Raw genomic sequence first — 112,864 nt, 5'->3', positions numbered from 1 at the left:
TCCGGCGGATCTTTCCGGCGCTGACGCTGGTGCTGCTGGCCACGCTCGCCTTCGGCTGGTATGCGCTGCTGCCCAGGGAGTTCACCGAACTCGGCAAGCAGGCGGCCGGCGGCGCGGCCTTCGTCGCCAACTTCATCTTCTGGGGCGAGGCCGGCTATTTCGACACGGCCGCCGAGACCAAGCCGCTGCTGCACCTGTGGTCGCTGGGCATCGAGGAGCAGTTCTACATCTTCTGGCCCATGCTGCTGGCGCTGGCCTGGCGCCGGCGCTGGCCGGTCCTTCGGCTGCTGTGGGTGCTCGCGGTGGCGTCGTTCCTCGTCAACGTGCTGACGATCCATCCCTACCGCACGGCGGCCTTCTACTCGCCCGCTTCGCGCTTCTGGGAGCTGATGGTGGGCGGCATCCTGGCCTGCATGCGCCTGCAGTCCGCGAACAAGGCACCGGAACCGGCGTGGCGCAGCCACCTGCAATCGTGCCTGGGCGTGGGGCTGATCGTGCTGGGTCTCGTGATGACCCGCAGCGACAAGGCGTTTCCGGGTTGGTGGGCGCTGCTGCCCACGCTGGGTGCGGCGAGCTGCATCGCGGCCGGGCCTGCGGGCCTGCTCAACAGGCATGTGCTCGCGAGCCGCCCGATGGTGTGGATCGGTCTCATCAGCTATCCGCTCTACCTGTGGCATTGGCCTTTGCTGGTGTACGCGCGCATCGTGGGAGAGGGCGAGCCGGCGGCGTGGATTCGTGCGTGCCTGGTGCTGGCGAGCGTGGTTCTGGCCTGGGTCACCTATCGCTTCGTCGAGCGCTTCACCCGGGCGCGAACCCAGGTCGGCATGCTGCGTTCGCTGGTGGCCGGCAGCGTGGCGATTGCGGTCGCCGGCCTGTTCGCGCTGGGCGGCATGCCGCCGCGCAACGGCAGCGACCTGCTGCGCAAGGTGACCGACGCCACCGCGGATGACAACTACTACGCCGGATTCGAGCAGCAGAAGATCGGCACCTATCCGGTCAAGCGCGTGGGCAGCGGGCCGGGCACGGTCTTGCTGATCGGCGACAGCCACATCCTGCAATACGCGCCTCGTGCCATGGAGCTTGCAGGCAGCGCGCCCGGGCGCATGGCGACGACGTATTTCTCGACCTACGGCGCCTGCCCGCCGGTGCCCGGCATGGTTGCCGAAGGCAATCCCGGCTGCGAGCAGGCGCGCGGCGAGATGCTGGCGCTGGCGCTCGACCCACGGATCGACACCGTGGTGGTCGGGGCCTGCTGGAACTGCTATTTCACGGGTAACTTCCCGCTGCCGTTCTACTTTCGCGAAGGTGATGCGGCCTACCTCGTGAACAATGGCGGCGACGGCCTCGGCCGCTCGCTGGCCTCGCTCGAGAAGCTGCTGGCCGAGCTGGTGCGGCAAAGGAAGAAGGTCTATCTGCTGCTGGACAACGCCAGCGGCCCCGAGTTCGAGCCCCGGCGGCTCATCGAAGGCAGCCGCATGGGCCGGATGGTGGCTCTGAACAGCACGCCCACGGCGCCCCTGCCGCCGGAACAGGCGCGGCTCAACGAGCAGCTGAAAGCCCTGGCGCGGGCGAGCGGCGCGGAGCCCATCGATGTGATGGCGAGGCTTTGCACCGACGGGCAGTGCCTGAGGGCAACGCCCGACGACGCACCGGTCTACAAGGACCGGGAGCATCTGCGCCCGTCCTATGTCCGCAAGTACGCGGACTATCTCGACCGCGTCCTGCTCGCGCGGTAGCAGTAGCGCCGGGCGCTACTGGACATTCTTCGGATCGCCGAAAGGCTCGTCGTCGGCCGGCGTTTCCGCCGGCATGCGGAACTCCTCGCTGGCCCAGGCGCCGAAGTCGACGCCCCTGCACCGTGCGCTGCAGAACGGGCGATAGGGGTTGCGTTCGGCGTAGACACTGTCGCCGCCACACGAGGGGCAGCGGACGATCCGCTCGCCGATCTTGTTCACGTCGCTCATGGGATGGATAACCTTCGTGCTTGGCCCTGCGGTGTGCGCCCTGGAGACGGCCCGGCGGCTCACGCGCAGAGGGTGAGTTCGAATGCCGCGTCGTCGCTGCTCGGGTGCAGGCGGTCGTCGGCTTCGTGCCGCATCATCCGCACCGACACCATGAGCCGGTTGCCGCTGATTTCGGGAATCAGTCCCAGCTGCGGATCGATGCGCAGGCGCAGCAACTGGAAGCTGCGCCCCTGCGGCAGGTTCTGCTGGAACTGCCCGCCGGTGGCAATGACCTTGTACGGCACATCGGCATCGCGCAGCAACTTGAGCAGCAGGTAGATGGATTCGGCCAGCGGCGAGAGCGTGGCCGACCAGCGTTCGAGGTCGGCGCGGCGGCTTGCCGCGCTGCGGTGCTGCCATGCGTAGTAGGCGGGAAGATCGAATTCGCAGGTGCCGCCCGGAATGCCCGCGCGGCTGCGAATGCTCATGAGCCATTCGTTCTCGGTCAGCGACTGGCCGGCCTTGCCGGCGACCGCATTGAGGGTGGCGAAATTGCGTTCGAGCTGGCCGACCACCTGGTCGAGCACGGTCTCGGCAATGGCCGGATTGCCCCGGTAGCTGTTGAAGACATTCTTGTGCTTGTCGAGATCGCGCATCACGTCGGCCTTGAGGTCGGCGCGCGCGGCAACGTCCATGACCTCGAAGATCGTGACCAGCGCGTAGTGGTGCGAGAGTGCGGACTCCGAAGGCACCAGTTCCCCGAGGCGGCGAAACAGATGCTCCAGCCGCAGGTAAGTGCGAATGCGCTCGTTGAAGGGGTACTCGTAGAGGATCACGCGGTTCTATAGCTTTCCTGTCGCGGAATCATAGCTTCAGGGCGATTTCGAGGGGGGCGTCGGCACCACCTCGCGCACGGCCGCGAGCATGCGTTCTCCCAGCTCGAGTTGGCCATGCATGGACATGTGGGTGTCGTTCGAAAAATAGAAGTCGCGAATCTGCGTGTGTTTCTCGCGCGTGAACGCGTAGAGATCCGGTCCTGTCAGCCCGGACGTACGGAACCCGGCTTCGAAATCCTTCGAGTAGTCGGGCTTCAGGTACACGGTGGTCTTGTTGGGAATCACCATCCACATGATAGGAAGCTTGCTGTGCGCCTTTGTGAAATTCTTCATCCATTCCAGGTGCGCAGGGGTCAGCGGCCCATTGTCGTCATCTTCCGCGAAAAAGGGCATCTTGTCGCACGAGCGATGGGAGAAGAGCTTGCAACCGTCGGGCACCGGGCGGACCCAGGTGTTCCAGTCGAAGTGGATGTCTGTTGCAGACTTTTTCGCTTTCCAGGTGTTGTAGTAGGTCGTGATGCCCGTCATGAACTGCACGTTCCAGTTGGGCGCGGGGCTCGGCACGGTCTCGTCGGGCGTGATCAGCGGATGGTCCATGGCGTCGAAGGGCCGGATCATCTTCTGGCACTTCATGCTGTCCTTGGTGCGGTCGCCGAGCAGGCGTTCCACGCTCTCGATGATGATCAGCTTGCCCTTGAAGCCCGTGCGCTCGATCCATTGGTCGAAGTCGCTGCAGAGCGCGTTCTCGTACTGGCCCCAGTAGGTGGTCGAGACGCGGTAGCCGGCCTTGGCAAGGACGGACTGCCAGCGGAAGGTCATGGAGAAGCTGTCGCCGATGACCAGCACGTCGGCCTGGTCGACGGGCGTGCCCTTCAGGTAGGCGGGGTCCACCTTGGGCGGCGGGGCGGTCCAGCCGAATTCGCGCTCGGACAGGCGGCCGATCCGCGTGAGGTCGCCGTAAGGCACGGGGCTGGTGAGCGAAACGATCCACAGCGCCATCAGGATGATGTAGCCGATCAGGAAGAACCGCAGCCAGACTTTCGCGGGCGTCGTCATGTCGAATCAGAATTGGAAGTAGAGGAACGGGCTGTAGTTGCCCAGCTTCGAGACGCACCAGGCGAAGAGCGCGAAGGTGCCGATCGCCAGCACGGCCGCGGAGCACCAGGCCATGACCGGCTGACCGGCCACCGCCTTCGGGTGGGGAATCCAGCGCTCGAGCGTGATCGTCGGAGGCAATGCCAGGCAGATGATGATGCCGACGAGCATGGTCTGGAAGAACTCGGGCTTGCGGAACGGAACCGGCCCCAGTTCGCTGAATGCGGAAGGCGGGGCGCCATGCAGGCCGAGCATGCCCTTGTAGATGGCCATGGCCGTGTGGACGCCGTCGGCGCGGAAGACGATCCAGGCCAGCACCACGCACAGGAAGGTCAGGAACCAGCCCAGCACGTGCGCAACCGGACCTGCGGGAATGTTGCGCCGCACCTTGGAATTCCAGAGGTGGTTGATCATCAGGAACACGCCGTGCAGCGCGCCCCAGATCACGAAGGTCCAGGCGGCGCCGTGCCAGAGGCCGCCGAGCAGCATCGTGAGGAACAGGTTCAGGTAGCGCCGGGCCGGGCCCTTGCGGTTGCCGCCCAGCGGCACGTAGAGATAGTCGCGCAGGAAGTTCGACAGCGAGATGTGCCAGCGCCGCCAGAACTCGATGATGTTGGTCGACTTGTAGGGCGAGCGGAAATTGAGCGGAAGCTGCACGCCCAGGCACAGCGACAGGCCGACCGCCATGTCCGAATAGCCCGAGAAGTCGAAATAGATCTGCAGCGTGTAGGCGAGCGCGCCGAACCACGAGGTGTAGAGCGTAGGCTCGATGCCCTTGTGCACGCCGTTGAACATCATGTCGGCGTACTGGCCCATCGGGTCGGCGATCAGCAGCTTCTTTGCCAGGCCGAAGGTGAAGATCGCAACGCCGAGCGCCACCTTGCTGGGGTCGAGCCGGTAGGTGGCCGCATTGGCGAACTGCGGCATCATCTGCGCGTGGTGCAGCACCGGGCCCGCGATCAGGTGCGGAAAGTAGGTGACGAACAGCACGTAGTGGATGAAGCTGCGCTCATGCACCTTGCCCTGCCAGCAGTCGACCAGGAAGGCGATCTGGGTGAAGGTATAGAACGAGATGCCGATCGGCAGCACGATGTGCAGCAGCGGGATCTGCGACAGGCCCGCCGCGGCCAGCCCGTCGTTCACGTTCGAGACGAAGAAGTTGGCGTACTTGAAGACCGCGAGCACGCCGAGGTTGACCACCAGCGCCACCACCAGCAGGGACTTGCGCTTGCGGTCGTCCCGGCCCGGTGCCGGCGAGAGGCGCAGCCCGAACCAGTAGTTGATGCAGATCGACGCCACCAGCAGCGGAAGCGCCTTGACGCTCCACCAGCCGTAGAAGAACAGCGAGGCCAGGGCAAGAAAGCCTGCGGCGGACCGGGCGTTGCGCTTGCCGATCAGGAAGAACCCGATCAGTACCAGCGGGAAGAAGACAAAAATGAAGGGATACGAATTGAAAAGCATCGCGGGAGGGGAGGGCACTCCGGCGAGCGCCTTTTTTGTCTTGGTCGTTATGCGGCCGCTCTGGCGGCCAGTCTCGGATTATCGCGTGCCGGGCGGAGCCCACCGCTTCCAGAGACTCCGGACCTGCGCACCGAGTTCCTCCAGCGAGAGCGACTCGTTGAAAATGACGGCATCGGCGGCAGCCCTGCGCAGCCTGCGCGGGGCCTGCTGGGCGATCACTGCCCGCACGGCCTCCGGCGTCCAGCCCGAGCGCGCCACGACGCGCTGCAGTTGCGTTTCCTCCGTGGCGTCGACCACCAGCACCCGGTCGACCATGGCCCGCCAGCGGCCGGATTCGACCAGGAGCGGTACGTCGAAGACCACCACCGCATCCGGGCCGGCGTCCGAAGCCATGCGTTCCGTCTCGGCACCGATCAGCGGGTGCAGGATCGATTCGAGGCGCTTTCTCGCGCCGCTGTCGGTGAACACGAGCTGCCGCATCGCCGCGCGGTCCAGTCCGCCGTCCGCCGCGATGACGCCGCTGCCGAAGGCCGCCTCGACGGCAGGCATGGCGATGCCTCCGGGCTGCGCAATGCGGCGTGCGATGGCGTCGGTGTCGACCAGCACGGCGTCTTCGGCCACCAGCATGGCGGCGACGGTGCTCTTGCCGCTCCCGATGCCACCCGTCAGGCCGATGCGCCGCATCATGCGCTCCTCAGCGGGCGAATGCGCCGAGCGGGAAGGCGAAGGGAATCCATTGCCTCACGAGCTCCGGGCCCGCCACCAGGCAGACCAGGCCGGCACCGGCAAGAAAGGGGCCGAAGGCCATGGGAATGTCCTTGTGCGCCAGCTTCCCGACCAAACGCAGCGTGAGGCCGATCACGGCGCCCACCAGCGACGAAACGAGGATGATGGCGATGAGGTAGTCGGCCCCCAGCCATGCGCCCAGCGCCGCCAGCAGTTTGAAGTCGCCATATCCCATGCCTTCCTTGCCCGTGACCAGGCGATAGCCATGGTACACAAGCCAGAGGCTCAGGTAGCCGAACACGGCGCCCCAGACCGCCGAACTCAGCGCAGTGCCGGTCCAGCCCATGGCCGCGCCGACGAGCCCCAGCCAGAGCAGCGGATAGTTGAGCGCGTCGGGCAGGAATTGGGTGTCGAAGTCGATCAGGAACTGGCAGATCAGGAACGCCGCGAACGCCGCCCAGAGCGCGCCGGTGGGCGTGAGGCCGAAGCGGTAGGCGCACAGGGCGAAGAGCGCGCCGCTCACCAGCTCGACCAGCGGATAACGCGGGCTGATGGGCGTCTTGCAGGCGGCGCAGCGGCCCCGCAGCACCAGGTAGCTCAGCACCGGAATGTTCTGGTACCAGCGGATCTTGTGGCCACAGGCGCCGCAGCGCGAGGCCGGCCGGGTCAGGTCGAACGGCGGCAGCGCCTCGATGGCCACGGCCGCCTTATCCGCCGCGGCTTCGAGCCCGGCCGGGGGCTGCGCCTTCGGCCCGAACACGAGCGTCCAGAGCGACGGAACGTCCTTGGACGACATCAGGTTGGCCACCGCATCGGCCAGCCAGCCCCGGTACATCATGACCGGGGTGCGGTAGATCACCACGTTGAGAAAACTGCCGACCAGCAACCCCAGGACGCCGGCGAAAGCGGCGTCGAACTCCTGCGACACCAGCATCAAACGACCTGGCCCAACTTGAAGATGGGCAGGTACATCGACACCACGATGCCGCCGATGATCACGCCCAGGAACACGATGATGATGGGCTCCATCAGGCTCGAGAGGCCGGCCACCATGTCGTCCACCTCGGACTCGTAGAAGTCGGCGGCCTTGCCGAGCATGTGGTCGATGGAGCCGGACTCTTCGCCGATGGCCGTCATCTGGATCACCATCGAGGGGAACAGGTTGACGTTGGTCATGGCCGTCGTGAGGCTCGTGCCGGTCGAGACCTCCTGCTGGATCTTGGCCGTGGCGTCGCCGTAGACGGTGTTGCCCGAAGCGCCGCCCACCGAGTCGAGTGCCTCGACCAGCGGAACGCCGGCGGCAAACATGGTGGCAAGGGTGCGGGTCCAGCGGGCCACGCACGATTTCTCGATCAGCGTGCCGAAGATCGGCACGCGCAGCAGCGCGCGGTCCATGACCCGCTGCACGCGTTCGTTGCGCTTCCAGGCCTGCAGGAAAAAGTAGGTGCCGCCGCCGATCACGCCGAAGATCAGCCACCAGTAGGAGACGAAGAATTCGCTCATGGCCATCACGAACAGCGTGGGTGCGGGCAGGTCGGCGCCGAAGGAGGTGAACACCTGCTTGAAGGCCGGAATCACGAAGATCATGATGATGGCCACCACCACGAACGCGACCACCACCACGGAGGTGGGATACATCAGCGCCGACTTGATCTTCGACTTGATGGCCTCGGTCTTCTCCATGTAGGTGGCCAGGCGGTCCAGCAGGTCTTCCAGGATACCGGCCGCTTCGCCGGCCTCCACCAGGTTGCAGTAGAGGTTGTCGAAATACTTCGGAAACTTGCGGAAGGCCGCCGACAGCGAGGTGCCGGTCTCCACGTCGCTGCGGATGTCGTTGAGCAGCTTGGCCACGCTCGGGTTGGCATTGCCGCGGCCCACGATGTCGAACGACTGCAGCAGCGGCACGCCGGCCTTCATCATTGTTGCCAGCTGGCGCGTGAAGATCGCAATGTCCTTGGGCTTGATGGACTTGCCCGAGCGCATGCGGCGCTTCTTGATCTTGGACGCCAGAACGCCCTGGCGCCGCAGGGCGGCCTGCACCTGGTTCTCGCCGGCGGCCCGAAGCTCGCCGCGCACCAGCTTCCCGTTGCGGTCCTTGCCTTCCCACTCGTAGACAAATTCCTTGAGCGTGTTCGAGGTGCGGGTGGATGCCACTGTTGCCATTCGATCTCCGATTTCTTGCAGTGTGTTCGTTATTCGTTGGTGACCGCCACCACTTCTTCGAGTGAGGTGAGCCCTTGCATGACTTTTCGCAGCCCGGACTGCCGCAGCGAGCGCACGCCCTCGGCCTCGGACTGTCGCGCGATGTCCTGTGCGCTGCCGTCGCGCAGGATGATGGTCTGGATGGCGTCCGAGATCGGCATCACCTGGTAGATGCCGACCCGGCCCTTGTAGCCGTTGCTGCACGCCGCGCAGCCGACCGGCCGATAGGGCTTCCAGGTACCGTCGAGCTGTTCTTCCCTGAAGCCCGCATCGAGCAGCGCCTGGCGCGGCACGTCGGCCGGCGCGCGGCACATGTGGCACAGGCGCCGCGCGAGCCGCTGCGCGGTGATGAGGATCACGCTGGAGGCAATGTTGAACGGCGCAATGCCCATGTTCCGCATGCGCGTGAGCGTGGTCGGCGCGTCGTTGGTGTGCAGCGTCGAGAGGACCAGGTGGCCCGTTTGCGCGGCCTTGATCGAGATGTCGGCGGTTTCGAGGTCCCGGATTTCGCCGACCATGATGATGTCGGGATCCTGCCGCAGGAAGGCGCGCAGCGCCGTGGCGAAGGTGAGTCCGGCACGCTCGTTGACGTTCACCTGGTTCACGCCCGGCAGGTTGATTTCGGAAGGATCTTCCGCCGTTGCGATGTTGACGCCCGGCTGGTTCAGCAGGTTCAGGCAGGTGTAGAGCGAAACCGTCTTGCCCGAACCGGTGGGGCCCGTCACCAGCACCATGCCGTAGGGCCGCCCGATCGCATGCAGCAGGCGCTCCTTTTCGTCGGCGTCGTAGCCCAGGGCGTCGATGCCCAGGCGCGCGCTGCTCGGGTCGAGAATACGGATCACGATCTTCTCGCCGAACAGCGTGGGCAGCGTGCTGACGCGGAAGTCGATGACCCGGTCGGGACCGATCTTGAGCTTCATGCGGCCGTCCTGCGGCACGCGCTTCTCGGAAATGTCGAGCCGTGAAATGACCTTGATCCGCGAGGCCAGCTTGTCCTTGATGAGCGTGGGCGGGCTCGCGATCTCGCGCAGCTCGCCGTCGATGCGAAAGCGCACGCGGTAGTTGTGCTCGTAGGGCTCGAAGTGGATGTCCGAGGCCCGCATGCTGACGCCGTCGAGCAGCATCTTGTGCAGGAAGCGCACGACCGGCGCGTCCTCGACTTCGGCAATCGCCTGTTCGTTGGCGTCGCCCGAGGTGTCCGCCGTGACGTCGTCGAACTCGAACTCGGCGCCGACGATGCTGTTGATGGTTTCCGCCGCGCTGACCGCGGCGGCTTCGATCATGCGCGACAGCTTGTCGTATTCGGCAATGACCCAGTCCACGCCCATCTGGGACGCGAACTTGATCTTTTCCACCGCCTGCTGGTCCGAGGGGTCGGCCGTTGCAACAATGAGACGGTTGTTGCGCTTGCTGAGAACCACGATCCGGTAGGCGTGGCACAGCTTCGGGTCAAGCAGGTCCTTGGGCAGGCGCTGGTGGTCGATGGCGTCCAGGTCCAGCAGCGGCGCGCCGAAGGCGCTGGAAAGCGTATGGGCGAGGTCGGCGGCCGAGACGGCGCCGCTGCCGGTCAGCTCGGCAATGAAGCTGGTGCGGCCGTTGAGCGACTTCTGGTAGATGTCTTCCGCAGTCTTCGCGGGAAGCTTGCCGGCCGAAACCAAGGCGCGCGCAAGGCCCGGGAGGGCGATTTGCGTGTTTTCTTTAACAGGAAGTTCGGCAGCAGCCATTCAGCGAATTGCAAGAGATGTGAAAAAGTGCTTCACGATCATCGCTGAACGACCCGTCCCTGTAAATCGCTACGCAGCAACAGGCACGGGCATTATTTGTGCCAGCCAAAGGCTGGTCGGGGTGAGAGGATTCGAACCTCCGGCCTCTACGTCCCGAACGTAGCGCTCTACCAGGCTAAGCTACACCCCGATTGGTTGCAAAAAAAGAGAAGTCGTCCTTGCCAACTCTTGTGAGGTGTTCAGGCACGTCGCTCAAGCAACTGAGCTGCCAATTGTAGCAAACCGTCGGCATGCAAATTGGACGGAAAGTCGCGCAATGCGTGAATTGCGCGCTTTGCCTCGTCGGCCGCGGCGGCGCGCGAGGCTTCCAGGGCGCCGGTGGCGTGGACGATTTCGACGATCTTGCCCAGCTGGGCGGTGTCGCCGGCCTCGATGGCTGCACGCACCAGCGTCGCCTGGGCAGGGCTGCCGCGCCGCATGGCGAAGATCAGCGGCAGCGTGGTCTTGCCTTCGCGCAGGTCGTCGCCCACGTTCTTTCCCGTTTCGTGTGCGTCGCCGGCGTAGTCGAGCACGTCGTCGATCACCTGGAAGGCCGTGCCCAGGGCCTGGCCGTAGGTGGCGCAGGCTTCCTCGACTTCGGGCGTGGCGCCCGCCAGCACGGCGGCGAGCCGTGTGCTGGCCTCGAAAAGCTTGGCGGTCTTGGAGCGGATCACGCGCAGGTAGGCCGATTCGTCCAGCGTCGCGTCGTGCATGTTCATCAGCTGGAGCACTTCGCCTTCCGCGATCACGTTGGTCGCCTCGGCCAGAATCTGCATGATGCGCATGTTGTTTGCATCCAACATCATCTGGAAGGCGCGCGAATAAAGGAAGTCGCCCACCAGCACGCTGGCCGGGTTGCCGAACGATTCGTTGGCCGTCGGGCGCCCGCGCCGCAGGGTCGATTCGTCGACGACGTCGTCGTGCAGCAGGGTGGCCGTGTGGATGAATTCCACCACCGCCGCCAGGTTGAAGCGCTGCTCGCCCGTGTAGCCGAGCGCGCCCGACATGAGGAGCAGCAGCGCCGGGCGCAGGCGTTTGCCGCCGGCGGAGATGATGTACTTCGAAACCTGGCTGACCAGGGGCACGCCGGTGTCGAGGCGCTGCGCAATCACACGGTCGACTTCGACCATGTCGCCGGCGATCAAATCCAGCACGGTGGCGGTGGGGGAGGTATCGGCGGCGTGAACTGGCAAGGCGTTTGCGCGCGGCGCGTCTGAATGCGAAAGTGACAGCGGCACAAGGCCGGAAGGCGCAGATTATAGGGAGGAGCGCGCGGCCTCCCGGCGGCCCTCCCGCTCGAACCATGTTAGCGCATGCAAACCGTGCTAGAATCTAGGGCTCTGCGGAATTCGCCGTAGAGCTCATTCCTTAAGAGGTTCACATGTACGCGGTCATAAAAACCGGCGGCAAGCAGTATCGCGTTGCTTCCGGCGAAAAAATTAAAGTAGAACAGATTGCTGCGGATGTAGGCCAGGAAATCGTGATCGATCAGGTTCTTGCAGTCGGCAACGGCAGCGAAATCAAGATCGGTACGCCCCTGGTGTCCGGCGCAACGGTGACAGTCACGGTACTGTCGCACGGCAAGCACGACAAGGTCGGCATCTTCAAGATGCGCCGTCGCAAGCACTATCAGAAACGTCAAGGCCATCGCCAGCAGTTCACCGAACTGCAAATCGGCGCGATCGCCGGCTAAGGAGCAGATTCCATGGCACAGAAAAAAGGCGGCGGCTCAACGCGAAACGGGCGCGATTCCAAGCCCAAGATGCTCGGTGTGAAGGCCTTCGGCGGCGAACTGATCAGCGCAGGCTCGATCATCGTGCGCCAGCGGGGCACCCAGTTCCACCCCGGCGTGAACGTCGGCGTGGGCAAGGACCACACGCTGTTTGCACTGGTGGACGGCCACGTGTCGTTCGGCGTCAAGGGCGCACTGAACAAGCACATGGTCAACGTGACCCCGGCATAAGCCCGAGTCACTTCGATCAGCTCGAAGCCCCGCTTTGCCGGGGCTTCTTCATTTGTACACTGGATACCCCATGAAGTTCGTCGACGAAGCCTTCATCGACATCGCCGCAGGCGATGGCGGCAACGGCTGCGTGTCGTTCCGTCATGAAAAATACAAGGAATTCGGCGGCCCCAATGGCGGCGACGGCGGCCGCGGCGGCCACGTCTACGCGGTAGCCGATTCCAATCTCAACACCCTGGTCGATTTCCGCTACTCGCGCCGCCACGAGGCCAGGCGCGGCGAGCACGGCATGGGCTCCGACATGTTCGGCGCCGCGGGCGACGACATCCTCCTCAAGATGCCCGTCGGCACCATCATCAGCGACGCCGAAACCGGTGAAGTGCTGTACGAGATGCTGAAGGAAGGCGAGGTCGTCACCATCGCCAAGGGCGGCGACGGCGGCTTCGGCAACATGCGCTTCAAGAGCGCCATCAACCGCGCCCCGCGCCAGAAGACACCGGGCTGGCCCGGCGAGAAGAAGAGCCTCAAGCTCGAGCTGAAGGTGCTCGCCGATGTCGGCCTGCTCGGCATGCCGAATGCGGGCAAGTCGACCTTGATCAGCGCCATCTCGAACGCGCGCCCGCGCATCGCCGACTACCCCTTCACCACGCTGCACCCGAACCTGGGCGTGGTGCGCGTCGGCCCGGAGCAGAGCTTCGTGGTGGCCGACCTGCCCGGCCTGATCGAAGGCGCGTCCGAAGGCGCTGGCCTCGGTCACCTCTTCCTGCGCCACCTGCAGCGCACGCGGCTGCTGCTGCATGTGATCGACATGGCACCGTTCGACGACGCCGTCGATCCGGTCGCCCAGGCCAAGGCCATCGTGGGCGAGCTGAAGAAGTACGACGCCGCGCTCTACGAAAAGCCGCGCTGGCTGGTGCTGAACAAGCTCGACATGGTGCCCGTGGACGAGCGCGCCGCGCGCGTGAAGGACTTCGTCAAGCGCCTGCGCTTCAAGGGCCCGGTGTTCGAGATCTCCGCGCTCACGCGCGAAGGCTGCGAGCATCTGGTGCAGGCCGTGTACCAGCAGGTCAAGGCGCAGCATGCGGCGGAACACGTGCCGGTCGAGGTCGATCCGCGCTTTGTCGAGCTGCCGCCCGAGCCTTCCTCTTCCTCCTCCTGACCGCCCACCAACACGCTGCATTCACGACCGCTACGCCCTCCAATGACCTCGAACTCCGGATCCACTGCCTTGCGGGATGCCCGCCGTATCGTCGTCAAGGTGGGCTCCAGCCTCGTGACCAACGAGGGGCGCGGTCTCGACGAGGCTGCCATCGGCGAATGGTGCCGGCAGTTGGCGGTGCTGGTGCAGGGCGGCCGCGAGGTCGTGATGGTGTCGAGCGGCGCCATTGCCGAAGGCATGAAGCGCCTCGGCTGGCGTACGCGGCCGCACGAGGTGCATGAACTCCAGGCCGCAGCGGCCGTCGGGCAGATGGGCCTGGCTCAGATGTACGAGACCAAGCTGCGCGAGAACCAGATCGGCAGCGCCCAGGTGCTGCTCACCCATGCCGACCTGGCCGACCGCGAGCGTTATCTCAATGCGCGCTCGACCCTCGTCACGCTGCTCGGGCTGGGCGTGGTGCCGGTCATCAACGAGAACGACACCGTCGTCAACGACGAGATCAAGTTCGGCGACAACGACACGCTGGGCGCGCTCGTGGCCAACCTGGTCGAAGCCGACGCGCTGGTCATCCTGACGGACCAGAAGGGCCTCTACACGGCCGACCCGCGCAAGGATCCGGACGCGAAGTTCGTGCACGAGGCGGCGGCCGGCGACCCGGCCCTCGAAGCGATGGCGGGCGGGGCGGGCTCCAGCCTCGGGCGCGGCGGCATGATCACCAAGATCCTTGCGGCCAAGCGCGCCGCCGGCTCGGGCGCCTCCACCGTGATCGCCTGGGGCCGCGAGCCCGACGCCCTGCTGCGCCTGACGCGCGGCGAATCCATCGGCACGCTGCTGGTGGCGCAGACGGCCAAGCACCAGGCGCGCAAGCGCTGGATGGCCGATCACCTGCAGTTGCGCGGCGCGGTCACCGTCGATGCCGGCGCGGCGGCCAAGGTGCGCGCCGAGGGCAAGAGCCTGCTGCCGATCGGCATGACCGGCGTCTCGGGAGAGTTTTCGCGCGGCGACGTGATCGCCGTGCGCGACATCGATGGCGTGGAACTCGCTCGCGGCCTTGCCAATTACTCGAGCGTCGAGGCCCGTCTGCTGTGCCGCAAGCCCTCGTCGGAATTCGAGCGCCTGCTGGGTTACGTGGCGGAGCCGGAAATGGTCCACCGCGACAACATGGTGCTGATGCGCGGCTGATGAAGGCGGGGCGCCGGGCCCCGTCGGTTCATTACTGCACTTCCCGAACCGGGTTGCGCAGGTTCTGGACCATCTCTCCGACCGAATTGCGCGGCGCATTGCCGCGGCACAGCGCCTGGCTCGACAGCGCCATGGCGTAGCGCGAGTTCAGGTCGCTGATGCGCTTCCACTCCAGCGTCTTCGTTTCCTGCCAGGCGCCGTTGTTGTAGCGGGCGTAGCTCTTCATTTCCCCGGTCGAGCAACGCACCCCTTCGTAGAACGCGTTGACGCCGCCGCCGTTGCGGTTCTGTGCCACCACCACGTAGCGCACGATGCCGTCGCGGGTGATGGCAATGGTTTTCGGATCGACGCCGAACTTCAGGCTCATGTAGGGCGGCATCGAGATCGGCTCGAGACGCTTTTCGTCGAAGGCGGGCGGGGGCGGGGCCTCGGTTTCCTTCCATTCGGCGTCGGTCTCGTAGCGCTTGGGCGCCGGCTGCATGCCGGCCTGCGCCCAGTCGGGGTTGTCCGTGTCGTGCGTGCCGGATGCGCATCCGGCAAGCAGGGCCAGGCACACGACGAGCAGGGCGCCCTCAGCGTTGCGACGGAAAGAAGGGCGCTTTGTTGTGGGGAGGAGGGGAAGGGTCATCGCTCGCAGAAGTAATGTCGGGATGCGGGTCGAAACTGCCACCAGGCGGCAGGTCCAGCCCCGCGGGCGCGCCGCCATCCGGCGTGTGGCGCTCGAATTCGCGGGCGCGCACGTTGCTGCGCAGGAAGCGGTTGCGGAAATCCTGCCGTGGCAGGTAGCGAGCAAGCTCGGTCAGTGCCATCTCGTAGACGCCGCGTTTGAATTCGACGACCACATCGAGCGGCACCCAGTAGTCGTGCCATCGCCAGGCGTCGAATTCGGGGTGGTCGGTCGCGCGCAGGTTCAGATCCCAGTCGTGACCGATCAATTGCAGCAAATACCAGATTTGCTTCTGGCCCTTGTAGTGGCCCCGTGCGTCACGGCGAATGAACCGATCCGGCACCTCGTAGCGCAACCAGTCACGGGTACGGGCCACGATGCGCACGTGCTCCGGATGGAGCCCGACTTCCTCGTGCAGTTCCCGGAACATGGCTTGCTCGGGACTTTCGCCGCGGTCTATGCCGCCTTGCGGAAACTGCCAGGAATGCGTGCGTATGCGTTTGCCCCAGAAAACCTGGTTTCTCTGGTTGAGCAGGATGATGCCGACGTTGGGCCTGAAGCCGTCCCGGTCGAGCATAATCAAACCCCAATTTTTGAACTGAGTCGATTATGCATGCCGGGTTGCACACGGCAAGCGGCCAGTTCGAGGCCCGCGGGTTCCCGGAGGTCTCTCCGCCGGCATCCGTCTTCCCCACGATTTTTGAATCCACCAGCGCGATCCCGATGAAAGCTTCCCGATTTTTTGTCTCCACCCTCAAGGAAGCGCCCGCTGACGCCGAGGTCGCGAGCCATCGGCTCATGATGCGCGCGGGCATGATCAAGAAGCTCGGCACGGGCATCTACACCTACATGCCGATGGGGCTGCGCGTGATCCGCAAGGTCGAGGCGATCGTGCGCGAGGAAATGAACCGCGCCGGCGCGGTCGAGCTCACGATGCCCGTGGTGCAGCCGGCCGAGTTCTGGCAGGAGACCGGCCGCTTCGACAAGATGGGCCCCGAGCTGCTGCGCATCAAGGACCGGCACGACCGCGACTTCGTGGTCCAGCCCACCAGCGAAGAGGTGGTGACCGACATCGCGCGCCAGGAAATTCGCAGCTACAAGCAGCTGCCGAAGAATTTCTACCAGATCCAGACCAAGTTCCGCGACGAGCGCCGTCCGCGCTTCGGCCTGATGCGCGGGCGCGAATTCATCATGAAGGACGCCTACAGCTTCGACCGCGACCTGGGCGCGGCCAAGGCCAGCTACCAAGTCATGGCCGATGCCTACCGCCGCATCTTCGACCGCTTCGGCCTGCGCTACCGTGCCGTGGCGGCCGACAGCGGCGCCATCGGCGGCGACCTGAGCGAAGAGTTCCAGGTGATTGCGGCCACCGGCGAAGACGCCATCGTCTACTGTCCCGGCAGCGACTACGCGGCCAACATGGAGAAGGCCGAGGCGCTCGCTCCGGCCGGCCCGCGCCCCGCGGCGGCCAAGCCGCTCGAAAAGACGCCCACCCCCGGCAAGAGCACTTGCGCCGACGTGGCGGAACTGCTCGGCGTGCCGCTCTCGACCACCGTCAAGTCGCTGGTGCTGGCAACGGACATCGTCGACGAGGCCGGCAACCTGAAGGGTTCGCAGGTCTGGCTGCTGCTCTTGCGCGGCGACCACGACATGAACGAGATCAAGGTCGGCAAGGTGCCGGGCCTGGACCAGGGCTTCCGCTTCGCAACGTTGGCCGAGATCGACGACCACTTCGGCTGCAAGCCCGGCTACCTCGGCCCGCTGAACCTGAAGAAGCCCGTCAGGCTCGTGGCCGACCGCGAGGTGGTGGTCATGGCCGACTGGATCACCGGCGCCAACGAGATCGACTTCCACATGACCGGCGTCAACTGGGGCCGCGACCTGCCCGAGCCCGAGCTGGTGGCCGACCTGCGCAACGTGGTGGCGGGCGATGCCTCGCCCGACGGCAAGGGCGTGCTCGCGATCGAGCGCGGCATCGAGGTGGGCCACGTGTTCGTGCTCGGCACCAAGTACAGCAAGGACATGAACGCAACCTACCTCGACGAAGCCGGCAAGCCGCAGTTCCTCGAGATGGGCTGCTACGGCATCGGCATCACGCGCCTGCCGGCCGCCGCCATCGAGCAGAACCACGACGAGCGCGGCATCATCTGGCCGGACGCCCTGGCGCCGTTCACGGTGGTGGTCTGCCCGATCGGCATGGACCGCAGCGCCGAGGTCAAGGTGGCGGCCGAGGCGCTCTACGAGCAACTGCTCGTGGCCGGCGTCGACGTGCTGCTCGACGATCGCGGCGAGCGCCCGGGCGCGATGTTCGCCGACTGGGAGCTGATCGGCGTGCCGCACCGCGTGGTCATTTCGGACCGTGGCTTGAAGGAAGGCCAGCTCGAGTACCAGCATCGCCGCGACACGGCGGCCACCAAGGTGCCTACGGCCGGCATCGCCGAATTCATCACCGGCAAGCTCGCGAAATGAGCCTGGAGGGCGGCCTCTCGCGACGCCGGTGCCTAGTGGGCGGCGCCGCGGCGGCGGGCGCCCTGACGGTGCTGTCGCTGCCGCGGGTCGCCCTCGCCGGCGCGCAGATCGAGGAACCGCTGATCGACTCGGTGCGCACCGCGCTGAGTTCGGCCGTGCACAACAAGGCGCCGCCGGTGCCCGAGTTCTCGAACACAGAGGCCCGCCTGATCTACCTGCGCTGGCTGGGCGAAATGAGCGAACGCCTCAAGAAGAAGATCGCCGACTGGCCCACGCGCAAGGAATTCCTGCAGACCGTCTGGTACGAGAGCAAGCGCTCGGGCCTGGACGTGAGCCTGGTGCTGGGGCTGGTCCAGGTCGAGAGCAACTTCCGCAAGTTCGCGGTGTCCAGCGCAGGTGCGCGTGGCTACATGCAGGTCATGCCGTTCTGGACCCGCGTGATCGGCGACAGCGACCCGGCCAAGCTGTTCCACATGCAAACCAACCTGCGCTTCGGCTGCGTCATCCTGCGCCACTACCTCGACCGCGAGAACGGCGACCTGTACATGACCCTCGGGCGCTACAACGGCAGCCGCGGCAAGGCACCGTACCCCAACGCCGTGTTCGCGAACCAGCGCCTCTGGACCTTCGTGGACAGGGACCGCTCGGCCGCCTGAGGGCGAGCTAGGTTTTCGTGACCATCACCTGGTCGATGCGGTAGCTGTCGACGTCCATCACCTCGAAGGTGTAGCCGCCCCAGCTCACGCTGTCGGTGCGCTTGGGCACGCGCCGCAGCATCACCATCAGGAAGCCGGCCAGCGTTTCGTAGTCGTCCGGATGCGGCATTTCATCGATGTGCAGCGCGCGCTGCACATCCTGGATCGGCGTGACGCCGTCGATCAGCCACGAATTCTCGTCGCGCTTCACGATCTGTTCCTCGTCGGGCATGGAGACGAGGTCGCCCATCACCGTGCTCATCACGTCGTTGAGCGTGATCACGCCCACCACCAGGCTGTATTCGTTGACGATGATCGCGAAGTCTTCATGCGCCTGCTGGAACTGCTCGAGCACCTCGGTGAGCGAGAGCCGGTCGGGGATGACCAGCGCCTTGTGCAGCGTCAGGCCCTGGTCGAAGGCCAGCGGCTGGCCGCTCAGCACGCGCTGGAACATGTCCTTGGCGTCGACGTAGCCGAGCACATGGTCGATGTCGCCGTCGCACACCGGGTAGGCCGAAAAAGGCTCGGCCACGATGCGCGCCCGCAGCACCGACTCGGGGTCGTCATGCAGGAACCAGGCGATGTTGTCGCGCACCGTCATCACGCTGCTGACCAGCCGCGTGTCAAGTTCGAACACGTTGGCGATCACCTGCTGCTCGCGCACTGCGAGCACGCCCGCGCGCGCGCCGGCTTCGGTCATGGCCAGGATGTCGGCCGAGGTGATCTTGTCGTCGCGCACCAGCGGCATGCCCAGCAGCTTGAAGAGCATGTCGGTGGAGCGCGTGAAAAACCACACCAGCGGCTTGAAGGTGGTGATCAGCACCAGCATCGGGCCGACCATGCGAACCGCGATGCGCTCCGGGTCGCTCATGCCGAGGCGCTTGGGGAACAGGTCGGCGAACACCAGGAACACCGCGATGACGATGATGAACGAGCACAGGAAAGCCACGTTCTCCGAGGCCTCCACGCTCATCCAGCCCTCGAAGAAACGCGCGAAGTAGGGGCTGAGCGAGCCCTCGCCCACCACGCCGCCGAGGATCGCCACCGCGTTGAGGCCGATCTGCACCACGGTGAAGTAGTGGCCCGGCTGCTCCTGCACGCGCAGCACGCGCTCGGCCCGGGCATCGCCCTCGTCGGCCATCTGACGCAGGCGCAGGCGGCGCGAGGCGGCCAGCGTGATTTCGGCAAGGGAGAAGAACGCGCTCATCGCGATCAACAGGACGATGATGAGCAGGCTTTGGGTGAGAGTCATGGTGGCACGGCGAAGAATGCCATGGTGCCATGACTCGGCCCGGGAAAAGCGATCAGACGCCGCCGTGCGGATGGGTCGGGTCGACCCACAGCACCGATTCGGGTTTCTCCACCGGTTCGATGTCGAGGTTCACGGCCACCGCCTCGCCGTCGCTGCGGCACAGCACGCATTCGAGCGACTCGGTGGCGCTGGCGTTGATTTCCTGGTGCGGCACGTACGGCGGCACATAGATGAAGTCGCCCGGGCCAGCCTCGGCCGTGAACTCGAGCTTCTCGCCCCAGCGCATGCGGGCCCGGCCGCGCACCACGTAGATCACCGATTCGAGGTGCCCGTGGTGGTGGGCGCCGGTTTTGGCATCGGCATGGATGGTGACGGTGCCGGCCCAGAGCTTCTGCGCGCCGACGCGCGCAAAGTCGATGGCCGCGGCCCGGTTCATGCCGGGCGTCTGGGCCGTGTTGACGTCGAGCTGGTGGGCCGCGATCACGCGCACGCCATCGTGCTTCCAGGCCGGCGTAGCCTTGCCGTCATGCGCATGGCCGTCGGAATGACCGTCGTGGTCGTGGCTCATGGCGGGCACCGGGAATCAGGCCGGATTGCTGCCGCCCAGCACTTGCTGCAGCTCGCCCGACTCGTACATCTCCATCATGATGTCCGAGCCGCCGACGAATTCGCCCTTCACGTAGAGCTGGGGGATCGTGGGCCAGTTGCTGTATTCCTTGATGCCCTGGCGGATGCCGTCGTCTTCGAGAACGTTGACGGTCTTGAGCGTCCTGGTGTCGACGCCGACCGCCTTGAGGATCTGGATGGCGCGGCCGGAGAAGCCGCACATCGGAAAGCTCGCATTCCCTTTCATGAAGAGCACGAGGTCGTTGGTTTTGACGAGATCGTCGATGCGTTGCTGGGCGTCGGACATGGGGACTCCTGAAAAGTGGTCTGGGGGGATTATTTCACCGTGCGCCAGATCCCGCCGGAGCAGCGCTGGATGCCGGCAAGGTCATCGCGGCTTTGGACTTCGGCAAAACCGCGCGCTTCGAGCAGCTGGCGCACGGGCAGGGCCTGGTCGTGGCCGTGTTCGAGCAGCAGCCAGCCGCCATCTGCAAGATGGGCGGGGGCCTGCTGCACGATCTGGCGGATGTCGGCCAGCCCGTCGGGCCCGGCCACCAGCGCGGCCAAGGGCTCGTGCTGCAGCGCGGGCAGGTGCGGGTCGCCGGCTGCGATGTAGGGCGGATTGCTGGCAATGGCCGCGTAGCCACTGGCGGCCCCGTCCAGCCAATGGGCCTGGCGCAAACGCACCGGCAGGCCCAGGCGCTGCGCATTGGCCTGTGCGACGGCCAGCGCATCGGCACTGGCATCGACCGCGTCGACCTGCGCGTCGGGGCGTGCATGCTGCAGCGCCAGCGCGATGGCGCCGCTGCCGGTGCCCAGGTCGAGCACGCGCGGCGCCTTGCGGCCTTCGAGGCATTGCAGGGCCCAGTCGACCAGCGTTTCGGTGTCCGGGCGCGGCACCAGCACCCGCGCATCCACCTGCAGGCCGAGGCCGTGGAATTCCTTTTCGCCGAGCAGGTAGGCCACCGGCTCGCCCGCCAGCCGGCGCGACAGCTGCGCTGCGAGGGCGGACCACGCCGCATCGGAAATGGCGTCGGTGTCGTGCGCCAGCAGCCAGGCGCGGTCGTGCGGCGCGCGGCCCAGCGCATGCAGCAGCAGCAACTGGGCGTCGAGCCGGTCGACGCCCAGTGCCACGGCCGCGGCCAGCGCCTGGGCCACGGTGGATGGCGTGGTGGTCGCTGCTGTGGCCGTCATGCCGGCAGGCTCGATTCCAGCTCGGCCAGCTGCTCGGCCTCGCGCGCGGCGCGCAGCGCATCGAGCACGTCGCCAAGGTCGCCTTCCATGATGGCCTGCAGCTTGTAGAGCGTGAGGTTGATGCGGTGGTCGGTGAGCCGGCCCTGCGGGAAGTTGTAGGTGCGGATGCGGTCGGAGCGGTCGCCGCTGCCGATCAGCCCCTTGCGCATCGCCGCGTCCTTGGCCGCGCGCTCGCTGCGGTCCTTTTCCTGGATGCGCGCCGACAGCACCTGCAGCGCCTTGGCCTTGTTGCGGTGCTGGCTGCGGTCGTCCTGGCACTCGGCCACGATGCCGGTCGGAATGTGCGTGATGCGCACGGCCGAATCGGTCTTGTTGATGTGCTGGCCGCCCGCGCCGCTGGCGCGGTAGGTGTCGATGCGCAGGTCGGCCGGGTTGATCTGCACCGCCACGGTTTCGTCGGGCTCGGCCAGCACGGCCACCGTGCAGGCGCTGGTGTGGATGCGGCCCTGGGTCTCGGTGGCCGGCACACGCTGCACGCGGTGGCCACCGGATTCGAAGCGCAGGTGGCCGAACACCCCGGACCCGGAAGGGCCATTGCCGGCTTGGCCGACGATGCGCACGACCACTTCCTTGTAGCCGCCGAGCTCGCTCTCGCTCTCGCTCACCACTTCGCAGCGCCAGCCGGCGCGTTCGCAGTAGCGCATGTACATGCGCAGCAGGTCGCCCGCAAACAGCGCCGATTCGTCGCCGCCGGTGCCGGCGCGGATTTCGAGGAAGGCGTTGCGCGCGTCGTCCGGGTCCTTGGGCAGCAGCAGGCGCTGGAGCTCTTCCTCGAGCTGCGCGAGCTCGGCCTGCGCGGCGGCGATTTCTTCCCGGGCCATCTCGGCCATGTCGGGGTCGTCGAGCATCTCGGCCGCGCCGGCGATGTCGGCTTCGCGCTGCTTGTAGCGCTCGTAGCGGCCCGCGATCTGCGTGATCTCTGCATGCTCGCGCGAGATGGTGCGGTACTGCGCCATGTCGCTCATGATGTCTTCGCGCGAAAGCAGGAAGTCGAGTTCGCCGAGGCGCTGGGCGTAGCGTTCGAGTTGGTGGCGCAGAAAGGTCTTCACGGCGGAAAGGAGCTCGGAAAAATGGGGGAAGGGCGCCGCGGTGCTGCGGCAGGGCGCATGGGGCCGCGGCCGGCGGGGCCGGGCCGCTGGCGAGCGTCGCTAACGCTCTTTGCGCAGGAACAGGCGCGAGATGGTCTGCGCGGTGTGCTCGCGCGATTCGGCGTCGCCCGCGTGCAGTTCGGCCATGGCGCCGTGCAGCAACTTTTGCGTGAGTCCGCGCGACATGGCCTCGAGCACCGCATCGACCGGCTCGCCCCTGGCCAGCAGCTTGCGCGCGCGTGCCATTTCGGCGGCGCGCCATTCGTCGGCCTGGGCATTGAGCTGCTGGATCAGCGGCACGGTGCCGCGCTGGCCCAGCCAGTGCATGAAGCTCTGCACGCCGGCGTCGATGATGACCTCGGCCTGCGCCACGGCCGCCTGGCGGTTGGCCTGGCCCTGCTGCACCACCTGGGCGAGGTCGTCGACGGTGTAGAGGTAGATGTCCTCGAGCGCCTTCACTTCGGGCTCGATGTCGCGCGGCACGGCCAGGTCGACCATGAACATCGGACGGTGCTTGCGCGCCTTGAGTGCGCGCTCGACGGCGCCCAGGCCGATGATCGGCAGCGTGCTGGCGGTGCAGCTCACCACGATGTCGAACTCGGCCAGCCGGTTCGGCAGGTCGGCCAGCCGCATCGCCTCGCCGCCGAAGCGCGAGGCCAGCTTTTCGCCGCGCTCGAGCGTGCGGTTGGCAATGGCGATGGCCTTCGGGTCCTTGGCCGCGAAATGCGTGGCGGCCAGGTCGATCATCTCGCCCGCGCCGACGAACAGCACGCGCGTCTGGTACAGGTCTTCGAACAGCTGGCCGGCCAGCCGGACGGCCGCCGCGGCCATGCTGATGGAGTGCGCGCCGATCTCGGTGGCGGTGCGCACTTCCTTCGCCACCGCGAAGGAGCGCTGGAACAACTGGTTGAGCGTGCTGCCGAGCGCGCCAACGGTTTCGGCCGCGCGCACGGCGTCTTTCATCTGGCCGAGGATCTGGGCCTCGCCGAGCACCATGGAATCGAGTCCGCTGGCCACGCGGAAGACATGGCGCGCCGCCTCGTCGTCCTGCAGCGCATACGCATGCGAGCGCAGCAGCGCCGGTGCGACGCCGCCGCTCTCGGCCAGCCAGCCGACCGTGTGGTCGAGCGCGGCATGCTCGGCGGCGCAGTAGATCTCGGTGCGGTTGCAAGTGGAGATGATCGCGGCTTCGACCTGCGGATGGCGTCCGGTGGCGAACGAGCTGCGCAGGCTCTGCAGCGTGGGTGCCAGCTGATCGAGCGCGAACGCGAAACGACCGCGCAGATCGAGTGGCGCGGTCGTGTGGTTCAAGCCCAGTGTCCAGACTGACATATGCACTGATTATAAAATCAGCAGGAGCCGTGCGGCTGCCGAGGGGCTTGGCCGCATGCAACTCGAGAACACAAGGGCGCCGCGAGCGCCCTTGCTTTTGTCCGGCGGCCTTCGATACCCCATTCCTACCCCATGTCCCTGCTGGATCTCCTCAATCACCTGCTGAACTTCGTGGCGCCGGCGCTGGCCGTCGGCTTCCTGTGCGCGCTCATGGGCCGGGTCTTCCGGCGAAAGGCCGGCGCGCCCGCATGGTGGGCCCAGGGCGCCATCAATTCAGGCGTGGGGGCGCTGGTGCTACTGGGCGGCGTGGTCTTTCTGGGCCGCGACGGCGCGATGGCCACCTACGCGGCGCTTGTGCTCGCATGCGGTACAAGTCAATGGCTGGTCTCGGACGGCTGGCGAAAGTAGATTCTCCCGGCAAAGACATGCGATGATGTTGCGTGTCCAGATGTTACTGGCTGTTAATATATGAATCTCATCTGGTAAATATTCACATTTAGAAAGAGGAAAGAGTTGCAGGCAGCCGCTTTGAGCCAGTATGCGGCAAGGCAGCCCATGGACGGTACAGATGTATTTGCATCCTCTTATAGCCAGCGTTCCCCAGGATGAGCGCGCAGCCTTCGTCCAGCGCATCGAACTTCGGTCCTACCGGCGCAACGAAGTCGTGCTGGCGGCGGACGAGTGGTCCGACCGCATCTACTGCGTGGCCACCGGCCTGCTGCGGGTGGTGGTGCAGGGGAGCGGGGACAGCGGCGACGTCACGACCGATTTCATCCGGCAGGACGACTTCTTCCTGAACTCCGCCCTGATCGAGGAGCGCTACCAGGCCGGCGCGACACTGGTTGCAGCATTGCCCACCTCCCTGTATCTGGTGCCCACGATGGAATTCCGGTCGCTGTGCGACCGCTATCCGGCGGTGACGATGGGCCTGCTCGACGTGGTGATGAAGCGCACCACGGTGCTGCGCAGGCAGATCCGGCAGATTTCATCGGCCTCGTCCGAGCGGCTCATCAGCCGCATCCTGCACGAACTCACCGTTCTGGCCCCGGGCACCGACGGCGGCTACGACAAGCGCATCACCCAGTCGGTCATCGCCTCCTATTCGGGGCTTTCCAGGATGCAGGTCAACAAGACCATGCGGGACCTGGAACGCCGCGGCCTGGTCAGGAGGGACGAGCACGGGGTCTATGTTCCGCCGCACTTCGCGTCGTCGGATTTCCAGGAGCTTCCGCCTGGCGAGCCGAGCCCTGCCGCCAAGGACTCCGGGGAGGTGAATCCGTCGTTCTTCTCGGAGCTGTTCGAGGCGCCGCCCAAGTCGGGCAAGTCCCGCAAGTAAGGCCTAGTAACCCACCGCCAGCCGCGTTCCCGCAGCGCTGGCGGCCTTGCGGATGCCGTCCGGCCCGTAGAAGGGCTGCGCGCCGGCCTGCAGGTAGTGCAATGCGTTCTGCGTGAAGTCGAGCTGGCTGTACACCATCGACCCATTGCGCCGGTTGCAGGCCTTGGCCTGCTGCGCAAGCTCGACCAGCGCCGTCCAGGCGGCGAGCGAGGCCTCGCCGTCCGCCGCGGCGGCGGCATCGGCACCCGCGCGACCGGGCTCGAAACCCCGTGCCACCTGGGCCGATTCGCGCGCCTGGTCGAGTGCCGCCATGCGGTCCAGCAGGCCGGCCTTGCGCTCGGTGAGCGAGGGCAGGTCGGCGAAGAGGCCGTTCTTCATGGCCTGCGCTTCCTGCTCCAGCACCGACAGGAATTCCTCGACACAGGTTTTTTCGGCCAACAGGTGAACCAGCATGGTGTTCAGAGCTTTCCGTTTTCGTGGAGCAGTTCGCGCACGCTGGCGAGCAGGCCGCGGGCGATCCGGTCGGGGTGGATTTCGTAGCGCCCGGCCCGGATGTCCTCGCGGATCGAGGCAACGCGCGCTGCATCGAAATCGGAGTTGGGCGCCTCGGGCAGCGAATGCACCTGCCCCGACGAGAGCTGCACCGGGTTCCTGCCGCCCTGGACGGCATCGGCGCCGCTGGCGGGCGAGGACGATGCGCCCTTGTTCGTTCGGGGGAGCGGTGTGGCCGAAGGGGCGAATGGATCGATTTTCAAGATGGTTCCTCAAAGGGCTGCCTGATGTATCGGCAGTTCGGGCCAGAACTTTAGGGCAGTGTGCATCGCGCCATGAATGCGGCCATTGTGGCTACTGCGGCAGGCGGATCTGCCCTTCCTCGTCGGCAACGCCGCTGACCATGCGGCCGTCCACGGTCTTCGCCCGCACGGTCGCGCCCGCGCTGGCGCTGGCCATCGCGCGGGCTTCGGTGCTGACGACGTAGCCCGGACCTTCGGCAACGACCTTGATGGTCTGGCCTTGCTGGATCACGGCCACGCCGCGCATCAGTTCGCGCCTGAGCGGCGCGCCGGACGCAATGCGGTTGGCGGCCACGACGCCCTGCAGCTCGGCGGCGTCGGTCACGACCGAGCGCGGCAGGGCCGTGAGATCGCCGTCGCGGGCGATGAAATCGCCCGTGCCCAAGGCCTGGCCGGTATCGATGTTGCGCGCGGCCACGAAGTAGCGCCCCTCGACCGCCACGTGGGCCAGCACGAAGCGGGTCCAGGGCTTCAGTTCCGAATGGCAGCGCAGGCCGACCGACACCCGGCCCCACGCCGCGGCGCCGCGAGGCAGGAAAGGCTCGAGTGCATCGCAAGCGGGCAGCGGGCCCGATGCCGGAGCCTCGACGCGAATGCTGACCTTGCCGGGCAGTCCGGCGGTCTGGGCCTGCAGCAGCCTGTCGACGGCGGCGCGCGCATCGCCCGCGAGCGGCGCTGCGGACACGGACATTGCCGCGCCCAACCCTGCTGCCAGGGCAGGCAGCACGAGCTTCAGGCGGCGCGGGCGATAAGGTTTTTTTTCCATCATGGGTGCCCGGCAATTCTAGGAAGGCGCACCCGATCCGAAGATTCGAAGTGCACGCCAAATGCCCCTTTGTTCGGGCCATTGCGAACGCAGTGCATGCATAGACTCGCTTTCCATCTGTCGCCATGCCCCGCAAGGGACGCGACGCCTCGAAAGATGGAAACACATGATCGACAAGCTGGATGCGGCGCTTCGCTTCAACCGCGAAGCACTGAACCTTCGGGCGCAGCGCCAGGAAGTGCTGGCGGCCAACATCGCCCACGCCGACACGCCCAACTACAAGGCGCGTGACTTCGATTTCGCGAGCCGCCTGACGCAGGCGGTCGAGCACGGCCGCGCATCGCAGCCGGTGCAGATGGCCGCCACGTCGTCGCGCCACATCCAGGCCGACGCGCCGCCGTCGATGCCCGAGCGCGACCTGCTGTACCGCGTGCCGAGCCAGTCGAGCATCGACGGCAACACCGTCGAGATGGATGCCGAGCGCATCAACTTCGCCGACAACGCGCTGCGCTACGAAGCCAACCTCACGGTGGTCAGCGCCAAGATCAAGTCGCTGCTCTCCGCCGCGCAATAAGCACAGAGGAGCCACGCATGCCCCATCCCAGCGCTTCCATGAACATCTTCAGCGTGGCGGGCTCCGCCATGGCCGCGCAGTCGCAGCGCATGAACGTGACGGCGAGCAACCTCGCCAACGCCGAGAGCGTTGCCGGCCCCGACGGCAAGCCCTACCGTGCCAAGCAGGTGGTCTTCGAAGTGGCCGCCTCTGGCCAGCAGGACATCGGCGGCGTGAAGGTTGCCGGGGTCATCGAGGACCCCTCGCCGCTGAAGATGGTCTTCGACCCGAGGAGCCCGCATGCCGACGCCAAGGGCTACGTGGCAATGCCCAACGTCAACGTGGTCGAAGAGATGACCAACATGATTTCCGCCTCGCGCAGCTACCAGGCCAACGTCGAGGTGCTGAACACTGCCAAGACCCTGATGGTCAAGACGCTGAGCATCGGCCAGTAACCCCCACACCCGCAACAAGAACCATGGCCATCTCCGACACCTCCTCCATCTCCGGGCTCAACGCAGCCACGGCCGCATCGAGCGGCAGCAACGTCTCGCAGGCGGACAGCGAGCAGCGCTTTCTCAAGCTGCTGGTGACGCAGCTCAACAACCAGGATCCGCTCAACCCGATGGAGAACGCCGAGCTCACGTCCCAGCTCGCGCAGATGAGCACCGTGAGCGGCATCGAGCGGCTCAACACCGCACTCAGCGGACTGGTGAACCAGACCGGCGCCAACCAGGTGCTGCAGGCGGCATCGCTCATCGGCTACAACGTGCTGTCGCCGGGCAACGCCTTGAGCACCACGGAGCCCAAGGCCGGCGAGGAGCCGGCGGCCGTGTCCTTCGCCGTGCAGTTGCCGGCTACCGCCGGCACCGTCGAAGTGGAGATCGTCAACGCCGCGGGCAACACGGTGCGCACGCTCTCGCTCGGTTCGATGACCGAAGGCGTCAACGCCGTCACCTGGGACGGCAAGGCCGACGACGGCACCGCAGCCGCACCGGGCACCTACAGCTTCACCGTCTCCGCCACCAACAACGGCACCTCCGTGGAGGCGACCTCGCTCGTCTTCTCGCAGGTGGCCGCCGTCAAGCAGGGCGCCAGCGGCGTCACGCTCGAACTGATGTCGGGCCAGAGCATCGGCCTGGCCGACGTGCGCATGTTCCTCTGAGCAGCTATCGCGTGTCTTCCTCATCGGCAGTGGCCCGCGCGCCGCAGGCCATTTCTTCTTCATTGCACTGAAACAAGGATTCGATCATGGGCTTTTCCCAAGGCATCAGCGGCCTGTCCGCGGCCGCCGCCAACCTGGACGTCATCGGCAACAACATCGCGAACTCCGGCACGGTCGGCTTCAAGTCGGGCGCGGCGACCTTCCAGGACGTGTACGCCGGCTCGCGCGTCGGCCTGGGCGTTGCGGTGTCGGGCATCGTGCAGAACTTCACGCAGGGCTCGGTGCAGACCAGCAGCCGGCCGCTGGACGTGGCGATCCTCAACGGCGACGGCTTCTTTCGCCTCAGCAGCCCGAGCGGCGAGGTGATGTATTCGCGCAATGGCCAGTTCACGCGCGACAAGGACGGCTTCATCGTCAACGCCGCCGGCCTGCGCCTGACGGGCTACGGCGTCTCCGCGACGGGCGGCCTCGATGGCGGCACGCCGGGCCCGCTGCAGGTCCAGACCACGGCCATGAGCCCGAAGGCGACCACCGCCATCAACGCCACCTTCAATCTGGACGCGCGCGGCACGGTGCCGACCAAGACGCCGTTCTCTCCGACCGATTCGGACACCTTCAACTATTCGAACGCGCTCGGCCCGATCTTCGATTCGCTCGGCAATCCGCACGAGCTCGGCGTCTTCTTCGTGAAGACCGGCGCCAACGCCTGGGACGTGTACGGCGCCGCCGACGGCACCGCACTCAATGGCGGTGCAGCGATCTCGACGATGAGCTTCGACGGCAACGGCAACCTGCTCACGCCGACCGGCGGCAAGCTGACGCTGCCGGCCATGAACTTCACCAACGGCTCGGTGGCGCTCAACGCCACGGTCGACCTCTCCGGCACCACGCAGTTCGGCAACGTCAACGAAATCAAGACGCTCAAGCAGGACGGCTACACCTCCGGCACGCTCACCTCGTTCTCGATCAACCCCGACGGCACCATCACCGGCAAGTTCTCCAACGAACAGACGACGCTGATGGGCCAGGTGGTGCTGACTTCCTTCGCCAACCCCAACGGCCTGGAGCCGATGGGCGAGAACGTCTGGGGCGAAACGCTGGCCTCGGGCCAGCCGCTCACCGGCACGCCGGGCGCGGGCACCAAGCAGGGCTCGCTTGCCTCGGGCGCGCTGGAAGCGTCGAACGTCGACCTGACCTCCGAGCTCGTCAACCTGATCGTCGCGCAGCGCAGCTACCAGGCCAATGCGCAGACGGTGAAGACGCAGGATCAGGTCGTCCAGACCCTGATCAACATCCGCTGAGCCGCCCATGGACCGCATGCTGTATGTCGCGATGAGCGGCGCCAAGCAGGCCATGGAGCAGCAGGCCTCCGTCGCCAACAACATGGCGAACGCCTCCACGCCCGGGTTCCGCGCGCAGATCAACAGCTTTCGCGCGGTGCCGGTGGCCGGCGGCGCCGAGGCGCCGACGCGCGCCTACGTGGTCGCCACCACGCCCGGCGCCGACTTCAGCCACGGTCCGCTCACGGAAACCGGCCGCGCGCTCGATGTCGCCATTCACGGCGACGGCTGGCTTGCGGTGCAGACGCCCGACGGCGGCGAGGCCTACACCCGCGTCGGCAACCTGCAGGTAAACGCCGAGGGGCAGCTCACGACCATGGGCTCGCTGCCCGTGGCCGGCGATGCCGGCGCACTGGTGGTGCCGCCCGGCTCCACCGTCGCCATCGCTGCCAACGGCCTCGTCACCGCGCGCGGGGCCGGCGACCCGGCCATCGGCATTGCCGAGGTGGGCCGCCTGAAGCTGGTCAATCCACCCGTGGCCGACCTGGTGCGCGGCGCCGACGGCCTCTTTCGCATGCGCGAGGGCCTCGCGCCCGCCGAGCCCGATGCGGCCGTGACCGTGACCACCGGCGCGGTCGAGGGCAGCAACGTCAACGGCGTCGAGGCCATGGTGGCCATGATCGCCAACGCCCGCAGCTTCGAGATGCAGATGAAGTCGATGCGCAGCGCGGACGAGAACGCGCAGTCGGCCAACAAGCTGCTGGCGTACGGCTGAGCCAGCGCCCCACCACCCCACTTCCCAAGGATTTTTCGCCATGATGCGCTCGCTCTACATCGCCAAGACCGGCCTCGATGCACAACAGACCCAACTCGACGTGGTGTCGAACAACCTCGCCAACGTCGGCACCACGGGCTTCAAGCGAAGCCGCGCCGTGTTCGAGGACCTGATGTATCAGAACCTGCGCCAGGTCGGCGGCCAGACCTCGGACCAGACCCGGCTGCCTTCGGGCCTGCAGGTGGGCACCGGCGTGCACGTGGTCGCCACCGAGCGCATCCACTCGCAGGGCAACCTCACCAAGACCGACAAGCCGACGGACGTGGCCATCAACGGCGGCGGCTTCTTCCAGGTGCTGATGCCCGACGGCACCACCTCGTACACGCGCGACGGCTCGTTCCAGACCGACCGCGACGGCCAGCTCGTCACGGCCAGCGGCTTCCCGGTGCAGCCGGCCATCACGCTGCCCGCGAACGCCACCAGCCTGACCGTCGGCCGCGACGGCATCGTGTCGATCACGCAGGCAGGGCAGACCAACACGGTGCAGGTCGGGCAGCTGCAGCTGGCCACCTTCCTGAACCCGGCCGGCCTGCAGAGCAAGGGCGAGAACCTCTATGCGGAGACCGATGCCTCCGGCGCGCCGAACCAGGTGAACCCGGGCGTCGACGGCGCCGGCATCCTGAGCCAGGGCTACGTGGAGGCATCGAACGTCAACGTGGTCGAAGAGCTGGTCAACATGATCGCCACGCAGCGCGCCTACGAGATCAACAGCAAGGCGGTCCAAACCTCGGACCAGATGCTGCAGCGCTTAGCTCAGCTATGAACACCTCCAGGCTGCGCTTGGTGCTGTCGGTCGCTGCCGTGCTGGCCTCGGGTTGCGCGCAGGTTCCGCGGGAGCCGCTGGTGCATCAGCCGATGACGGCGCGGGCGGAGAACATGGCTTCGATGCCGCGGCGCGCGAACGGCGCGATCTTCCAGGACGGTCCCGGCGGCAGCGCGCTGTTCGAAGACCGCCGGCCGCGCAACGTGGGCGACATCCTGACCATCGTCATCAGCGAGCGGGTCAATGCGAGCAAGAACTCGGGTGCATCGGCGAGCCGCACGGGAAGCCTGGCCGCGGACTTTGCCGGCATTCCGAAGCTGCTGGGCTCGCTGCTCGACGGGCAGGACGCGAAGCTGTCGGGCGGCAACAAGCTCGACGCCAAGGGCGGCGCAAACGCCAACAACACCTTCAACGGCGTGATCACGGTCACGGTGGTGGACGTGATGCGCAACGGCAACCTGCTGGTCAGCGGCGAGAAGCAGATGGGCATCAACCAGGGCACCGAATACATCCGGTTCTCGGGCGTGGTGAACCCGCGCACGGTCTCGGGCAGCAACACCGTGCCGTCGACGCTGGTGGCCGATGCGCGCATCGAATACACGGCCAAGGGCTACATCGACGAGGCGCAGCACATGGGATGGATGCAGCGCTTCTTCCTCAACGTCATGCCGTTCTAGCCATGGCACACCCCCAGTCTTCGCGCACTTCGTGTCGCTACGCCAACCCCCTCGCCGGGGGCGACGCCAGCGGCCCGGCAAAGCCGGTTCCGCGGCGTCCTGCGAAAGGGAATACCACCATGAATTTCTTCCGCAATGTGCGTTCATTGATCGGCCTTGGCGCACTCTGCGCGGCCGCGTGGGCCACGCCTGCACAAGCCGAGCGGCTGAAGGAGCTCGCGAGCATCCAGGGCGTGCGCGACAACCCGCTGATCGGCTACGGCCTCATGGTCGGGCTCGACGGCACGGGCGACCAGACGATGCAGACGCCGTTCACCACGCAGAGCCTGAACAACATGCTGCAGCAGTTGGGCATCACGATTCCGCAGGGCGTGAACATGCAGCTGAAGAACGTGGCGGCGGTGATGGTCACGGCCACGTTGCCTTCGTTCGCGCGGCCGGGCCAGAACATCGACGTGACGGTGTCCTCGATGGGCAATGCCAAGAGCCTGCGCGGCGGCACGCTGCTGATGACGCCGCTCAAGGGCGTCGACGGGCAGGTCTATGCGATCGCGCAGGGCAACATGGTGGTCGGCGGCGCGGGTGCGTCGGCCAACGGCAGCAAGGCGCAGGTCAACCAGCTCAGCTCGGGCCGCATTCCGGCCGGCGCGCTGGTGGAGCGCGGCGTCGAGGCGCCGGTGGGCGGCGAGAGCACCTTCACGCTCGAACTCAACCGCTCCGATTTCGGCACGGTGCAGCAGGCGGCCGACGCCATCAACCGGCAGTTCGGCCCGGGCACCGCGCAGGCGCTCGACGCCCGCGTGATCCAGGTGCGGGCGCCCGCGCCGCAGGAACGCGTGGGCTTTCTCGCGCGGCTGGAAAGCCTCGAAGTCACGCCGACGCAGGCGGTCGCCCGCGTGGTCGTCAATGCGCGCACCGGCTCCGTGGTCATGAACCAGGCCGTGCGCGTGAACGACTGCGCGGTGGCGCACGGCAACCTGTCCGTGGTCATCAACACCGAGCCCGTGGTGAGCCAGCCCAACGCATTTTCCGGCGGCTCCACCGTGGTCGGGCAGACCTCGCAGATCTCGATCAACCAGGGCGGCGGCGCCCTGCAGATGGTGCGCGGCGGCGCTTCGCTGGCCGACGTGATCAAGGGCCTGAACAGCCTGGGTGCCAATCCGCAGGACCTGGTGTCGATCCTGCAGGCCATGAAATCCGCCGGCGCGCTGCGCGCCGAGCTCGAAATCATCTGAGCAGCGGCATGGCCATCACCGAAAGCAGAAGCGGCGCGCTGGACCAGCGCCTTGCACTCGACGTGCAGAGCGTCGATGCCTTGCGGCACACCGTGCGCACCTCGCCCCAAGAGGGCCTGAAGCAGGTGTCGCGCCAGTTCGAGGCGCTGTTCATGAACATGGTGCTCAAGAGCATGCGCGAGGCCACGCCGTCGAGCGGGCTGCTCGAGAACCGCGACGAGAAGGTCTACATGTCGATGCTCGACCAGCAGCTCGCGCAAAACCTTTCGGGGCGCGGCGTGGGCCTGGCCGAGGCGATGCTCGCGCAGCTCAGCCGCGCTGCGCCCTCGGGCGAAACGGACGGCAGCGGCAGCGAAGGCATGTCGCTCGCGCCCCGCGTGGGCATTCCGCTCACGCCGCAGTCGGGCATTCCGCTCGGCTCGGCGCCATTGCAGTCCGCGCCGCCCCGGCCGGCGGCCGCATCGGTGGATCTGGGCATCTACCAGCGCAACAGCGACCGCCCGGCCTCGGGCGCCGTGGCATCGCTGCAGGGCAACGTCGACAGTTTCGTGCAGCGCATGGGCGGCTCCGCGCAGGTGGCGAGTGCGGCCAGCGGCGTGCCCGCGCCGCTGATCCTTGCGCAGGCCGCGCTCGAATCGGGCTGGGGCAAGCGCGAGATCCGCGCCGACGACGGCACCCAGAGCTTCAACCTGTTCGGCATCAAGGCCGACCGCAGCTGGAAGGGGCCGGTGGTGGAGACCACCACGACCGAATACGTCGACGGAGAACCGCAGCGTGTGCGCGCGAAGTTCCGGGCCTACGGCTCCTACGACGAGGCCTTCACCGACTACGCCCGGTTCATCACGCGCAACCCCCGCTACGCCAACGTGCTGGCCGCCGACACACCGGCCGAGGCCGCGCACGGCCTGCAGAAGGCCGGGTACGCAACCGATCCGCAGTACGGGCAGAAGCTCGTTCGCATCATGCAGAAGTTCAGCTGAAGGAATTTATATGGCAGAGATCATGACCCCCCCACAACATCGCGGCGCCGCGGCGCCTGCCACCTCGAGCCGGCTGGAGGTGGTGACCTTCACGCTGGGCCAGGAGGAATACGGCATCGACATCCAGAAGGTGCAGGAGCTGCGCGGCTACGACGCGGTGACGCGCATTGCGAATGCGCCGGAATACATCAAGGGCGTGGTGAACCTGCGCGGGATCATCGTTCCGATCATCGACATGCGCATCAAGTTCAAGCTGGGCACGCCGAGCTACGACCAGTTCACGGTGGTGATCGTGCTGAACATCGGTGGGCGCGTGGTGGGCATGGTGGTGGACAGCGTGTCGGACGTGATCACCTTGAGCGCGGAGCAGATCAAGCCGGCGCCGGAGATGGGCTCGGTGCTGGACACCGACTACCTGATCGGGCTGGGCACGCTGGACGAGCGGATGCTGATCCTGGTGGACATCGACAAGCTGATGTCCAGCGACGAGATGGGCCTGGTCGAAAAGATCGCTGCCTGATGCCGTCGCGGCCAGGGAGAAATCGGCCGGCGCACACAACCTTTCTTACGGCAAGTGCGCGCATTGCGTGCTTGCCCTTTCCTGATTTTCTGGAGTCATGAGCATGTTTCTGAGCAATATTTCCATAGGCAAGCGGCTGGCCGTCGTGATCGGCGTCATCCTCGCCCTGTCTCTCACGAGCAGCGTGCTTGCCGTGCTGAAGCTGCGGCAGCTCGGCGAGGAAATCAATGCGATGGTCGAGAAGAACATCAAGACCGAGCGTGCCGGCTCCGACTGGCTGCGCCACACCACCGCGGGTGTCCAGCGCGCCGCGGCCATCGCCAAGAGCAGCGATGCGAGCCTGATTTCCTACTTCGCACCAGCCACCGCTGCTGCCATCAAGGAGACGAACGAACTGCAGAAGTTCATCGAGGACCAGATGGACACGCCGGAAAAGAAGCAGGTGTTCGACAAGGTCGGCGAGCTTCGCAAGGCCTACCTCGCGGCCCGCGAGGAAGTCAGCAAGGCCAAGCTGGCGGGCGACATGGAAGGCGCCAACCGGGTCTTCAACGAACGTTTCGAACCCACCTCGCGCACCTACCTCGCGGGCGTGCAGCAGATGGTGGATGCGGAGCGGGTACAGCTCGATGCCGCGGCCGAGCGCAGCAAGGAGACGCGCGCCAGCACCAGCCTGATGCTGGTCGTCTTCGGTGCGCTGTCGCTGGGCCTGGGCCTGGTGCTCGCCTGGTTGCTGGTGCGCAGCATCACGCATCCGCTGCGCCGTGCCGTCGAGGTGGCCGAAGCGGTTGCGGCCGGTGACCTGACCAGCCGTATCGACGTGACGACGAAGGACGAGACCGGCCAGTTGATGCATGCGCTCAAGGGCATGAACGGCAGCCTGGCCAAGGTGGTGGGCGAGGTTCGCCACGGCACCGATGCGATCGCGACGGCCTCGGGCCAGATTGCCGCGGGCAACCAGGACCTGTCCTCGCGCACCGAGGAACAGGCGAGCTCGCTCGAACAGACGGCCGCCTCGATGGAGCAGCTCACCGGCACCGTGAAGCAGAACGCGGACAACGCGCGCCAGGCCAACCAGCTGGCGGTCTCCGCCTCCGAAGTGGCCATGCGCGGCGGCGGCGTGGTGAATCAGGTGGTGGACACCATGGGCTCGATCAATGCCTCGTCCAAGAAGATCGTCGACATCATCGGCGTGATCGACGGCATCGCGTTCCAGACCAACATCCTGGCGCTCAATGCCGCAGTGGAAGCGGCACGCGCAGGCGAGCAGGGCCGGGGCTTCGCGGTGGTGGCCTCCGAGGTGAGAAACCTCGCACAGCGCTCGGGCGCAGCAGCCAAGGAAATCAAGGGCTTGATCGACGACTCGGTGGACAAGGTCGAAGCCGGCAGTCGGCAGGTGGCCGAGGCGGGGCGCACGATGGACGAGATCGTCGACAGCGTGAAGCGCGTGACCGACATCATGGGCGAGATCACGGCAGCCAGCCAGGAGCAGAGCACGGGCATCGAGCAGGTGAACCAGGCGATTGCGCAGATGGACCAGGTGACGCAGCAGAACGCGGCGCTGGTGGAAGAGGCGGCCGCCGCGGCGCAGTCGATGCAGGAGCAGGCCGCGGGCCTGGTCGCGTCGGTCAGCGTGTTCAGGCTCGAAGCCGGCGCAAGAGGCGCGCGAGAACCGGCATTTGCTTCAAGCGTGCCGAGCGACATCCATCCGGGCCTTGCACTGCGGTCCGCACAGCAAGCCTTCGCCTAGAGAGAAACCAACCAACCGATTCGGAACGCATGAGAGTCAATTTACCCGTCACCGCCAACGAATACCTGCTCGACGACGACGCAGCACTGGTGTCGCGCACCGACCTGAAAGGGCGCATCACCTACGTCAACCCGGCCTTCGTGACCGCCAGCGGCTACGCCGTGGCGCAACTCATCGGCAAGCCGCACAACATGATCCGGCACCCCGACATGCCGCCCGAGGCCTTTGCCGACATGTGGGACACGCTGAAGCAGGGGCTGCCCTGGACCGGCGTGATCAAGAACCGGCGCGAGAACGGGGATTTCTACTGGGTGCTCGCGAACGTGACGCCAATCCGCCGCAGGGGCGAGGTCGAGGGCTACATGTCGGTGCGCAGCAAGCCCGATCGCGCGGACGTCGCGCAGGCCGAGCAGCTCTATCGCAGGTTCAGGGAAGGCGAGGCCAGGGGCCTGGCGATCCGGCAGGGCGAAGTCGTCAAGCGCGGCTGGACGAGCCTTCTGGCCAGCCTGCGCCGCCTTCCCATACGCATGCGTGTGCTGGGCTCGACCACGGCCGCGGCCCTGTCGATGCTGATGCTCGGCGCAGCCGGCTGGCTCGGCTGGGCCGGCCCCGAGGCCTGGGCCGCCGGCACTGCGGTTTGCGCCCTGGCCTGGGCCGGCTTCGGCTACTTCCTCGACCGCACGGTGTTTCGGCCCATGGACCAGGCGGTGCAGGTGGCGCAGGCCATTGCCTCCGGAGGCATTGCGAGGTTCGAGGTCCGCCCCGAGGACGAGATGCGCCATCTGCTGCGCGCGCTGAACCAGATGAGCGCGAACTTCTCGGCCATCGTGGTGGACGTGGACACCAACGTGTCGAACGTGGTGTCGGCCTCGACCCAGATCGCGGCGGGCAATCAGAACCTGTCCTCGCGCACCGAGGAACAGGCGAGCTCGCTCGAACAGACGGCCGCCTCGATGGAGCAGCTCACCGGCACCGTGAAGCAGAACGCGGACAACGCGCGCCAGGCCAACCAGCTGGCGGTCTCCGCCTCCGAAGTGGCCATGCGCGGCGGCGGCGTGGTGAATCAGGTGGTGGACACCATGGGCTCGATCAATGCCTCGTCCAAGAAGATCGTCGACATCATCGGCGTGATCGACGGCATCGCGTTCCAGACCAACATCCTGGCGCTCAATGCCGCAGTGGAAGCGGCACGCGCAGGCGAGCAGGGCCGGGGCTTCGCGGTGGTGGCCTCCGAGGTGAGAAACCTCGCACAGCGCTCGGGCGCAGCAGCCAAGGAAATCAAGGGCTTGATCGACGACTCGGTGGACAAGGTCGAAGCCGGCAGTCGGCAGGTGGCCGAGGCGGGGCGCACGATGGACGAGATCGTCGACAGCGTGAAGCGCGTGACCGACATCATGGGCGAGATCACGGCAGCCAGCCAGGAGCAGAGCACGGGCATCGAGCAGGTGAACCAGGCGATTGCGCAGATGGACCAGGTGACGCAGCAGAACGCGGCGCTGGTGGAAGAGGCGGCCGCCGCGGCGCAGTCGATGCAGGAGCAGGCCGCGGGCCTGGTCGCGTCGGTCAGCGTGTTCAAGCTCGACACCGACAACGCGCCCCGCGCGCTCGTTCAGATGCAGGCCCGTGTCCAGCCGGCGCTGCCGCCGCGCAGGGCGGTGCCCGCGCTGAAGGCGCCCGCCCGGCCGGCAGCGGCACGCCGCGCAGCCGAAACCCGTTCCGCCCCAAGGCTCGCTGCGGCCCATGCCGCCGCACCGGGCGACTGGACCGAGTTCTAACGTACCTCAGGAAAAAAAATGAAATGGTTCCAGGAGCTTCGTGTCGCCGTCAGGCTGGTTCTCAGCTTTCTCGTGGTTGCGGCGGTGGGTGCCGCAGTTGGCGGGCTCGGCATCTTTCACATGGGGCGCATCAACGCCTCGACTGAAAACCTCTACGGCCACGACCTGCGCACGATGAAGGCCGTGCAGGCGGCCAACATCCACCTGCTGGACGCCAGCCGCGCCCAGATGGGCCTGCTGTCGGCCGGCACCAAGGGCGAGCGCAACGTCGGCTTCACGGAATTGAAGAATGCCGTGAAGGCGCTCGAATCGAACGTGGCCGAGGTCAAGCCCCTGCTCGAGGAGACGCCCGAGGGCCGGGAACTCAGCGAGCAGTACCAGCGCCTGATGCCGCCGCTGCGAAAGCACCTGGCCGATTTCGCCGACCTGATCGCCAGGCAGTCGCTGGACAGCTCGCAGTTCGAAGGCAGCGTGCCCCAGGAAAGCGAGCAGCTGCTCAAGGAGTCCCGCGCGCTGGAGAAAGTGCTTCAGCGCATGGTGGCCTACAGCGACCAGCAGGCCAGGGACAGCATGGAAGGAGCCGCACGCACGTTCAAGACCTCGCGGCTCCTGATGGTGTTGATGGCGCTGACCGGCATCGCCATCAGCGTGGGGCTCGGCGTGGTGGTGGCACGGCTGCTGGCGCGGCAACTGGGCGGCGAGCCCGGCTATGCCGCCGACGTGGTCGGCCGCATCGCGAGCGGCGACCTGACCGAAAGCGTGCAGGCCCGCTCGGCCCGTACCGGCAGCCTGCTGTTCTCGATCAAGCGCATGCAGGACCAGCTGACCGAGGTCGTGGTGCGGATCAAGACGTCGAGCGACGCGATCGCCACCGCCTCGGGCGAGATCGCCGCTGGCAACCAGGACCTGTCTTCCAGAACGGAGGAGCAGGCGAGTTCGCTGGAGCAGACGGCCGCGTCGATGGAAGAACTCACGAGCACCGTGAAGCAGAACGCCGACAACGCACGGCAGGCCAACCAGCTGGCCTTGTCGGCCTCCGAAGTGGCAGTGAAGGGCGGCAACGTCGTGGGCCAGGTGGTGGACACCATGGCCTCCATCAATGCGTCCTCGAAAAAGATCGTCGACATCATCGGCGTGATCGACGGCATCGCGTTCCAGACCAACATCCTGGCGCTGAACGCGGCCGTGGAAGCCGCGCGTGCCGGCGAACAGGGCAGAGGTTTTGCGGTCGTGGCCTCCGAAGTGAGAAACCTCGCGCAGCGCTCGGGCGCAGCGGCCAAGGAAATCAAGGGCCTGATCGACGACTCGGTCGGCAAGGTCGACGTGGGCAGCGCGCTCGTCGGCGAAGCCGGCAAGACGATGGCCGAGATCGTGGGCAGCGTCAAACGTGTGACCGACATCATCGGCGAGATCACCGCGGCCAGCCAGGAGCAGAGCACGGGCATCGAGCAGGTGAACCAGGCGATTGCGCAGATGGACCAGGTGACGCAGCAGAACGCGGCGCTGGTGGAAGAGGCGGCCGCCGCGGCGCAGTCGATGCAGGAGCAGGCCGCGAGCCTGGTGGAGGCCGTGAGCGTGTTCAGGCTGGAGCCTGGAACACAGGCCCTTCGTCCCGAGCCCGCATTTGCCGCTCCGACGGCGCTGCGTTCTCTCCAGGCCGTTCCAAAGGTCCTTCGGCCGGCGGCGGGCAGGAAGAACGAGGCCACCGCAGCCCCGCAGCTGGCCGCGGCCGGCACGGCGGGTGGCGATTGGACGGAATTTTGAGCTGAGGGCCTCAAGTCTTGCGCGCGGATGCCGATAAACCTGTCGATAGAGCACCGCACAAAAGACATCCACCCAAGGAAGAGACCATGTTCAACCGTTTGAATCCTCGCGCCCTGAGCATCGGCCAGAAGCTCGGGCTGCTCACGGCCAGCGCCATCGTGGGCGTGGCGGCCCTGACGGCCCTTTTCCTGATTTCGGAGCGCAAGCTCATCCTGGAGGAGCGGCAGGGCAGCGTGCGCCAGGTGGTGGAAAGCGCGCATGGCCTGCTGGCCCACTACCATGCGCTCGCGGCCAAGGGCACGTTGACCGAACCGCAGGCGAAGGAGCAGGCGATGCAGGCGATCCGTGGCCTGCGCTACAGCGGCAGCGAGTATTTCTGGATCAACGACATGCAGCCGCGCATGCTGATGCACCCGATCAGCCCGGCGCTCGAGAACAGGGACCTCTCGTCCAGCAAGGATGCCACCGGCAAGCCGCTGTTCGTCGCGTTCGTCGACACCGTCAAGGCCAATGGTGCAGGCTTCGTTCCCTACCTCTGGGCCAAGCCGGGCAGCGACAAGCCGGTTCCCAAGGTCTCCTACGTGAAGGGCTTCGAGCCCTGGGGCTGGATCATCGGCTCGGGCGTCTACGTGGACACGGTGCAGGCCACCATCATGGGCCGGGCCATCGGCCTGTCGATCAGTGCGCTGGTGCTGGCTGCGGCACTCTTCGCGATCGGCTGGGCGATCTCGCGCGGCCTGCTGAAGCAGCTCGGCGGCGAACCCACGGTCACGGCCGGCATTGCGCGCCGCATCGCCGAGGGTGACCTGGCGGTCCGGATCGACCTGAAGCGCGGCGACCACGCGAGCCTGCTGCATGCGGTCCAGGCCATGCGCGACAGCCTGGCCAAGGTGGTGGGCGAGGTTCGCCACGGCACCGATGCGATCGCGACGGCCTCGGGCCAGATTGCCGCGGGCAACCAGGACCTGTCCTCGCGCACCGAGGAGCAGGCGAGCTCGCTCGAACAGACGGCCGCCTCGATGGAGCAGCTCACCGGCACCGTGAAGCAGAACGCGGACAACGCGCGCCAGGCCAACCAGCTGGCGGTCTCCGCCTCCGAAGTGGCCATGCGCGGCGGCGGCGTGGTGAATCAGGTGGTGGACACCATGGGCTCGATCAATGCCTCGTCCAAGAAGATCGTCGACATCATCGGCGTGATCGACGGCATCGCGTTCCAGACCAACATCCTGGCGCTCAATGCCGCAGTGGAAGCGGCACGCGCAGGCGAGCAGGGCCGGGGCTTCGCGGTGGTGGCCTCCGAGGTGAGAAACCTCGCACAGCGCTCGGGCGCAGCAGCCAAGGAAATCAAGGGCTTGATCGACGACTCGGTGGACAAGGTCGAAGCCGGCAGTCGGCAGGTGGCCGAGGCGGGGCGCACGATGGACGAGATCGTCGACAGCGTGAAGCGCGTGACCGACATCATGGGCGAGATCACGGCAGCCAGCCAGGAGCAGAGCACGGGCATCGAGCAGGTGAACCAGGCGATTGCGCAGATGGACCAGGTGACGCAGCAGAACGCGGCGCTGGTGGAAGAGGCGGCCGCCGCGGCGCAGTCGATGCAGGAGCAGGCCGCGGGCCTGGTCGCGTCGGTCAGCGTGTTCAGGCTCGACAGCGACAACGCCGCTGCTGCGGCAGCGAATGCACGCCTCGCTTCCGCCGCACCGAAGGCGGTCCGGCCGTCCGAAGCCTCCCCGAAGTCCCGGCGCCTGGCGCCGGGCAAGAAGACCCAAGAAGCACCCGCGTCCCCGCAGCTGGCCATGGCCGGCGCAGCCGGTGGCGGGTGGCCCGAGTTCTAGCCAACAGCGACAGATTTCCCGATGAACACAACATCCCAACAAACCACCGACAGCCGCCACACCGCCCCGTCACGGCCCGGCCGGCCGCTGGAATTTCTTTCCTTCACGCTGGGCCAGGAGGAATACGGCATCGACATCCAGAAGGTGCAGGAGCTGCGCGGCTACGACGCGGTGACGCGCATTGCGAATGCGCCGGAATACATCAAGGGCGTGGTGAACCTGCGCGGGATCATCGTTCCGATCATCGACATGCGCATCAAGTTCAAGCTGGGCACGCCGAGCTACGACCAGTTCACGGTGGTGATCGTGCTGAACATCGGTGGGCGCGTGGTGGGCATGGTGGTGGACAGCGTGTCGGACGTGATCACCTTGAGCGCGGAGCAGATCAAGCCGGCGCCGGAGATGGGCTCGGTGCTGGACACCGACTACCTGATCGGGCTGGGCACGCTGGACGAGCGGATGCTGATCCTGGTGGACATCGACAAGCTGATGTCCAGCGACGAGATGGGCCTGGTCGAGAAGGTCGTCTGACGTGACGCGCACGGAGCAATCGGCATGAAGAACCTGAAGATCGGCACGCGGCTTGGCATCGGTTTTGCGCTGGTACTCGCGCTCATGGCGTGCATCGCGGGCATCGGCGTGTTCCGTCTGCAGGGCGTGGGCGACGCGGTACAGGAGATGGTGCAGCGCTCGCTCGTGAAAGAGCGCCTGGCCGCCAACTGGCTGCTGAACACCAGCAGCAACAGCGTGCGCACCTTCGCATTGGTCAAGAGCAACGACGCGGAAGTGCAGGAGTACCTGCAGAAGCACATGAGCAAGACCAGTGCGGGCATTTCAGAGACGCAGACCAAACTCGAGGCGATGCTGGATTCGCCCGAGGAGCAGGCGATCAGTGCCGGCATCAAGGAGAAGCGCAGCCAGTACGTGGGCCTGCGCAATTCCATCCTCAAGCTCAAGGCCGAAGGCAAGCAGGACGAGGCGGCCCGGCTCACGAACGACAAGCTGGTGCCGATGCTCGAGGTCTACGACGCGAGCATCCGCGGCATGCTGACGCACCAGGCAGAGCGGATCGACAAGGCCGCCGACGCCGTGGAAAGCCTGAACCGCGCGGGCCGCATGAACGTGATCGTGCTGGCCGTGGCCGCGCTGCTGCTCGGCGCCGTGCTGGCATGGCTCCTGACCCGGAGCATCACGCGTCCGCTGACCGAGGCCGTGCGCGTGGCGCAGACCGTGGCGGACGGCGATCTCACCAGCCGCATCGAATCGTCGTCCCGCGACGAGACGGGCCAGCTGATGCTGGCATTGAAGAACATGAATGCGAGCCTTGCCAAGGTGGTCAGCGGCGTGCGCCAGGGCACCGACGCGATCGCCACCGCCTCGGGCGAGATCGCCGCTGGCAACCAGGACCTGTCTTCCAGAACGGAGGAGCAGGCGAGTTCGCTGGAGCAGACGGCCGCGTCGATGGAAGAACTCACGAGCACCGTGAAGCAGAACGCCGACAACGCACGGCAGGCCAACCAGCTGGCCTTGTCGGCCTCCGAAGTGGCAGTGAAGGGCGGCAACGTCGTGGGCCAGGTGGTGGACACCATGGCCTCCATCAATGCGTCCTCGAAAAAGATCGTCGACATCATCGGCGTGATCGACGGCATCGCGTTCCAGACCAACATCCTGGCGCTGAACGCGGCCGTGGAAGCCGCGCGTGCCGGCGAACAGGGCAGAGGTTTTGCGGTCGTGGCCTCCGAAGTGAGAAACCTCGCGCAGCGCTCGGGCGCAGCGGCCAAGGAAATCAAGGGCCTGATCGACGACTCGGTCGGCAAGGTCGACGTGGGCAGCGCGCTCGTCGGCGAAGCCGGCAAGACGATGGCCGAGATCGTGGGCAGCGTCAAACGTGTGACCGACATCATCGGCGAGATCACCGCGGCCAGCCAGGAGCAGAGCACGGGCATCGAGCAGGTGAACCAGGCGATTGCGCAGATGGACCAGGTGACGCAGCAGAACGCGGCGCTGGTGGAAGAGGCGGCCGCCGCGGCGCAGTCGATGCAGGAGCAGGCCGCGAGCCTGGTGGAGGCCGTGAGCGTGTTCAGGCTGGACGGCCAGCCGCGCCAAGCCACACCCGCCTTGCGGCAAACCAGCCCCGTTCATTACCACGCGCCGGAGGTGGCGCCAATCTGAGACCGTGCCTTTCCTCGCTTCGCACGCCTTCGCCGTTCCTTCACTCCAATTCGGTACCCCACGATGAACTTCCTTTCCAACACGCGCATCGGGACGCGCCTGGCCATCGGCTTCGGCCTGGTTCTCGCCCTGACCCTGATCTCGGCCGCGTTCGCCCTGAAGACAGCCAGAAGCAACGCCGAGGCCACCCGCCAGATGATGCAGAGCCCGCTCGCGAAGGAGCGGCTCATCTCCGACTGGTACGTGCTGACCTACTCGGCCATCGCGCGCACCGCGATGATTGCCAGGACCACCGACGAAACGCTTCCCGTCACCTTTGCCGACGTCATCTCCGACAGCGTCAAGAAGGGTGGAGAAACCATGGCCAAGGTCGAGGCCCTGCTGGTGACCAATCTCGAGAAATCGACCTTCAAGTCCATCGTCGAGCTGCGTGCCAAGTACCAGGCCGCCAAGGATGCCGTGCAGAAGGCGAAGGCAAGCGGCACCCCGGGTGAAGCGGAAGCCGTTTTCAGGAACACCTTCCAGCCGGCGGCCAAGGCCTATGAAAGCCGGGTGCTCGAACTGCTGGCCCTCGAGCGCAAGGCGATCGACGACATGAGCCGTGCGATCGACGAAGCCAACGAGCGAGGCTTCAACCTGCGCATCGTGCTCACGGCGCTCACGCTGCTGATCGGCGCGGCCTGCGCCTTCCTGATCGCCCGCAGCGTCACGCGGCCGCTGGGCCGCGCGGTGAAGGTGGCCGAAACCGTGGCCAGCGGCGACCTCAGCTCGGCCATCGAGGCCGACTCGCGCGACGAGACCGGCCAGCTGATGCATGCGCTGAAGCACATGAACGACAGCCTTGCCAAGGTGGTGGGCGAGGTTCGCCACGGCACCGATGCGATCGCCACCGCCTCGGGCCAGATTGCTGCGGGCAACCAGGACCTGTCTTCCAGGACGGAAGAGCAGGCCAGTTCGCTGGAGCAGACGGCAGCCTCGATGGAAGAACTCACGAGCACCGTCAAGCAGAACGCCGACAACGCACGCCAGGCCAACCAGCTCGCGCTCTCGGCTTCCGAGGTGGCCGTCAAGGGCGGGGGCGTGGTGAATCAGGTGGTGGACACCATGGGCTCGATCAATGCCTCGTCCAAGAAGATCGTCGACATCATCGGCGTGATCGACGGCATCGCGTTCCAGACCAACATCCTGGCGCTCAATGCCGCAGTGGAAGCGGCACGCGCAGGCGAGCAGGGCCGGGGCTTCGCGGTGGTGGCCTCCGAGGTGAGAAACCTCGCACAGCGCTCGGGCGCAGCAGCCAAGGAAATCAAGGGCTTGATCGACGACTCGGTGGACAAGGTCGAAGCCGGCAGTCGGCAGGTGGCCGAGGCGGGGCGCACGATGGACGAGATCGTCGACAGCGTGAAGCGCGTGACCGACATCATGGGCGAGATCACGGCAGCCAGCCAGGAGCAGAGCACGGGCATCGAGCAGGTGAACCAGGCGATTGCGCAGATGGACCAGGTGACGCAGCAGAACGCGGCGCTGGTGGAAGAGGCGGCCGCCGCGGCGCAGTCGATGCAGGAGCAGGCCGCGGGCCTGGTCGCGTCGGTCAGCGTGTTCAGGCGTGTCGCCTGAAACCGGAACGAGCCCGAAATGTTCCCGCTGGCACTTCATTTTCCGCGCCGCCTGCCGATAGACAGGGAGCAGGCATCGCAAGCGATGCCCGGCGCCAGACACACAACGTTTTACAGGTAAAGCCTCATGTCGATGTTCCAAACGGGCCTGTCCGGCCTGAGCGTGGCGCGAAGCGCGCTCATGACGACGGCCCACAACACGGCCAATGTGTACACGGCCGGCTACAGCCGGCAGACCGCGCTGGTCTCGTCCAACGGCGGCACGACGACCGGCGCAGGGTTCATCGGGAACGGCGCGCGCGTCACCACGGTGCAGCGCAGCTACGACAGCTATCTCACGGCCCAGCTCAACGGCGCCGAAGCCGCGGGTGCGGCGCTCGCGAGCTACGGATCGCAGATCAACCGCATCGACTCGCTGCTGGCCGACAAGACCGCGGGCCTCACGCCGTTGATGCAGAGCTTCTTCGCCAGCGTGCAGGGCGTGGCCAACACGCCGGCCGATCCGGCGGCGCGCCAGCAGCTTATCAGCGCGGCGCAGACGCTGGCCAACAAGTTCCGCTCCATCGACCAATACCTCACGGACCTGAACAGCTCGGTCAACGACCAGATCGAAGGCAGCACCGGGCAGATCAACACCTACGCCACGCAGATCGCGAGCCTGAACCAGCAGATCAGCCAGCTCAGTGCCATGGCCGGCGGCCAGCCGCCCAACGACCTGATGGACCAGCGCGACCAGCTGGTGAGCGAGCTCGGCAAGATCGTCGAAGTGAAGGTGCTGGAGCAGGACAGCGGCCAATACAACGTCTTCATCGGCAACGGCCAGACGCTGGTGCTGGGCGACCGGGCCGCGAAGCTGCAGGCCGTTTCGTCCGCCGCCGACCCGACGCGCAAGGCAGTGGCGCTGGTCGGCCTCACCGGCACGGTCTCCGAGCTCAAGGACAACGTGCTCACCGGCGGATCGCTGGGCGGGCTGCTGGCCTTCCGCGCCGAAACGCTCACCAGCGCGCAGAACGCCATCGGCCGCCTGGCCATGGCGCTGGGCAGCGAGTTCAACGACCAGCACAAGCTGGGCGTCGACCTGAACGGCGTGCTGGGCACCGACTTCTTCTCGCAAGCCGTTCCGGGCGTGTTTTCCAACGCCCGCAACGCGGGCGACATGGTGCTCGGCGCCAGCGTGAGCGACACCTCGCAGCTCACGACCAGCGACTATTCGGTTCAGGTGAAGGACGTGGCGGGCACGCTCACGTACAGCGTCACGCGGCTGTCGGACAAGCAGTCGATGGGCGACTTCACCACCTTTCCCGCCAGCTTCGACGGCGTGAGCCTGTCGGTGGCCAGCGGCGCTGCGCAGGCGGGCGATTCGTTCCTGGTGCAGCCGACGCGCACCGGTGCGCGCGACATGGACGTGCTGGTGCACGACACGGCCAAGGTGGCCGCCGCGTCGCCGCTGGTCACGGGCAACACGGTCGGCAACAAGGGCACCGGCGCCTTGAGCCCGGCCGTCGTCGATGCGGGCTACCTGGCCACGCCGCTGGCCGCGACGGTCACGCTCGCCTACGATGCCACGGCCAACACGCTGTCGGGCTTTCCGGCGACCTCCGCAGTCACGGTGACGCTGGCCGACGGTACCTCCACCAACTATCCCGCCGGCACGGCCGTGCCCTACACCGCCGGCGCGTCCATCCGCTTCGATGGCATCGAGGTCAAGCTCACCGGCGCGCCCGCGCAGGGCGACACCTTCACCATCGGCAAGAACGCGGGCGGCGTGTCCGACGGCAACAACGCGCTGCTGCTCGGCGCGCTGCAGCGCAAGACCGCGATGGACGGCGGGACCTCCACCTTCAACGGCGCCTTCGCCAAGCTGGTGAGCGAGGTGGGCAATCGCGCCATGGAAATCCGCGTGGCTTCGACCACGCAGGAAAGCGTGACGGGCCAGATCCGCGCAAGCCGCGATTCGATCTCGGGCGTGAACCAGGACGAGGAAACCGCCAACCTGCTGATGTACCAGCAGATGTACCAGGCCAATGCCAAGGTGATCCAGACCGCGTCGACCATGTTCGACGCGATCCTCGGCATCCGCGGCTGAGCCGGCCGCCTTTGAAGAAGAACCTACGGAGTCGCGATGCGCATCAGCACCCAATCCTTCTACGCCCAGAGCATGAGCTCGCTGGGTTCGCAGCAGCAGCAGCTGTTCCGCATTCAGCAGCAGCTCGCTGCGGGCACCAAGTTCCTGACGGCCGCCGATGATCCGGTGGCCGCCGCGCGCGCGCTGGGCGTGAGCCAGTCGATGGCGGAGTCGACGCAGTACGCCACCAGCCGCAGCCGCGCGATGCTCTCGCTCTCGCAGGAGGAGACCGCGCTGAAGTCGGCCACCTCGATCATGCAGAACATGAAGACGCTCGCGGTGCAGGCGGGCAACGGCACGCTGTCGGATGCCGACCGCGCCTCGCTGGCCACCACGCTGCAGGGCAACCTGGACCAGCTCGTGAACGTGGCCAACGCCGACGACGGCAACGGCCAGTTCCTGTTCGCCGGCTTCAAGAGCGCCAGCCAGCCCTTCGTGGCGGGGGCCGGCGGCATCCAGTACATGGGCGACCAGGGCCAGCGGCTGATGCAGATCGACGTGTCGCGCCAGATGTCGACCACGGACGACGGGCGCAGCGTGTTCCAGTCGGTGCAGGGCGGCGCGGGCTACGTGAGCTCGGCGGGCGCCGGCAACACCGGCTCCGGCGTCTTCGGTTCCGTGGGCGTGACCGATGCGGGCGCGGCCAACTACGGCAAGGACTTCATGATCAGCTTCAGCGGCGGCAACTACACGGTCGCCACGCAGGACACGCCGCCCGTGGTGGCCGCATCGGGCGCCTACGTGCCCGGCGCGGCCATCTCGTTCGGCGGCCTGCAGATCACCATGAGCGGCGCACCGGCCGACGGCGACACCTTCCAGGTGGCCACCGCGCGCAATGCGGGCACCGACGTGTTCGCCGCCATCGGCGAGCTGGTCACCGCGCTCAGGCAGCCGCTGGCCGGCAGCGGCGACGCGGCGAAGGCCGATCTGCTCAACGCGCTCAGCACCTTCAACGTCAAGATCACCAATGCGCACGACAACGTGCTCACGGTCATGTCGTCGATCGGCTCGCGCATGAACGAACTCGATGCGCTCAACACCAGCGGCGCCTCGCGCGACCTGATCGACAAGGGCTACCTCTCGGAGCTGGTGGACCTGGACCCGGCCAGCGCCATCTCGGAATTCCTGCGGCGCCAGACCTCGCTCCAGGCCACCCAGCAGACCTTCGCGCGGCTGCACAGCATTGCGCTGTTCAACTACCTGTGAATGCGAAGGGGCGGCTTCAGGGCCGCAGGGCCTGCGTCAGCTGGAGCAGCGAAGACAGCGCGGCGGCGAAGCGCGGCTCGAGGAAGGCCCCGAGCTGCGGCATCAGCAGCTGCAGCATGCCGATGCCCGCCAGCAGCGTCAGCGGAAAGCCGACTGCGAAGATGCTGAACTGCGGCGAGGCCCGGTTCAGGATGCCCATCGCGAGGTTGAGCGTGAGCAGCGCGGTCACCAGCGGCAGCGCCAGCATCAGGCCGTTGGCGAAGATCCGTCCGCCCCCGGACACCAGCAGCATCCAGCCCTGCGCGGCCAGCGGTGCATCGGCGATGGGCAGCGTGTGAAAGCTCTCGGCCAGCGCGGCAAGCATCAGCAGGTGGCCGTCCACCGCCAGGAAAAGAAGAATGGCCAGCATGTGCATGAGCCGTGCGACGACCATGGTGGCGCCGCCGGCCATGGGGTCGAAGAAGGAGGCGAACGACAGGCCCATCTGCAGGCCGATGTATTCGCCCGCGGCCAGTACGGCGGCGAACACCATGCGCATCGTGAAGCCGATCGCGCCGCCGATGAGCACCTGCTGCACGAGAATCCACACGCCGCCCGCGGAGACCACGGGCACCGCAGGCATCGGACCGAGCGTCGGCGCAATGGCCACGGCCAGCAGCGCGGCAATGGCCACCTTGGTCTGGCGCGCGACGCCGGGCTCGCCGAACACCGGCGCGGTGCTGACCAGCGCCAGCATGCGCACGAACGGCCACAGGAAGGCCGTCAGCCAGGCGGTCAGCTCCGCCGAGGTGACGGAGAAGATGGCGGGCATGGCGGCGCGGCCTCAGGCCACGAGCTGGGGGATGCTCGAGAACAGCGTGCGGATGTAGTCGAGCATCTGCGCCAGCATCCAGGGGCCGGCAAGCACCAGCACCGCGAACACCGCCAGCAGCTTCGGAATGAAGGACAGCGTGGCTTCGTTGATTTGCGTGGCGGCCTGGAAGATGCTGATGATCAGGCCCACCACGAGCGCCACCAGCAGCATCGGCGCGCCCAGCAGCAGCGAGACGTGGATGGCCTGGCTGCCCAGGGACATGACGGATTCGGGTGTCATTGCGCGCCTCTAAAGATAAAAGCTCTGGGCCAGTGCGCCGATCAGAAGCTGCCAGCCGTCGGCCATGACGAACAGCATCAGCTTGAAGGGCAGCGCGATGGAGGCGGGCGGCACCATCATCATGCCCATCGACATGAGCACGCTGGCCACCACCAGGTCGATGATCAGGAACGGAATGAAGATGGTGAAGCCGATCTGGAACGCGGTCTTCAGCTCGCTGATCACGAAGGAGGGCAGCAGGATGCGCAGCGGCACTTCTTCCGGCCCCTGCATGTCGGGGATCTTCGCGAGCCTGGCGAAGAGGGCCAGGTCGTTTTCCCGCGTCTGCTTCAGCATGAAGGACTTGAACGGCGCAATGCCTTTCTCGAGCGCCTTCTCGGCCGTGATCTTGTTTTCGGAGAATGGCTTGTAGGCCTCGTCGTGGACCTTGTCGAACACCGGCGACATCACGAAGAAGGTCAGGAACAGCGACAGGCCGACCAGGATCTGGTTGGGCGGCGACGACTGCGTGCCGATGGCCGTGCGCAGCAGGCCCAGCACGATGAGGATACGCGTGAAGCTCGTCATGCTCAGCAGCAATGCCGGCAGGAAGGTGAGCGAGGTCAGCATCACCAGCGTCTGCACGCTGAGCGACCAGGTCTGGCTGCCGCCGGGGCCGGGCGTGCTGGTGAGGCCGGGCAGGCCCTGCGTCCACGCCACCGCCGGCAGCGCCAGGGCGAGCAGCATCAGCACGACGCCGCGAAGGCTTCGTTGGCGGGCGGTGCGCATCATGGGGTCGGCCGCTGCCTGAGCCCGAGGGAGTCGCGCAGCTTCTGGGCGAACAGGCTCGCCGCGCCGGCCAGGCGGGCGTCGGGCGCGGCGCTTGCCAGCGGCGGCGGCACCGCCTGCGCCGGCAGCGAATGCAACGCATTGACCCGGCCAGCCGCGATGCCAAGCACCAGCCAGGTGCCGCCGACCTCGACCACGACCACGCGTTCGCGCTGGCCGACCATGGTGCTGGAGACCACCTTCACGAACTGGCCGCCGCCCAGGCGCTGCAGGCCGAAGCGGCGGGCCGCCCATGCGCACAGGAAGATCAGGCCCAGCACCGCGAACATGCCGAAGCCGGCCTGCAGCAGGCTGGAGGCACCGACTGCCGGCGCCGCCTCGACGGGCGTGGGCACCGTCGGCAGGGCTGCCTGGGCCGCAAGGCCGCAGGCCGCGGCCGCGATCGATGCGGCGGCCTGCCGCAGCCGCCTGGCGAAGAGATTCATGACCGGCCGAGCTTCTGCATGCGCTCGGAGGGCGTGACGATGTCGGTCAGGCGGATGCCGTACTTCTCGTTGACCACCACCACTTCGCCCTGCGCGATCAGGTAGCCGTTGATCAGCACGTCGAGCGGCTGGCCGGCCAGGCCGTCGAGCTCGACCACCGAGCCCTGCGAGAGTTGCAGCAGGCTCTTGATGGTGATGCGGGTGCGGCCGAGCTCGGCCGTCAGCTGCACCGGCACGTCGAGGATGCGCTCCACGTCCACGGGCGAGCCGGCGGCGGGCGCCATGGCCTGCAGCGGCTGGAACACGCGGCTGCCTGCGGGAGCGGCAGCAGGTGCGGGAGCGACGGCGGGGGCGAAAGCGGGTGCGGGTGCCGGGGCGGGCGCGGAAGCAGCGGTCTGCTCGGCCAGCGCGCTGGCCCAGTCGTCCGCATCGCTGGTGGATGAGGTGTTGTCAGTCATGGTCGTTCTTCGAATCGCTGTCTTGGTGGGAGATCATCTGCAGCACGCGCAGGGCATAGCGCTCGTTCGAAACCCCGTAGCCGCACTCCATCACCGGAATGCCGTCCACGCGTGCGGTGATCGAGGAGGGAAGCTCGATGGGCAGCACGTCGCCCACCTGCAGCTTGAGGACCTCGCCGATGGTCGAGGGCAGCGTGATGAATTCGGCGCTGAGCTCCACGTCGGCGCTTTGCATCTGCTGCGACATCTGGCGCACCCAGCGCTTGTCGACCTCGATCTCGTCCTGCACCGGGTTGGACAGCAGGTCGCGGATCGGCTCGATCATCGAATAGGGAATGCACACGTGCAGGAAGCCGCCCACGGGGCCGAACTCGATCTGCAGCGTGGTGTTGATCACCACCTCGTTGGGCGCGACGATGTTGGCGAGCTTGCCGTGCATCTCGGCGCGCACGTAGTCGAAGCTCAGCGGGAACACCGGCTGCCAGGCGTCGGCATAGCACTGCAGCGTGAGGTTCAGGAGCCGCTTGATGATGCGCTGCTCGGTGCGCGTGAAGTCGCGCCCCTCGACGCGCACGTGATAGCGCCCGTCGCTGCCGAACAGGTTGTCGACCACCAGGAACACCAGCTTCGGATCGAACACGAACAGTGCCGTGCCGCGCAGCGGCTTCATGTGCAGCATGTTGATGTTGGCCGGCACTGGCAGGTGGCGCACGAATTCGCCGTACTGCTGGATGTGCACCGGCCCGACCGAGATGTCGGGGCTGCGGCGCATGAAGTTCAGCAGCGAGCTGCGCAGGTGCCTGGCAAAGCGCTCGTTGATGACCTCCAGCGTGTGCATGCGGCTGCGCACCACGCGGTCGGGCGCGCCCAGGTCATACACCGGCAGGCCGTCCGTGCGGGCGGCGGCGCCATCGCTCTGCTCGGGCCCGCCGCCGGTGACGCCCTGCAGCAGGGCGTCGACCTCGTCCTGGGAGAGCACTTGTTCATAGGCCATGGATCGGCGGTCCGGAAATGGTTACTGCACCACGAAGGTACTGAACGAAACGCTGGCGATCTCCTGCGGCGGCAGGCCGGCGCCCAGGGGGCGGCTCAGCTCGACGCGGATCTCCTCGGCCAGCCGGGCCTTGTCTTCGGTCGTCACCAGCGATTCGGGCGGGCGGTTCGACAGCAGCAGCAGCACCCGGCTGCGGATCTCGGGCATGAATTCGACGATGCGCGCCTTGGCCTGTTCGTTGCGCACCTTGAGGGCGATGCCCACGTGCAGGAAGCGTCCGCGGCCTTCGGACTGGACGTTCACGGTCAGCGGCTCGAGGGTCACGAAGATCGGCTTTTCCGGCACCGGTGCAGCGGCTGCGGCGGGTTCGGCCGATGCGCGCTGGCGCAGCAGGAAATAGCCGCCGGCGGCGGCCAGCGCGCCGGCCAGCGCGACGATCAGGAGCACGATCCACAGCTTCGATGGACGCGCGGGAGAAGAGGGAACGGGGGCGAGTGCGACAGGGGGACTGGTAGCCATATGGGTGCTGCGAAGCGAATCGGTTTCGGACTATTCTTTGCCAGGTGAGCGGCAGGCGAAGGGCTGATCAAGCGCGGGAAAAGGCCTCAGATCCCGCGTTCACCATCTCATGCGAAGGTGTCGACGCCGGCACTGGGCCTGTGAAGCGGAATGGGCGGCGGCATGCCGCGCAGCGGCTCGGTGGTGGCAATGGCTTGCGCGCGGCCGGCGCCCGGGTAGTCGGCTTGCCGCGGCGATCCCTGCTGCTGGGGCTGCTGGCCGAAGGCGCCGCCCTGTCCGGGCGAAGGACGCGACTCTGCGCCGACCGAGGCCTGACCCAGGCTGATGCCGTAGTCCGCAAGGCTGGCGCGCAATTGCGGCAACGCCACCTCGAGCGCCTTGCGCACGCTCTCGTGGGCCGAGGCGAACATCGCCTGCGCCTGGTTGTCGCCCATGGTGAGCGTGACCTTGAGCGGGCCGAGGCCGGCCGGGTTCAGGTTCAGTTCGGCCACCTGGTAGCCTGCGGCGGTCATGCGCAGCACCTGGTGGCCGATGGCCTTGCCCCAGGCGGCCGAACCGACGGACGGCTCCACGCTGAGGATGGGCGTGTGTGGCGAGGCCGGAGGCACGTTCGTGCGCGCGGCGGCGGCCGCGGCCTGCGTGAACGGCATCGATGCCGCCACGCCGGTGGAGGCGGACGCTGCGTCGGGTGCGGCAGCCAGGTCGGCGGTCTTGTCGGCGGAGATCATGGCGGTGGCCGATGCCGAATCGGTGTCGGCATCGGCGGAGAGGGAAGCGGTGGATGTACCGCGTGGTTCGGTGACGGCAGCTGCGGAAGCCGCGGCGGTGGTGGCGGCGTCGGGCGCCGCAGCATCCGCAGCCGGGGTCGCGGCCGGGCCGGTGCCCGCGGCGGCCGGCGGCGGCACAGCGGCTGCAGCCTGCACGGCGGCGCGAGCATCCGCCGGCTGCGCGGTGTCCGAGGCCGTGGCCTGCTGCGCACCGTTTGCCGGCTCCGCCTGCGCGGTGGTTCCGTCTTCGGCATCCGCCGCGATGGCCGTCCCGCCTGCCGCAGCGTCCGCGGCATCCCCAGCCGAGGCATCCCCAGCCGAGGCGTCCACGGGCGCGTCGCCCGGCACCAGGGCCTGGATGCCGTCCGGCATTGAGGCCGTCGCGGGCGCACCGGCGGCAAGCGCAGCGGTGGCCGCGGCGGACGGCGCCACCATGGGCGCAAAAAAGGACATGGGCAACAGTTCGGCGGGAAGCTCGTCCTTGCGGTCGCCGGCGCGCGCGGCCTTTCGGCGGTGCGTGGTTGCTAGCGCGGACGATTCGGCGTCTTCCGGCGCCTGCGTTGCGCCCGCATTGCGCGAGCGGCTCAGCGCCGCATCGAAGCTGCGGCCGCCGGGCTCCTCGGCGTTGCGGCCGCGTGCACCGGCGGCCGTGGAAGAAGCCGCGGCCGCGTTCGGGCTGAAGGAAGGGGCAATGGGGGAAGGCATGGCGGTGGCGGATGCGTCAAGGTGTCGGTTGGGAGGCGCGGTCGAAGAACTTCCGTGCCGAGCGTTCGTCGCTGTCGCGCTGCTCGCGCCGCGCGCCGAGCACGAGTTCCTGCCGCCGCGCGCGTTCGGCCAGCGCGTCGAAGGAGTTGAGGCGCCGCTTGTGGTGCTGCCACTCGCTGCGGCCATGGTCGAGCCGGCTGGCCGCCTGCGCGGCGATGGCCTGCTGCTGCTTGATGGCGCTGTCGAGCGTGCCGAGGAAGTTGCGGTAGTTGTGCCACTGGGCCGAGGGCAGGCCGTTCTCCATCAGCACCTGCAGCTGGTCGCTGTAGTCCTGGCGGTATTGCAGCAGCAGCTCCAGCTTCTGGTGGGCGCTGACCTGCGCGTTCTGCAGCACGCCGAGCTGCCGCGCCGCATCGTCGGTCTTCGTGCGGGCGAGGTCGGTGAGCGTGTCGAGCGGAAGTTTGTGCGGCATCGCGGTTCCTGTTGAAGAAGGGTGGATCAGGCGGATTCGAAGAGGCTGCCCATGCGCTCGATCGAGGCGGCGTAGTCGCAGCGCTCGTGCATCGGCTGCTGCAGGAAGGCCTCGATGCGCGGATAGAGCGCAATGGCCTGGTCGAGCTGCGGGTCGTGGCCGGCCGCATAGGCGCCGACGCTGATGAGGTCGCGGTTGCGCTGGTAGCGCGAGAGCGCCTGCTTGAAGCGGCGCACGGTGTCGAACTGCGAGGGCTCGATCAGCGCTGTCATCGCGCGGCTGATGGAGGCCTCGATGTCGATCGCCGGGTAGTGGCCGGCCTCGGCCAGCGTGCGCGACAGCACCACGTGGCCGTCGAGGATGGCGCGCGCCGAATCGGCGATCGGGTCCTGCTGGTCGTCGCCTTCGGACAGCACGGTATAGAAGGCCGTGATCGAGCCGCCGCGGCCGTTGGCGTCGCGCGCGCCATTGCCGGCGCGCTCCACCAGCGCGGGCAGCTTGGCGAACACCGAGGGCGGGTAGCCCTTGGTGGCCGGCGGCTCGCCCACGGCCAGCGCGATCTCGCGCTGCGCCATGGCATAGCGCGTGAGCGAATCCATGATCAGCAGCACGCCGCGGCCCTGGTCGCGGAAGTATTCGGCCAGGCAGGTGGCATAGGCCGCGCCCTGCAGCCGCATCAGGGGCGAGTTGTCGGCCGGCGCCGCAACGACCACCGAGCGGGCCAGGCCTTCCTCGCCCAGCGTGTTCTCGATGAAGTCCTTGACCTCGCGGCCGCGTTCGCCGATCAGCCCGACCACGATGACCTCGGCGCTGGTGTAGCGCGCCATCATGCCCAGCAGCACGCTCTTGCCCACGCCAGAGCCGGCGAACAGGCCCATGCGCTGGCCTCGGCCCACCGTGAGCATGGCATTGATGGCGCGTACGCCCACGTCGAGCACCGAATCGATCGGCGCGCGCGCGAGCGGATTGATCGGCGGCGCACCCAGCGGCACCCGGCGGCTGACGTCGAGCGGGCCGAGTCCGTCGAGCGGCCGTCCGGCGGCGTCGACCACGCGGCCCAGCATGCCTTCGCCCACCGGCAGCCGCTTGGTGTGCGCGTCGCCGGAACCGCCGCCCGCGGACTGCGCGGGACCGGGCCGCGCAAACACGCGCGCACCCGGCAGCAGGCCGGCCACTTCGCTTTGCGGCATCAGGAACAGGCGATCGCCGGCAAAGCCGACCACCTCGGCTTCGGCATGGCGCTGCGGATAGCCGGGCGGCAGTTCGATCAGGCAGTCGCTGCCGACCGGCAGCTGCAGGCCCACGGCTTCGAGCACCAGGCCGACGGCGCGCGTCAGGCGGCCCGAGGTGGCGATGGTCGTGCACAGGCCGACCTCGCCGCGGGCCTGCGCGAGCGTGCCGAGCCAGGACTGCAGGTGCGGGTTGATGGCGTTGGGCGCGGCGGTATTTGCGGCGGCTGGCATGGCTTCAGGCTCCATCGGGTTCGGCATCGCGCGAGAAGGCGCCGGCCACGCGCTTCCAGCGGGTCGCGAGCGTTGCGTCCATCTCGCCGCTCGCGGAGCGCACGCGGCAGCCGCCGCGGGCCAGGGTGTCGTCGGCGCGCACCTGCCAGCCGGCGGCCTGCAGTTCGCTGCCGAGGCTGTTTTTCACCAGCGCCACGTCTTCGGGGTGCAGCAGCAGGCGAGGCTCGCCCTGCAGCGCGGGTTCGGTGTGCAGCAGGTCCTGCACCAGCGCAAGAACCCATTCGGGCTCGACGCGCAAGGTGCGATGGATGACCCGGTGCGCGACATCGAGCGCGAGCACCAGGATGGCATCGGCCAACTCGGTTTCCGCGCTGCGCAGTGCAGCCGGCAGCGCTGCGGCCAGTGCGCGCAGCTGCTCGGCATGCGCGCTGGCCGCAGCCAGGCCAACGGCCAGGCCTTCAGCGTGCCCTTCGGCATGGCCCTGCGCCCAGCCCTCGCGGCGGCCTTCGGCCTCGCCGGTGGCGCGCGCTTCCAGGCGCAGGCGCTCGAGCTCGGCCTCGCGTGCCAGGGCGGCCGGGTCCACCCGTGGCGGCGCAGGCGCTTCGATGCTGGCGGTGCGCGCTGCCAGCGCGTCCGCGTCCAGCGAACCCATCTCCCAGCGCTGCCAGGCGGACAGGCGCGGACGCGCGGCGAAGGAAGCGTCAGACGAAATCATCGGTTCCAGGTGCAGAGACGACGACCTCGCCGGCATCGGCCAGGCGGCGCACGACCTGCAGGATCGCCTTCTGCTCGGTCTCGACCTGCGACACTCGCACCGGGCCGCGCAGCTCGATGTCCTCGCGCAGCGTCTCGGCCGCGCGCTGCGACATGTTCTTGAGGAACTTCTCGCGCAGCTCGGGCGCTGAGCCCTTGAGCGCGACGATGAGCGAATCGGACTCGATGTCCTTGAGCAGGCGCTGGATGTAGCGGTCCTCCAGGTCGAGCAGGTTCTCGAACACGAACATCTCCTCGACGATGCGCTGGGCCAGCGCTTCGTCGTGGGCGCGCACATGGGCAATGGCTTCTTCTTCCTGCGCGCTGTTCATCAGGTTGACGATCTCGGCCGCAGTGCGCGCGCCGCCCAGGCGGCTTCGCTTGAGGCCTTCGCCGGAGAGCATCTCGGTGAGCACGTCGGTCAGCTCGGCCAGCGCGGCCGGCTGCACGCCGCCAAAGGTGGCCACGCGCAGGATGACGTCGTGGCGCAGGCGCTCGGGCAGCTTTTCGAGCACCTCGGAGGCTTTCTTGCGGTCCAGGTGGACCAGCAGCGTGGCGAGGATCTGCGGATGTTCGTCGCGCACCAGTTCCACCACTTCGCCGGCCTCGAGGTCGTTGAGCCGCTCGATGCCGCCGTGCGGCTCGTCGGGCTGCAGGATGTCCTCGAGCAGGTTGCTGGCGCGGTCGTCGCCCAGCGCCTTGCGCAGCACGGCGCGGATGTAGCTGCCCGAGCCCAGGTGCAGCGCGGACAGCTGCTCGGTCTCCATGCGGAACTCGGCCAGCACGGCCGCGAGTTCGTCCTTGGAGACCTGGCTCAGCCGCGCCATCGCAACGCCCAGCGCCTGCACTTCGGTGGCCGGCAGGTGGTGCAGCGTGGCGGCGGCGCGGTCTTCGCCCAACGACATCAGCAAGATTGCGCTCTTCCGGGTGCCTGCGTCGCTCATGAGTTCATCCAATGCTTGATCAACGTGGCCACCAGGCGCGGGTCCTGGTCGGCGGTCTGGTGCGCGTAGTCGAGGTCGGCCTTCTGGCGCTCGATCTCGCGCAGCCGCGCGTTGTCCTGGGAAACCGTTTCGTCGTCGGCCGCGCCGTGGGCCGCCGCCGCGTCGGGCACGGCGGCGGCAGGCGGCGCGAGGTGCTTGCGCAGCAGCGGCCGCAGCACCGCGAACCAGGCGAACAGCGCGAGGCCGGCAAGCAGCAGGTACTGCGCGATGGTCATGGCGAGCCCGAGGTTGGCGGGGTCGCGCCAGAACGGCAGGACGGGCCCGGGCTGCTCGTCGCGGCCTTCGCGGGCGAAGGCGCTGTTGACCACGTTGAGCGAGTCGCCGCGCTCCTGGCTGAAGCCCATCGCTTCCTTGGCCAGGTTCCTGATCTGCTCGATCTCGGCCGGCGTGAGCGCGCGCTGGCTCAGCTTGCCGGCACTGTCCGCGGCCTCGCGGTGGTTCACCACCACGGCCACCGACAGCCGCTTCACGCCGCCCGCGCCTTGCTGCACATGGCGGATCGAACGATCGAGCTCGTAGTTGGTCGTCACGTCCTTGCGCGAGCTGCCCGGTGCCGAGCTGGCCACCACCGTGGCCGCGCCCGGCGCAGGTGCGGCGGCGTTCGCAGCCGCCGGCGGCGCGGTGATGGGCGCGCTCGGCGTCTGCGGCGGCTGGTTCGACAACGCGCCCGGCACGCCGCCCGGCGGCGTGGCGCCCTGCTGCGCCGACTCGCTCGACTGTTGGCTGCGGATGGCCGCGGCACGCGGGTCCTGGTTCGGCTTGTAGCTTTCCTCGGTGCGTTCGACCACGGAGAAATCGATGTCGGCCGCGACCTGCGCGCGCACATTGCTCGCGCCCACGATGGGCTGCAGGATCGCCTCGATGCGGCGGATGTAGCCCTGCTCGATTTCCTGTGCGTACTTCAGTTGGCTCACGTCCAGGCCGCGCGCGCCGGCATTGGCGGCCGACAGCAGGTTGCCGTGCTGGTCGACCACGGTCACGCTCTTGGCGTTGAGTTCGGGCACGCTGCTGGAGACCATGTGCACGATGGCGCTGACCTGGCCTTCGTCGATGCTGCGGCCGCGGTGCAGCGTCAGGATCACCGAGGCCGAGGGCTTCTTCTGGTCGCGCACGAAGAGCGAAGGCTTGGGCAGGGCCAGGTGGATGCGCGCCGACTCGACCGAGCCGATCGATTCGACCGAGCGCGCCAGCTCGCCTTCGAGCCCGCGCTGGTAGTTGACCTGTTCTGCGAAATTGCTGGTGCCGAACTTCTGGTTGTCCATCAGCTCGAAGCCGACCCCTCCGCCCTTCGGCAGGCCCTGGGACGCGAGCTTCAGGCGCACTTCAGGCACCTTGTCGCGCGCCACCAGGATCGCGCCGCCGCCTTCGGCGAACTTGTAGGGCACGTTCATCTGCTGCAGCGACGCGATGATGGCGCCGCCGTCGCGGTCCGTCACGTTGGTGTAGAGCACGCCGTAGTCCGGGGCGCGGCTCCAGAGCAGGAACGCCGCGGCGGCCGCGGCGATGGCGGCCGCGCCGACGATCAGCGGCAGCTTCGGCTGGGTGCGAAGCCGCTCGGCAAGGCCGGAGGCGGGCGAGGGCGCCGGGCTGGCGCCCGCGGGTGCCGCCGAACTCATTGCGCAAGCTCCGCCGCGGCCAAATGCACGGGGCGGCGCGGGATCATGGCGAGGGGCTGGGGGCTTCGATGTTCTGGGGTCATGCCGGGGGGCCGTGGTGTCGTCAGCGAGCTATGGGGTCGGCGTTGATTCTCAGCAGCCGGGCCATATTCGATTGGTCGAACAACTGCGGGTTTTGCCGTCAGTTGGGCGCATGTCGCCGCGGCTTCGCCTGCTACGCTGAAAACACGCGGGAGGGCCCTTGGTCCTCCTTGTCCACATCCAGATCCACAAGAGAGAAGAGAAAGCACGCCATGTCGATTACCGCCATCGAATCCGTCCTGCAGCAGATGCGGACCGCCGCGCTCCAGAGCGGCATTGCGCAACCCGCCGCCGAGGCGGCCCAGCCCGGGGGCTTTGCGGCCGAACTCCGGCGCTCGCTCGACAACATCAGCACGTCGCAGACCAAGGCCTACGGGCAGGCCGAGGACTTCGAAATGGGCAAGCCCGGCGTGGCGCTGAACGACGTGATGGTCGACCTGCAGAAGGCCAACGTGGCCTTCCAGACCGGGCTGCAGGTGCGCAACCGGCTGGTGGCGGCCTACCAGGAAGTGATGAACCTGCCCGCCTGAACCCGGAGGTTGTGGGGCGCGCATCTTTTTTTGCGCCGGACTCTAAATGTTTGAAAAGCCCTGCCGATAACTAAACCAACGATGGCTTGAGTCTCACAGTGGGAGCGGGTCCAGCGTTGCGGCCGGAGGGCCGGAGTCCACAACCTTTGTCTATCAGGAGTCGAACATGGCGCAAGTCATCAACACCAACAGCCTTTCCCTGCTCACGCAGAACAATCTCAACGCGTCGCAATCGTCGTTGAACACGGCGATCCAGCGCCTGTCTTCCGGCCTGCGCATCAACAGCGCCAAGGACGACGCCGCCGGCCAGGCCATTGCCAACCGCTTCACGGCCAACATCCGCGGCCTGACGCAAGCCTCGCGCAACGCCAACGACGGCATCTCGCTGGCGCAGACCACGGAAGGCGCGCTCAAGGAAGTGAACAACAACCTGCAGCGCGTTCGCGAACTGTCGGTGCAAGCCGCCAACGGCAGCAACTCGGGCAGCGACCTGCAGTCCATCCAGGACGAAATCAAGCTGCGCCTCGGTGAAATCGACCGTGTGTCGAAGCAGACCGACTTCAACGGCGTGAAGGTCCTGTCGTCGTCGGCCAAGCCGCTGACCGTGCAGGTCGGCGCCAACGACGGCGAGACCATCGACATCGACCTGAAGGAAATCAGCTCGAAGACGCTCGGCATGCAAGGCTTCAACGTCAACGGCCCGCAAGCCAAGACCGGCGCGAGCTTCGACGGCACCGCCACGATGGTCGGCACCTCGGCCGACGTGGATGCCGCCGCCGCACAGAAGGTGTACGGCGCAACGACCAACGTCACGACCTCCGCCGTGACCGAGAAGACCGGCGGCACGCTGGCAACCAGCCTGGGCGTGGCCGCCGGTAGCGTGACCTTCGGTGCCGAGGCACTGAGCGACGACGCTGGCAACTGGTACGCGGAAGTCACCATCACGCCGGGCAGCGCTGCCGAAGCGATGGCCCTGAACAACGAAGGGTTCACCGACGCAGCAAACGGCGTGGCTCAACGCTTCTATGTCGCACTGGATCCGCAAGCCGCCGACACGACCACGACCGCCGGCACTGCCGCTTTCGCGCTCGACACCTCGAAGGTCTCCGTGGCCAGCCTGCAGACCGGCTCGACCGCCAACCCCCTCGAAGCGATCGACGCGGCGCTCAAGCAAGTCGACGACCTGCGCAGCTCGCTGGGTGCGGTGCAGAACCGTTTCGACTCGGTGATCTCCAACCTCGGCACCGCCATCACCAACCTGTCGTCGTCGCGTTCGCGCATCGAAGACGCCGACTACGCAACCGAAGTGTCGAACATGACCCGTGCGCAGATCCTGCAGCAAGCCGGCACCTCGGTGCTGGCCCAGGCGAACCAGACCACGCAAGGCGTGCTGTCGCTCCTGCGTTGATCTGAGAGAAAGGCATTGCGCAGTCGTCCGGGCGAAAGCCTGGGTCCGACTGCGCTGTTCCCTGCGGCCCGGCTCTGGCCAGGCCGCAGACGACAGCGAAAGCAATCAAGCAAGAAGGTGGAAATCATGTCGATCCCCGTGACCCCTGCGGCAGACGGCCCGTGGTGGATGCAGGCGCTCTCCGAGCGCACCGCCGGCAAGGCCGCCGCGGAGTCCGCGGCCGCGCCGTCGGACGCGGTGGACGAAGCCACGCCCGCGCAGGTCGCGCAGGCGGTGAAGGAAGCCAACGCTTCGCTGCAGAGCCGCTCGGTCGGGCTGCAGTTCGAGATGGACGAGGACACCGACAAGCTCATCGTCAGGGTGGTCGACCGGGAAAGCGGCGAGGTCATCCGCCAGATCCCTTCCGAGGAAGTGGTGCGCATCGCCAAGGTGCTGGGCAAGGCGCCGGGCCTCCTGGTGAGCCGGGAAGCCTGACGGGCGCCGCCTTCTCATTCACAGACAGCAGGAAATCTCAACATGGCATCGATCAGCAGCCTGGGCGTCGGCTCCAACCTCGACCTGAGCACTTTGCTCACCCAGCTCCAGACGGCAGAGAGCCAGCCGCTCGTGGCGCTGCAGCAGCGCCAGGTGAGCTATACGAGCAAGCTCTCGGCCTACGGCACGCTGCAAAGCTCGCTCGGCACGCTGCAGGCTGCGGCCAAGAAGCTGTCCGACCCGGCGCTCTTCCTGGGCGTGAAGGCCGCCTCCAGCGCGCCCGACGTGCTGACCGCGGCAGCCGGAGGCACGGCCGCGGCCGGTACCTATGCCGTCGAGGTGACGCAGCTTGCGCAGTCGCAGTCGCTGGTTGCGGCGGGCCAGGCGAGCACCACCACGGCCATCGGCAGCGGAACCATCACCATCGATTTCGGCACCGTCACCGGCGGCACGCTCGATGCGGCAACCGGCACGTACACGGGGGCAGGCTTCACGCCGGACACTGCCCGCACGGCCGTGCCGATCACCATCGACGGCAGCAACAACACGCTGGCGGGCATTCGCGACGCCATCAACGCCGCCAAGGCCGGCGTCTCGGCCAGCATCGTGAACGACGGCAGCGGCACGCCCAACCGGCTCGTGCTGACCTCCTCGCAGACCGGCGAGACCTCGAGCATGCGCGTCTCTGTGGCCGGCGATGCGGCGCTGCAGAACCTGCTGAACAACGATCCCGCGGGCACGCAGAACCTGCGCCAGACGGTGGCGGGGCAGAACGCGAAGCTCACCGTGAACGGCATTGCCGTGACCAGCGCGAGCAACACCGTGAAGGAAGCCATCCAGGGCACCACGCTGACGCTGCTCAAGACCGGCAACAGCAACCTGTCGACCGAGGCCGACACCGCCGCGGTGGAGTCGGCGATCAACGATTTCGTCAAGGCCTACAACAGCCTGCAGGCCACGGCCAACAAGCTGACCACCTACGACCAGGACTCCAAGACCGGTGCCGCGCTCGTCGGCGACTCGACGCTGCGCAACCTGCAGACGCGCATCCGCCAGGCGCTCACCACGCCGCAGGCCGGTGGGGCGGACGACATGAAGGTGCTGTCGGAAATCGGCGTCGCGTTCCAGAAGGACGGCACCATGGCGGTCGATTCGGCCAAGCTCAAGTCGGCCCTGGCCAGCAACCTGGCCGGCGTTTCCGGGCTGTTCGCGAGCGCCGCCGGCAGCACCGCCGGCTACGGCAAGCAGCTGAGCGCGCTGGTGGACAACCTCACCTCCACCGGCGGCGCGCTGAAGGTCGCTTCCGATGGCATGACCGCCTCGCTCAAGCAGCTCGACGAGCAGTACGCCGACATGAAGACGCGCGTGGACGCCAAGGTGGAGCGCTATCGCGCGCAGTTCACCCAGCTCGACCTGCTCATGAGCCAGATGAACAGCACCAGCAACTATCTCACGCAGCAGTTCGCGAGCATGCAGAACAGCAGCAAGTAGCAATTCCAGCGGAGCAGCCCATGTACACCCCCCACACATTCAGGACCGGTGCCAGCGCGTATGCGCGCGTCGGCATGGAAACGCGCACCATGAGCGCATCGCCGCACCAGCTCATCGTCATGCTGTTCGACGGCGTCGTCACCAGCATCGGCATGGCCCGGCACCACATGGCCACCGGCGACATGGTCGCCAAGGGCAACGCAATTTCCAAAGCCATCAGCATCGTCGACAACGGCCTGAAGGCCGGCCTCGACGCCAAGGCGGCGGGCGCGGCCGGCGCCGAACTGGTGGGCAACCTGTCGGCGCTCTACGACTACGTCATTCGCCGGCTGCTCTACGCGAACCTGCGCAACGAGCCCAAGGCGCTCGACGAGGCCGAGGCACTGCTCGAGAACGTCGCGTCCGCATGGCGCGAGATCGGCGGCGCCAGTGCCGGCAATTGACTCCAACCTCATCTCATCGGAAGCGCAGGCCGTGCCAGTCCGCCACGAAGTCATCCATTGCTATGGCGAGCTCGCCTCGGCCATGTCGCTCATGGCCTCGCTGGCCCGCGCCAGGGAGTGGGACCGGCTGCCCGAGCTCGAGGCCCGCTGCGCGGCGCTGGTCGACCGGCTCAAGGCCGTCGGCGCGGTGTCGCTGGACGCGGCGCAGCTGGAACAGGTGCGCGGGCTGATCGCGCGCATCCACGCCGACCAGGACGAGGTGTGCGGGCTCGTCAAGCCGCAGCTCGAACGCCTGGTGGACAAGATGGCCCAGCTGCAGAACCGCAGCGATCTTGGCAAGGCCTACGGCCTGCCGTACTGATCGCCGGACACTGCACCCAAAGCCATGAACAGACCGATCGGACCTGCCGTCGATGTTGCGCTGCTTGCCTCGAAGCTTTCTTCGGCGCGGCCGGACCTCGCCGTGCTGCAGACCGAGGTCGGCACCAGCATGCCGGTCGGGCCGATGGTCGAGATCCAGAAGGTCAAGAACGATGTCCGGCTGCCGTCCCACGCAATGCTCGAGGCGCGCCTGCCGGCCGGCGCGGCGCCTGCGCCGCCGCGCGCCGATGCGCCGCCCTCGATCGACACGCAGTGGTCGGCGGCGGCACGCGTCATCAGCGCCGTGCTGGCGGATCTCGATGCCGAATCGGAGCCGGTGCGCGGCGCGGCACCCGTGTGGGCGTCGCCGCAGGAAGCGCCGTCCGGCGCCGTGCTCGCGGCCGCGCTGGCACGATCGGTGAGCGGCAGCGGACTATTCTACGAATCGCACCTGCTTGAATTCGCCATGGGGCTGCGCACGCTGTCGCAGCTGGCCGAGGAGCCGCAGGTTCGCCTGACGCAGCCGCTGCAGCAGCCGGCCACCGCTGCTGCCCCTCTGGGGCAACCGGTTCTGGCGGTGCAGCCGGCCGCGGCCCAGGCTCCAGCCGCGGCGCCTCTCTCCGCTGCCGGCGGGCCCGCTCCTGCGCCGTCCGATGCATTGCCGCAGGCACTGCCGTCCGCCCAGATTCATCAGGCCGCAGTGGCCTCCGCAACCCACATGGCAGCGATGGCCGGCGGCGAGCGCATGGCCGGCCCCGGCATCGGCGAAACCGGTGCATCCGCAAGCTCGGCGCGCGCGGCAGCGCCGGCCGCCGCTGCGGCCGAGCTGATCCATCCGCAGACCGCCACGCTGGTGCACCAGCAGCTCGACCTGCTGGCCACCGCCGTGTTCCGCTGGAGCGGCCAGGCATGGCCGAATGTGCCGATGGCGTGGTCGATCCACGAAGAGACAGCCGAACAACCCGACCATGCGCCGGAAGACCGGGGCGACGGGCGCAGCACGCCCCCGCGCCGCTGGACCACCACGGTGTCCCTCACGCTGCCGAAGCTGGGCGCGGTGGATCTTCGCTTGAGCCTCACGGGCGAACTCGTCCAGGCGCACCTGGCCGCAAGCCAAGCCGCAACGCTGGCCCGTTTGCGCAGCGGCGGTGGCGAACTGGCGCCGCGTCTCGAGGCTGCGGGCCTGCGGCTACAGGACCTGCAGATCACGGCCATGGAGCGCACCGCATGACGGCCCCCGCGCAACCGCGCCAGGGCGCTGTGGCCCTGTCCCACGCCGACACCGCGAAGGCCCCGGTGGTCGTGGCCAAGGGCTACGGCGTGACGGCGGAATCGATCCTGCGGCAGGCGCGAGAGAACGGCGTCTACGTGCACGCCTCGCCGGACCTGGTCCGGCTGCTGATGCAGGTGGACCTCGATCGGCAGATCCCGCCGCAGCTCTACCTGGCGGTAGCGGAGGTCATGGCGTGGATCCACGGAATCGAGAACGACAGGGGCCATGCAGCAGACTGAACGAATTCATGCCTTTTCATTGAATTGCCATCTCTTTGAGAGTCGGTGGCATCGGCGGAAGCCCCGTCGTGCGATTGCAACAAAAGCTTACATGTACTTGTAGTCCTGTTTACAGTTTGGTTAGTGCAGAAGGTTACAAGTGTTAAATATTGTGAATAATCCAATCAGGACATGACTGAACGGAGTGCATTTTGGAAACGGATAACGTGATGAGCGTAGCCAACGGCGAAATCTCCCGGGAAATCGGCGACATCAACCTCGCCTACATGCTGCTGGCGCAGAAACTGGTCAAGCAGGACCGCGTGGCGGCGATGTTCCGGCTCGGCGTGAGCAGCGAACTGGCCGACATGCTGGCCAGCATGTCGCTTGCGCAGATCGTCAAGCTGGCGGCATCGAACTTCCTGCTGTGCAGTTTCCGGCTGAACGAGCACGCCTCGATGTCGGCGGTGGTTGGCGAAGGTAAGGACACGATGCTGCAACAAGCACACATGTCGATCCTGATGTCGGCAAGAAGCCTGCAGACCCGAAAGACAGCGGTGGCCGCATGACGCGCAAGAGCGTCCTGGGCGAGGTGCGGGAAGTGCAACTCGCGATCCAGCTGATCCAGCTGGGCGCCCGCCTGCAGTTCCTGGAGTCGGAAGTGGGCCTCAGCCGGGAGCGGCTGATCCGGCTCTACAAGGAAATCAAGGGTGTTTCCCCGCCGAAGGGATTGCTTCCATTTTCAACGGATTGGTATATGACGTGGCTGGCGAATATCCATTCGTCAATGTTTTACAACATGTATCAATTCATGAAAATTCATTCGGACAAAGAAAAAGTCTGGATATTAATTAAAAGCTACAAACTTTATTTGCAGCAAATAGCAGCGCAGGACAGCGAGCCAATTCTGGATTTCACGCGTGCCTACACGATGGTGCGCTTCTTCGACAGCGACATGCTCCAGCTGAGCACCTGCTGCCGCTGCTCGGGCCAGTTCGTTGCGCACGCGCACGACCACAAGAGCGGCTACGTGTGCGTGCTCTGCCGGCCGCCGTCGCGCGCGGGCAAGGCGCGCGGCGCCAAGCGCGCCGCAGCGGGCGAAGTGGCCGCGCTCGGCATCGAAGGCATGGGTTTTGGCGTGGAGACGGCGCCGGGCGGCACCGGGCTCCACTGACGACACGGACCTTGCCCGCCGGGCAGGGCATTTGAATCGACGCCTCAAGGGCAATAGGGGAAGCGTGTGCTCCTTTTGGTTGGGTATCTGGTGGTGATTGGCGCCGTCTTCGGCGGCTACGCGCTGATGGGCGGGCACTTCGGCGTGCTGTTCCAGCCGGTCGAGCTGCTGATGATCGGCGGCGCCGCGCTGGGCGCCTTCATGGCCGGCAACAACGGCAAGACGATCAAGGCCACGCTCAAGGAGCTGCCGCTCCTGCTGCGCTCGTCCAAGCACAACCGGCAGCTCTACCTGGACCTGCTCGCGCTGCTCTACGAGCTGCTGGCCAAGGCGCGCAAGGAAGGAATGATGAAGCTGGAGTCCGACGTGGAGGACCCGGCGCAGAGCCAGATCTTCAGCCGCTATCCCGAGATCCTGGCCGACGCCGGCGTGATGGAGTTCCTGTGCGACTACCTGCGGCTGGTCATCAGCGGCAATACCGATGCATTCGAGATCGAGGCGCTGATGGACCACGAGATCGAGACCATCAAGCACGAGGCCGAGATGCCCGTGCACAGCCTCTCGCGCGTGAGCGATGCGCTGCCCGCACTGGGCATCGTCGCGGCCGTCATGGGGGTGGTGCACGCGCTGGGCTCGGCCGACCTGCCGCCCGCGGAAATGGGTGCGCTCATCGCACATGCCATGGTGGGCACCTTCCTTGGCGTGCTGCTGGCCTACGGTTTCGTGTCGCCGCTGGCTTCGCTGATCGACCAGAAGGTGTCCGAGGGCATGAAGCTGTACCAGTGCACCAAGGTGACGCTGCTCGCGAGCCTCAACGGCTATGCGCCGCAACTGGCGGTGGAATTCGGCCGCAAGGTGCTGTTCTCGACCGAACGGCCCAGCTTCACCGAGCTGGACAACCACGTGCGCGAGGTCAAGGCCCGCTGACCGGCGGGGCGCATCGTCATGAGCACGGAAAAGCACAGGGTCGTGGTCAGGCGCGTTGCCGCCCATGGGGGCGGCGGGCACGGCGGCGGCTGGAAGATCGCCTATGCCGACTTCATGACCGCCATGATGGCGTTCTTCCTCGTGATGTGGCTGCTGTCCAATACCTCGCCGAAGCAGCGTGAAGGCATCGCCGAGCATTTCCGCATGCCGCTGGAGGTGGCGCTCAGCGGCGGCGAGAAGAGCAGCACCAGCATCAGCGTGGTTCCCGGTGGCGGCATGGACCCGAGCACGCGAGTCGACGGCGAGGTGCAGCGCGCCGACGCCGAAGACGACGCCGACGCGGACCGCCTGGCCAGCATGAAGGAGCGGTTGGACAAGCTCATCGAGAACAGCCCGGTGTTCAGGCAGTTCCGCTCGCAGATCCTGATCGACATCACGACCGAGGGGCTGCGCCTGCAGATCGTCGACAGCGAGAACCGCCCGATGTTCGACCTGGCCAGTGCGCAGCTGGTGCCACACATGCGGGCCATCCTGCGCGAGATCGGGCCCACGCTCAATGAGCTGCCCAACAAGATCACCCTGTCGGGGCACACCGACGCCTTCGTCTACACCAATGGCGACCGGTCCTATGGCAACTGGGAGTTGTCCGCCGACCGGGCCAATGCCTCGCGGCGCGAGCTGGTGATCGGCGGCATGGCGGAGAACAAGGTGCTGCGCGTGGTCGGCCTGGCCGACAGCATGCACCTGGACCGGAGCAATCCGCGCAATCCGATTAACAGGCGCATCAGCATCATCCTGCTCAACCACCGCACGCAGCAGCAGATCGAGAACGAGAACCGCGGAGGCGGCAGCGCCGGTGCCGGCGCCATCCTGCCCGCAAGGTCGAAGCCTTCGCCGTCGCCGTTCCTCGCGCCCACCGACAACCTCAAGGTGACCGTCAAAGGATCGCCGGCGCCAACGCACCCTTAAGACATTGATGCCGGCACGCATGCACGCCGGTTCGGAGCAACGATGGATCTCAGTCAGTTCACACAGGCATTTTTTGTCGAAGCCGTCGAGCTTCTGGCACAGATGGAGCAGCTGCTTCTCGAGCTGGACGCCGAGGCGCCCGACAGCGAGCAGCTCAACGCCATCTTCCGCGCCGCGCATTCGATCAAGGGCGGCGCGGCCACCTTCGGCTTCGTTGCGCTGACCGATACGACCCATCTGCTGGAAACCCTGCTGGACCGCGCGCGCCACGGCCAACTGAAGCTGAGCCGCTCGATGATCGATTCATTCCTGGAAACGAAGGACGCCTTGCAAGAACAACTGATTGCCTACCAGGCCGAGAACGAACCCGATCCCGAAAGGGTCGCGCACATCTGCGAGGTGCTTCGCCAGCTCGCGCTGGAGAGCGACGGCACCCAGGCCGCACCGGCTGCGGCCGCACCCGTGCCCGCCGCCGCGCCCGTTGCTGCCGCCGCGGCGGTGCCCGCGCAGGGCGGGGCCCTGCGCATCAGGTTCTCGCGCCTGTCCGACAGCGAATGCGACCTGCTCGCCGATGAGCTCGGCAACCTCGGCAAGCTGCTGTCGCGCACGCGCAGCGGCGACCAGCTGACGGTGGTGCTCGAAACCAGCTGTGCGCCCGACGACATCGTTGCCGTGTGCTGCTTCGTCATCGACGAGTCGCAGATCGATATCGCGGCGCAGGCCGCGGGCGATGCGGCTCCCGCGGCCACGCCCGTTGCCGCGGCACCATCCGCACCGGCTGCCGCCGCGCCGCAGCCTGCTGCAGCGCCCAGGGCGACGCCCGCTTCGGCCGCCGCGGCGGGTGCCAAGGATTCGAGCTCGATCCGCGTGGACGTGGAGAAGGTTGACCAGCTCATCAACCTGGTGGGCGAACTGGTGATCACGCAGTCGATGCTCACGCAGGCTGCCACCATGCTCGACCCGGTGGAATGCGAGCGCTTCCTGAGCGGGCTGGGCCACCTGGAGCGCAACGCGCGCGACCTGCAGGAGTCGGTGATGTCGATCCGCATGATGCCGATGGACTACGTGTTCAGCCGCTTCCCGCGCGTGATCCGCGACGTCAGCGCCAAGCTCGGCAAGGAAGTCCGCCTGGACACCTTCGGCAAGGAGACCGAGCTCGACAAGGGCTTGATCGAACGCATCATCGATCCACTCACGCACCTGGTGCGCAACAGCCTCGACCACGGCATCGAGACGCCGTCGCAGCGCATCGCCAAGGGCAAGGAAGCCGAAGGCCAGCTGCTGCTGTCGGCGCAGCACCATGGCGGCAACATCGTGATCGAGGTCAGCGACGACGGCGCCGGCCTGAACCGCCAGAAGATCCTGGCCAAGGCCATGCAGCAGGGCCTGCCCGTGACCGACACCATGCCCGACGACGAGGTGTGGCAGCTGATCTTCGCGCCGGGCTTCTCGACGGCCGAGCAGGTCACCGACATCTCCGGGCGCGGCGTCGGCATGGACGTGGTCAAGCGCAACATCCAGGAGATGGGCGGGCATGTGGAGATCAGCTCGCGCGAGGGCTGGGGCACCACCACCCGCATCGTGCTGCCGCTGACGCTGGCCATCCTGAACGGCATGTCGGTCAAGGTGGGCAGCGAGGCCTATATCCTGCCGCTGAGCTACGTGATCGAGTCGCTGCAGCCGCGCACGGAGCACCTGCATTCGATCACCAGCGACGGCCACGTGATCAAGGTGCGCGGCGAGTATCTGCCGCTGATCGAGCTGCACGGCGTGTTCGACGTGGCCGGCGCGCAGACCGATCCGACCCAGGGCATCCTGGTGATCGTGCAGGCCGGCGAGACGCGCTTCGCGCTCTTGGTGGACGAGCTGCTCGGCCAGCACCAGGTGGTGGTCAAGAACCTGGAGACCAACTACCGCAAGGTGCCGGGCATCTCGGCCGCGACGATCCTGGGCGACGGCAGCGTGGCTTTCATCATCGACGTCGATGCCATGCCGCGCATCCAGCGTGCGCACGCGGCGCGCGCCGCCGTCCTGGCGCATGCGGCCCGGACGGAGCCGGTGGCGGCCTGAAAAATACAACCACACGGAGACGATGCAATGCGTTTTGATTTTTTCCGGCGCTCCGCGGCCGAAGAAACCCAGGCAACTGAAGTGTCGAAAGACCTGATGGTTTCGCGCAATGCAGACGGCTATGTGGCCTACACCTTGCTGCTGGATGCGCAAAAGCGCGTCGCAGGCTACAAGCTTGCCTGGTGCGCGGCGGCCAGGCCCGAAGAAGCTCCGGATGCGATCAGCCAGTTCAAGTCGCTCGTGGCCTGCGTGACCGAGCACCTCAACCCGCCGGAAACGCCGTGGCGGCTGGGGCACAGCGAACTGTTCTTCGACGTGAATGCAGCGGTGCTGGCGCTGGGCGTGCTGCAATCGCTGCCGCCCGAGTACACCGTGCTCTGCCTGGAGCTCGGCGACCTTGCGAACGAGGAACTGCGGTCGGTGCTGCTGTTCCTGCGCGAGCAGGGGTTCAGCTTCATGCTGTGCCGCGCCCCGGCGCTGCCGGAAGACCCCGAGCTGCTTGGCATGGTGACGCATTTCGACGTGGATGCCGGCGATCCGTTGCTGGTTGCGGCCGTCCGCGGCAAGGAGCAGCCGGACCACATGCCGATCCAGCCGATCGCCACGCGCATGGGCTCGTGGAAAGACTTCGAAGCCTGCGCCGCACGCCGGATCGACATGTTCGCCGACGCGGGCTGCGGCCTGCCGCCACCCGCGGCGAGCACCGGCAGCCGCACGCTGCAGCCCGAATCGATGCTGATCATGCGGCTCTTGCAGATGATCCAGCGCAACGAAGACCTGCGCGAGATCGAGGCCGCCCTCAAGCGCGATGCCGCGCTCACCTACCGGCTGCTGCGCCACATGAACTCGCCGGCCGTGGGTGCGGGCGTCGAGATCCATTCGCTGCACCATGCCGTGACGATGCTCGGCTATTCGCCGCTGTTCCGCTGGCTCTCGCTGCTGCTGGCAACGAGCAACCCCACGGGCAGTCCGCCATTCATGATGAAGAAGGCCATCCTGCGCGGCCGCTTCGTCGAGCTGATGGGCGAAACCCTGCTGCCGCGGGGCGAGTCGGACAACCTGTTCGTGGTTGGCATGTTCTCGCTGATCGACCAGCTGCTGGGCATTCCGATGCAAGAGGTGCTGAACAAGGTGCAGCTTCCCGATTCGGTCCAGCAGGCCATCCTTACGCGCGGCGGTGTGTACGGGCCTTTCCTCTCGCTGGCCGAAGCCTGCGAGCTGAACACCGGCGACGCGGCGCGCCTGGCGGAAGCGCTGCTCCTGAGCGCCGACCAGGTGAATGCCGCGCATCTGTCGGCACTGGCCTGGTCGCAGGACGTGACCCCCACCGAAGCGGCCTACTAAGAAACTCATGCCATCGACCGCCGAATTTGACTGTGACCCCAGTTTCATGCCCCGGGGTCGGGCCTGCCCGATGGCGAACTACTGAGCACGCGCGCATGAACTCCGAATTCCTTTTCACCGACAGCGATTTCTCGCGCGTACGCACGCTCATCCATCGCCGCGCCGGCATCGCCCTCGGCGAGCACAAGCGCCAGATGGTGTACAGCCGGCTCTCGCGCCGGTTGCGGGAGCTGGGGCTGCCGGAGTTCTCGGCCTACCTGGCCATGCTGGAAGACAGCCGCGACGGCGAGGAGTGGCAGCTGTTCATCAATTCGCTGACCACCAACCTGACCTCGTTCTTCCGCGAGGCGCACCACTTTCCGGTGCTCGCGGAGCTGGCGCGTAAATCCACCCAGCCCCTCATCGTCTGGTGTGCGGCCGCATCGACCGGCGAAGAACCCTATTCGATCGCGATCACGCTGATGGAGGCGCTCGGCGAACGCGCGAGCGCGGCGCGCGTGATCGCCACCGACATCGATACGGCGGTGCTGGCCCGGGCATCGGCCGGCGTCTTCACGATGGAGCAGGTCAACCGCATGTCCACCGACCGCCTGCGGCGCTTCTTCAACAAGGGCACCGGCGCGAATGCCGGCAAGGTGCGGGTGCGCCCCGAAGTGGCCGCCATGGTCAAGTTCTCGCGGCTCAACCTGCTCGATGCGTCCTGGCCCGTGAAGGAGCCGGTGGACGCGATCTTCTGCCGCAACGTGATGATCTATTTCGACAAACCGACGCAGAAGAAGCTGCTCGACCGCTTCGTGCCGCTGCTCAAGCCCCACGGCCTGTTGTTCGCGGGGCATTCGGAGAACGCCTCGCTGGTCAACCAGACCTTCAAGACGGTCGGGCAGACGGTGTACGCGCTGGGCAAGGCGCGCACATGAGCGCAGCGCCGGGCCGCCCCAAGCAAGCTCGCACCGCAGTGCGAAGCACGAAGGTACGCCAATGAACACCCATGCGAACACGAGCCTTGTACCGCAGAAGGGCTTCCTGCCCGCGGCCGTGCCGGGCTCGGTGGCCACGCACCACTACTTCGACCGCGACTTCGATTGCGCCGCGGTCAAGCTGCTGCCGGCGGAGTATTACGTGACCGATGCCGGCATGCTGTTGACGACGGTGCTGGGCTCCTGCGTGGCGGCCTGCGTCACCGACGTGGAGGCGGGCGTGGCGGGCATGAACCATTTCATGCTGCCGGACGATGCCGAGGCGGGCTCGCGCGAACAGGCCGGCTCGATGCGCTACGGCGCCCATGCGATGGACGTGCTGATCGCAGAGCTGGTGCGCGCGGGCGCACGGCGCGAGCGGCTCAAGGCCAAGGTTTTCGGCGGTGCCGCGGTGCTGGCCAACATGACCATGCTCAACATCGGCGGGCGCAACGCCGATTTCGTTCTGCGCTACCTCGAGAAGCAGCGCATCGCCGTCGTCGCGCAGGACCTGCGCGGCCTGCATGCGCGCCGGGTATGCCTGCTGCCCGAGAGCGGCAAGGCGGTGGTGCGCAAGCTGCGCGCACCGGTCGACATCCAGGCGGTCCAGCGCGACGAAGGCGAGCTGCTGCGCAAATGGTCTGCCGCATATGGCAAGGGAAGCTGGATCGCATGAAGAAAATCAAGGTGCTTTGCGTCGACGACTCGGCGCTGATCCGCAGCGTGATGACCGAGATCATCAACAGCCAGTCCGACATGACGGTGGTCGGCACCGCGGCCGATCCGCTGCAGGCGCGCGACCTCATCAAGGTGACGAATCCTGACGTGCTGACGCTCGACGTCGAGATGCCGCGCATGGACGGCCTCGAATTCCTCGAGAAGCTCATGCGCCTGCGGCCGATGCCGGTGGTCATGGTGTCGTCGCTGACCGAGCGGGGCTCGGAGATCGCGCTGCGCGCGCTGGAGCTGGGCGCGATCGATTTCGTGACCAAGCCGCGGCTCGGCGTGCGCGACGGCCTGCTGCAATACACCGAGCTGATTGCCGGCAAGATCCGCACGGCCGCCGCGGCGCGGCTGCTGCCGGGCCGGCACGGCGCCTCGGCCAGGGGCACGCCGGACAACCCGCAGGAGCCGCTGCTGCGCAGCCCGCTCCTGAGCACTGAGAAGCTCATCATCATCGGCGCTTCCACCGGCGGAACGGAGGCCATCCGCGAGGTGCTGCTGCCGCTGCCGCCGGACGCGCCGGCGGTGCTGATCGCGCAGCACATGCCGGCCGGCTTCACGCGCTCGTTCGCGCAGCGCCTGAACGGCCTGTGCCGCATCACCGTGAAGGAAGCCGAGCATGGCGAACGCGTGCTGCCGGGCTATGCCTACATCGCGCCCGGCGGCTTTCACCTGTCGCTCGGCCGAAGCGGCGCCAACTACGTGGCGCAGCTCGACCAGGAGCCGCCGGTGAACCGACACCGGCCCTCGATCGACGTGCTGTTCGATTCGGCCGCCAGGCATGCCGGAAAGAACGCGATCGGAATGATCCTCACGGGCATGGGCAAGGACGGCGCCGAAGGGCTGCTGCGCATGAAGCAGGCCGGCGCCTACACCTTTGCGCAGGACGAGGCCAGCTGCGTGGTCTTCGGCATGCCGCGCGAGGCCATTGCGCTGGGTGCCGTCGACGACGTGGCGCCGCTCGCGGAGATGGGGCGCCGCGTGCTGGCGCATCTGCGCACCTTCGGCGAACGCGCGAACCGGGTTTGAAAAACGAACTGTTGGAGTTGAAGAATCGTGATTGACAAGAGCATCAAAATTTTGGTCGTGGACGACTTTCCCACCATGCGGCGCATCGTGCGCAACCTGCTGAAGGAACTCGAGTTCCTGAACGTCGACGAAGCGGAAGACGGCGCGGCCGGCATCGAGAAGCTGCGCGGCGGCAACTTCGGCTTCGTGGTGTCGGACTGGAACATGCCTAACATGGACGGGCTGACCATGCTGCAGACCATTCGCGCCGACCCCGAGCTGGCCAAGCTGCCGGTGCTGATGGTCACGGCCGAGGCCAAGAAGGAAAACATCATCGCGGCCGCGCAGGCCGGCGCCAACGGCTATGTGGTCAAGCCCTTCACGGCGGCCACGCTCGAGGAGAAGATCGCCAAGATCTTCGAGAAGCTCCAGAAAGAGGCGGCGTGAAATGACACACACTGCGCTCGAACCCGTGGAGCACGGGAACACGGCCGAAGAGTTGCTCGGGCGCATCGGGCAACTGACCCGGCAGCTGCGCGAGGGCCTGCGCGAGCTGGGGCTGGACAAGCAGGTCGCCAAGGCCGCGCAGGCCATTCCCGACGCGCGCGACCGCCTGGGCTACATCGCCTCAATGACCGAGCGGGCGGCGCACCGCGCGCTCAACGCCATCGACCTTGCGCAGCCGCTGCAGGAAGACCTTGCCACGCATGCCAAGGGCCTGAGCCGGCGCTGGGATGAATGGTTTGCGAACCCGGTCGAGCTGGACCATGCGCGCCAGCTCGTGATGGACACGCGCGGCTATCTGCAGGACGTGCCGCAGAAGGCCGGCGCCATCAACACGCAGCTGATCGAGATTCTGATGGCGCAGGACTTCCAGGACCTCACGGGCCAGGTCATCAAGAAGATGATGGAAGTGGTCAACGACGTCGAGACGCAGCTGCTGCAGGTGCTGATCGACAACTCGCACCTCGACAAGCACCCCGAGAAGCGCCACGAGGCCGAAGCCGGCAGCCTGCAGAACGGCCCGCAGGTGGTGCCGGGCAACCCGGAGGCCGTGACGGGCCAGGCGCAGGTGGATGATCTGCTGGAGAGCCTCGGGTTCTGATGCTGTGCGGGTCTGCCGACTTACCATCGGGGCATGATTTCCAGCCCCAAGGCAGACCATGCGCAGAGGCTTGCTGCAATGGCGGCCGCATCGGACGAGTTGATGGCCGCATTGCGAGCCGTCCGCTCGCTCGGCCTGCAATCCTGGTGTATCGGCGCCGGCGCCGTCCGGTCCCTGGTGTGGGACACCCTTCACGGGTTCGATCGGCGCTCGGCCGTCGAAGACTTGGATGTCGTCTACTTCGACGCGAAGGCCGGTCCGGAGCAGGATGCCGACCTCGAGAACCGGCTTCGTTCGGCCATGCCGGGCTTCCATTGGGAGGTAACGAATCAGGCAGGCGTGCATCGTTGGCTTGCCGCCGCCCTTGGCCAGGTGGTGCCTCCTCTCGCATCTTTGGAAGAGGGCGTTGCGACATGGCCGGAATCTGCAACCTGCGTCGGTGTCTACCTGAACGGGGATGAATCGTTGGGCGTGGTCGCCCCGCATGGACTCGATGACCTGTTCGAGCTGCGTGTCCGGCATAACCCTCTCAGGGCGAGCGTTGCAACTTACCGGCAGCGGCTTGCGGCGAAACGGTTCGGTGAGCGGTGGCCACGACTTTCGATCGATATGGGCTGAAGGGACAGAATGCGGCGAGAAACCGACTGAGGAGAGGAAGGTATGACGCTTAAACGCATGGACAACGTCCTTATCGTTGTCGACGACCTTGAAGCGACCAAGGCGTTTTTCATCGAACTGGGCCTCAAGCTCGAAGGCGAAACGACGGTAGAAGGGCCTTTGATCGGACAACTGATCGGGCTCAAGGATGTCCGCGCCACTCTCGCGATGATGCGGACTCCCGATGGACAGGGAATCGAGTTGGACAAGTTCCACACGCCCAACGCAATCAGGTTTGGTCCTGTGGACTCACCGGTGAACACTCTGGGCATGCGTCGCGTCATGTTCGCCGTCGATGACATCGACGCTATCGTCGCGCGCATGCGCGCCCACGGGGCCGAGCTCATTGGCGAAATGCAGTACGCGGACACCTACCGGCTAGCCTACATCCGTGGGCCCGAGAGCATCATTGTCGGGCTTGCCGAGCAGCTCGGCGGAGACACGCCTGACGTATAGCCCCTCCATCGAGCGGCAGCCAATGTCGGATTCGGGCGAGGCCAGCTTGGCATCCTGTCGACGCACTTCCCCCTCGCAGCACAACGATTCGATGACATGCGTACCACCATCTAGCTCGTGACCGCTGTCGTGGCCAGCTACCTCTTGTTTGCGTTTTCACGCGCGCTGGTCAAGGGCGAGGTGCCCTGCGTCGGCAGAGCTTGCAAGATGCAGGACTACACCCTGGCGGCAAACGCTGGCGATTACTGGGCCAACATGTTTTTCCTCGCTTGGATGGTGCTTGGCCTGAGCTATGCGGTGTATGTGACGCTCAAGATCTGGTTCCGAGCGTAGAGCTGCCGCAGGGGCAGCGAAACTGCGACGCGTGGTGGGCGACGGTCCGTTCGCGACGGCGGCGCAGACAGCCGGAATGGGTACAAAACCGAGGTTTGGAGCCCTGGCGCCGCGCCTTGGCGGCAACGGCCTCACCATCTCACATCAAGGTTTTTCCGCCATCATTCCAATAACCATTAGAATGTTCGTATGAGAGAAGCCAAAGACCAGCTCTACGAACAAGTTGCCCGCATTGGCAAGGCTCTTGCCAGCCCGAAGCGTCTCGAGCTCATAGAGCTCCTGTGCCAAGGCGAGAAGACCGTCGAGGTGCTCGCCGCTCAGGCTGAAATCAGCGTCAAGCTCGCCAGCGCCCACCTGAAGGAGTTGCGGCTGGCCCGCCTTGCGGAGACCCGAAAGGACGGCAAGTACGTTCTCTATCGCCTGGCCGGCACAAGCGTGGCCAACCTCTGGGTGAATCTTCGCTCCGAGGCCGAGGAGCGCCTGGTCGAGTTGCAAGTCGCGCTGACATCCATCGTCGAACACGGCGACGAGCTGGCAGGGGTCGACCGGGCTGACATCCTGAAGAAGGCCAGGACGGGCGAGGTCCTGGTCCTCGACGTCCGACCCGAAGTGGAGTTCGCCACGGCACACCTGCCGCATGCGTGGTCAATGCCCCTGGCCGAACTCAAGAAGCGGCTCGCCGAGCTGCCCAAGAATTTGCCGGTTGTCGCTTACTGCCGCGGCCCGTTCTGCCTCATGGCCAAGGACGCCGTCGAGTTGCTGCGCAGAAAGGGCTATCGCGCCTTCCATCTGACTGACGGTGTCGCCGAGTGGCGCGCACGCGGTCTGCCGCTCCAGGAACAGACCTGAGGTATCGGCATGAAGGCGCTGCCCATCGTGAACCACAGTGGAGACGTTGACGTGTGTGGCACCTGTATGAACTTACCCAATGGACCGCATGAGCCGACAAGGTGCTGATGTTCTAAAACAGGAGACAGCCATGTTTTTCAGGCAAAGAGCAGCGGAAAACGCCACGCTTTCCTACTTTTTCGGCTGCGCCGGCTTTGGCAAGGCTGTGGCGGTGGACGTGGTCGCCGGGGATGAAGACTGGTTCATCGCCGAGGCGGAGCGAGCCGGCGTCAAGATTGCCCACGTCATCGATACCCATGTGCACGCCGACCACTATTCCGGTGGCCTCGAGTTGACCCGTCGCGTCGGTGCGCCGTACTACCTGCACGAGAGCAACAAGGGCCACGTCCAGTTTGAGTTCGCGCCTCTGACGAACGGCCAGCGCCTCGAGGCTGGCAACGTGCTGGTGGATGTATTGCATACCCCGGGGCACACACCGGACAGCGTCTGTCTGCTCGTTCGCGACCTGCGACGGGGTGATGAGCCCTGGTTCGTCATCACTGGCGATACCTTGTTCGTCGGTGCCGTGGGGCGTCCCGACCTGGCCGGCCGGGAACAGGAGATGGCAGCGCAGTTGTACGACTCGCTGCATCTCAAGCTGCTCACCCTGCCCGCCGACCTCGAAATCTATCCTGGCCACCAGGCTGGCAGCGCCTGCGGCGTTGGCCTGTCGGGCAAGCCCGCGTCGACCATCGGATTCGAGAAGCGCTTCAATCCGATGCTTTCGATGCCGCGCGAGGCATTCGTCGAGGCATTGACAGCAGAAATTCCACTGCAACCTGCCGACATGGCCCGCATCATGAACGCCAACTTGCGGGGCGCCATGCCCGAGCCTGTGCCCGCTTGAACGTGACCGACCGCGTCATGGACTACGGCATCCGCGCCAACCTCGCTCAGGTTCTCCAGCAACTGCTGCAGGTGCTGCTGGTGGGCATGACCATCGGGATGATGAGAACCGTGGTCCCGGCCCTGGCCGAGAGCGAGTTCGGCGTGCCGCGCGGGTCCTTCATGCTGCTGGCAGCGTTCGTCATCGCGTTTGGTTTCGTCAAGGGCGTGATGAACTTCATCGCCGGACGTCTGGCCGAGCGCATCGGCCGGCGGCAGGTCTTGCTTATCGGCTGGCTCGTGGCCCTGCCGATTCCGCTGCTGGTCTACTTCGCCACGTCGTGGAACTGGATTGTCGCGGCGACCGTCTTGCTGGGCGTGAATCAGGGCCTGACCTGGTCGATGACACAGACGGCCGCACTCGACATCACACGTGCCGACCAGCGCGGCCTGGTCATTGGACTGAACGAGTTCTCGGGTTACGTGGGAGTCGCCATCGCGGGTGTCGTGACAGGCTATGCGGCGTCGCTGCTCGGCCCGCGCGCTGGTCTGCTGTGGTTCGGCGCTGCAGTGATCGGAATGGCCACCCTACTGGCCTGGATGGCCGTGGTCGAGACCCTGCCCTGGGCGCATGCCGAAGGCAAGCGACATGCCCACGCGCCGACGGCGCAGGCCTTGCGGCCGCGCTACCCGGCGAACGTGAGCGAGCGGCCCACCACTGCTGAGATGTTCGCCCTTATGAGCTGGCGAGACCGCCGGATGGCCGCGCTGTGCCAGGCGGGCCTGGTCGAGAAGTTCGTCGATGCCCTGGTCTGGGCGTTCTGGCCGGCGTACCTGCACCAGCAGGGCGTCAGCCTGCCCGGCATCGGATGGATAGTCGGCATCTACGGCTTCACCTGGGGCGGCGCGCAGTTCTTCACGGGCAGGCTTTCCGACCGTGTGGGCCGGCATCACCTGAACGCCTGGGGCATGTGGCTGTGCGGCGCCGGCGTGGCGCTGCTGCCGTTGGGTCACGGGTCCGCCTGGTGGGGTGCGTCGGCCGCCATCGCCGGCCTGGGCATGGCCATGCTGTACCCGAACCTGAGCGCTGCGGTGGCCGACATCGCTCGTCCGAGTTGGCGCGCGTCGGCCATCGGCATCTATCGCTTCTGGCGCGACCTGGGCTACGGCATCGGAGCCCTTGGCCTTGGCGCTGCTGCCGCCCTCGGCGGCCGACTCGAAAGCGCGTTCTGGTTCGTCGCCGTCGCCATGCTGCTGTCCGGCGCCGTCCTGTACCGTTGGGGCGAGGAAACGCATCCGCGGCTCAACCCGGCTTTATGACGGAGCAGAGCGAAGGACGGCTCGGCCCTAAGTCGACTTACGAATCTTCAAAAAAGAAGCGGCCACTCATCTTGGGCTTGCCCGCGCCGATCTCCAAAGGGCGTCAGTGTTGGCGCGGAGCCAGCGAACCTCCAGCTTCGGAATCGGTTTTCGGTACATGGCGCGTCCGCGGGGACCCCACAGGTTCAAGCGCCACCAGAGGCGAGATTCCTAGAGCGAATCCTTCAGCTTCGCGCGCAGCCGGCTGATCGCCTGGCTGTGCAGCTGGCACACGCGCGACTGGGTCACTTCCAGAATCGCACCGATCTCGCGCAGGTTCAGCTCTTCCTCGTAATACAGGTTCAGCAGTAGCTGGTCGCGCTCGGGCAGCGCGGCAATGGCATCGACGAGCTCATGCCGAAAACCCGCTTCGAGCAGCTGCGCCAGCGGATCGTCGCCGCCAAGCCGGCCGTCGTTGTGCGCCTGCCGCTCGAGCCAGGGGTTTTCGGACTCGCCATCCTGTGCGAAGTCTTCCACGTAGAGCAGCTGGCAGCCCTGGATGTCCTGCAGCAGCGACTGGTAGTCGTCCAGCTCCATCTTCAGCTCCCGGGCGATCTCTCCTTCGCCGGCGGAGCGGCCCAGCCGGTGCTCCAGCGCCTGGATGGCCTGTTCCACCTTGCGCGCCGACTGGCGCAGGCCGCGCGAGCCCCAGTCGTTCGCGCGCAGCTCGTCGAGCATGGCGCCGCGGATGCGCTGGCTGGCGAAGGTCTCGAACTGCGCGCCGCGGTTGTCCTGGTAGCGCGTGGACGCGTCCAGCAGGCCGATCATGCCGGCCTGGATCAGGTCGTCGAGCTCCACGCTGGCGGGCAGCTTGGCCAGCATCTGGAGCGCCATGCGGCGCACCATCGGCTGGTGCTGCTTCAGCAGATGGGACTTCTCAATGGTTCCCTGTGCGGTGTACACGGCGATCCCTTTCTTCCTCTTGTGCTGCTGATGGCTCCAGCGCCAGTGCTTCGGGCCGCCAGAGCGCCGTCCTGGCGTCCTGCGGCCGCACCGCCGGGCGCCACGGCCATTGCGCGACGGCAGCGGCGATGACGCGGAAATCCACCGCCGCCGGACTGGCCGGAAAGGCCTCCACCACGGTCCGGGCGAGGCGCCTGGCATCGGGCAGGTGCGGATCGGCCCGCACCCAGCCGGCCGGCTGCATCGAGACCGCCAGGTAGCGGCTGCCCGTGTCGACCAGGTTGGCCATGGTCTGCCGCGCGGCCTCGGGGTCGGCCACGCCATTGACCAGCAGGCGAAGCTGCTGCAGCGCATGCGCGTAGTGCAGCCGCTTGATGCCCGAATAGGTGGCGGTGATGGAAGCCGGGTGGGGCTGGAGCACCACCACCAGTTCGTCCGCCAGCCGCGCCAGCGGCGACAGGCTGCCGACGGCGTCGAGCGCCGCGTCGACCAGGATGACGTCGCCGTCCCACAGCAGGCGCGGGTCGGTGTGGTCGGGCTGGCCGCCCAGCGGTGCCGGCAGCACGTGGACGCCGCACTCGGTGCGCGCGGCGGCGCCCTCGCAGGTCAGCCGCTGGGAGACGACGTCCGCCAGCGTTCCGAGCGGGTCGGCGGCCCACGCCGCGCAAGCCGAATCCGGACCCGGCCTGTGCTCGTCGAGCAGCAGCACGTCCTTGCCCATGTGGGCCAGCGCGGCCCCCAGGTTCATTGCCGCCGTGGTGGCGCCCGGCCGGTTGCCCATGCTTGCGATCGCGATGATGCGCACCGACGGCTGTGCGAGCAGCCGCCGCAGCCCATCGGCTTGATCCGACACCAGCTTGCTCACGTGTCCAGCGCCTCCAGCAGGAAGAACAGCTTGCCCACGCCCGCATAAAGCACGTTGCCCGAGACCGGGCGGCCGGACCGGGCCGGCCGTCCGGTCAGCTGCGAGAGCAGCGCGCGGGTGCGGCCGGCCCAGTCGCCGTTCGCCTGCAGCAGGCGCCAGACGGTGGTGGTCACCTGGCCTGCGATGAGCAGGCGCTTCATCATGTGCGGATCGCCCGCCTCGCCGAGTCCGCCCAGCACCGAGAGGCCCTGGCGCAGCAGGCGCAGGCAGGGCTCGGCCTCGGCGGCCCAGCACTGCCACTGCGCGAGCCGCTGCAGCGGGACGTCCCGGCCGATGTTCGTGAGCGCATGGCTCTGCGCCAGGATCTTGTGGCTGCGCGCATCGGTCACGCGCGTCACGACGCAGCGCAGGCCGGGCAGGCCGCCATCGGTGCGCAGCGTCACCTGGGCCTCGGCCACCGATTGCAGCGCGGCCCGGCCCTTGAAGACCACGGCGCGCGGGTCGCCGAAACTGAAGTCCAGGCCGGTCAGCGTGGCGTACTCGCCGGTGCGCGGATCGGTCACCGCCGTCGAGCCCGGCACGCGCGCCATCCATTGCTGGCGCTGCACCTGCCACTGCAGCATGAGCTCGGCCGCGGGCAGCCGGGGCAGCACGTGCACCACGGTCTTGCCGAAGCCCTGCTGGCGCAGCCACTGCACCTGCCGCACGCCGGGCTTGCGCGTGGGGTCGGTGGCGTTGCGGGTCGCAGCGGTGGAGAGCCACTGGTTGGGCGCTGCGAGCGGCAGTCCGCTGCGGTCGGACAGCAGAAGGCTGCCCTGGCATTGGTAGGCGTCGCTGCCTTCGTCGGACTTGAGCCCGACCTGGCCGCTGAGCGCCAGCACATGGGTGTCGCAGCCGGCGCCGACCTCGCTCGTGGCATGCGCCATGAGCGCCTGCAGCACCGCCTTGTGGCCGACGTCCTCGTCGGCGGCCAGCCGCCAGAGCACGCGCGCCTGCTCGAAGCCGAGCGGCGCGGCCGCGAGTGCCGACGCCGCGGCGGCCACTTCCTGCGCGTCGTGCGCCATGGCGCGGATCAGCTGCCGGTACTGCAGCCGTTGCCGTTCGGCCTCCGCATGGGCCGCGGAAGCCTCGGCGTTCGCCGATCCGTCCTGCAGGTCGCCTTCGCCGGGCACGAACAGCGCGCTGCGGCTGTTGGCCTGGAACGCGCTGTCCACCAGCTGGGCGCGGTCGGCCCGCATCAGGTTCTCTGGCACCTTCTGGCCGCTCGAGACGTAGTGCACCGGCAGGCGGTGGCGGATCACGGTGTCGATCAGCGCGCCGGGATGCGTGGCTTCGTCGACCTTGGTGAAAATGCAGCCCGCGAGCTCGTTGCCGCTGCCGTGCCGGTAGGCGTGCACCACCTCGTTGAGCGTGTCGCCGTGGCTCGTGGCGTTGAGCAGCAGCAGCCGCTTGACCGGGCGCTGGGTGCTGCAGAGCATGGCGATCTGGTCGGAGACGGCGCGGTCGCGCTGGCTCATGCCCACGGTGTCGATCAGCACCATGTGCTTGTCGCGCAGGTCCTGCAGCACCAGGTGCAGGTCGGCCGCGTCCTTCACGGCGTAGACCGGCACGTTGAGGATCTGGCCGTAGATGCGCAGCTGCTCGTAGGCGCCGATGCGGTAGCTGTCGGTGGTGACCAGCGCCAGCTTGTCGGCGCCGAAGCGCATCACGCAGCGCGCCGCGAGCTTGGCCGTGGTGGTGGTCTTGCCCACGCCGGTGGGCCCCATCAGCGCATAGACGCCGCCCTGCGTCAGCAGCGCGTCCTCGTCCTCGTGCACCGGCAGCGTGCGGATCAGTTCCGAGCGCACGAAGGCCATGCCCTGGGCGTAGCTCTGGCCCGTGGGCAGGTGCTCCAGCATGGCCTTGGAGAGGCGGGCGCTGAAGCCGGCGCCAAGCAGCGTGCGCAACAGGCGCCCGCGCATCGGATCGCGCCGCTGCTTCTCGTTCCAGGCCACGCCGGCCAGCTGCTCCTCGATCATGCAGCGCATCGAATGGAGTTCGCCGAGCACGCTTTCCGCCGCCAGGGGGGCGGGGACCGCGGCGGGAACTGCGATGGGCGCGACGGCGGGCGTGGGAAGGGGAGCGGCTGCCGGCAATGCCTGCGGCGCGGCGGCTGCGCTCGCGCGCACTTCCTCCACGTCTTCCTGCACCATGGCGACGATCTCGACGCCTTCGGCGGTCACGCGGTTGGTCAGCACGATGGCTTCGTCGCCGAGCGCCTGGCGCGCCAGGCGCAAGGCTTCCCGGCTGGTGGGCGCGACGAACTTGCGCGCGCTGGTGCGGACGTCTGTCGGGATGTTCAAACTCTTCCTCCGATGGTGGCGGTGATCTTGATGTTGCGGGTGTCAGGAATCTCCGCATGGGAGAGAACCTTGAGCTGGCGGAAGCTGCGGCGCAGGAAGCGCGAGAGCAGCACGCGCAGCGAATGCTGGACGACCAGCACCGGCGCCAGGCCCAGCTGTTCCTGGCGCGCGATGGCGGCGCGGGTCTGCTGCATGAGGCTGTTGGCAAGCCCCGGCTCGATGCCGTTGTTGTTGGTGAGCGCCTGCTGCAGCACGCCGTCGAGCGCGCCGTCCAGGCCGATCACCTGCAGTTCGGAATCGCCCGGGAACAGCTGCTGCGTGATCGCGCGGCCGAGCGCCAGGCGCGTGAGCGAGGTGAGCTCGGCGGCGTCCTTGACGGTGGGCGCATGCTCGGCCATCACGTCGAGGATGGTGCGCATGTCGCGGATCGGAACCTCTTCGTCGAGCAGGTTCTGCAGCACCTTGTGCAGCGTGCTCAGCGAGATGATCTTGGGCACCAGGTCCTCGGTGAGCTTGGGCGCGGTCTTGCCGATCTGGTCGAGCAGCTGCTGCACTTCCTGGCGTCCCAGCAGCTCGGCGGCGTGGGTCTGGATCAGGTGGTTCAGGTGCGTGGCCATGACCGTGCAGGCATCGACCACCGTGTAGCCGAACACCTGCGCTTCCTGGCGCAGGCTGGCGTCGATCCACACCGCGGGCAGGTGGAAGGCCGGGTCCTGCGTCGGCGTGCCGGGCAGCGTGCCGCTCACCTGGCCGGGGTTGATGGCCATCCACTGGTTGGGGAAGGCCTCGCCGCGGCCGATCTCGACGCCCTTCAGGCTGATCACGTAGGTGTTGGGCGGGATCTCCAGGTTGTCGCGGATGTGGACCACCGGCGCCAGGAAGCCGATCTCCTGGGCGACCTTCTTGCGGATGCTCTTGATGCGGCCCAGCAGCTCGCCGTTCTGGGTCTGGTCCACCAGCGGAATCAGCCGGTAGCCGACCTCCATGCCGAGCGGGTCGACCAGCGCCACGTCGTCCCATGTCGCTTCGGCCGCTTCGGCCACCGGCATGGCCGCGGCCTGGGCTGCGGCGGCCTGTTCGGCAGTGGCCTGCGGCGCGCGCTTGAGCACGCGCCGGCCGAGCCACGCCAGGCTGCCCGCGATCAGCAGGAAGGCCAGGTTCGGCATGCCGGGGATCATCCCCATCAGGCCGATCAGGCCGGCCGTCAGGAACAGCACCTGCGGATTGGAGAACAGCTGGCCGGTCAGCTGGCGGCCCACGTCTTCGTCGGTGGTGACGCGCGAGACGATCACGCCCGCGGCAGTCGAGATCACCAGCGCGGGAATCTGGGCCACCAGGCCGTCGCCGATGGCCAGCAGCGTGTAGGTCGTGCCAGCGGTGCCGAAGTCCAGCCCGTGCTGGAGCATGCCGACCACCAGGCCGCCGATGATGTTGATCACCATGATCAGCAGGCCGGCAATCGCGTCGCCGCGCACGAACTTGCTGGCGCCGTCCATCGAGCCGTAGAAGTCGGCTTCCTGCGCCACTTCGGTACGCCGCTTGCGCGCCACGTCCTCGCCGATCAGGCCGGCGTTCAGGTCGGCGTCGATCGCCATCTGCTTGCCGGGCATGGCGTCGAGCATGAAGCGCGCGCCGACCTCGGCGATGCGCCCCGCGCCCTTGGTGATCACCATGAAGTTGATCAGCACCAGGATGATGAACACCATCACGCCGACCGCGAAGTTGCCGCCGACCAGGAAGTGGCCGAAGGCCTCGATCACCTTGCCCGCCGCGTCCGGCCCGGTGTGGCCGTGCATCAGCACCACGCGCGTGGATGCCACGTTGAGCGAAAGGCGCAGCAGCGTCGAGAACAGCAGCACGGCCGGGAAGGCCGCGAAGTCCAGCGCCTTCATGGTGTACATGCTCACCAGCAGCACCATCACCGACATCGCGATGTTGAAGGTGAACAGCAGGTCGAGCAGGAAGGGCGGCAGCGGCAGCACCATCATGCTCAGGATCAGCACGATCAGGATGGGGCCCGCGAGCCCCTTCCACTGGGTGCCGGAGAACAGTTGCGCCTGCAGGCGCGTCAGGGTGGCCATGGCGTTCATGCGGCGGCCTTCGGCGAGTATTCGAGCGATTCGGGGATCGGCAGGTCGACCGGCGTGCGCGGCGCATCGCCGCCTTCGCTTTGCCAGCGCTTGAGCTGGCAGACCCAGGCCAGCACCTCGGCCACCGCGGTGTAGAGGCCGGTCGGGATCTCGTCGCCGAGCCGGGTGTGCTTGAAGAGCGCGCGCGTGAGTGGCGGAGCCTCGAGGATGGCCACGTTGTTCTCGCGCGCGATCTCGCGGATGCGCGCGGCCATCAGGTCGCTTCCCTTGGCCACCACGCGCGGCGCGCGCATGTCGTTGTCCACATACTTGAGCGCCACCGCGAAGTGCGTGGGGTTGGTCACCACGATGTCGGCCTTCGGCACCTCGGACATCATCCGCCGGCGCGCCATCTGCTGCTGCTGCTGGCGGCGGATTTGCGCCTTGACGTGCGGATCGCCCTCGCTCTCCTTGTGCTCCTGGCGCAGGTCTTCGCGCGACATGCGCAGCTTGCGGTGGTAGCTCCACAGCTGGTAGGGAACGTCGACGAGCGCCACCAGGAACAGCGCGGAGGCAATCAGCGCGCAGTTGTGCGCCACCAGGACGATCATCTGCGGCAGCGCGGCGCGCTCGGACTGCGCCATCAGCGCAGAGACTTCGTCCACGTTGCCCATGATCACCAGCCAGGCCACGCCGCCGATCAGCAGCGACTTGGCCAGCGCCTTGAACAGCTCCGACAGGGCCTGCGCCGAAAACATGCGGCCCACGCCGGCAACAGGATCGAGCTTGCTGAACTTGGGTGCCAGGGCCTTGGCCGAGAGCAGCCAGCCGCCGAGCATCAGGGGCGCCGCCACGGCGGCGACCACCATCATGCCGAACAGCGGCGCGAGCGCGAGCAGCGCTTGCTGGCCCATGAGACCGGCGCGCGCCAGCATGTGGGAAGGGTCGAACGCCGTGGCGCGGTCGAAGTGCAGGCCCTGGGCCAGCGCGCCGCGCAGGGTGGCGCCGAGCGAATCCGCCGTGAGCCACAGGCCGGCGACGGCGGTGCCCAGCAGCACGAAGGTCGCCAACTCGCGCGACCGGGCCACGTCCCCTTCCTCGCGCGCCTTTTCGAGGCGCTGCGGTGAGGCGGGTTCAGTTTTTTCGAGGTCGCTTTCTTCAGCCATTGATGCTCCGGGCGAGCGTTGGCGACAGCACGCCTGCTCATGGCTGATTGTTCGTTTGGGAGCCTCCGGACAATTGATCGATCAGCGCGGGCATTTCCCCGCTGCTTGGACGATCGGTGCGGCGCTCAGGCGGCTGGGGTGGCGCCGTCCGCGGCAACCGGCCCGGGCATGGGCGCGGGCACGGACGCAGGCATTGGCGCAGGCGCCGCCGCATACGGCGCCAGCGGCAGCTGCTCCGCATCCAGGCGCTCCAGGATGGTGAACAGCAGGTCGCTGCGCACGCTGCCCGCCAGGCGCGGGCTCGGCACATAGGCAATGGCCTGGAACATGAGCAGGCCGCCCTCGATGCCTTCGAGCGTGAGCGAAGGCGCCGGCGTTTCCAGCACGCTTTCGTGGGCGCGGCAGGCGTCCAGGATGAGCTCGCGCACGCGCTGCGCGTTGGTGGTCAGCGGCATCGGCAGCCGGATCAGCACCCGGCCCTCCGCGTTGGTCAGCGTCATGTTGCGCACGGTCTTCGTGATGAACTCGGAGTTCGGCACGATCACCGTCGAGCGGTCCCCGAGCTGGATCTCCGTGGCGCGCACGTTGATGCGCCGCACGTCGCCCTCGGTGGTGCCCAGCACCACCCAGTCGCCCACCTTCACCGGCTGCTCGGCCAGCAGGATGAGGCCCGAGATGAAGTTCTGCACGATGGCCTGCAGGCCGAAGCCGATGCCCACCGACAGCGCGCTCGCCACCCACGCGATGCGCTCGATGCCGATGCCCAGCGCCGACAGCGAGAACGCGACCACCAGGATGCCGCCCACATAGCCGAGCAGCGTGGTGATCGAGCTCTGCATGCCCGGCTCGAACTGCGTGCTGGGCAGGTAGCTGCGCGCGAGCCAGCGCTTGAAGACCCTGAGCACGATGAAGCCGATCACCGCCACGGCGATGGCGCTCAGGATGGCGCCCGGCACCAGCTGGAACTCGCCCACCTTCACGCCGGTGCCGAACTTGCCGCTGCGCTGGAACACTTCGCTGGGACCGGTGCCCAACGGCGCCGCGAGCGCGATCAGCATGTAGAAGAACAGCGCCACCCGGCTCAGGCCGGAGAGCACGGTGGCCGCCTGGTCGAGCGTCTGCGGCGCCAGGCCGAAGCTCTTCTGCAGGCGCTGGCCGAAAGTGCTGCGCGAGGACACGCCGGCCATGAAGACGTCGTCGGCAAACTTGAACAGGACGTAGAAGGCGGCCGCGACGATGCCGCTCCAGGTGAGCTGCGAGGCTAGGAAGCTCGCGAGCGCCACGTAGCCCACCCCCACCAGCACCCAGATGGCCACCATCAGCACGCCGATGCAGGCCACCAACAGGCCCACCCACATCGGCCGCTCCGGCGGATCGGCGTCCGGCGTATCGGCGCGCATTGGCCGGAGCCGATGGAGCACCGCGCCAACGAGCGCGGTGAGCACCAGCGCGGTGAGCACGTGCGTGGCAACCACGGCCGCGAAGCTGGCTTCGACCAGCGCATTGATCTCGACCGGCGCCCAGGCCAGCGCAGCCACCATCGCCACCAACCACGGCAGCGGTGCGAGGCGGGTGGCCATGGCGTCGGGAATCGGCGGCAGCCGCCACGACGGGCGGCTGGTGGCCAGCAGTCCGCGGCCCAGTCCGATGACGAAGGCCATGAACACCAGCGCCTGCGCCATCGAACGCATCGCCTTGCGCGCCTGCGGCTCCCAGGTGGCGTATTCCTCGAGCACCCACACGAAGCCGTGCGCCGCAACGGCCACCAGCAGCACATGGCTCGCCACGACGGCAATCACCAGCAGCGAACGCCGCAGCCGGCCCGCCGGCAGCAGCCGAGCGGCGATCCGGGTCAGCAGATGCTCGGCCACCCAGGTGCCGAGCACCGCGAGCAGCACCGCCAGGATCAGCGCCCCGAGCACCGCCATCCGGGGCCCTTGCTCCATGGCTTGCGCCAGCCCGTCGCGCAGGCCGGACACCATCGTCTTCAGGCGCGCCAGATCGTTCGGCCAGGCCTCCCGCAGATCGAGCCAGAACTCGCCGGTGAGCGGGGAGGGCGCGCGCTCGGTGATCTGCGCTTCGAAGAGCGCGCGGCGCTCGGTCACCAGTTCGGCGCCGCGCTGCCGCACGTCGATGGACAGCAGCCGTGCCAGCCGGATGTCGGCGTCCAGCGCGTTGCGTTCCTTCGTGAGGCGGGCGCGCTGGCGCGTGATGTCGGGGTCTTCGGTGGCGCCCGCGGCCGGCGGATTTCCGAGCTCGCCGAGGCGGGCGTTCAGGTCGGCCAGCTCGCTGGCGCGTGCGGCAACGAACTTGTCGGCCTGCGTGCCGATGTCGTTGATCTGCGCCAGCAGCTGGCGCATGTCCTCGGTGGAATCGGCGGCGGCGGTGATCTTCGTGAGCTGCTCGCGCAGCTCGGCCACCGTGGGTTCGGGCGCCGGTGCCGCGGCAGCGGCGATGGCGGTGGTGCTGCTGCTGCTGTTGCCCGGCTGCGCCGTCGCGGCACCGCAGAGCAGCAGGGCAGCCAGGCAGAAGGCAATCAGGCGGGGAATCGAAGGCATGGCTGCCATCATAGAAGGCGCCATTTCCGGCCCGCGGCGCGGCGCGTGACAGCGTGTGTCGGGCCGCGGCGGGAGGCGGTCAGACGGCCGGGCTGAACAGGTCGACCCGGTCGGTGATGATGCCGTCGGTGCCCAGCTCGACGAGCCGCTGCGCGGCCCATTCGTCATTCACGGTGTAGCTCAGCGCGCGCATGCCCGCGCCCTGCACCTGCGCCACCGTGGCAGCGTCCCAGAGCGCGTGGTTGCAGACCACCGCGGCGCAGTCCAGGCCGGTGGCCGCGGCCAGCCAGCCGTCCCGCAGCGTGTCGAGCAGCAGCCCGCGCGGCAGCTCGGGCTGCACCGCCCTGGCTCCCGCGAGCGATTCGGCCTGGAACGAGGTGAGCAGCGGCGGAATTGCCGCGCCCTGCCACAGCCGGGCCGCGAGCCGCGCCACCGCTTCGCCGGTTGCGCGCTCGGTGCCCGGCGTGGGCTTGATCTCGATGTTGAGCAGGTGGCCGTTGGCCAGGCAGAAGCGCGCGAGGTTCTCGAGCGTGGCGAGCGGTTCGCCCGCGAAGGCGCGCGAATGCCAGCCGCCGGCGTCGAGCTGAGACAGCACGCTCCAGGGCTGCGCACCGCCGGTGCCGTGGCCGTCGGTGGTGCGCTCCAGCGTGGCGTCGTGCATGAGAAAGGCCACGCCGTCGGCACTGAGCTTCGCATCGCACTCGAACATGCGGTAGCCGTGCGCCGCGCCAAGCCGGAACGCCGCGAGCGTGTTCTCGGGCGCCAGCCTGCCGGCGCCGCGGTGCGCGATCCAGCGCGGATAGGGCCAGGGTTTCAATGCCGGCATCGTTCAGTCGGCCCGCTTGCCGGAGCCGGCGTCGAACCAGTGCAGCTTGTCTTCGCGCGCCGCGATCCGGACGGTGTCGCCCGCGACCGGCGGATGGTCGCTTTCGTCGGTACGCATGATGATCTGCTCGTCGCCGATGCGGCCGTACACCAGCCGCTCGGCGCCGAGCAGCTCGACCGACTCGACCTGCACCGACCAGCCGCTTTCGTCCAGGGTCAGGTGCTCCGGGCGGATGCCGAGGATCTGGCCGGGCCGCACGCCGGGCGCGTGCTGCAGCAAGTTCATCGGCGGCGAGCCGATGAAGCTGGCAACGAAGGTGGTGGCGGGTCGGTTGTAGACCTCTTCGGGCGTTGCGAACTGGTCCATCACGCCGGCGTTCATCACGATGATGCGCTGCGCCAGCGTCATGGCCTCCACCTGGTCGTGCGTGACGAACAGCGACGTGATGCCGAGTTCGCGGTGCAGCTTCTGGATCTCGATGCGGGTCTGTGCGCGCAGCTTGGCGTCGAGGTTGGACAGCGGCTCGTCGAACAGGAACACCTGCGGCTGGCGCACGATGGCGCGGCCCATGGCCACGCGCTGGCGCTGGCCGCCCGAGAGCTCGCGCGGCTTGCGCTCGAGCAGGTGGCCCAGCTCGAGGATCTTGGCCGCCTTGTCGACGCGCACCTTGATCTCGGGCACCGGCACCTTGGCGATCTTCAGGCCGTAGGCCATGTTCTTGAACACGCTCATGTGCGGATAGAGCGCGTAGTTCTGGAACACCATGGCGATGTCGCGCTCGGAGGGTTCGAGATTGTTCACCACGCGCTTGCCGATGGAGATTTCGCCGGCCGAGATTTCCTCCAGGCCTGCCACCATGCGCAGCAGGGTGGACTTGCCGCAGCCCGACGGGCCGACGATGACGATGAATTCATGGTCGGCGATCTCGGCGCTCACGCCGTGGATGACCTGGTTGGCTTTCGGCCCGTGGCCGTAGCGCTTGATGACGTTGCGTAAAGAGAGAGCAGCCATAGTCTTGGTCAGTTGGGGGCAGAGCAGATTGCTTCGCAATCCTGGTCTGTCCCGCAAGTTGTTTATTTTTCGGTGTCCACGAGGCCCTTGACGAACCACTTCTGCATCAGCACCACCACCAGCGCGGGCGGCAGCATGGCGAGGATGGCGGTGGCCATCACCACGTTCCATTCGTTCTGGCTGTCGCCGCCGGCAATCATTCGCTTGATGCCGACCACCACGGGGTACATGTCTTCGCCGGTGGTTGCGAGCAGCGGCCAGAGGTACTGGTTCCAGCCGTAGATGAACTGGATCACGAACAGCGCCGCAATCGACGTTTTCGACAGCGGCAGCAGCACGTCGAAGAAGAAGCGCATGGGGCTTGCGCCGTCCATGCGCGAGGCCTCGGTGAGCTCGTCGGGCACCGTCAGGAAGAACTGGCGGAACAGGAAGGTGGCCGTGGCCGACGCGATCAGCGGCACCGTGAGGCCCGCGTAGGTGTTCAGCATGTTCAGATCGGACAGCACCTTGTAGGTGGGCAGGATGCGCACCTCCACCGGCAGCATCAGCGTCACGAAGATGGCCCAGAAACAGATCTTCTTGAACGGGAACCGGAAGTAGACGATGGCGAAGGCCGACAGCAGCGAGATGGAAATCTTGCCGATGGAGATCACCAGCGCCGTCACCAGGCTCACCCACATCATGTGGGCCACGGGCGCGTTGGAGCCGCTGCTGGTTTCGCGCCCGAAGAGCGCGCCCTTGTAGCTGTCCCACATGTTGGTGCCCGGCAGCAGCGGCATCGGCGCCTGCACGATCTCCTGGGCCGTGTGCGTGGACGCCACGAACGCCAGGTAGAGCGGGAAGGCGACGATGAACACGCCCAGGATCATCACCACATGGGCCAGGATGCCGTGGGTGCCGCGTTTCTCAACCATGGAACACTCCCGCGAAATTCCTGTTTTTCTTCTGCTTCATCAGTATTGAACCTTCTTTTCCACGTAGCGGAACTGGATGACGGTGAGCGCCACCACGATCACCATCAGCACCACCGACTGCGCCGCCGAGCCGCCGAGATCCATGGCCTTGAAGCCGTCGTAGTAGACCTTGTAGACCAGGATGGCCGTGTCCTTGCCCGGCCCGCCCTGCGTGGCCGCATCGACGATCGCGAAGGTGTCGAAGAAGGCGTAGACCACGTTGATCACCAGCAGGAAGAAGGTGGTGGGCGAGAGCAGCGGAAACTGCACGGTCCAGAACCGGCGCCACGGGCGCGCGCCGTCGATGGCCGCGGCCTCGATGAGCGACTTGGGAATCGACTGCAGGCCGGCCAGGAAGAACAGGAAGTTGTAGGAGATCTGCTTCCACACCGAGGCCATCACGATCAGCGTCATGGCGTGGCCGGAGTCCAGCAGGTGGTTCCAGTCGATGCCGATCTTGCCGAGCGCATAGGCCACCACGCCCAGCGACGGCGAGAACATGAAGACCCAGAGCACGGCCGCCACGGCGGGCGCCACCGCGTAGGGCAGGATCAGCATGGTCTTGTAGAAGGTGCCGCCGCGCGTGATGCGGTCGGCAAACACCGCGAGCCCCAGCGACAGCGTGATGCCGATGCCCGCCACCAGCACCGAGAACAGGGCGGTGGTCTTGAACGACTCCACATAGCTCGGATCGCTGAATATCTGGCGGAAGTTGTCGAGCCCGACGAACTCCACCGATGTGCCGAAGGCGTCCTGCTGCTGCAGCGACTGCAGCAGCGCCTGTGCCGCCGGCCAGAAGAAAAACACGAGGATCACCGCCATTTGCGGCGTCAGCAGCAGCCAGGGCAACCAGCCCGAGCGAAAGAAAACGCGTTTTTCCATGAACCCTCTGCATAAAAAATCCCGCCTGGCCCGCTCTTGTGCACGAGCGAACGGGGGCGGGCGATATTAGCCGGACCCGCGGGCCCGGCCGTCAATCGTTAGCTTTTGTTAGCTTTCTGGAAGCGTTCCAGCTGCTCGTTGCCGCGCTGCACGATCGAATCGAGGGCTTCCTTGGCGGTCTTCTTGCCGCTCCAGACCTGTTCGAGCTCTTCGTCCTCGATGGCGCGGACCTGCACGTAGTTGCCCAGGCGGATGCCGCGGCTCTTGTCGGTGACCTTGCGCACCATCTGCGTCACGGCCACGTCGGTGCCGGGGTTCTGCTTGTAGAAGCCCGAGTCCTCGGTGAGCTTGTACGACGCCATGGTCACGGGCAGGTAGCCCGTGCGCTTGTGGCTGGCCGACTGCACTTCAGGCGTCGAGATGAAGCTGAAGAACTTGGCCACGCCCTTGTACTCGGCTGGCTTCTTGCCCGACATCACCCACAGGCTGGCGCCGCCGATCACGGTGTTCTGCGGTGCGCCGGGCACGTCCGGGTAGTAGGGCAGGGGAGAGACCGCGTAGGCAAACTTGGCGTTCTTGGCGACGTTGCCGTAGAAGCCGGAGGACGTGTTGATCATTGCGCACTCGCCCGACACGAACGAGGCTTCCGGCACGTTGCCGCGGCCCTTGTAGATGAAGAGGCCCTGCTTGGCCATGTTGGCCAGGTTCTCGATGTGGCGCACGTGCAGCGGCGAATTGATCTTCATGCGTGCATCGAGCCCGGCCAGGCCGTTGCTCTTGGTCGCGAATTCGACGTTGTGCCAGGCCGAGAAGCTCTCCAGCTGCGTCCAGCCCTGCCAGGCGGTGGTGAACGGACACTTGTGGCCGCTCGCCTTCAGCTTGGCCGCGGCGGCCGTCACCTCGGGCCAGGTCGCGGGCAGCTTGGTGGTGTCGATGCCGGCGGCCTTGAAGGCGTCCTTGTTGACATAGAACACCGTCGTCGAGCTGTTCAGCGGAAAGCTCAGCATCTGGCCGTTGGGCGCGGTGTAGTAGCCGGCCACGGCGGGAATGTAGGCGGCAGGATCGAACTTCTCGCCCGCGTCCTTCATGACCTGGCCCACCGGCACGATGGCGCCCTTGCTGGCCATCATGGTGGCGGTGCCCACTTCGAACACCTGCAGGATGTGCGGTGCGTTGCCGGCGCGGAAGGCCGCAATGGAGGCCGTCATCGATTCGTCGTACGTGCCCTTGTAGGTCGGCACGACCTTGTATTCCTTCTGGCTCTCGTTGAACTGCTTGGCCAGATCGTTGACCCACTCGTTGTTGACGGCGGTCATGGAATGCCACCACTGGATCTCGGTCTGGGCCTGGGCCACATTGAACAGCGTGGCGGCCAGCGCCGATGCCAGCGCGAGCGTCTTGAATCGCATGAAGACTCCTGATGGGAAAATGAAAGCGCGGATGCTAGGCCATGCGGATGACACGACCGCGTCACATTTGCGCACGGACTGTTGCTAATTTCCAATCGGGAAAACCCCTTTGGCGCAGGGCTTCCCACAGGGTGTGCACCTTCATGCTGCGCCGCAGCATGCTAGCATCGACCTCCCCCTTTTTCGGCCTAGCCTGTTGCCGCGGCCGGGGCTTCCGCGAGTACGCCATGAGCAGCAAGACCTCCCTCGAAAAAAGCCGGATCAAGTTCCTTTTGCTCGAAGGCATCCATCCTTCGGCGGTGGAGGTTCTGCGCGGTGCGGGCTACACCAACATCGAGTCGCTGCCGGGCGCGCTTCCCGATGCGGAGCTCAAGGCCAAGATCGCCGACGTCCACTTCCTGGGCATCCGCTCGCGCACGCAACTGACGGCCGAGGTCTTCGCGGCCGCGCAGAAGCTGGTGGCGGCGGGGTGCTTTTGCATCGGCACCAACCAGGTCGACCTGGAGGCCGCGCGCGAACACGGCGTGGCGGTGTTCAACGCGCCGTACTCCAACACCCGTTCGGTGGCCGAGCTGGTGCTGGCCGAAGCCATCCTGCTGCTGCGCGGCGTGCCCGAGAAAAGCGCGGTGGCGCACCGCGGCGGCTGGCTCAAGTCGGCCGAGAACGCCTTCGAGATCCGGGGCAAGACGCTCGGCATCGTGGGCTACGGCTCCATCGGCGCCCAGCTGTCGGTGCTGGCCGAGGCACTGGGCATGAAGGTGGCCTTCTACGACGTGGTGACCAAGCTGCCCCTGGGCAATGCGCACCAGGTGCGCGAACTGCACCAGCTGCTGGCCCAGAGCGACATCGTGACCCTGCACGTGCCCGAGACGCAGGCCACGCAATGGATGATCGGCGCGGCCGAAATCGCCGCCATGAAGCCGGGCGCCATCCTGATCAACGCCTCGCGCGGCACGGTCGTCGAGATCGAACCGCTGGCCGCGGCGCTGAAGCAGAAGAAGCTGCTGGGCGCCGCCATCGACGTGTTCCCGGTCGAGCCGCGCACCAACAAGGACGAATTCCAGTCACCGCTGCGCGGGCTCGACAACGTCATCCTGACCCCGCACATCGGCGGCTCGACGATGGAGGCGCAGGCCAACATCGGCCTCGAGGTGGCGGAAAAGCTGGTGAAGTACAGCGACAACGGCACCTCGACCTCGTCGGTCAACTTTCCCGAGGTGGCGCTGCCGGCCCACCCCGGCAAGCATCGGCTGCTGCACATCCACCGCAACGTGCCGGGTGTGCTGTCGGAGATCAACAGGATCTTCTCGGACAACAACATCAACATCTCCTCGCAGTTCCTGCAGACCAACGAGAAGATCGGCTACGTGGTGACGGACATCGACGCGGCGTATTCCGACCTGGCGCTGGAGAAACTGGCCAAGGTGAACGGCACGATCCGCAGCCGCGTGCTGTTCTGAGCTTTCGGGGGCTCCCCAATAGGGGAACCGCACCCGCCCAAGGCAAGACCCCGGGCGCTGCCCTAAAATCCCACCCCCGGCTAGATGGGCGCGCAGCGCCTGGCCGAGGTGCCACCCCCGATGAATGCTCCGACCGCGTTGACCACGCTGTTGTCGCAGGCCGCAGAGCCTGTACGACTGCGCGAGATCCCCTATAACTACACCAGCTTTTCCGATCGCGAGATCGTGATCCGCCTGTTGGGCGAGCGCGGCTGGGAACTGCTCCAGACCCTGCGCGCCGAGCGCCGCACCGGCCGGTCGGCGCGCATGCTCTACGAAGTGCTCGGCGACATCTGGGTGGTCCAGCGCAACCCCTACCTCGTCGACGACCTGCTCGACAACCCGCGCCGCCGCGGCCAGCTGGTCGATGCGCTCAGGCACCGCCTGGCCGAGGTCCAGAAGCGCCGCACCCCCGACAGCGACCTGCCGCGCGACCAGCTCGTGGGCGAACTCACGGGCCTCGTCGGCCAGGCCGTTGCGGCCTTCGACACCGCCTTTCGCGACGTGGCGGCCCTGCGCCGCAAGGCCACGCGCGTGCTGGGCCGCCTCACGGCCAAGGACAACATCAAGTTCGACGGCCTCTCGCGCGTCTCGCACGTCACCGACGCCACCGACTGGCGCGTGGAATATCCCTTCGTGGTGTTGTGCCCGGACACCGAGGCCGAGATGGCGCTGCTGGTCAAGGGCTGCATCGAGCTGGGCCTGACCATCATCCCGCGCGGCGGCGGCACCGGCTACACCGGCGGCGCCATTCCGCTCACGTGGAAGAGCGTGGTCATCAACACCGAGAAGCTCGAGGCCATGACCGAGGTCGAGACGATCCCGCTGCCAGGCCTCGACAACCCCGTGCCCACCATCTGGACCGAGGCGGGCGTCGTTACCCAGCGCGTGGCCGACGCCGCCGAGCGCGCCGGCTACGTGTTCGCGGTCGACCCGACCTCCGCCGAGGCCTCGTGCGTCGGCGGCAACGTGGCGATGAACGCGGGCGGCAAGAAGGCCGTGCTCTGGGGCACGGCGCTCGACAACCTCGCCTCGTGGCGCATGGTCACGCCGCAGGCCGAATGGCTCGAAGTCACGCGCATCGGCCACAACCTCGGCAAGATCCACGACGCCGAAAGCGCCGTGTTCGAGCTGCAGTACTACGCCGCCGACGGCAAGACGAAATTGCGCACCGAGCGCCTGGAGATCCCCGGCCGCACCTTCCGCAAGGAGGGTCTCGGCAAGGACGTGACCGACAAGTTCCTCTCCGGCCTGCCGGGCATCCAGAAAGAGGGCTGCGACGGCCTCATCACCAGCTGCCGCTGGGTGGTGCACCGCATGCCGGCGCACACCCGCACCGTGTGCCTTGAATTCTTCGGCAACGCCAAGGACGCGGTGCCCAGCATCGTCGAGATCAAGGACTTCATGTTCGCCGAGCAGAAGCGCTCCGGCGTGCTGCTGGCGGGCCTCGAACACCTGGACGACCGCTACCTGAAGGCCGTGGGCTACGCCACCAAGTCGAAGAAGCACGGCGGCCTGCCGAAGATGGTGCTGTTCGGCGACATCGCGGGCGACGATGCCGACGCGGTGGCGCGCGTCACCTCGGAGGTGGTGCGCATCGCCAATTCGCGCAGCGGCGAAGGCTTCATCGCCATCAGCCCCGAGGCGCGCAAGAAATTCTGGCTCGACCGCAAGCGCACGGCTGCCATCAGCAAGCACACCAACGCCTTCAAGATCAACGAAGACGTGGTCATTCCGCTGCCGCGCATGGCCGAGTACAGCGACGGCATCGAGCGCATCAACATCGAGCTCTCGCTGCAGAACAAGCTCGCGCTCACCGACGCGCTCGAAGCCTTCCTGCTGCGCGGCAACCTGCCGCTCGGCAAGACCGACGACGCGCACGAGATTCCGGCCGCCGAGCTGCTCGAAGACCGCGTGGCGCAGGCCGTGGCGCTGGTGCAGGGCGTGCGCGCGCTCTGGGCCGAATGGCTGCGCGACGTCGACACGCTGTTCCCGCAGCTGCAGGACCACACCCTGCGCGCGAGCTGGAAGACCCAGCTGCGCCAGCCGCTGCAGGAAATCTTTTCGGGCGCCGAGTTCACGCCGATCCTGGCCGAGTGCACTGCCATCCACAAGCAGGTGCTCAAGGGCCGCGTGTGGGTGGCGCTGCACATGCACGCGGGCGACGGTAACGTGCACACCAACATCCCCGTCAACAGCGACAACTACGAGATGCTGCAGACCGCGCATGCCGCGGTGGTGCGCATCATGGCGCTGGCGCGCAGCCTCGATGGCGTGATTTCCGGCGAGCACGGCATCGGCATCACCAAGCTCGAGTTCCTGAGCGACGAAGAGCTGAAGCCCTTCATGGACTACAAGCAGCGCGTCGACCCCGAAGGCCGCTTCAACAAGGGCAAGCTGCTGCGCGCGCCCGCCGGCGAAACTGCCCTGCCGCATGCCGACCTGACCAACGCCTACACTCCGAGCTTCGGCCTCATGGGGCACGAGTCGCTCATCATGCAGCAGAGCGACATCGGCGCCATTGCCGACAGCGTGAAGGACTGCCTGCGCTGCGGCAAGTGCAAGCCGGTGTGCGCCACCCACGTGCCGCGCGCCAACCTGCTGTACAGCCCGCGCAACAAGATCCTCGCGACCTCGCTGCTGGTCGAGGCCTTCCTCTATGAAGAGCAGACCCGGCGCGGCATCAGCATCAAGCACTGGGAAGAGTTCGAGGACGTGGCCGACCACTGCACGGTGTGCCACAAGTGCCTCACGCCATGCCCGGTGAAGATCGACTTCGGCGACGTGTCGATGAACATGCGCAACCTGCTGCGCAAGATGGGGCAGAAGAGCTTCCGTCCCGGCAACGCGGCCGCGATGTTCTTCCTCAATGCGACCAATCCGCAGACCATCAAGGCGGTGCGCGCGGGCATGGTGGGCATCGGCTTCAAGGCGCAGCGCCTGGCCAACGACCTGCTGCGTGGCCTCGCGAAGAAACAGACCGGCGCGCCGCCGGCCACGCTGGGCCCCGCGCCGATCAAGGAGCAGGTGATCCACTTCATCAACAAGAAGATGCCGGGCAACCTGCCGAAGAAAACCGCGCGCGCGCTGCTCGACATCGAGGATGCCGACTACGTGCCGATCATCCGCGACCCGAAGGCGACCACCTCGGAAACCGAGGCGGTGTTCTATTTCCCGGGGTGCGGCTCGGAGCGGCTGTTCTCGCAGGTAGGCCTCGCCACGCAGGCCATGCTCTGGCATGCGGGCGTGCAGACGGTGCTGCCGCCGGGTTACCTCTGCTGCGGCTATCCGCAGCGCGGCAGCGGCCAGTTCGACAAGGCCGAGAAGATGATCACCGACAACCGCGTGCTCTTCCACCGCGTGGCCAACACGCTCAACTACCTCGACATCAAGACGGTGGTGGTGAGCTGCGGCACCTGCTACGACCAGCTGCAGGGCTACCAGTTCGACAAGATTTTCCCGGGCTGCCGCATCATCGACATCCACGAGTACCTGCTCGAGAAGGGCATCACGCTGGCGGATGCGGGCGGTGGTGGCTACCTGTACCACGACCCCTGCCACAGCCCGATGAAGCTGCAGGATCCGATGAAGACCGTGAAGGCGCTGGTCGGCGACAACGTGCTGAAGAACGACCGCTGCTGCGGCGAATCGGGCACGCTGGGCGTGTCGCGGCCCGACATCTCGACGCAGATCCGCTTCCGCAAGGAAGAAGAGCTCAAGAAGGGTGAGGCCGCATTGCGCGCGAACGGCCAGGTCGGCGAAAAGGACAACGTGAAGATCCTGACCAGCTGCCCGAGCTGCCTGCAGGGCCTCTCGCGCTACGGCAACGACCTGAACAACGGCCTGCTCGAAGCCGACTACATCGTGGTCGAGATGGCCAACAAGATCCTCGGCAAGGACTGGATGCCGGAATACGTGGCCGCTGCCAACCAAGGTGGGATCGAGCGGGTGCTCGTATGAGGGTGCAGGGCTGTCCTTTCTGCGAAGGCCCCGGCGGCCGCATCGTGTTCGAGGGTGCGAAGTTCCGCGTCATCCATGCCGAAGAGCCCGGCTTCCCGGCGTTCTACCGCGTGATCTGGCGCGAACATGCGGCGGAGTTTTCCGACCTCGATGCAGCCGACCGCGTGCTGTGCATGGAGGCGGTGACGGTGGTCGAGCAGTGCCTGCGCGAGCATCTGGCGCCGGCCAAGATCAACCTCGCGGCACTCGGCAACATGGTGCCGCACCTGCATTGGCACGTGATTGCCCGGTTCGCCGACGACACCCATTTCCCGGGCTCCGTCTGGGCGCCGGTGCAGCGCGAAGCCAATGCGGCCCAGCAGGCCGACGTGGCTGCGCGCCTGCCCGCGCTCGAGAGTGCGATGATGGCCCGATTGGGCACCAGGAGTTTCTGATGGCAGGTTTGCAAGCCGGCGCACCGACGCCGCAATCGATCACCGTGCACGGCCAGTCGCGTGTGCTCGAGGTCGGCTTCTCGGACGGCGCGACCTTCCGCATTCCGTTCGAGCTGATGCGCATCTATTCGCCGTCGGCCGAGGTGCAGGGCCACGGGCCGGGGCAGGAGGTGCTGCAGACCGGCAAGCGCGAGGTCGAGCTGGTCGACTTGAAGCCGGTGGGCAACTACGCCGTGCAGCCGGTCTTCAGCGACGGCCACGACACCGGCATCTTCTCGTGGAACCTGTTGTACGAACTCGGCGCCAACCAGGCCGGGCTCTGGGCCGAGTACGAGCGCCGGCTTGCTGCCGCGGGCGTCGACCGCGATGCGCCGATGATCGACAAGGGCGGCTCCGCCTGCAGCAGCCACTGACTCCCCAGACCCCATTCGCTCCTGAAAAGATAGCCTCGCACGCAGGCGGGGCGCGCCCTGCCGCGCCCCGCTATTTGAAGAAAAAGCAACAAATGTCCGCCGTCGCCGCAGGGTCGCCTTCTTGAGGTGTGTGCTTCCGGCCTAATATCAGGCGCATGAGCACCACCCATTTCGGCTTCGAAAAAGTCGACGAAAGCGAGAAAGCGCAACGTGTCCGCGGCGTCTTCGATTCCGTCGCCACGCGTTACGACCTCATGAACGACCTGATGTCGATGGGGCTGCATCGTGCCTGGAAGGCCTACACCGTGATGGTGGCCAACGTGGGCGAAGGCTCGCGCGTGCTCGACATCGCGGGAGGCACCGGCGACCTCGCCCTGGCCTTTGCCAAGAAGGTGGGCGCCAGCGGCCAGGTGGTGCACACCGACATCAACGAAGCCATGCTGCGCACCGGCCGCGACCGCCTGCTCGATGCCGGCGTGGCGCTGCCCACCCTCGTGTGCGACGCCGAGAAGCTGCCGTTCCCCGACAACCACTTCGACGTCGTGACCGTGGCCTTCGGCCTGCGCAACATGACGCACAAGGACGTTGCACTGAAGGAAATGAACCGCGTGCTCAAGCCGCGCGGCAAGCTGCTGGTGCTCGAGTTCTCGAAAGTTGCCAAGCCGCTCGCCAAGGCCTACGACTGGTATTCGTTCAACGTTCTGCCGCGCCTGGGCAAGCTGGTGGCCGGCGACGACGCGAGCTATCGCTACCTGGCCGAATCCATCCGCATGCATCCCGCGCAGGACGAACTCAAGACCCTCATGAAAGAGGGCGGTTTCGGGCATGTGGACTATCACAACATGACGGGTGGCGTGGTCGCCCTTCATGTTGGAATCAAATGTTGATGACGCGAATTCTTCGCTCTAAAGAGGAGACGACATGAAAAGTTTGAGTTCTTTGTTCCTGGCTTGCGTGCTGGCCTTGGTCAGCGTTCAGGCAGATGCAGCTCGCATCGGCGGCGGCAAGTCGTTCGGCCGCCAGTCGTCCAACGTGACGCAGCGCGAATCCGCAGCGCCCACTGCGCCCACGCAGCAAAGCGCGACCAACGCAGCGCCGAAGCCCGCAACGCCGGCGCCCGCCGCCGCGGCGCCGAAGCGTCCATGGGGCGCAATGCTCGGCGGCCTCGCCGCCGGCCTGGGCCTGGCCTGGCTCGCGAATTCGCTCGGCCTTGGCGCCGGCTTTGCCAACATCCTGTTGATCGGCCTGCTCGTGATGGCCGGGCTGTTCGTCTGGCGCATGTTCAAGGCGCGCTCGGCAGCGTCGTCGGGCGCCAACCGTCCGGGCGGTTTCGCCTTCGAAGGTGCCGGCAATCCGGCAAACGCCAGCGCCCCCGTGCAGTACAGCCCCGCCAATGTCGGCAATGACGCTTCGGCCCGGCCCTGGGAGCGCAACGCGGCCGCCTTCGACGCTACGCCCGGGCATGGCAGCAGCCTTTCCGCGGCAGGCGCGGCGGCCGGCGGCAGCATGATCGGCTCGGCGCTGTCGGGCTCGCAGTCGTGGGGCATTCCGGCCGGCTTCGACGTGGACGGCTTCCTCAGCGCCGCCAAGCGCAACTTCGTGACGCTGCAGGACGCATGGGACCGCGCCGACGTCACCATGCTGCGCTCCATGATGACCGACGACATGGTCGAAGAAATCCGCAGCCAGCTGGCCGACCGCGCAAGCCACACCGGCGGCGCCTCGAACAAGACCGAGGTCGTGATGCTCGACGCCAAGCTGCTCGGCATCGAGGAACTGGCCGACGCCTACCTGGCGAGCGTGGAGTTCTCCGGCATGATCCGCGAAGATGCTTCCGCCGGTCCGGGCCCGTTCCGCGAAGTCTGGAACATGACCAAGCCCACCAGCGGCACCAGCGGCTGGCTGGTGGCGGGTGTGCAGGCACTGCAGTAAGCGCATTCCGGCGGCCGCGAGGCCGCCTGCAGAACCGATAATGGGGACATGGCCACACCATCGTCCCCATTTTCTTTTCTCGACGATCTGTTCAATCGCATCGGCGAGCGTCTGCAGCCGCCCCCCTGGGCGGTGCACGAGATCCAGCATCGCGCAGTGCTGTTCCTGAACCATGTGCTGCAGCAGGAACCCGAAGCCCAGCAGCGGCTGCTCAGGCAGCAGGGGCGGGTGGTGCGCTTCCAGTGGCGCTTCGTGACGATGGAGCTGGTGTCCACGCCGGCCGGCCTGCTCGATCTCGCGCCCGCCGGCTCGGTGCCCGAGCTCACGCTCACCGTCACGGACGAATCCCCCTTCGAGCTGGCCCGCGCCACGCTGCGCGGCGGCAAGCCCTCGGTACAGATCATCGGCGACGTGCAGCTCGCCGCCGAGGTCAACTGGCTGGTCGACCATGTGCGCTGGGACGTCGAGGACGACCTCGCCCGCCTCGTCGGCGACGTGCCCGCGCACACCATTGCCAATGGCGCGCGCCGGGTCGTGGACGCGCTGCACCAGTTCGTCGGCGGTCGCAAGCCCGAGCATGCCGGCGGCTCGGCGACTGGCTCGGCGAGCACGGCCGAATGAGGCGCTTCTACCGCGGAATCTTCATCGTCTGGGTCGCGCTGCGCTACGGCCTGGACGAGCTCGTGCTCACGAGCTTCCAGAAACCCTGGCTGCGCGTGGTGGCGCGCGTCGTTTCCATTGGCCGCAACCTCGACGCGCCCCGCGGCCAGCGCCTGCGCGAGGCGCTCGAACGCCTGGGCCCGATCTTCGTCAAGTTCGGCCAGGTGTTGTCGACCCGGCGCGACCTGCTGCCGCCCGACATCGCCGACGAGCTTGCCTTCCTGCAGGACCGCGTGCCGCCGTTCCCCTCGTCGGTGGCCATCGCGACCATCGAACGCGCATTCCGCCGCCCGGTGGGCGACGTGTTCGTGCAGTTCGACGAGACGCCGATTGCCAGCGCGTCGATTGCCCAGGTCCACTTTGCGACCATCCGCACCGACGAAGGCGAGGTGCGAGAGGTCGCGGTCAAGGTGCTGCGCCCGAGCATGCGCGGCGTGATCGAGAAAGACCTGGCGCTCATGGCCATGATGGCCGGCTGGGTCGAGAAGCTCTCGCCCGACGGCAAGCGCCTGAAGCCGCGCGAAGTGGTCGGCGAGTTCGACAAGTACCTGCACGACGAGCTCGACCTGGTGCGCGAAGCGGCCAACGCGGCCCAGCTGCGCCGCAACATGGCCTCGCTCGACCTGGTGCTGATCCCCGAGATGTTCTGGGACTTCTGCCACCCCGAGGTGATCGTGATGGAGCGCATGAACGGCGTGCCCATTGCCCAGCTCGACCGCCTGCGCGCGGCCGGTGTCGACATTCCCAAGCTGGCGCGCGACGGCGTCACGATCTTCTTCACCCAGGTGTTCCGCGACGGCTTCTTCCACGCCGACATGCACCCGGGCAACATCCAGGTGAGCCTCGCGGCAGAGACTTTCGGGCGCTACATCTCGCTCGACTTCGGCATCATCGGCACGCTGACCGAGTCGGACAAGGAATACCTGGCGCAGAACTTCGTGGCCTTCTTCCGGCGCGACTACAAGCGCGTGGCCGAGTTGCACCTGGAGAGCGGCTGGGTGCCCGAAGGCACGCGCATCGACGAGCTCGAGGGCGCGATCCGCACCGTCTGCGAGCCGTACTTCGATCGGCCGCTGAAGGAAATCTCGCTCGGCATGGTGCTGATGCGCCTGTTCCAGACCTCGCGCCGCTTCCATGTCGAGATCCAGCCGCAACTGGTGCTGCTGCAGAAGACCCTGCTCAACATCGAGGGCCTGGGCCGCCAGCTCGATCCGGAGCTCGACCTCTGGCACACCGCCAAGCCCTTCCTCGAGAAGTGGATGGTCGACCAGATCGGGCCGAAGAAGCTGTTCCAGCAGCTCAAGGCCGAAGCGCCGCGCTATGCGAAACTGCTGCCCCAATTGCCGCGCCTGCTGCACGATTTCCTTGAAAATCGGCCCGCCGACCACCGCCGCGAGCTGCTGGAGCTGCTGGCCGCGCAGAAGCGCACCAACCGGCTGCTGCAGACCATCATCTACGGTGGCATAGGATTTGTATTGGGGTTGCTCGCCATGCAATTGCTGGTGCGCGTGAAATTGTTCTAGAGGAGTGTCCCCGTGCTGCTGACGCTGGTTGTCGTTTATCTGCTGGTCACCATCGCGATCGGTCTCTACGCCGCCAAGCGGGTGAAGAACACCACCGACTTCGCCATCGCGGGTCGGCATCTGCCGCTCTACATGATCGTGACGACCACTTTCGCGACCTGGTTCGGCTCCGAAACGGTGCTCGGCATTCCGGCCAAGTTCATCGAAGGCGGCCTGAACGGGGTGATCGAAGACCCGTTCGGCGCCGGCACCTGCCTGATCCTGGTCGGCCTGTTCTTCGCGGGCAAGCTCTACCGCATGACGCTGCTGACCATCAGCGACTACTACCGCGAGCGCTATGGCCGCGGCGTCGAGGTGGCCTGCTCGCTCATCATCATGCTGAGCTACCTGGGCTGGGTGTCAGCGCAGGTCACGGCGCTGGGGCTGGTGTTCAACGTGCTCTCGGCCGGTGCCATCTCCATTCCGGTGGGCATGGTGATCGGGGTGGTCTCGATCCTGGCCTACACGCTGTTCGGGGGCATGTGGTCGGTGGCCGTGACCGATTTCATCCAGATGATCATCCTCGTCGCGGGGCTGACCGGCATCGCCGTGTTCGCCGGCAACATGGCCGGCGGCGCCGACAAGGTGGTGGCTTTCGCGGTCAGCAAGGAGCTCTTCAAGTTCTGGCCCGAGCCCAACTGGCACGACATGGTGTTCTTCTTTGCCGCGGCCATCACGATGATGCTGGGCTCCATTCCGCAGCAGGACGTGTTCCAGCGCGTGATGTCGGCCAACGGCGTCAAGGCCGCCACGCGCGGCCCGGTGATCGGGGGGGTGGCGTACATTCTGTTCGCCTTCGTGCCGATGTTCCTGGTGGCGAGCGCGCTCCTGATCATGCCGGAGCAGACCGCCGCGCTGCTGAAGGAAGATCCGCAGAAGGTGCTGCCGACGCTGGTGCTCGAGAAGATGCCCTTCGTGATGCAGGTGTTCTTCTTCGGCGCGCTGCTGTCGGCCATCAAGTCGACCGCGTCGGCCACCCTGCTGGCGCCAAGCGTCACGTTCACCGAGAACATCTGGCGCCAGTTCCGTCCCTCGGGCACCGACCGCCAGAACCTCATGACCATGCGCATCACGGTGCTGGTCTTCAGCGTCGCCGTGCTGGCCTATGCCATCCGGATGCAGGGCACCCCCATCTACGAACTGGTGTCGGGCGCCTACCAGGTGCCCCTGGTCGGAGCCTTCGTTCCGCTGGTGTTCGGGCTCTACTGGCGCCGCGCCACCACGCAGGGCGCTGTCGCCTCCATCCTGTTTGGCATCGGCGTCTGGCTGCTGTTCCTGGCCATGCCCTGGGGCAGCGAATTCCCGGCCCAGCTGGCCGGCGTGCTCGCCTCCTTTGCCGGCATGGTGGCCGGATCGCTGGCGCCCCAGTGGGTGGCGAACACTCGCACGCCGCACCGGATGCTGGTGGCCTAGGAACGCCCCGAAGCGCGGGGCGCCCTTATAATCGAGGGCTTTGCGAGCGGCCTCTGCTCCGTTTTTGCGCCGCTTTTTCACTCAATTCCATGCCCATCTACGCCTACAAGTGCAGCGCCTGCGGCTTTGCCAAGGATGCCCTGCAAAAAATGTCCGATGCACCGCTCACGGTGTGTCCGGCGTGCGGCGCAAGTGCATTCGAGAAGCAAGTCACCGCTGCCGGTTTCCAGCTCAAGGGTTCCGGCTGGTACGTGACCGATTTCCGCGACGGCGGCGGCAAGAAGGCCGAGCCTGCAACCGCGGCTGCCGCGGCCAAGAACGGCGACGCCGCCGCTGCGCCCGTCACGACCGCGGAAGCTTCCAGCCCAGCGCCTGCGCCGGCCCCTGCCCCCAGCCCCGCACCGGCACCAGCTGCTGCCGTCAAGAGCGACTGAGAACGCCCCATGCTCGCCCTGCGCAAATGGCTGTTCTCCGGCTTGCTGGTGATCGTTCCGCTGTTCATCACCCTGGCGGTGCTGAAGTGGATCATCGACACGCTGGACCAGACGCTCTGGGTGCTGCCGTCGGTCTGGCAGAAATGGCTGTACGCCAACAACGTGCGCGGACTCGGCGTGCTGCTCACGCTGGCCATCCTGCTGGGCGTGGGTGCCATTGCGAGCAATTTCGTGGGCAAGCGCCTGCTCGGATGGGGCGATGCCGTGGTGCGGCGCATTCCGGTCGTGCGCTCGATCTACTCCAGCGTCAAGCAGGTGTCCGACACGTTGTTCTCCGAGAATGGCAACGCCTTCCGCACGGCGGTGCTGGTGCAGTGGCCGCGCGAGGGGGTCTGGACCATCGCCTTCGTGACCGGCATGCCCGGCAGCGACGTGGTCGAGCACCTGGGCGGTGGCGACTACCTGGGCGTCTACGTGCCGACCACGCCGAACCCCACGGGCGGTTATTTCGTGATGCTCAAGCGCAGCGATTGCATCGAACTCAAGATGAGCGTGGACGAAGCGCTCAAGTACATCGTCTCGATGGGGGTGGTCGTCCCCGGCGGCCCTTCGTCCATCGCGAACAAGTAAAACGCGCCTTCGCGGCGCCGGAATTCAAGATATGGCCATGCGTACTCACTATTGCGGTCTTGTGACCGATGCCCTGATGGGCCAAACCGTCACCCTGTGCGGCTGGGTCAACCGCCGCCGCGACCATGGCGGCGTGATCTTCATCGACGTGCGCGACCGCGAAGGCTACGTGCAGGTGGTGTGCGACCCCGATCGGGCCGCCACCTTTGCCGTGGCCGAGAACCTGCGCAACGAATTCTGCGTGCAGGTCACCGGCCTGGTGCGCGCGCGCCCCGAAGGCACCACGAACGACCAGCTCAAGAGCGGCAAGATCGAAGTGCTGTGCCATGAGCTCAAGGTGCTGAACCCGTCGGTCACGCCGCCGTTCCTGCTGGACGACGACAACCTGTCGGAAACCACGCGCCTCACGCACCGCGTGCTCGACCTGCGCCGCCCGGCCATGCAGCGCAACATGATGCTGCGCTACAAGGTGACGATGGAAACGCGCAAGTTCCTCGATGCCAACGGCTTCATCGACATCGAAACCCCGATGCTCGGCAAGTCCACGCCCGAAGGCGCGCGCGACTACCTCGTGCCCAGCCGCGTGCACGACGGCAGCTTCTTCGCGCTGCCGCAGTCGCCCCAGCTCTTCAAGCAGCTCCTGATGGTGGCCGGCTACGACCGCTACTACCAGATCGTGAAGTGCTTCCGCGACGAAGACCTGCGCGCCGACCGCCAGCCCGAATTCACGCAGATCGACATCGAGACCTCTTTCCTCGCCGAAGAAGAAATCCGCGAGATGTTCGAAGGCATGATCCGCACCGTGTTCCGCAACGCCGCGGGCATCGACCTGCCGGTGTTCCCGACCATGAGCTACGCCGACGCGATGTTCAAGTACGGCTCGGACAAGCCCGACCTGCGCGTGAAGCTCGAATTCACCGAGCTCACCGAACTCATGAAGCGCGTCGAGTTCAAGGTGTTCTCGAATGCGGCCACCATGACCGGCGGCCGCGTGGTCGCGCTGCGTGTGCCGGGCGGCGGCGCCGAGGGCGGCCTCTCCCGCGGCGAGATCGACGCCTACCAGGAGTTCGTCAAGATCTACGGCGCCAAGGGCCTGGCCTACATCAAGGTCAACGACGCCGCAGCGGGCCGCGAAGGCCTGCAGAGCCCCATCGTCAAGAACCTCGACGACGCTTCGCTGGCCGAGATCATCGCCCGCACCGGTGCCCGCAACGGCGACATCCTGTTCTTCGGTGCCGACAAGGAAAAGGTCGTCAACGACGCCATCGGCGCGCTGCGCGTGAAGATCGGCCACAGCGCCTTCGGCAAGAAGAGCGGCCTGTTCGACGACCGTTGGGCGCCGCTGTGGGTGGTCGACTTCCCGATGTTCGAGTTCGACGAGGAAGGCCAGCGCTGGAGCGCCGTGCACCATCCGTTCACCGCGCCGAAGGACGGCCATGAAGACCTCATGGACACCGCGCCCGAGAAGTGCATTGCCAAGGCCTACGACATGGTGCTCAACGGTATCGAGATGGGCGGCGGCTCGGTGCGTATTCACCGCGAGGAAGTGCAGAGCAAGGTGTTCCGCGCGCTCAAGATCAGCGCCGAGGACGCGCAGCTCAAGTTCGGCTTCCTGCTCGACGCGCTGCAGTACGGCGCCCCGCCGCACGGTGGCATCGCCATTGGCCTGGACCGCCTGGTCATGCTCATGACCGGCGCCGAGTCGATCCGCGACGTGATCGCCTTCCCCAAGACCCAGCGGGCGCAGGACCTGCTCACGCAGGCGCCGAGCCCGGTCGACGAGAAGCAGCTGCGCGAGCTGCACATCCGGCTGCGCAACGTCCAGCAACCCGCCTGATGCGCCCATGACCGCCAGCAACCGGCCCTGGAAGATTCCGGAGTCGGTGCTGGTCGTCATCCACACGCCTGCGCTCGAGGTGCTGCTGATCCGCCGTGCCGATGCCGACGACTTCTGGCAGTCGGTCACCGGCAGCAAGGACCTCGCCGACGAACCGCTGGCGCTCACCGCGGCGCGCGAGGTGGCCGAGGAAACCGGCATCCAGTGCGGCGAGGGCAGCCCGCTCGCGTCGCAGCTGGTCGACTGGCAGCTGCGCAACGTCTACGAGATCTATCCGCGCTGGCGCTCGCGCTATGCGCCCGGCGTGACGCACAACACCGAGCATCTGTTCGGTCTCTGCGTGCCCGAGCGCCTGGTACCCGTCCTCGCGCCGCGGGAGCACACCCACTGGAAGTGGCTGCCCTACCGCGAGGCCGCCGATGCGTGCTTTTCCCCGTCGAACGCCGAAGCCATTCTGTTGCTGCCAGAATTTGTGCGATGAACCTGCCGGCATACAACCTTCGGGTGGCCACCTACAACATCCACAAGGGTGTGCAGGGCATCGGGCTGGCCCGGCGCCTGGAGATCCACAACCTGGGGCATGCCATCGAGCAGCTCGACGCCGACATCGTCTGCCTGCAGGAAGTGCGCAAGATGAACCGGCAGGCCGAGGCGCGCTTCGAGCGCTGGCCCGAGCTTCCGCAGGCCGACTTCCTCGCGCCCGAGGGCTATACCGCCGTCTACGAAACCAACGCCATCACGCGCCACGGCGAGCACGGCAATGCGCTCCTCACCCGCTGGCCGGTGATCCGCACCGGCCACCAGGACATTTCCGACCACCGCTTCGAGCAGCGCGGCCTGCTGCATGTCGTCATCGAAGTGGAGGGCCGGCCGGTGCATGCGATCGTGGTGCACCTGGGGCTCATCAAGGGCAGCCGCGTGCGGCAGGTCGCCCGGCTGCGCGAGTTCATCGAACGCGAGGTGCCCGCCGGCGAGGCGGTGGTCGTCGCGGGCGACTTCAACGACTGGGGCGCACGCATGCGCTACGCCATGAACGCGATGGGCCTGCGCGACACCAGCGACCTGCGCGGGCCGCGAACCCTCACTTACCCCTCGCGGCTGCCGGTGGCGCAGCTCGATTTCGTCTACGGGCGCCAGCTCGAACCTGTGGCCTGTTCGGTGCCGCGCGGGCCCATCTGGGCGCGCATGTCCGACCACCTGCCGCTGGTGGCCGATTTCGCGCTGGCATGAGCTGTGCTGGCGCGGTGTTCCCCGCCGGGCACTGCCAAAATGCGTTCGCTGATACCATGCGCGGATGCTGAGGAAAACCGACGTGGAACCGCGCCCTGATGGCAACAACGACGACGAGGGCACGCCCGTCTCGGTGAAGATCCGCGAGCGGCTGACCGCCGCGCGCAAGCGCTTCAATGCCAACGACAACATCGCCGAGTTCATCGAGCCCGGCGAGCTCGAGTCGCTGCTCGACGAGGTCGAGGTCAAGATGAAGGGCGTGCTCGAAAGCCTGGTGATCGACCTCGAGAACGATCACAACACCGGCAACACCGCGCGCCGCGTGGCCAAGATGTACCTGAACGAAGTGTTCAAGGGCCGCTATGTGGCACCGCCTTCGCTCACCGAATTCCCGAATGCCGAGCACCTGAACGAGCTGATGATCGTCGGCCCGATCACCGTGCGCAGCGCCTGCTCGCACCACTTCTGCCCGATCATCGGCAAGCTGTGGATCGGCATCATGCCCAACGAGCACACCAACGTCATCGGCCTGTCGAAGTACGCTCGCCTTGCCGAATGGGTGATGGGCCGGCCCCAGATCCAGGAAGAGGCGGTGGTGCAGCTGGCCGACCTGATCCAGGAAAAGACGCAGCCCGACGGCCTTGCGCTCGTGATGGAAGCCGAGCATTTCTGCATGGCCTGGCGCGGCGTGAAGGAAATGGACAGCAAGATGATCAACTCCGTGATGCGCGGCGTGTTCCTGAAGGACCCGAGCCTGCGCCGCGAATTTCTTTCCCTCCTGCCGAGAAGGAGCTGAACATGCTCGTCCGACTTCTCTACGCCAGCCGCGCCGTCGATACCAGCCCCGAGGCCGTCGAAGCCATCCTCGCGCAA

Annotated in this window: 113 protein-coding genes and 1 tRNA gene (2 of these 114 cut by a window edge); 69 read left to right on the top strand and 45 right to left on the bottom strand. The window is 66.9% G+C overall.

Going from position 1 to position 112,864, the window contains the following annotated elements:
- Positions 1–1,736, top strand: partial view of an acyltransferase family protein gene (locus VAPA_RS21675; protein WP_021008905.1) — the 3' portion only. 211 nt of this gene lie to the left of the window's left edge; 1,736 of the gene's 1,947 nt are visible here — the last part of the coding sequence; its start codon lies off the left edge, out of view; the stop codon is at positions 1,734–1,736.
- 15 nt (positions 1,737–1,751) lie between these two features.
- Here VAPA_RS21675 and VAPA_RS21670 read toward each other — a convergent pair whose 3' ends face one another.
- From VAPA_RS21670 to VAPA_RS21625, 10 genes are all read right to left on the bottom strand, one after another.
- Positions 1,752–1,964: a DNA gyrase inhibitor YacG gene (locus tag VAPA_RS21670; protein ID WP_021008904.1), complete on the bottom strand. Its 213-nt coding sequence runs from the start codon at positions 1,962–1,964 to the stop codon at positions 1,752–1,754.
- A 59-nt stretch (positions 1,965–2,023) separates the two neighbouring features.
- Positions 2,024–2,779 carry a cell division protein ZapD gene (gene zapD / locus VAPA_RS21665; RefSeq protein WP_021008903.1) on the bottom strand — a complete coding sequence of 252 codons (756 nt, stop codon included), beginning with the start codon at positions 2,777–2,779 and terminating at the stop codon, positions 2,024–2,026.
- Positions 2,780–2,815: 36 nt separating this feature from the next.
- Positions 2,816–3,835 carry a hypothetical protein gene (locus VAPA_RS21660; protein ID WP_021008902.1) on the bottom strand — a complete coding sequence of 340 codons (1,020 nt, stop codon included), beginning with the start codon at positions 3,833–3,835 and terminating at the stop codon, positions 2,816–2,818.
- 6 nt (positions 3,836–3,841) lie between these two features.
- The gene (locus tag VAPA_RS21655) at positions 3,842–5,335 is read right to left on the bottom strand and encodes an MBOAT family O-acyltransferase (protein ID WP_021008901.1); all 1,494 of its coding nucleotides are present in this window, start codon (positions 5,333–5,335) and stop codon (positions 3,842–3,844) included.
- Between the two features lie 78 nt (positions 5,336–5,413).
- Entirely contained in the window at positions 5,414–6,019 is a 606-nt protein-coding gene (gene coaE / locus VAPA_RS21650; RefSeq protein WP_021008900.1) for a dephospho-CoA kinase, read from the bottom strand.
- Positions 6,020–6,029: 10 nt separating this feature from the next.
- Positions 6,030–6,995, bottom strand: a complete 966-nt coding sequence (locus VAPA_RS21645; RefSeq protein ID WP_021008899.1) for a prepilin peptidase — start codon at positions 6,993–6,995, stop codon at positions 6,030–6,032.
- Positions 6,995–8,224 carry a type II secretion system F family protein gene (locus tag VAPA_RS21640; RefSeq protein ID WP_021008898.1) on the bottom strand — a complete coding sequence of 410 codons (1,230 nt, stop codon included), beginning with the start codon at positions 8,222–8,224 and terminating at the stop codon, positions 6,995–6,997. The genes VAPA_RS21645 and VAPA_RS21640 overlap by 1 nt, the downstream gene beginning before the upstream one ends.
- Before the next feature lie 29 nt (positions 8,225–8,253).
- Positions 8,254–9,987, bottom strand: a complete 1,734-nt coding sequence (gene pilB, locus VAPA_RS21635) for a type IV-A pilus assembly ATPase PilB (RefSeq protein ID WP_021008897.1) — start codon at positions 9,985–9,987, stop codon at positions 8,254–8,256.
- Positions 9,988–10,100: 113 nt separating this feature from the next.
- A tRNA-Pro gene (locus tag VAPA_RS21630) sits at positions 10,101–10,177 on the bottom strand.
- Between the two features lie 49 nt (positions 10,178–10,226).
- A complete protein-coding gene (locus tag VAPA_RS21625; protein ID WP_021008896.1) occupies positions 10,227–11,219 on the bottom strand; it encodes a polyprenyl synthetase family protein in 993 nt (330 codons plus the stop codon).
- A 188-nt stretch (positions 11,220–11,407) separates the two neighbouring features.
- Here VAPA_RS21625 and rplU point away from each other — a divergent pair, with 188 nt between their 5' ends.
- The 4 genes from rplU to proB all read left to right on the top strand — a co-directional run bounded on the left by rplU (position 11,408) and on the right by proB (position 14,330).
- Positions 11,408–11,719 (top strand): 50S ribosomal protein L21, encoded by a 312-nt coding sequence (gene rplU / locus VAPA_RS21620; protein ID WP_015866992.1) that lies wholly within the window; start codon positions 11,408–11,410, stop codon positions 11,717–11,719.
- 12 nt (positions 11,720–11,731) lie between these two features.
- Complete coding sequence (gene rpmA / locus VAPA_RS21615; protein ID WP_015866991.1) at positions 11,732–11,989, top strand: 50S ribosomal protein L27; 258 nt, start codon at positions 11,732–11,734, stop codon at positions 11,987–11,989.
- A gap of 70 nt (positions 11,990–12,059) precedes the next feature.
- Complete coding sequence (gene cgtA, locus VAPA_RS21610; RefSeq protein WP_021008895.1) at positions 12,060–13,148, top strand: Obg family GTPase CgtA; 1,089 nt, start codon at positions 12,060–12,062, stop codon at positions 13,146–13,148.
- A 42-nt stretch (positions 13,149–13,190) separates the two neighbouring features.
- A complete protein-coding gene (proB, locus tag VAPA_RS21605; RefSeq protein ID WP_021008894.1) occupies positions 13,191–14,330 on the top strand; it encodes a glutamate 5-kinase in 1,140 nt (379 codons plus the stop codon).
- A 31-nt stretch (positions 14,331–14,361) separates the two neighbouring features.
- On the opposite strand, the gene VAPA_RS21600 is transcribed toward proB, so the two are convergent.
- Both VAPA_RS21600 and VAPA_RS21595 read right to left on the bottom strand, forming a co-directional pair.
- Positions 14,362–14,886 (bottom strand): CNP1-like family protein, encoded by a 525-nt coding sequence (locus VAPA_RS21600; RefSeq protein WP_021008893.1) that lies wholly within the window; start codon positions 14,884–14,886, stop codon positions 14,362–14,364.
- A gap of 16 nt (positions 14,887–14,902) precedes the next feature.
- Complete coding sequence (locus VAPA_RS21595; RefSeq protein ID WP_021008892.1) at positions 14,903–15,574, bottom strand: RNA pyrophosphohydrolase; 672 nt, start codon at positions 15,572–15,574, stop codon at positions 14,903–14,905.
- A 146-nt stretch (positions 15,575–15,720) separates the two neighbouring features.
- Between VAPA_RS21595 and VAPA_RS21590 the strand changes: the two genes are divergently transcribed.
- Both VAPA_RS21590 and VAPA_RS21585 read left to right on the top strand, forming a co-directional pair.
- Positions 15,721–17,466, top strand: a complete 1,746-nt coding sequence (locus tag VAPA_RS21590) for a proline--tRNA ligase (protein WP_021008891.1) — start codon at positions 15,721–15,723, stop codon at positions 17,464–17,466.
- Positions 17,463–18,122, top strand: a complete 660-nt coding sequence (locus VAPA_RS21585; protein ID WP_021008890.1) for a lytic transglycosylase domain-containing protein — start codon at positions 17,463–17,465, stop codon at positions 18,120–18,122. The genes VAPA_RS21590 and VAPA_RS21585 overlap by 4 nt, the downstream gene beginning before the upstream one ends.
- A 7-nt stretch (positions 18,123–18,129) precedes the next feature.
- Here VAPA_RS21585 and paeA read toward each other — a convergent pair whose 3' ends face one another.
- The 6 genes from paeA to hemA form a co-directional block, all read right to left on the bottom strand.
- Complete coding sequence (paeA, locus tag VAPA_RS21580; protein WP_021008889.1) at positions 18,130–19,413, bottom strand: polyamine export protein PaeA; 1,284 nt, start codon at positions 19,411–19,413, stop codon at positions 18,130–18,132.
- Between the two features lie 52 nt (positions 19,414–19,465).
- Positions 19,466–19,981: a cupin domain-containing protein gene (locus tag VAPA_RS21575; protein WP_021008888.1), complete on the bottom strand. Its 516-nt coding sequence runs from the start codon at positions 19,979–19,981 to the stop codon at positions 19,466–19,468.
- 15 nt (positions 19,982–19,996) lie between these two features.
- Positions 19,997–20,326: a Grx4 family monothiol glutaredoxin gene (gene grxD, locus VAPA_RS21570; RefSeq protein ID WP_021008887.1), complete on the bottom strand. Its 330-nt coding sequence runs from the start codon at positions 20,324–20,326 to the stop codon at positions 19,997–19,999.
- Between the two features lie 29 nt (positions 20,327–20,355).
- A complete protein-coding gene (gene prmC / locus VAPA_RS21565; RefSeq protein ID WP_021008886.1) occupies positions 20,356–21,213 on the bottom strand; it encodes a peptide chain release factor N(5)-glutamine methyltransferase in 858 nt (285 codons plus the stop codon).
- Positions 21,210–22,322: a peptide chain release factor 1 gene (gene prfA, locus VAPA_RS21560; RefSeq protein WP_021008885.1), complete on the bottom strand. Its 1,113-nt coding sequence runs from the start codon at positions 22,320–22,322 to the stop codon at positions 21,210–21,212. The genes prmC and prfA overlap by 4 nt, the downstream gene beginning before the upstream one ends.
- A 99-nt stretch (positions 22,323–22,421) precedes the next feature.
- Positions 22,422–23,693 (bottom strand): glutamyl-tRNA reductase, encoded by a 1,272-nt coding sequence (gene hemA / locus VAPA_RS21555; protein ID WP_021008884.1) that lies wholly within the window; start codon positions 23,691–23,693, stop codon positions 22,422–22,424.
- A gap of 132 nt (positions 23,694–23,825) precedes the next feature.
- Here hemA and VAPA_RS21550 point away from each other — a divergent pair, with 132 nt between their 5' ends.
- Positions 23,826–24,101, top strand: a complete 276-nt coding sequence (locus VAPA_RS21550) for a hypothetical protein (RefSeq protein WP_021008883.1) — start codon at positions 23,826–23,828, stop codon at positions 24,099–24,101.
- A 160-nt stretch (positions 24,102–24,261) separates the two neighbouring features.
- A complete protein-coding gene (locus VAPA_RS21545) occupies positions 24,262–25,029 on the top strand; it encodes a Crp/Fnr family transcriptional regulator (protein WP_021008882.1) in 768 nt (255 codons plus the stop codon).
- A gap of 3 nt (positions 25,030–25,032) precedes the next feature.
- Here VAPA_RS21545 and VAPA_RS21540 read toward each other — a convergent pair whose 3' ends face one another.
- The 3 genes from VAPA_RS21540 to flgA all read right to left on the bottom strand — a co-directional run bounded on the left by VAPA_RS21540 (position 25,033) and on the right by flgA (position 26,592).
- Positions 25,033–25,482, bottom strand: a complete 450-nt coding sequence (locus VAPA_RS21540) for a flagella synthesis protein FlgN (RefSeq protein WP_021008881.1) — start codon at positions 25,480–25,482, stop codon at positions 25,033–25,035.
- Positions 25,483–25,487: 5 nt separating this feature from the next.
- Positions 25,488–25,784, bottom strand: coding sequence for a flagellar biosynthesis anti-sigma factor FlgM (gene flgM / locus VAPA_RS21535; RefSeq protein ID WP_021008880.1), 297 nt, complete (start codon positions 25,782–25,784; stop codon positions 25,488–25,490).
- Between the two features lie 91 nt (positions 25,785–25,875).
- Positions 25,876–26,592, bottom strand: a complete 717-nt coding sequence (flgA, locus tag VAPA_RS21530) for a flagellar basal body P-ring formation chaperone FlgA (RefSeq protein ID WP_230558904.1) — start codon at positions 26,590–26,592, stop codon at positions 25,876–25,878.
- 163 nt (positions 26,593–26,755) lie between these two features.
- Here flgA and flgB point away from each other — a divergent pair, with 163 nt between their 5' ends.
- The 19 genes from flgB (at position 26,756) to flgL (ending at position 48,834) form a co-directional block, all read left to right on the top strand.
- Positions 26,756–27,163 (top strand): flagellar basal body rod protein FlgB, encoded by a 408-nt coding sequence (flgB, locus tag VAPA_RS21525; RefSeq protein ID WP_021008878.1) that lies wholly within the window; start codon positions 26,756–26,758, stop codon positions 27,161–27,163.
- 17 nt (positions 27,164–27,180) lie between these two features.
- The gene (gene flgC, locus VAPA_RS21520; RefSeq protein WP_021008877.1) at positions 27,181–27,597 is read left to right on the top strand and encodes a flagellar basal body rod protein FlgC; all 417 of its coding nucleotides are present in this window, start codon (positions 27,181–27,183) and stop codon (positions 27,595–27,597) included.
- 23 nt (positions 27,598–27,620) lie between these two features.
- Positions 27,621–28,307, top strand: a complete 687-nt coding sequence (locus tag VAPA_RS21515; RefSeq protein ID WP_021008876.1) for a flagellar hook assembly protein FlgD — start codon at positions 27,621–27,623, stop codon at positions 28,305–28,307.
- Between the two features lie 86 nt (positions 28,308–28,393).
- Positions 28,394–29,608: a flagellar hook protein FlgE gene (flgE, locus tag VAPA_RS21510; RefSeq protein ID WP_021008875.1), complete on the top strand. Its 1,215-nt coding sequence runs from the start codon at positions 28,394–28,396 to the stop codon at positions 29,606–29,608.
- A 7-nt stretch (positions 29,609–29,615) separates the two neighbouring features.
- A complete protein-coding gene (locus VAPA_RS21505; protein WP_021008874.1) occupies positions 29,616–30,362 on the top strand; it encodes a flagellar basal body rod protein FlgF in 747 nt (248 codons plus the stop codon).
- A gap of 40 nt (positions 30,363–30,402) precedes the next feature.
- A complete protein-coding gene (gene flgG / locus VAPA_RS21500) occupies positions 30,403–31,185 on the top strand; it encodes a flagellar basal-body rod protein FlgG (protein WP_021008873.1) in 783 nt (260 codons plus the stop codon).
- Entirely contained in the window at positions 31,182–31,862 is a 681-nt protein-coding gene (locus VAPA_RS21495; RefSeq protein WP_021008872.1) for a flagellar basal body L-ring protein FlgH, read from the top strand. Before flgG ends, VAPA_RS21495 begins: the two co-directional genes overlap by 4 nt.
- Positions 31,863–31,981: 119 nt before the next feature.
- Complete coding sequence (locus tag VAPA_RS21490) at positions 31,982–33,097, top strand: flagellar basal body P-ring protein FlgI (protein WP_021008871.1); 1,116 nt, start codon at positions 31,982–31,984, stop codon at positions 33,095–33,097.
- Positions 33,098–33,105: 8 nt separating this feature from the next.
- Positions 33,106–34,077 (top strand): flagellar assembly peptidoglycan hydrolase FlgJ, encoded by a 972-nt coding sequence (flgJ, locus tag VAPA_RS21485; RefSeq protein WP_021008870.1) that lies wholly within the window; start codon positions 33,106–33,108, stop codon positions 34,075–34,077.
- A 22-nt stretch (positions 34,078–34,099) separates the two neighbouring features.
- Positions 34,100–34,597 carry a chemotaxis protein CheW gene (locus tag VAPA_RS21480; protein WP_080666868.1) on the top strand — a complete coding sequence of 166 codons (498 nt, stop codon included), beginning with the start codon at positions 34,100–34,102 and terminating at the stop codon, positions 34,595–34,597.
- Positions 34,598–34,700: 103 nt separating this feature from the next.
- Positions 34,701–36,344: a methyl-accepting chemotaxis protein gene (locus tag VAPA_RS21475; protein WP_021008868.1), complete on the top strand. Its 1,644-nt coding sequence runs from the start codon at positions 34,701–34,703 to the stop codon at positions 36,342–36,344.
- A 29-nt stretch (positions 36,345–36,373) separates the two neighbouring features.
- Positions 36,374–38,119, top strand: coding sequence for a methyl-accepting chemotaxis protein (locus tag VAPA_RS21470; protein WP_021008867.1), 1,746 nt, complete (start codon positions 36,374–36,376; stop codon positions 38,117–38,119).
- Between the two features lie 18 nt (positions 38,120–38,137).
- Positions 38,138–39,883, top strand: coding sequence for a methyl-accepting chemotaxis protein (locus VAPA_RS21465; RefSeq protein WP_021008866.1), 1,746 nt, complete (start codon positions 38,138–38,140; stop codon positions 39,881–39,883).
- Positions 39,884–39,969: 86 nt separating this feature from the next.
- On the top strand, positions 39,970–41,718 hold the full coding sequence (locus tag VAPA_RS21460; RefSeq protein WP_021008865.1) for a methyl-accepting chemotaxis protein: 1,749 nt from the start codon (positions 39,970–39,972) through the stop codon (positions 41,716–41,718).
- 21 nt (positions 41,719–41,739) lie between these two features.
- Complete coding sequence (locus VAPA_RS21455; RefSeq protein WP_021008864.1) at positions 41,740–42,249, top strand: chemotaxis protein CheW; 510 nt, start codon at positions 41,740–41,742, stop codon at positions 42,247–42,249.
- A gap of 24 nt (positions 42,250–42,273) precedes the next feature.
- The gene (locus VAPA_RS21450; protein ID WP_021008863.1) at positions 42,274–43,890 is read left to right on the top strand and encodes a methyl-accepting chemotaxis protein; all 1,617 of its coding nucleotides are present in this window, start codon (positions 42,274–42,276) and stop codon (positions 43,888–43,890) included.
- Positions 43,891–43,953: 63 nt separating this feature from the next.
- Positions 43,954–45,504 (top strand): methyl-accepting chemotaxis protein, encoded by a 1,551-nt coding sequence (locus VAPA_RS21445; protein WP_021008862.1) that lies wholly within the window; start codon positions 43,954–43,956, stop codon positions 45,502–45,504.
- 126 nt (positions 45,505–45,630) lie between these two features.
- Positions 45,631–47,589, top strand: a complete 1,959-nt coding sequence (gene flgK / locus VAPA_RS21440) for a flagellar hook-associated protein FlgK (protein WP_021008861.1) — start codon at positions 45,631–45,633, stop codon at positions 47,587–47,589.
- 36 nt (positions 47,590–47,625) lie between these two features.
- Positions 47,626–48,834, top strand: a complete 1,209-nt coding sequence (flgL, locus tag VAPA_RS21435) for a flagellar hook-associated protein FlgL (RefSeq protein WP_021008860.1) — start codon at positions 47,626–47,628, stop codon at positions 48,832–48,834.
- Between the two features lie 16 nt (positions 48,835–48,850).
- Here the strand turns inward: flgL and fliR are convergent, their stop codons facing one another.
- The 13 genes from fliR to fliF form a co-directional block, all read right to left on the bottom strand.
- Positions 48,851–49,645: a flagellar biosynthetic protein FliR gene (fliR, locus tag VAPA_RS21430; RefSeq protein ID WP_021008859.1), complete on the bottom strand. Its 795-nt coding sequence runs from the start codon at positions 49,643–49,645 to the stop codon at positions 48,851–48,853.
- Between the two features lie 12 nt (positions 49,646–49,657).
- Entirely contained in the window at positions 49,658–49,927 is a 270-nt protein-coding gene (fliQ, locus tag VAPA_RS21425; protein ID WP_021008858.1) for a flagellar biosynthesis protein FliQ, read from the bottom strand.
- Between the two features lie 9 nt (positions 49,928–49,936).
- Positions 49,937–50,698: a flagellar type III secretion system pore protein FliP gene (fliP, locus tag VAPA_RS21420; protein WP_021008857.1), complete on the bottom strand. Its 762-nt coding sequence runs from the start codon at positions 50,696–50,698 to the stop codon at positions 49,937–49,939.
- Entirely contained in the window at positions 50,695–51,180 is a 486-nt protein-coding gene (fliO, locus tag VAPA_RS21415) for a flagellar biosynthetic protein FliO (RefSeq protein WP_021008856.1), read from the bottom strand. Before fliO ends, fliP begins: the two co-directional genes overlap by 4 nt.
- Positions 51,177–51,638, bottom strand: a complete 462-nt coding sequence (gene fliN, locus VAPA_RS21410) for a flagellar motor switch protein FliN (protein WP_021008855.1) — start codon at positions 51,636–51,638, stop codon at positions 51,177–51,179. The genes fliO and fliN overlap by 4 nt, the downstream gene beginning before the upstream one ends.
- On the bottom strand, positions 51,631–52,632 hold the full coding sequence (fliM, locus tag VAPA_RS21405; RefSeq protein ID WP_021008854.1) for a flagellar motor switch protein FliM: 1,002 nt from the start codon (positions 52,630–52,632) through the stop codon (positions 51,631–51,633). Before fliM ends, fliN begins: the two co-directional genes overlap by 8 nt.
- Before the next feature lie 21 nt (positions 52,633–52,653).
- Positions 52,654–53,151 carry a flagellar basal body-associated protein FliL gene (gene fliL / locus VAPA_RS21400; RefSeq protein WP_021008853.1) on the bottom strand — a complete coding sequence of 166 codons (498 nt, stop codon included), beginning with the start codon at positions 53,149–53,151 and terminating at the stop codon, positions 52,654–52,656.
- A 107-nt stretch (positions 53,152–53,258) separates the two neighbouring features.
- Complete coding sequence (locus VAPA_RS21395) at positions 53,259–54,623, bottom strand: flagellar hook-length control protein FliK (protein ID WP_021008852.1); 1,365 nt, start codon at positions 54,621–54,623, stop codon at positions 53,259–53,261.
- A 16-nt stretch (positions 54,624–54,639) separates the two neighbouring features.
- Positions 54,640–55,095, bottom strand: coding sequence for a flagellar export protein FliJ (gene fliJ / locus VAPA_RS21390; RefSeq protein ID WP_021008851.1), 456 nt, complete (start codon positions 55,093–55,095; stop codon positions 54,640–54,642).
- Positions 55,096–55,121: 26 nt separating this feature from the next.
- Positions 55,122–56,558: a flagellar protein export ATPase FliI gene (fliI, locus tag VAPA_RS21385; protein WP_021008850.1), complete on the bottom strand. Its 1,437-nt coding sequence runs from the start codon at positions 56,556–56,558 to the stop codon at positions 55,122–55,124.
- Between the two features lie 4 nt (positions 56,559–56,562).
- The gene (fliH, locus tag VAPA_RS21380; protein ID WP_021008849.1) at positions 56,563–57,273 is read right to left on the bottom strand and encodes a flagellar assembly protein FliH; all 711 of its coding nucleotides are present in this window, start codon (positions 57,271–57,273) and stop codon (positions 56,563–56,565) included.
- Positions 57,260–58,255, bottom strand: coding sequence for a flagellar motor switch protein FliG (gene fliG / locus VAPA_RS21375; protein WP_021008848.1), 996 nt, complete (start codon positions 58,253–58,255; stop codon positions 57,260–57,262). The genes fliH and fliG overlap by 14 nt, the downstream gene beginning before the upstream one ends.
- Positions 58,252–59,931, bottom strand: a complete 1,680-nt coding sequence (gene fliF / locus VAPA_RS21370) for a flagellar basal-body MS-ring/collar protein FliF (protein ID WP_021008847.1) — start codon at positions 59,929–59,931, stop codon at positions 58,252–58,254. The genes fliG and fliF overlap by 4 nt, the downstream gene beginning before the upstream one ends.
- Before the next feature lie 293 nt (positions 59,932–60,224).
- On the opposite strand from fliF, the gene fliE reads away from it, so the two are divergent.
- The 25 genes from fliE to VAPA_RS21245 all read left to right on the top strand — a co-directional run bounded on the left by fliE (position 60,225) and on the right by VAPA_RS21245 (position 80,964).
- Entirely contained in the window at positions 60,225–60,542 is a 318-nt protein-coding gene (fliE, locus tag VAPA_RS21365; RefSeq protein ID WP_021008846.1) for a flagellar hook-basal body complex protein FliE, read from the top strand.
- A 166-nt stretch (positions 60,543–60,708) separates the two neighbouring features.
- Positions 60,709–61,950, top strand: a complete 1,242-nt coding sequence (locus VAPA_RS21360) for a flagellin FliC (protein WP_021008845.1) — start codon at positions 60,709–60,711, stop codon at positions 61,948–61,950.
- A 126-nt stretch (positions 61,951–62,076) separates the two neighbouring features.
- Positions 62,077–62,424 (top strand): flagellar protein FlaG, encoded by a 348-nt coding sequence (locus tag VAPA_RS21355; protein ID WP_021008844.1) that lies wholly within the window; start codon positions 62,077–62,079, stop codon positions 62,422–62,424.
- 42 nt (positions 62,425–62,466) lie between these two features.
- The gene (gene fliD, locus VAPA_RS21350) at positions 62,467–63,915 is read left to right on the top strand and encodes a flagellar filament capping protein FliD (protein ID WP_021008843.1); all 1,449 of its coding nucleotides are present in this window, start codon (positions 62,467–62,469) and stop codon (positions 63,913–63,915) included.
- 20 nt (positions 63,916–63,935) lie between these two features.
- A complete protein-coding gene (fliS, locus tag VAPA_RS21345; protein ID WP_021008842.1) occupies positions 63,936–64,358 on the top strand; it encodes a flagellar export chaperone FliS in 423 nt (140 codons plus the stop codon).
- A 31-nt stretch (positions 64,359–64,389) separates the two neighbouring features.
- Complete coding sequence (locus tag VAPA_RS21340; RefSeq protein WP_021008841.1) at positions 64,390–64,719, top strand: flagellar protein FliT; 330 nt, start codon at positions 64,390–64,392, stop codon at positions 64,717–64,719.
- Between the two features lie 24 nt (positions 64,720–64,743).
- Positions 64,744–65,949 (top strand): flagellar hook-length control protein FliK, encoded by a 1,206-nt coding sequence (gene fliK / locus VAPA_RS21335; protein ID WP_021008840.1) that lies wholly within the window; start codon positions 64,744–64,746, stop codon positions 65,947–65,949.
- On the top strand, positions 65,946–66,230 hold the full coding sequence (locus VAPA_RS21330) for an EscU/YscU/HrcU family type III secretion system export apparatus switch protein (protein ID WP_021008839.1): 285 nt from the start codon (positions 65,946–65,948) through the stop codon (positions 66,228–66,230). The genes fliK and VAPA_RS21330 overlap by 4 nt, the downstream gene beginning before the upstream one ends.
- A 209-nt stretch (positions 66,231–66,439) precedes the next feature.
- Positions 66,440–66,778 carry a flagellar transcriptional regulator FlhD gene (gene flhD, locus VAPA_RS21325; RefSeq protein ID WP_041946186.1) on the top strand — a complete coding sequence of 113 codons (339 nt, stop codon included), beginning with the start codon at positions 66,440–66,442 and terminating at the stop codon, positions 66,776–66,778.
- Complete coding sequence (gene flhC / locus VAPA_RS21320) at positions 66,775–67,383, top strand: flagellar transcriptional regulator FlhC (RefSeq protein ID WP_021008837.1); 609 nt, start codon at positions 66,775–66,777, stop codon at positions 67,381–67,383. The genes flhD and flhC overlap by 4 nt, the downstream gene beginning before the upstream one ends.
- Positions 67,384–67,449: 66 nt before the next feature.
- Positions 67,450–68,310 (top strand): flagellar motor stator protein MotA, encoded by an 861-nt coding sequence (motA, locus tag VAPA_RS21315; protein WP_021008836.1) that lies wholly within the window; start codon positions 67,450–67,452, stop codon positions 68,308–68,310.
- A gap of 18 nt (positions 68,311–68,328) precedes the next feature.
- Positions 68,329–69,279, top strand: a complete 951-nt coding sequence (gene motB, locus VAPA_RS21310) for a flagellar motor protein MotB (protein ID WP_021008835.1) — start codon at positions 68,329–68,331, stop codon at positions 69,277–69,279.
- A 42-nt stretch (positions 69,280–69,321) separates the two neighbouring features.
- Complete coding sequence (gene cheA, locus VAPA_RS21305) at positions 69,322–71,349, top strand: chemotaxis protein CheA (RefSeq protein ID WP_021008834.1); 2,028 nt, start codon at positions 69,322–69,324, stop codon at positions 71,347–71,349.
- 27 nt (positions 71,350–71,376) lie between these two features.
- A complete protein-coding gene (locus VAPA_RS21300; RefSeq protein ID WP_041946185.1) occupies positions 71,377–72,693 on the top strand; it encodes an EAL and HDOD domain-containing protein in 1,317 nt (438 codons plus the stop codon).
- 95 nt (positions 72,694–72,788) lie between these two features.
- Positions 72,789–73,610, top strand: coding sequence for a CheR family methyltransferase (locus tag VAPA_RS21295; protein ID WP_021008832.1), 822 nt, complete (start codon positions 72,789–72,791; stop codon positions 73,608–73,610).
- Between the two features lie 61 nt (positions 73,611–73,671).
- Positions 73,672–74,325 carry a chemoreceptor glutamine deamidase CheD gene (cheD, locus tag VAPA_RS21290; RefSeq protein ID WP_021008831.1) on the top strand — a complete coding sequence of 218 codons (654 nt, stop codon included), beginning with the start codon at positions 73,672–73,674 and terminating at the stop codon, positions 74,323–74,325.
- Positions 74,322–75,401, top strand: a complete 1,080-nt coding sequence (locus VAPA_RS21285; RefSeq protein WP_021008830.1) for a protein-glutamate methylesterase/protein-glutamine glutaminase — start codon at positions 74,322–74,324, stop codon at positions 75,399–75,401. The genes cheD and VAPA_RS21285 overlap by 4 nt, the downstream gene beginning before the upstream one ends.
- A 30-nt stretch (positions 75,402–75,431) precedes the next feature.
- The gene (gene cheY / locus VAPA_RS21280) at positions 75,432–75,827 is read left to right on the top strand and encodes a chemotaxis response regulator CheY (protein ID WP_196232580.1); all 396 of its coding nucleotides are present in this window, start codon (positions 75,432–75,434) and stop codon (positions 75,825–75,827) included.
- 1 nt (position 75,828) lies between these two features.
- Positions 75,829–76,485 (top strand): protein phosphatase CheZ, encoded by a 657-nt coding sequence (gene cheZ / locus VAPA_RS21275; protein ID WP_021008828.1) that lies wholly within the window; start codon positions 75,829–75,831, stop codon positions 76,483–76,485.
- Positions 76,486–76,563: 78 nt separating this feature from the next.
- A complete protein-coding gene (locus VAPA_RS21270) occupies positions 76,564–77,103 on the top strand; it encodes a nucleotidyltransferase family protein (RefSeq protein ID WP_021008827.1) in 540 nt (179 codons plus the stop codon).
- A 42-nt stretch (positions 77,104–77,145) separates the two neighbouring features.
- Complete coding sequence (locus tag VAPA_RS21265) at positions 77,146–77,598, top strand: VOC family protein (protein WP_021008826.1); 453 nt, start codon at positions 77,146–77,148, stop codon at positions 77,596–77,598.
- A gap of 117 nt (positions 77,599–77,715) precedes the next feature.
- On the top strand, positions 77,716–77,931 hold the full coding sequence (locus VAPA_RS21260; RefSeq protein WP_230558903.1) for a hypothetical protein: 216 nt from the start codon (positions 77,716–77,718) through the stop codon (positions 77,929–77,931).
- A gap of 189 nt (positions 77,932–78,120) precedes the next feature.
- Entirely contained in the window at positions 78,121–78,780 is a 660-nt protein-coding gene (locus tag VAPA_RS21255) for an ArsR/SmtB family transcription factor (RefSeq protein WP_021008824.1), read from the top strand.
- A gap of 79 nt (positions 78,781–78,859) precedes the next feature.
- Positions 78,860–79,666 carry an MBL fold metallo-hydrolase gene (locus VAPA_RS21250; protein ID WP_230558902.1) on the top strand — a complete coding sequence of 269 codons (807 nt, stop codon included), beginning with the start codon at positions 78,860–78,862 and terminating at the stop codon, positions 79,664–79,666.
- Positions 79,667–79,683: 17 nt separating this feature from the next.
- Entirely contained in the window at positions 79,684–80,964 is a 1,281-nt protein-coding gene (locus tag VAPA_RS21245) for an MFS transporter (RefSeq protein ID WP_021008822.1), read from the top strand.
- A gap of 210 nt (positions 80,965–81,174) precedes the next feature.
- Here VAPA_RS21245 and VAPA_RS21240 read toward each other — a convergent pair whose 3' ends face one another.
- The 11 genes from VAPA_RS21240 to ugpB form a co-directional block, all read right to left on the bottom strand.
- Positions 81,175–81,906 (bottom strand): RNA polymerase sigma factor FliA, encoded by a 732-nt coding sequence (locus tag VAPA_RS21240; RefSeq protein WP_021008821.1) that lies wholly within the window; start codon positions 81,904–81,906, stop codon positions 81,175–81,177.
- Entirely contained in the window at positions 81,881–82,771 is an 891-nt protein-coding gene (locus VAPA_RS21235; protein WP_021008820.1) for a MinD/ParA family ATP-binding protein, read from the bottom strand. Before VAPA_RS21235 ends, VAPA_RS21240 begins: the two co-directional genes overlap by 26 nt.
- The gene (gene flhF, locus VAPA_RS21230; protein ID WP_021008819.1) at positions 82,768–85,113 is read right to left on the bottom strand and encodes a flagellar biosynthesis protein FlhF; all 2,346 of its coding nucleotides are present in this window, start codon (positions 85,111–85,113) and stop codon (positions 82,768–82,770) included. The genes VAPA_RS21235 and flhF overlap by 4 nt, the downstream gene beginning before the upstream one ends.
- The gene (gene flhA / locus VAPA_RS21225; RefSeq protein WP_021008818.1) at positions 85,110–87,203 is read right to left on the bottom strand and encodes a flagellar biosynthesis protein FlhA; all 2,094 of its coding nucleotides are present in this window, start codon (positions 87,201–87,203) and stop codon (positions 85,110–85,112) included. The genes flhF and flhA overlap by 4 nt, the downstream gene beginning before the upstream one ends.
- Positions 87,200–88,348 carry a flagellar biosynthesis protein FlhB gene (flhB, locus tag VAPA_RS21220; RefSeq protein ID WP_021008817.1) on the bottom strand — a complete coding sequence of 383 codons (1,149 nt, stop codon included), beginning with the start codon at positions 88,346–88,348 and terminating at the stop codon, positions 87,200–87,202. Before flhB ends, flhA begins: the two co-directional genes overlap by 4 nt.
- Positions 88,349–88,473: 125 nt before the next feature.
- Complete coding sequence (locus VAPA_RS21215; RefSeq protein WP_021008816.1) at positions 88,474–90,918, bottom strand: DUF3772 domain-containing protein; 2,445 nt, start codon at positions 90,916–90,918, stop codon at positions 88,474–88,476.
- Between the two features lie 67 nt (positions 90,919–90,985).
- Positions 90,986–91,732: a glycerophosphodiester phosphodiesterase gene (gene ugpQ / locus VAPA_RS21210; protein ID WP_021008815.1), complete on the bottom strand. Its 747-nt coding sequence runs from the start codon at positions 91,730–91,732 to the stop codon at positions 90,986–90,988.
- Between the two features lie 3 nt (positions 91,733–91,735).
- Positions 91,736–92,743, bottom strand: coding sequence for a sn-glycerol-3-phosphate ABC transporter ATP-binding protein UgpC (gene ugpC, locus VAPA_RS21205; RefSeq protein WP_021008814.1), 1,008 nt, complete (start codon positions 92,741–92,743; stop codon positions 91,736–91,738).
- A 62-nt stretch (positions 92,744–92,805) separates the two neighbouring features.
- Entirely contained in the window at positions 92,806–93,657 is an 852-nt protein-coding gene (gene ugpE, locus VAPA_RS21200) for a sn-glycerol-3-phosphate ABC transporter permease UgpE (protein ID WP_021008813.1), read from the bottom strand.
- Positions 93,658–93,696: 39 nt separating this feature from the next.
- Positions 93,697–94,578 (bottom strand): sn-glycerol-3-phosphate ABC transporter permease UgpA, encoded by an 882-nt coding sequence (gene ugpA, locus VAPA_RS21195; RefSeq protein WP_015866909.1) that lies wholly within the window; start codon positions 94,576–94,578, stop codon positions 93,697–93,699.
- A gap of 98 nt (positions 94,579–94,676) precedes the next feature.
- Positions 94,677–95,987, bottom strand: a complete 1,311-nt coding sequence (ugpB, locus tag VAPA_RS21190) for a sn-glycerol-3-phosphate ABC transporter substrate-binding protein UgpB (RefSeq protein ID WP_021008812.1) — start codon at positions 95,985–95,987, stop codon at positions 94,677–94,679.
- 227 nt (positions 95,988–96,214) lie between these two features.
- On the opposite strand from ugpB, the gene serA reads away from it, so the two are divergent.
- From serA to VAPA_RS21110, 16 genes are all read left to right on the top strand, one after another.
- Positions 96,215–97,447 (top strand): phosphoglycerate dehydrogenase, encoded by a 1,233-nt coding sequence (gene serA, locus VAPA_RS21185; RefSeq protein ID WP_021008811.1) that lies wholly within the window; start codon positions 96,215–96,217, stop codon positions 97,445–97,447.
- A gap of 120 nt (positions 97,448–97,567) precedes the next feature.
- The gene (locus VAPA_RS21180; protein ID WP_021008810.1) at positions 97,568–101,446 is read left to right on the top strand and encodes a DUF3683 domain-containing protein; all 3,879 of its coding nucleotides are present in this window, start codon (positions 97,568–97,570) and stop codon (positions 101,444–101,446) included.
- Positions 101,443–101,880, top strand: coding sequence for an HIT family protein (locus tag VAPA_RS21175; RefSeq protein WP_021008809.1), 438 nt, complete (start codon positions 101,443–101,445; stop codon positions 101,878–101,880). The genes VAPA_RS21180 and VAPA_RS21175 overlap by 4 nt, the downstream gene beginning before the upstream one ends.
- The gene (locus VAPA_RS21170; RefSeq protein ID WP_021008808.1) at positions 101,880–102,293 is read left to right on the top strand and encodes a gamma-butyrobetaine hydroxylase family protein; all 414 of its coding nucleotides are present in this window, start codon (positions 101,880–101,882) and stop codon (positions 102,291–102,293) included. Before VAPA_RS21175 ends, VAPA_RS21170 begins: the two co-directional genes overlap by 1 nt.
- A 155-nt stretch (positions 102,294–102,448) precedes the next feature.
- A complete protein-coding gene (gene ubiE / locus VAPA_RS21165; protein ID WP_021008807.1) occupies positions 102,449–103,180 on the top strand; it encodes a bifunctional demethylmenaquinone methyltransferase/2-methoxy-6-polyprenyl-1,4-benzoquinol methylase UbiE in 732 nt (243 codons plus the stop codon).
- 34 nt (positions 103,181–103,214) lie between these two features.
- On the top strand, positions 103,215–104,225 hold the full coding sequence (locus VAPA_RS21160) for a Tim44 domain-containing protein (RefSeq protein WP_021008806.1): 1,011 nt from the start codon (positions 103,215–103,217) through the stop codon (positions 104,223–104,225).
- Between the two features lie 48 nt (positions 104,226–104,273).
- On the top strand, positions 104,274–104,846 hold the full coding sequence (locus tag VAPA_RS21155; protein ID WP_021008805.1) for a ubiquinone biosynthesis accessory factor UbiJ: 573 nt from the start codon (positions 104,274–104,276) through the stop codon (positions 104,844–104,846).
- Positions 104,843–106,408 (top strand): ubiquinone biosynthesis regulatory protein kinase UbiB, encoded by a 1,566-nt coding sequence (gene ubiB, locus VAPA_RS21150; protein WP_021008804.1) that lies wholly within the window; start codon positions 104,843–104,845, stop codon positions 106,406–106,408. The genes VAPA_RS21155 and ubiB overlap by 4 nt, the downstream gene beginning before the upstream one ends.
- Before the next feature lie 12 nt (positions 106,409–106,420).
- Positions 106,421–107,860: a high affinity choline transporter 1 gene (locus VAPA_RS21145; protein ID WP_021008803.1), complete on the top strand. Its 1,440-nt coding sequence runs from the start codon at positions 106,421–106,423 to the stop codon at positions 107,858–107,860.
- Between the two features lie 89 nt (positions 107,861–107,949).
- Positions 107,950–108,294 (top strand): FmdB family zinc ribbon protein, encoded by a 345-nt coding sequence (locus tag VAPA_RS21140; RefSeq protein WP_021008802.1) that lies wholly within the window; start codon positions 107,950–107,952, stop codon positions 108,292–108,294.
- 9 nt (positions 108,295–108,303) lie between these two features.
- Positions 108,304–108,924, top strand: coding sequence for a DUF502 domain-containing protein (locus tag VAPA_RS21135; protein ID WP_021008801.1), 621 nt, complete (start codon positions 108,304–108,306; stop codon positions 108,922–108,924).
- Positions 108,925–108,955: 31 nt separating this feature from the next.
- Positions 108,956–110,761, top strand: a complete 1,806-nt coding sequence (gene aspS / locus VAPA_RS21130; protein ID WP_021008800.1) for an aspartate--tRNA ligase — start codon at positions 108,956–108,958, stop codon at positions 110,759–110,761.
- A 7-nt stretch (positions 110,762–110,768) separates the two neighbouring features.
- A complete protein-coding gene (gene nudB / locus VAPA_RS21125) occupies positions 110,769–111,242 on the top strand; it encodes a dihydroneopterin triphosphate diphosphatase (protein WP_021008799.1) in 474 nt (157 codons plus the stop codon).
- The gene (locus VAPA_RS21120) at positions 111,239–111,991 is read left to right on the top strand and encodes an endonuclease/exonuclease/phosphatase family protein (RefSeq protein ID WP_021008798.1); all 753 of its coding nucleotides are present in this window, start codon (positions 111,239–111,241) and stop codon (positions 111,989–111,991) included. The genes nudB and VAPA_RS21120 overlap by 4 nt, the downstream gene beginning before the upstream one ends.
- A gap of 64 nt (positions 111,992–112,055) precedes the next feature.
- A complete protein-coding gene (gene folE / locus VAPA_RS21115) occupies positions 112,056–112,787 on the top strand; it encodes a GTP cyclohydrolase I (protein ID WP_021008797.1) in 732 nt (243 codons plus the stop codon).
- A 2-nt stretch (positions 112,788–112,789) separates the two neighbouring features.
- Positions 112,790–112,864: the start of a BLUF domain-containing protein gene (locus VAPA_RS21110; protein ID WP_021008796.1), read on the top strand. The gene runs 348 nt beyond the window's last position; only the first 75 of its 423 coding nucleotides appear in the window; its start codon is at positions 112,790–112,792; its stop codon lies beyond the right edge, outside the window.

The organism is Variovorax paradoxus B4 (genome assembly GCF_000463015.1).
Classification (GTDB): Bacteria; Pseudomonadota; Gammaproteobacteria; order Burkholderiales; family Burkholderiaceae_C; genus Variovorax; species Variovorax paradoxus_E.
Note: the sequence above shows the minus strand (reverse complement) of the source record. Positions and strands in the feature narration are given on the sequence as shown.

Coding starts and splice junctions, on each gene's coding strand:
- VAPA_RS21670 (WP_021008904.1), bottom strand. CDS start 1,964: ATGAGCGACGTGAACAAGATCGGCGAGCGGATCGTCCGCTGCCCCTCG.
- VAPA_RS21660 (WP_021008902.1), bottom strand. CDS start 3,835: ATGACGACGCCCGCGAAAGTCTGGCTGCGGTTCTTCCTGATCGGCTAC.
- VAPA_RS21655 (WP_021008901.1), bottom strand. CDS start 5,335: ATGCTTTTCAATTCGTATCCCTTCATTTTTGTCTTCTTCCCGCTGGTA.
- coaE (WP_021008900.1), bottom strand. CDS start 6,019: ATGCGGCGCATCGGCCTGACGGGTGGCATCGGGAGCGGCAAGAGCACC.
- VAPA_RS21645 (WP_021008899.1), bottom strand. CDS start 6,995: ATGCTGGTGTCGCAGGAGTTCGACGCCGCTTTCGCCGGCGTCCTGGGG.
- VAPA_RS21640 (WP_021008898.1), bottom strand. CDS start 8,224: ATGGCAACAGTGGCATCCACCCGCACCTCGAACACGCTCAAGGAATTT.
- pilB (WP_021008897.1), bottom strand. CDS start 9,987: ATGGCTGCTGCCGAACTTCCTGTTAAAGAAAACACGCAAATCGCCCTC.
- rplU (WP_015866992.1), top strand. CDS start 11,408: ATGTACGCGGTCATAAAAACCGGCGGCAAGCAGTATCGCGTTGCTTCC.
- rpmA (WP_015866991.1), top strand. CDS start 11,732: ATGGCACAGAAAAAAGGCGGCGGCTCAACGCGAAACGGGCGCGATTCC.
- cgtA (WP_021008895.1), top strand. CDS start 12,060: ATGAAGTTCGTCGACGAAGCCTTCATCGACATCGCCGCAGGCGATGGC.
- proB (WP_021008894.1), top strand. CDS start 13,191: ATGACCTCGAACTCCGGATCCACTGCCTTGCGGGATGCCCGCCGTATC.
- VAPA_RS21595 (WP_021008892.1), bottom strand. CDS start 15,574: ATGCTCGACCGGGACGGCTTCAGGCCCAACGTCGGCATCATCCTGCTC.
- VAPA_RS21590 (WP_021008891.1), top strand. CDS start 15,721: ATGAAAGCTTCCCGATTTTTTGTCTCCACCCTCAAGGAAGCGCCCGCT.
- VAPA_RS21585 (WP_021008890.1), top strand. CDS start 17,463: ATGAGCCTGGAGGGCGGCCTCTCGCGACGCCGGTGCCTAGTGGGCGGC.
- paeA (WP_021008889.1), bottom strand. CDS start 19,413: ATGACTCTCACCCAAAGCCTGCTCATCATCGTCCTGTTGATCGCGATG.
- VAPA_RS21575 (WP_021008888.1), bottom strand. CDS start 19,981: ATGAGCCACGACCACGACGGTCATTCCGACGGCCATGCGCATGACGGC.
- grxD (WP_021008887.1), bottom strand. CDS start 20,326: ATGTCCGACGCCCAGCAACGCATCGACGATCTCGTCAAAACCAACGAC.
- prmC (WP_021008886.1), bottom strand. CDS start 21,213: ATGACGGCCACAGCAGCGACCACCACGCCATCCACCGTGGCCCAGGCG.
- hemA (WP_021008884.1), bottom strand. CDS start 23,693: ATGTCAGTCTGGACACTGGGCTTGAACCACACGACCGCGCCACTCGAT.
- VAPA_RS21550 (WP_021008883.1), top strand. CDS start 23,826: ATGTCCCTGCTGGATCTCCTCAATCACCTGCTGAACTTCGTGGCGCCG.
- VAPA_RS21545 (WP_021008882.1), top strand. CDS start 24,262: ATGTATTTGCATCCTCTTATAGCCAGCGTTCCCCAGGATGAGCGCGCA.
- VAPA_RS21540 (WP_021008881.1), bottom strand. CDS start 25,482: ATGCTGGTTCACCTGTTGGCCGAAAAAACCTGTGTCGAGGAATTCCTG.
- flgA (WP_230558904.1), bottom strand. CDS start 26,592: ATGATGGAAAAAAAACCTTATCGCCCGCGCCGCCTGAAGCTCGTGCTG.
- flgB (WP_021008878.1), top strand. CDS start 26,756: ATGATCGACAAGCTGGATGCGGCGCTTCGCTTCAACCGCGAAGCACTG.
- flgC (WP_021008877.1), top strand. CDS start 27,181: ATGCCCCATCCCAGCGCTTCCATGAACATCTTCAGCGTGGCGGGCTCC.
- VAPA_RS21515 (WP_021008876.1), top strand. CDS start 27,621: ATGGCCATCTCCGACACCTCCTCCATCTCCGGGCTCAACGCAGCCACG.
- flgE (WP_021008875.1), top strand. CDS start 28,394: ATGGGCTTTTCCCAAGGCATCAGCGGCCTGTCCGCGGCCGCCGCCAAC.
- VAPA_RS21505 (WP_021008874.1), top strand. CDS start 29,616: ATGGACCGCATGCTGTATGTCGCGATGAGCGGCGCCAAGCAGGCCATG.
- flgG (WP_021008873.1), top strand. CDS start 30,403: ATGATGCGCTCGCTCTACATCGCCAAGACCGGCCTCGATGCACAACAG.
- VAPA_RS21495 (WP_021008872.1), top strand. CDS start 31,182: ATGAACACCTCCAGGCTGCGCTTGGTGCTGTCGGTCGCTGCCGTGCTG.
- VAPA_RS21490 (WP_021008871.1), top strand. CDS start 31,982: ATGAATTTCTTCCGCAATGTGCGTTCATTGATCGGCCTTGGCGCACTC.
- flgJ (WP_021008870.1), top strand. CDS start 33,106: ATGGCCATCACCGAAAGCAGAAGCGGCGCGCTGGACCAGCGCCTTGCA.
- VAPA_RS21480 (WP_080666868.1), top strand. CDS start 34,100: ATGACCCCCCCACAACATCGCGGCGCCGCGGCGCCTGCCACCTCGAGC.
- VAPA_RS21475 (WP_021008868.1), top strand. CDS start 34,701: ATGTTTCTGAGCAATATTTCCATAGGCAAGCGGCTGGCCGTCGTGATC.
- VAPA_RS21470 (WP_021008867.1), top strand. CDS start 36,374: ATGAGAGTCAATTTACCCGTCACCGCCAACGAATACCTGCTCGACGAC.
- VAPA_RS21465 (WP_021008866.1), top strand. CDS start 38,138: ATGAAATGGTTCCAGGAGCTTCGTGTCGCCGTCAGGCTGGTTCTCAGC.
- VAPA_RS21460 (WP_021008865.1), top strand. CDS start 39,970: ATGTTCAACCGTTTGAATCCTCGCGCCCTGAGCATCGGCCAGAAGCTC.
- VAPA_RS21455 (WP_021008864.1), top strand. CDS start 41,740: ATGAACACAACATCCCAACAAACCACCGACAGCCGCCACACCGCCCCG.
- VAPA_RS21450 (WP_021008863.1), top strand. CDS start 42,274: ATGAAGAACCTGAAGATCGGCACGCGGCTTGGCATCGGTTTTGCGCTG.
- VAPA_RS21445 (WP_021008862.1), top strand. CDS start 43,954: ATGAACTTCCTTTCCAACACGCGCATCGGGACGCGCCTGGCCATCGGC.
- flgK (WP_021008861.1), top strand. CDS start 45,631: ATGTCGATGTTCCAAACGGGCCTGTCCGGCCTGAGCGTGGCGCGAAGC.
- flgL (WP_021008860.1), top strand. CDS start 47,626: ATGCGCATCAGCACCCAATCCTTCTACGCCCAGAGCATGAGCTCGCTG.
- fliR (WP_021008859.1), bottom strand. CDS start 49,645: ATGCCCGCCATCTTCTCCGTCACCTCGGCGGAGCTGACCGCCTGGCTG.
- fliQ (WP_021008858.1), bottom strand. CDS start 49,927: ATGACACCCGAATCCGTCATGTCCCTGGGCAGCCAGGCCATCCACGTC.
- fliP (WP_021008857.1), bottom strand. CDS start 50,698: ATGATGCGCACCGCCCGCCAACGAAGCCTTCGCGGCGTCGTGCTGATG.
- fliO (WP_021008856.1), bottom strand. CDS start 51,180: ATGAATCTCTTCGCCAGGCGGCTGCGGCAGGCCGCCGCATCGATCGCG.
- fliN (WP_021008855.1), bottom strand. CDS start 51,638: ATGACTGACAACACCTCATCCACCAGCGATGCGGACGACTGGGCCAGC.
- fliM (WP_021008854.1), bottom strand. CDS start 52,632: ATGGCCTATGAACAAGTGCTCTCCCAGGACGAGGTCGACGCCCTGCTG.
- fliL (WP_021008853.1), bottom strand. CDS start 53,151: ATGGCTACCAGTCCCCCTGTCGCACTCGCCCCCGTTCCCTCTTCTCCC.
- VAPA_RS21395 (WP_021008852.1), bottom strand. CDS start 54,623: ATGCCTTCCCCCATTGCCCCTTCCTTCAGCCCGAACGCGGCCGCGGCT.
- fliJ (WP_021008851.1), bottom strand. CDS start 55,095: ATGCCGCACAAACTTCCGCTCGACACGCTCACCGACCTCGCCCGCACG.
- fliI (WP_021008850.1), bottom strand. CDS start 56,558: ATGCCAGCCGCCGCAAATACCGCCGCGCCCAACGCCATCAACCCGCAC.
- fliH (WP_021008849.1), bottom strand. CDS start 57,273: ATGATTTCGTCTGACGCTTCCTTCGCCGCGCGTCCGCGCCTGTCCGCC.
- fliG (WP_021008848.1), bottom strand. CDS start 58,255: ATGAGCGACGCAGGCACCCGGAAGAGCGCAATCTTGCTGATGTCGTTG.
- fliF (WP_021008847.1), bottom strand. CDS start 59,931: ATGAGTTCGGCGGCACCCGCGGGCGCCAGCCCGGCGCCCTCGCCCGCC.
- fliE (WP_021008846.1), top strand. CDS start 60,225: ATGTCGATTACCGCCATCGAATCCGTCCTGCAGCAGATGCGGACCGCC.
- VAPA_RS21360 (WP_021008845.1), top strand. CDS start 60,709: ATGGCGCAAGTCATCAACACCAACAGCCTTTCCCTGCTCACGCAGAAC.
- VAPA_RS21355 (WP_021008844.1), top strand. CDS start 62,077: ATGTCGATCCCCGTGACCCCTGCGGCAGACGGCCCGTGGTGGATGCAG.
- fliD (WP_021008843.1), top strand. CDS start 62,467: ATGGCATCGATCAGCAGCCTGGGCGTCGGCTCCAACCTCGACCTGAGC.
- fliS (WP_021008842.1), top strand. CDS start 63,936: ATGTACACCCCCCACACATTCAGGACCGGTGCCAGCGCGTATGCGCGC.
- fliK (WP_021008840.1), top strand. CDS start 64,744: ATGAACAGACCGATCGGACCTGCCGTCGATGTTGCGCTGCTTGCCTCG.
- VAPA_RS21330 (WP_021008839.1), top strand. CDS start 65,946: ATGACGGCCCCCGCGCAACCGCGCCAGGGCGCTGTGGCCCTGTCCCAC.
- flhD (WP_041946186.1), top strand. CDS start 66,440: ATGAGCGTAGCCAACGGCGAAATCTCCCGGGAAATCGGCGACATCAAC.
- flhC (WP_021008837.1), top strand. CDS start 66,775: ATGACGCGCAAGAGCGTCCTGGGCGAGGTGCGGGAAGTGCAACTCGCG.
- motB (WP_021008835.1), top strand. CDS start 68,329: ATGAGCACGGAAAAGCACAGGGTCGTGGTCAGGCGCGTTGCCGCCCAT.
- cheA (WP_021008834.1), top strand. CDS start 69,322: ATGGATCTCAGTCAGTTCACACAGGCATTTTTTGTCGAAGCCGTCGAG.
- VAPA_RS21300 (WP_041946185.1), top strand. CDS start 71,377: ATGCGTTTTGATTTTTTCCGGCGCTCCGCGGCCGAAGAAACCCAGGCA.
- VAPA_RS21295 (WP_021008832.1), top strand. CDS start 72,789: ATGAACTCCGAATTCCTTTTCACCGACAGCGATTTCTCGCGCGTACGC.
- cheD (WP_021008831.1), top strand. CDS start 73,672: ATGAACACCCATGCGAACACGAGCCTTGTACCGCAGAAGGGCTTCCTG.
- VAPA_RS21285 (WP_021008830.1), top strand. CDS start 74,322: ATGAAGAAAATCAAGGTGCTTTGCGTCGACGACTCGGCGCTGATCCGC.
- cheZ (WP_021008828.1), top strand. CDS start 75,829: ATGACACACACTGCGCTCGAACCCGTGGAGCACGGGAACACGGCCGAA.
- VAPA_RS21270 (WP_021008827.1), top strand. CDS start 76,564: ATGGCGGCCGCATCGGACGAGTTGATGGCCGCATTGCGAGCCGTCCGC.
- VAPA_RS21265 (WP_021008826.1), top strand. CDS start 77,146: ATGACGCTTAAACGCATGGACAACGTCCTTATCGTTGTCGACGACCTT.
- VAPA_RS21255 (WP_021008824.1), top strand. CDS start 78,121: ATGAGAGAAGCCAAAGACCAGCTCTACGAACAAGTTGCCCGCATTGGC.
- VAPA_RS21250 (WP_230558902.1), top strand. CDS start 78,860: ATGGACCGCATGAGCCGACAAGGTGCTGATGTTCTAAAACAGGAGACA.
- VAPA_RS21245 (WP_021008822.1), top strand. CDS start 79,684: ATGGACTACGGCATCCGCGCCAACCTCGCTCAGGTTCTCCAGCAACTG.
- flhA (WP_021008818.1), bottom strand. CDS start 87,203: ATGAACGCCATGGCCACCCTGACGCGCCTGCAGGCGCAACTGTTCTCC.
- flhB (WP_021008817.1), bottom strand. CDS start 88,348: ATGGCTGAAGAAAGCGACCTCGAAAAAACTGAACCCGCCTCACCGCAG.
- VAPA_RS21215 (WP_021008816.1), bottom strand. CDS start 90,918: ATGATGGCAGCCATGCCTTCGATTCCCCGCCTGATTGCCTTCTGCCTG.
- ugpQ (WP_021008815.1), bottom strand. CDS start 91,732: ATGCCGGCATTGAAACCCTGGCCCTATCCGCGCTGGATCGCGCACCGC.
- ugpC (WP_021008814.1), bottom strand. CDS start 92,743: ATGGCTGCTCTCTCTTTACGCAACGTCATCAAGCGCTACGGCCACGGG.
- ugpE (WP_021008813.1), bottom strand. CDS start 93,657: ATGGTTGAGAAACGCGGCACCCACGGCATCCTGGCCCATGTGGTGATG.
- ugpA (WP_015866909.1), bottom strand. CDS start 94,578: ATGGAAAAACGCGTTTTCTTTCGCTCGGGCTGGTTGCCCTGGCTGCTG.
- ugpB (WP_021008812.1), bottom strand. CDS start 95,987: ATGCGATTCAAGACGCTCGCGCTGGCATCGGCGCTGGCCGCCACGCTG.
- serA (WP_021008811.1), top strand. CDS start 96,215: ATGAGCAGCAAGACCTCCCTCGAAAAAAGCCGGATCAAGTTCCTTTTG.
- VAPA_RS21180 (WP_021008810.1), top strand. CDS start 97,568: ATGAATGCTCCGACCGCGTTGACCACGCTGTTGTCGCAGGCCGCAGAG.
- VAPA_RS21175 (WP_021008809.1), top strand. CDS start 101,443: ATGAGGGTGCAGGGCTGTCCTTTCTGCGAAGGCCCCGGCGGCCGCATC.
- VAPA_RS21170 (WP_021008808.1), top strand. CDS start 101,880: ATGGCAGGTTTGCAAGCCGGCGCACCGACGCCGCAATCGATCACCGTG.
- ubiE (WP_021008807.1), top strand. CDS start 102,449: ATGAGCACCACCCATTTCGGCTTCGAAAAAGTCGACGAAAGCGAGAAA.
- VAPA_RS21160 (WP_021008806.1), top strand. CDS start 103,215: ATGAAAAGTTTGAGTTCTTTGTTCCTGGCTTGCGTGCTGGCCTTGGTC.
- VAPA_RS21155 (WP_021008805.1), top strand. CDS start 104,274: ATGGCCACACCATCGTCCCCATTTTCTTTTCTCGACGATCTGTTCAAT.
- ubiB (WP_021008804.1), top strand. CDS start 104,843: ATGAGGCGCTTCTACCGCGGAATCTTCATCGTCTGGGTCGCGCTGCGC.
- VAPA_RS21140 (WP_021008802.1), top strand. CDS start 107,950: ATGCCCATCTACGCCTACAAGTGCAGCGCCTGCGGCTTTGCCAAGGAT.
- VAPA_RS21135 (WP_021008801.1), top strand. CDS start 108,304: ATGCTCGCCCTGCGCAAATGGCTGTTCTCCGGCTTGCTGGTGATCGTT.
- aspS (WP_021008800.1), top strand. CDS start 108,956: ATGGCCATGCGTACTCACTATTGCGGTCTTGTGACCGATGCCCTGATG.
- nudB (WP_021008799.1), top strand. CDS start 110,769: ATGACCGCCAGCAACCGGCCCTGGAAGATTCCGGAGTCGGTGCTGGTC.
- VAPA_RS21120 (WP_021008798.1), top strand. CDS start 111,239: ATGAACCTGCCGGCATACAACCTTCGGGTGGCCACCTACAACATCCAC.
- folE (WP_021008797.1), top strand. CDS start 112,056: ATGCTGAGGAAAACCGACGTGGAACCGCGCCCTGATGGCAACAACGAC.